Here is a 112,015-nt window from a genome sequence, read left to right as displayed (position 1 = left end):
TGGGTTGATAGCTGTAGACCGGAAGGTTGCGATTTTCGATCCGCATCGCGGCCATGTCCACCGACGGCGTATAACTGGCACTGCGTGCGTCCATGGTCACGTCATAGCTGGACCCTTGGCGTTTCCACTCGAAATGCACGCGGTTGAAGTTCAGGGAAATTCCACTGATCGCAGGGCTATAGCCCACATGATCAGGCTGACCGGGGTCTATGCTGAATACAAAGGGCAATGCGCCGCTGTACACTTTGAACGCCCCCCGAACCTCGGTCAGTCCGGCCTTGCGCAGGTTGGCGGCCATCATGGCCAGAGCATCGGTATCCAATACCGGATCGGCGCCTCCGACCAGTATCAGATCACCCTTGAGGATCCCGTTTTCAATCGGACCATCTGCGATCAGCTTTGTTTCGAACCGATGGTCCGGCCCCAGAACGTCCAGCGCGTAAAGCGCGGTCAGGGCTTTGGCGACGCTGGCCGGCGGCAAGCCGCGGGCCCCGCCGAATTCCTCCAGTTGCGCGCCGGTTTTTACGTCGGCCACAGCGAAGACCACTTCGCCGTTCAATCGCGCCGCCTGAATGATGCGTTCGGCACCGCTCAACTCGGCGCCACGGGCAACAGGCCGCAATGAGACCGTTGGCGCCCCGGCAAGGCCCGCGGTGGGGATCAGAAGCGAACCGGCGCCGGCCAGAAAGAAACGTCTCGAAATACGATCAGTCATGGGTCAAATAAAATCCCAGAGATCACAGGCAAACAACCATGCACCTGAATTATGTGCCCATCGGGGCTGTTCAGGCAACACCTGTCAGGTCCAGCCGCCTTTGGAGCGTATCTGAGTCGAGCTGACATCGACCATCGGCACGTTCACGAAACACCAGGCCGGTGCATCGGCCCGACCCAAAAGATGCCGCGCCGTTCCGTCAATCCGGTATTTGCCATAGACACGCGCCGCCGGTGACATGCGGGCCGAAATCCGATCTCCGGGGCGCGCCACCACGCCCACAGGAACGGTGTCCATGATCAACCGCCAGTCCTTCCATTTGTGAAACTGGGCCAGGTTGTCAGCCCCCATCAGCCAAACGAACCGAACCTGCGGATAGAGCCGCCGCAAGGCAGCAAGTGTGTCAGCCGTGGCGCGGGTGCCGGTCAGATCCTCAATGTCAGTCACCTCAACCTTGGGATGCTGCATGATGGACCGTGCGGCCTCAACTCGCTGATCGATCGGAGCCGGGCCGCGAGCCTTCAGCGGGTTCCCCGGCGACACCAACCACCAGACCCGATCCAATCCAAAAGCCTTCATCGCCTCCAGTGTAACGTGCACATGCCCCTGATGCGGTGGATCGAACGATCCCCCGAACAGCCCCACGACCTGACCGGGCCGCGCATATGGTATCGCGCTTCGCAACATCCCCTGCTGTAGTCCAGAACTCGCCGGCCTTGTCAATCAACAGGTTGCACAGCATCGCCCAAACCGACCGCCCCCGATCGCACCACTTCGGCACACCAGCCGCCATGCCCACGCACGGCAGAGTACCCCCCGTTGCCCAACGCCTCTTCCATCCTGCTGCAAGGCGCGCAGATAACCGTGATCCGCAAGATGGCGGTGCCGACCTGAACCTCGCGCCCTTTGAGAGCGCCCAGATTGATGCCGGAAACCACCAGATTGCGCCGCAGCACGTCCGGTGCGACCGGACCTTGCCCCAAATAGCTGCCGATCGCGGCAAGATGCTCGTGCTGAACCAGGGTCACCGCACGCTTCCCCGAGCGACTGCGATCGCCCTCAACCCCATCTTCCCGGATCATGGCCTGACCCAGTGCGATCATATCCAATCGTCGCCCCGGTCTGACGCCGATCCATTCGATCCGCCCGGCCTTGGCCCAACCTGATACCAATTGCGCAAGTTCCGGCATTCCCAGCATCCTTCCCAGTCCGGTCAGGCCGGCGCATAAGGCCAGCCAGAAATTCGCCAAAGCACCAGCTTGCCCCGCCCGTCCCGCTTGGCTATCAAGCGGGTCAACCTGAATTCCCCGACCCAGAGGACGCGACATGGCCGCCTATCAATATGTCTACCACATGCAGGGTGTCTCAAAGACCTATCCCGGTGGCAAGAAGTGCTTTGAAAACATTCACCTGAGCTTTCTGCCCGGCGTAAAGATCGGTGTCGTCGGCGTGAACGGCGCCGGTAAGTCGACCCTGATGAAGATCATGGCCGGCCTCGATACCGATTTCACCGGCGAGGCGTGGGCCGCCGAGGGCGCAAAGGTCGGCTATCTGCCACAGGAACCTCAGTTGGACGAATCCCTGACCGTCCGTGAAAACGTCATGCTGGGCGTGGCCGAGAAAAAGGCCAAGGTCGACCGCTTCAACGAAATCGCGATGGAGATCGCCGAGAACTACTCGGACGAGTTGATGGAAGAGATGACCGCCCTGCAGGACGCGATCGACGCGGAAAACCTGTGGGACCTCGACAGCCAGATCGACGTGTCGATGGAAGCGCTGCGCTGCCCGCCGGACGATGCTAACATCGCCAACCTCTCGGGCGGTGAGAAACGCCGCGTGGCGCTCTGCAAGCTGCTGCTGGAAGCGCCTGACATGCTGCTCTTGGACGAACCGACCAACCACCTGGACGCCGAGACCATCGCCTGGCTGCAACAGCACCTGATCGACTACAAGGGCACCATCCTGATCGTCACCCACGACCGCTACTTCCTGGATGACATCACCGGCTGGATCCTCGAGTTGGACCGCGGACGTGGCATCCCGTACGAGGGCAACTATTCCTCGTGGCTGGAGCAGAAGGCCAAGCGGCTTGAGCAGGAAGCCCGCGAGGACAAATCCAAGCAGAAGACCCTGCAACGCGAATTGGAATGGATGCGTCAGGGTCAAAAGGCCCGTCAGGCCAAATCCAAGGCCCGTATCAACGCCTACAACGAGCTGGCGGAACAGTCTGAGCGCGAGAAGCTGACCCGCGCCCAGATCGTCATCCCCAACGGCCCGCGCCTGGGCAGCAAGGTGATCGAGGTCAACGGGCTGGCCAAGCATATGGGCGACAAGCAACTGATCGAGAACCTGTCCTTCAGCCTGCCGCCGGGCGGCATCGTCGGTGTGATCGGCCCCAACGGCGCCGGTAAATCGACCCTGTTCAAAATGCTCACCGGCCAAGAAAAGCCCGATGCCGGCACCATCGAATACGGCGACACGGTGCAACTGTCCTATGTCGATCAGTCGCGCGACGACCTCAACGACAACGACACCGTGTGGGAGGCGATCACCGGCGGCGCCGAGATCATCCAACTGGGTGACGCGCAGGTAAATTCCCGCGCCTATTGCTCGTCCTTCAACTTCAAGGGCGGCGACCAGCAGAAAAAGGTCTCGCTGCTGTCAGGAGGTGAGCGCAACCGCGTCCACATGGCCCGCCTGCTGAAAGAGGGCGGAAACGTCCTGCTGCTGGACGAACCGACCAACGACCTGGACGTAGAAACCCTGCGCGCGCTGGAAGACGCGCTGGTCGATTTCGCCGGCTGCGCCGTGGTCATCTCGCACGACCGTTTCTTCCTCGACCGGATCTGTACGCACATCCTGGCCTTTGAAGGTGATGCGCATGTCGAATGGTTCGAGGGCAACTTCGAAGACTACGAAGAAGACAAGAAGCGCCGCCTGGGACCGGACGCGTTGGAGCCCAAGCGGTTGAAGCATAAGAAGTTTGCGCGATAACACTCCTGACACATCTCCGGATGGATAGTGTGGGCAGAGATCAGCCCATACTATCAACGGGATGATGGACAGTTGGAAAACGGTATGGCGGAAGCGCTACCGTTGCTTGGTTTCTCTATGATCGCAAGCACTTCGGTGTGGTTGTCTTCGCTGATCTTGGCGTCTGTGTTTCCATTCTTCAACTTCAAGAAAGAGTATACCGAGTATCTATTGAGGGTAAGCGGCGCACCGCCCACCCGTCTTCGTCTGCTTCTGACGGTTTACGGGGCTAACAGCTATTTCTCTAAGTTAGATTGGGGGCACGATTCACCTGCACCGGGTGCACTCAAAACCACTCCAAATCGCAACCTTTTTCGCATGCTTCTCCTGGCACTTGCGACCTTGATTTTTACCGTGTTCCTGTGGATCGCTGCATTCGCGATGTTCAACATCATCTCGGCACGAATCTAGAAAACGACATCCCGGCATCTGGCTGATTGCTTGTGCCGATACGGGCTCTCGGGCGTCCGAATGCCATTGACTGGAGTCGACTATCAGACAGGTGACCGATCCAATTTTTTTGGCCGATCCGCTAATGGATTCGTGTCCGTTCTGCCCGGATGGGACGCGATAATCTGACACCGAAAAGTCCGTAGCGGATTCGAATTCAGTTCGGCGGATTTATGTTCAAAACGCCCGCTGGCCCCTGAAAGCACAACACATTCTGCCCAACTGACCCTTGCCATATGGCCCTCTCAGTGCCATATGCAAAGAGCTTACGTTATTCTACTTCGACCTACTGTCTCCGTTTTCGGCGTTCAGTCTATCGATCCAGACAACGACGCCGGGCTGCCGCAATTCCGTGGGCAGCACTAATACAGGAGATACGGATATGCCCGCAGGCACCGTAAAATGGTTCAACACCACCAAAGGTTTCGGCTTCATCGCACCCGAAGAGGGCGGCAAAGACGTGTTCGTGCACATTTCGTCCGTCGAGCGTTCGGGCCTGACCGGCCTGGCCGACAACCAGAAAGTCACCTATGAACTGCGCGCTGGTCGCGACGGTCGCGAAAGCGCCGACAACATCGAACTGGCCTAAATCAGGTCTCTGGGGGCGACGGATGGCCGTCGCCCCCATTTTTTTGCGCGGTTTCCGATCGCGCTTTCCAGCCCAAGTGGGGCAGGAAAACCACATCACTTTCCGGTGAAACTCGCGCGGGAATTGACCGGATCGGCTATTCTGAACAGACTGCTACCCTGTTTTCTTTGTTGATTAGCCGAGTATTGCCATGTTCTCACGCCGCAATTTTCTGATCTCCGCTGCCGCTATCAGCGCCGTGCCTGGCATGGCCCACGCGAAAAAGAAGCCGGTCGAATACGACCCGACCCCGCAAATCGTTCGGATCAAGAAGCAGTTTTTGCCCGGGCAATTGTTGGTCGCGCCACGTTCGTTCTACCTGTATTTCGTGACCGAGCCCCGCAAAGCCATCCGTTATGGCTGTGGCGTCGGCAAGGCCGGGCTGGAATTTACCGGCACTGCAACGATCGACGTGAAAAAGGAATGGCCCACCTGGCGCCCGACCGAAGAGATGATCGAGCGGGACCCCGTTGCCTATGCCAAATTCAAGGACAATGACTATGTCCAGCCCGGTGGAGGAGACAACCCGCTGGGCGCCCGTGCCTTGTATCTGTTTCAGAACGGCGTCGACACGTATTTCCGCATCCATGGAACGACCCAGCCGCAGACCATCGGACGAGCCGTGTCGAACGGGTGCATCAGAATGCTGAATGAGCACGTGATCGACCTGTACAACCGCGTCCCGATCGGAACGGTCGTCACCGTCGTCTAAGGCAGCGGTCAAGGCCCCGACCAATCCACCCCTTCGGCTTTTTCAATCTTCAGTCGTCCGTTTGGCCACGGGACGCAAAGGCTTGAAGCTTGCCTGTCCGATCCGGTCAGCCAGGTCCGGACGTCTTCGGGCCGCAACAGGACACCCATGCGGTGGTGGATCGGCCGCAGATCATCGTTTGGCTCGCAGGTCACTGCGGCGAACTGATCGACATGCTGACCACCGGGCGCAATCCATCTGTCCGTAACTGCGGCAAACAACAAGGGGGTTCCGTCGGCGGATTCAATCCGCCACGCGGTTTTGCGGCGCTTTTCGCCAGTCCACTCGTACCAGCCATCAACCGGAACAACCGCGCGACCGACACCTTCGAAAGCAGATTTGTCAAAAACCGTTTCCGACCGCGCATTAATGATCGTTTCCATGACCGGTCGCCCCCGGGCATTGACGCGCCCTACGGGGATCATGCCCCACCGCATGGGCCCGGCGCCTTCAGCAGTCAGAACGATCACTTCCTGACCGGGTTGTATGTTCTGGCGCGGCTGTTCATCCGGCCAAGTAGCTTCTCGACCCAGGAATTCGGAAATCTTGGAAAACGGCCGCGTCAGAAAGAACCGCCCGGGCACGGTTTACTGCCGCTGTTTTGCGGCGGCGATCAGATCAAGGACAGCAGGTCCAAGATCATCCACGATCAGCGCAACGCCGCGCGCATTGGGGTGGATCCCGTCTGGTTGCATGTAGGTCTGCACGGCTCCGGGGTCGCCATCCGCCTGCAACCCGGAAAAAAAGCTGGGGGCATAGAGCGTGCCGAACTGGGTGGCCAGATCCGGATACATCGCGTCAAACGCCTGTTTGTAGTCCGCGCCATAATTGCCCGGGGCCTGCATGCCGATCAGCAGAACCGGAACCTTGGCCGTTTGCGCCTCGGTCAGAATTTTTTCCAGATTCGACTTCGAGACCGCCGGATCGATCCCACGAAGAACGTCGTTTCCGCCCAGCGCCACGATCATCCCGTCCACCTCTGGTGTCAGGGTCCAGCCCACACGCGCCGCACCGCCGGCCGTTGTGTCCCCGGAAACACCGGCGTTGATTATCTTCACCTCGACGCCTTGCGCATCCAGCCACCGGTTCAGTTGAGGGACGAACCCATCCTTCTCAACAAGGCCGTAGCCTTGAGTCAGCGAGTCTCCGAGAGCGGCCAGGACCACCGGCTCGGCTGTGGCAGCAATGCCGCAGAGCGACAACAGCCCCGCCGCCAGAGCCTTGCGCAAATTCCTGACCGCTCCATATCCCAAATGACTGCCCCTTTCGGAAAGACTTATGACTGAACCCGTTCTGACACTCCAAAATGCCGCTTTGTCGCTGGATGGCAATGCCGGACCCGTTGAAATCTTGCGGGACATCAATCTGACCGTCAAAGAGGGAGAGACGCTGGGCCTCGTCGGCCCATCCGGTTCGGGCAAATCCTCGCTGTTGATGCTGATGGGTGGGCTGGAGCAGACGACCGCGGGTCGCATCACCGCACTGGGGCAGGACCTGACCTTGATGAGTGAGGACGCGCTTGCCCGCTTTCGTCGTGATGCGATGGGCGTCGTTTTCCAGAATTTCCATCTGATCCCAACGATGACGGCGCTTGAAAACGTGGCCACCCCGCTGGAACTGGCCGGTCACCGCGATGCCTTCGATCGGGCCGAGGCCGAATTGGCGGCGGTGGGGCTTTCGCATCGGCGTGATCACTACCCGGCGCAACTGTCGGGCGGCGAACAACAGCGGGTCGCGCTGGCCCGCGCTTCGGCCCCGCGGCCTCGGATCCTGTTGGCGGACGAACCGACCGGCAATCTGGATGAGGCGAATGGCGCGGCCATCGTTGATTTGCTGTTCGGCCTGCGTGACCGGCACGGGGCAACGCTGGTTCTGGTCACACACAGCCACTCGCTGGCCCGCAGTTGCGACCGGATCGTCCGATTGCGCGACGGCCGCATCACCGAAGAGGCCAGCCAAGAGGCAGCGGAATGAGCTTGCGCCTGGCGACGCGCCTGGCCCGACGTGAACTCAGGGGCGGCTTACGCGGCTTTCGGGTTTTTCTGGCCTGTCTGACCCTGGGGGTTGCCGCCATTGCTGCGGTTGGATCGGTGCAGCAAGCAATCATGACTGGCCTTGCACAGGAGGGGGCAGCCTTGCTGGGCGGCGATGCCCAGATCGAGCTGACCTACCGCTTCGCAAACGAAGCAGAAACCGCATGGATGGAGCAGAACGCCGATCGCGTGTCCGAAGTCGTCGATTTCCGCTCGATGGCCGTGACCCGCAGCGACGCACCGCAACGCGGACTTACTCAGGTCAAGGCCATCGATGACGCCTATCCTCTGATCGGCACCGTCCAACTGGACCCCGAAATCTCGCTGTCCGAGGCGTTGGACGGAAATGCCACTCTTCCCGGGGCAGTGATGGACCCGGTTCTGATCGAGCGTCTGGGGCTGGACATCGGCGACAGTCTTGCACTGGGCACGCAGGACTTTGTGCTGTCCGCCGCCCTGATATCCGAACCCGACGCGGCCGGAGATGGGTTCACCTTGGGCCCGCGCACATTGGTTCGCACAGCCGATCTGAAAGACTCGGGCCTATTGCAGCCCGGCACGCTGTTTTCGACTAAATACCGTATGGACCTGCCGGTCGGAGCCGACCTCACAGAAGTCTCGGAACAGGCAGAGAGCGTTCTGCAGGGTTCGGGGCTGCGCTGGACCGATGCGCGCAACGGCGCACCCGGAATTGCCGAATTCGTTTCGCGCCTCGGCGCGTTCCTGGTGCTGGTGGGTCTCTCCGGTCTGGCTGTGGGCGGCATCGGCGTGTCCGCGGCCGTACGCGCCTATCTCGCCCGAAAGACCGAAACCATCGCCACATTGCGCACCCTCGGCGCTGACCGCGCCACGATCTTTCAGACCTATCTGATCCAGATCGGCGTCCTTTCGGTTGTCGGGATCGCCGCTGGTGTAGCCCTTGGCGGGCTGGCCCCGATTCTCCTCGCACCCCTGATTGAAAGCCGGCTTCCCGTACCGGCCGTTTTCTCTGTCTATCCGCAACCGCTGTTCGAGGCGGCATTGTATGGCCTGCTGACCGCCTTGCTTTTCACCCTGTGGCCCCTTGCCCGGGCGGAGGACGTCCGGGCAGCGACCCTGTTCCGCGATGCGCTGAGCAGTGCCCGCAGGTTGCCCCGCGCCGCTTACCTGTTGGCGACGGGCCTTGCCCTGGCGACACTGATCGCCACCGCCGCTTGGTTCAGCGGATCCCCCTGGCTGACCCTCTGGACCGGAGGTGGATTTGTCGGCGCATTGGTGCTGTTGGCGCTGTCGGCCCAAGGCATCCGCTATGTGGCAAAAAGGGCCGCCACACGCGCCCGTGGCCGCCCGGCGTTGCGTTGGGCACTTGCCGCAATTTCCGACCCCCGTGAAGGTGCCGCATCGGTGGTCCTGTCTCTGGGATTGGGCCTGTCGGTTCTGGCTGCGGTCGGACAGATCGACGGCACTCTGCGCAATGCGATATCCGGGAACCTGCCGGACGTGGCGCCGTCGTACTTTTTCGTGGACATTCAAAAAGACCAGATGCCCGGCTTCAGCAGCCGGCTTGAAAACGACCCCGGTGTCACACGTGTAGAAAGCGCACCAATGCTGCGCGGAATCATCTCGCAGATCAACGGCCAGCCAGCACATCAGGTTGCGGGCGATCATTGGGTTCTGGAAGGCGATCGCGGCGTGACCTATTCGGACAACGCGCCACAAAACGCCCGCATCACCGCCGGGGAATGGTGGCCAGAGGACTATTCAGGCCCGCCTCAGATCAGCTTCGCCGCGGAAGAGGCCGAGGAAATGGGTCTCAAGCTTGGTGACGAACTGACTGTGAACATTCTCGGGCGTGATATCACCGCGACCATAACATCGCTGCGCGAGGTGGATTTCTCGAACGCGGGCATGGGATTCATCATGTCGATGAATCCGTCCGCACTGGCCGGCGCGCCTCATAGTTTCATTGCAACGGTTTACGCCGAGGAAGAGGCCGAGGCAGCTATCCTTCAAGACCTGGCGACCCAGTTCCCCAACATCACCGCGATCCGGGTTCGGGACGCGATCGACCGTGTCTCGGGCCTGCTTGCCGGTTTGGCCTCGGCCACCTCCTACGGCGCAGGTGTCTCTTTGCTGACCGGTTTTCTGGTCCTGATCGGCGCGGCGGCCGCGGGAGAGCCCGCACGTCGCTACGAGGCCGCAATCCTCAAGACGATCGGCGCAGATCGCCGACGGATACTTCTCAGCTTTGGCTTGCGCTCGGCGCTTTTGGGTGCGGCTGCGGGCTGCGTGGCGCTGCTGGCCGGCATCCTTGGAGGCTGGGCTGTAGCGACATTCATTTTCGATACCAGCTTTGCGGTGATATGGCCTTCGGCATTGGGTATCGTCGCTGCCGGGCTGGCCGTCACGCTGCTGGCGGGGCTGTTCTTCGCCCTTCGCCCCCTATCCGTCAGCCCGGCCCGCGTCTTGCGGGCCAGCGATTGAATTCAACGCGCGCAGGTAACGGGTTGCAGAATTTTCAACAGCGGATCGTTGTCACAAACCAAAGCATCCAACGATATTTCATCCAGCGACGCAAAGAAGACCTCGGCCGCGTCCTGCAGCGCCAGACGCAGGCGGCAGGCATCGGTCAACGGACAGGTGTTGTCGGCATCCGCAAAACACTCGGCGATCGGCAAACTGCCCTCGACATGGCGAAAGACGGATCCGATCCGGATCTGGTCCGCCGGCCGCCCCAGAGTCATTCCACCGTTGCGACCGCGCTGCGTGCTCAGATACCCCAGCTGACCCAGCTGGTTGATGACTTGCGCCAGATGGTTTTCCGAGATGTTGCAGACATCCGCAATCTCGGATTTCGTCACGAGCCGATCCGGATGTGCAGCGCAATACATCAACAGCCGCACGGCGATATTTGTTCGTTTGGTGATCCGCATCAGATCCTCCCCCCGAATTTCAAGATGCAGCCTTATTGCACAGACCGCAAAAAAACGGTTTGACATACATCAATCGTTAAGAAGGACAGCACGCGACATGGCAGAGCCCTATTTCTTTGGCTATGGCAGCCTCGTAAACCTTGCCACGCATGACTTTCCCGACCCGCGCCCGGCGCGACTCAAGGGCTGGCGCCGGGCGTGGCGGCATACCGATCTGCGCCCGGTCGCCTTCTTGACCGCGGTGCCGGATCCCGCCTGCGAGATCGACGGCATGATCGCACATGTCCCCCAAAACGACTGGGCGGCACTGGATGAACGGGAGTGGGCCTATGATCGGATCCGCGCCACCCACGCCATAACTCATCCTCTGAAGAAAGAGGTCGAGATTGCGGTCTATGCGGTTCCGGAACAGCACCGCAAGGACCCGACGCACAGCCACCCGGTTTTGCTCAGCTATATAGACGTTGTGGTGCAGGGGTATTTGCGCGCATTCGGCTTGCCGGGTGTCGAGCGTTTCTTCGCCACGACCGACGGGTGGGACGCGCCGATCCTGAATGACCGGAACGCGCCGCGTTATCCGCGCCACCAACAGCTTCACCCCGACGAAACAGCCTTGGTCGATGAGCACCTGTCCCGGGTCTCGGCCCGGATCGTTCAAACCGCGTGAAGAAGGCGGGCGCCTGCAGCACCCGCCTCTGGTTCTTGTTCAGATCAAAGGCGACACCGCCCCGCGGTGTCTTATTTTCGCGCCAGCACGACCTGCAGCAACGGCAGAAAGGTCGCCATCTCGGGGCCACGCTCCATCCCGGTCAGCGCCTTGCGCAACGGCATGAACAGGCCCTTGCCCTTGCGGCCGGTCGCCTCTTTCACTGCCGCCGTCCACTTGCCCCAGGTCTCGCCGTCAAACGGCCCCTCGGGCAGCAGTTCCATCGCCTGCGCGACGAATTCGCGGTCTTCGTCGTCGATCAGCGGCTCGGCCCCGTCGCGGCACAGCTCCCACCAGCCTTTCAGGTCTTTCAGCGTCGTGATGTTCTCGCGCGCCATCATCCAGAACGGCTCGGCCAGTTCATCGGGTACACCGGCCGCGGCCACCGCGTCGGCAACCTTCTCGAGCGGCAGCGTCTGCAGATACCGGGCCGTCAGCGGGAACAGATCCTGCACGTCGAACTTGGTCGGCGCCGACCCGAACCGGGTCACGTCGAAACCTTCGATCAACTCGGCCATGTCGCTGCGCAGTTCGACCGGGTCGGACGAGCCCAACCGCGCCATCAGGCTCAGCAGCGCCATCGGCTGTACGCCCTGCTCGCGCAGATCGCGCAGCGCCAGCGTGCCAAGACGCTTGGACAGCGCCTCACCCTGCGGGCCGGTCAGCAACGAGTGATGGGCAAAACGCGGGACGGTTCCGCCCAGCGCCTTGATGATCTGAATCTGGGTCGCTGTGTTGGTCACGTGGTCGGCGCCGCGCACCACGTCGGTCACGCCCATCTCGGTGTCGTCCACGACCGAGGCCAGCGTATATAGGACCTGCCCGTCGCCGCGGATCAGCACCGGATCCGACACCGAGGCCGCGTCGATCGACACGTCACCCAGAATGCCGTCCGTCCACTCGATGCGCTCATGATCCAGCTTGAACCGCCATACACCGTTGCCACGTTCGGCTCGCAGCGCCTCTTTCTCGGCCTCCGACAGGTTCAGGGCGGCCCGATCATAAACCGGCGGCTTGCCCATGTTCAGCTGCTTCTTGCGCTTGAGGTCCAGCTCGGTCGGGGTCTCAAAGGCTTCGTAGAACCTGCCGATCTCGCGCAGCTTGCCGGCGGCTTCCGCATAGCGGTCCAGTCGGTCCGACTGCCGCTCGACCCGGTCCCAGTGCAGGCCCAGCCACTCGAGATCCTGCTTGATCGCGTCGACATATTCTTCCTTCGACCGCTCGGGGTCGGTGTCGTCGATACGCAGGATGAACGTGCCGCCGGCCTTGCGGGCGATCAGATAGTTCATCAGCGCGGTGCGCAGGTTGCCCACATGAATATAACCGGTGGGCGAAGGGGCGAAACGGGTGGTTGTCATGGATGTCTCCTGTTGGCGCGGCTCATGTCACATGAGCGCGTTTTTGTCCAGAAGGCGGTGCGAATGCTTGCCGTTTACTCGGACTTGATCGGCCAACGTGATGACAGGTCATCCAACCCTGCTCGGATCAATTCGGCCAGCACGTCCTCGTCAATGTCCGACAGCTTGTTCACGTACAGACATGACTTGCCGGTCTTGTGCTTGCCCAGGCGCGCCAGAATACTGCCGAAATCGGAGTAGCCCGGCATGATATAGATCGAAAACGCGGCCTTGCGTGGGGAAAACCCGGTGGCAAGAAACGTGCCTTCCCGCCCGGACTTGTAGCGGTAGTCATACCGCCCGTATCCAACGATGGATGGCCCCCACATGACTGGCCGAAACCCGGTGACGGTTTCAAACAGGGTGTTCAGCCTCTGCGCCTCCGCGGCGCGCGCGGCCGGCAGGATCGTCGCCAAGAATTCCTGGACGCTTTGATCCGTCGGAACGGTTTTGTTTCCTGAGCGGGACATGAACAAGATTTAACATGCGATCGGCCAGCGCGCAGCCCATATGGTAGAGTGGAAAGTGGCAATTATCCGAAAGCGTTCTAATTCGTCGCACGTAAACTGACAGGGAGACTTTGAAATGACCATGAAACTGACCCGCCGGGCCGCTTTGGGCACGGCCGCTGCGTTACCTTTTGCATCTATCGCGACACAGTCACTGGCTGCCGGGGCCGAAACCAAGGCCAACTCGACCGTCGCCCGCAGCTTTCAACTGGGCGATTTCACGGTCACGACCCTGTTGGATGGCAGCCTGCCGCGAGACGGCGCCCAAGAGATTTTCGGCGGTGGCGCGTCAGACGAGGAGTTTGCCAAGGTATCGGCCGACAATTTCATCTCGCCCGACATTGCCCAGTTCTTCTTCACGCCAACGCTCGTCAATACCGGATCCGAACTGATCCTGTTTGACACGGGATTGGGCCAAGGCGGTATCCAGAAGGCTCTGGCCGATGCGGGAGTTGGCCCCGAGGCGATCAACGTTGTCGTCCTGACCCACATGCACCCCGACCACATTGGCGGCATGACGACCAACGATGCCGCGACCTTTCCGAACGCACGCTATGTGACCGCCGCGGCCGAGTATGATTTCTGGTCAGCACAGGAGGCCGGCAACCGCGTCGGCGACCTCGTGGCAGCCAAGGTCACCCCGATGGCTGAAAAGATGTCGTTCATCGAAGATGGTGGCGAGGTTGCATCCGGCGTGACCGCCATGGCGGCCTTCGGGCATACACCCGGACACATGGTCTATCATCTCGAAAGCAACGGTCAGCGGCTGATCCTGACCGCCGATCTTGCCAATCACTATGTCTGGTCCTTCGCGCATCCGGAATGGGAAGTCCGGTTTGACATGGACAAGGCAGCGGCAACCGCATCGCGTCGGAACGTGTTGGGTATGCTGGCCGCGGACAAGGTCCCGATGATCGGGTACCACATGCCTTTCCCGGCCGCCGGCTATGTCGAGCCGCGCGGCGAAGGCTTCCGCTTTGTACCTGTCAGCTATCAGATGATGGGCTGATCAATACCCCGGGTCCGGCCGTACTTTCGTTCCGTCCGAAAACCGCGACAGTCGAAAGGCGGCCGGGTCAACACAAGGCGCTGTGTTCGTCACCAGATCGGCCACCAGGCGGCCGGCACCGGGCCCTATGCCAAATCCATGTCCCGAAAATCCGGTTGCGATCACCAGTCCCGGGATTTCCTGCACGTTCGAGATGACCGGGATTGCATCCGGGGTCACATCGATCATCCCGGCCCAGCTCTGCACGATTTCGGCACCAACCAGTGCCGGAAGCGCCTGACGGGCCTTGGCCCATGACTTGCGGAGCGCCCTTTGCGACGGCTCGGGGTCCAGTATCCGACAGAGTTCGAACGGGGTTACGTCGGTGGGCGCCCATGACCGGCGCTGACGCGCCTCAATGGTCCAGCGGTGCGACAGGCGGAATCTGAGCGATTTCCATTCCTGCGCGAATGCCGGCAGGAATTTCGCGGCCAACCGAAAACTGTCAGGAACGATATCCACCGTGTTTTCATGGCCCGAGGCGATCGTATACCCGCCGTCGGCGCGTTTGCGAATGGCAAAATCATCCGACCACAGAGCTGTTTCCGGACCCGGCTCCACAGGCGAGGTCCGCAGAACCGTGTTCAGCACCTTCAGCTGTGGCAGGGCGATTCCTTCGTTACCAGCAAACAACCGAGACCAAGCCCCCCCGGCCAGAACCACTTGATCGCAAGCGACCCGCCCCCGTTCCGTGTAAACCCCGGCAACACGACCAGCTTTCAGGTCGAGACAGCGTACCGCGCAATTTGTCATGATGACCGCGCCTTGGTCACGCGCCGCCTCGGCCAACGCCGGAGCAACCCATTGTGGCTCAGCCCGTCCGTCCTGCGGCGTGAAAAGCGCGGCCTTCAACTTGGTCTGGAGGCCGGGCATGTTCTGTTCCAACTCGGATTCGGAAACCATGCGCGCTCCGGTCTGGTAGCCCTCGAGGTTTCGCAACCAGCGCTCCATATCAGCTGCGGACCGGTCGGTCCGCGCACCGAACAGAATCCCGGATTGCACATAGCCGGTTTTGCGTCCGATCCGCTCATCAAGCGATTGCCAGATCCTGAGCGACTCGGTCATCAACGGTATTTCGCGCGGGTCGCGCAGCCCCAGGCGAACCCAGCCCCAGTTCCTGGAACTCTGTTCAGCGCCAATCTGGCCCTTTTCACACAAGAGGACGGAATTGCCACGTTCCGCCAGTTCCAGCGCAGTTGAGACACCGATAATCCCTCCGCCGACGATCACGACGTCAACGGATTTGGGCAGGCAAAGATCGGATTCAACAGGGTTGGGCTTGGGGCCGGGCATCAACGGATCTTGTTAGTCAGACACGAGCTTCATCGAGCCTTGGCAAACGTCATCCGGCAATCCTGAATAACGGAAAAAGCATCACTTTGTTCGGCTGTGTGGCGCCGATGCAAACGCCACAATGCAATTAGACCGGCACCCGGTTCAGGCCGCGCCCGAGAACTCGGCCCATTTCTGACGCAACAAAGCTGCGACACCCGAGTTTTGGGTCTCTGTCTCGGTCTCTTCGGGTTGAAGCTCGGGCAATTCCGGGTGTTTGGCTGAAAACTCCTCGGACGGCTCCTCGCTCTCTGCGTCAGCCTCGGCCAACACACCAGCGATTGCCGCTTCCAGACGCGCCTCATCCAATTCGCGCGCCGGCGTCTCCATTGTCTTGTACCTCAACGGCGCATGCAGCGGTTTGTCATATCCATCAACCATCGGACCACCTAAACCTTATAACCGGCACCCCACCACGGATGCGTCACCAGAAAACTTGGTCTTCAACTGCGCTTCGGCCGACAGATCAATGCCCGGCCCCAGCGTGCCGATCTTTCAAAATATGTGGCAAGATCGGTCCTAAACTATGGCAAAAAAATGTCCAAAAAACAAGGATGCGACCAAGCGCTGTCAGCAATACCGCCCCACCTGCAGAACAGTTAGCATGTAGCCCCCTCATTGCCGCCGATTTGTAAACAAACACCCGGACCCGGGCACGGGGCGCTCAGCCGCAGTTTCCGTCAGCTCGGATCGCGCCAACGATTCACGATCGGATAGCGCCGGTCCAACCAGAAGGCCCGAGGTGTCAGGCGCGTGCCCGGCGCGGACTGAAAGCGTTTGTATTCGCTGATATAGATCAGGTGCTCGACCCGGCGGGCATCAACCTCCTCATACCCGGCTGCAACACAATCCGCGATCGAGCCATCCTGATCAACCAGGATGTCGAGAATGCCGTCCAGGACCGGGTAATCGGGAAGGCTGTCGCTGTCCTTCTGATCCTCGCGCAGCTCGGCACTGGGTGGTTTGTCGATGACCGAGGGGCGAATGACCTCGCCGGCCGGTCCTTTCATCCAGTCGCGGTGATTGGCATTGCGCCAGCGGCAGGTTTCGAACACCCGGGTCTTGTACAGATCCTTGATCGGGTTGTAGCCGCCATTCATGTCGCCATAGATCGTGGCATACCCGACCGCCACTTCGGATTTGTTGCCGGTGGTCAGCAGCATCTCGCCAAACTTGTTGGACATCGCCATCAACAGCAGACCGCGCAGACGGGACTGGATGTTCTCCTCGGTAATGTCGGCCTGAAGACCATCAAACAGCGGCGCCAGGGTCTCGGTGACGGCGGCGCGGGACTGGCTGATCGGAACATAGTCGTATCGCACACCCAGCGCCTTGGCGACGGCTTCGGCATCCTCCAGCGACTCGGCGCTGGTGTATTCCGACGGCAGCATCACGCAACGCACATTTTCGGCCCCGAGAGCGTCAACCGCGATGGCCGCAACAAGCGCGGAATCGACCCCTCCGGACAGTCCCAGCAGTGCTTTGGAAAATCCGGTCTTGCCCATATAGTCGCGCAACACCTGCACCATGGCGCGATAGTCCTGCTCCCACGCGTCAGGCTGCTCGGCGATTTCGGCGGGGACGATGGCCCATCCTTCATCACCGCGCCGCAGATCGATCTGCATCACCGCCTCGTCGAAGACTGGCATTCGAAAGGCCAGTTCGCCGCCGGGATTCAGGCCAAATGTCCCGCCATCGAAAACCTGATCATCCTGCCCGCCCACCATGTTGAGGTAGATCACCGGCAGCCCGGTTTCGACCACACGGGCCACCATCTGGTTCAGGCGCACATCGTGCTTGTCGCGGAAATAGGGTGATCCGTTGGGGATCAGAAGAAACTCGGCGCCCGTCTCCTGCAACGTCTCGGCAACATCCTCGTGCCAACCATCCTCGCAGATCGGACTGCCGATGCGTGTGTTGCCCACCGCATAGGGGCCACCCAACGGCCCGGCGTCGAACAACCGAACCTCGTCGAACACAGTTTCGTTGGGCAAATGGTGTTTCAACACCTTGCTGACGATCCGCCCCCGGCTGAGGATCAGATAGGCGTTGTAGAGATTTCCACCTTCGACCCAAGGCCCACCAATGGCCATCGCCGGTCCATCCGCGCAGGATTCCGCCAACTGCTGCACAGCCGCCATGGCAGCCATGTGAAACGACGGCTTCAGAACCAGGTCCTGAGTGTTGTAACCGGTGACGAACATCTCTGGCAGAGCCACCAGATCGGCCCCCGCAGCGCGGCCCTGCTCCCATGCGGAACGGGCTTTTGCGGCGTTGCCTGCAATGTCGCCCACCGTCGGGTTCAGCTGCGCCAGCGTGATGCGGAAATGGTCGGCCATCTTTGCCCTCTTGCCCTCGTCACCTGAAAAGGCATTTAGCAGATCAGGCCGCAAGTGAAAGGCCAATGCGGCAAAACCCGTTGCCCGACCTTCATCAGTGTCATAGTTTTGCACGAACCAATGCACCACGGGACAATCGGGCAGGCAGGGACTACCATGAACGCTTTTCGTACAACGATTGCCGTTGCCGCAATGGGCATCGCCGCACAGAGCGCGTCCGCGCAGCAGGGCCAGATCATCACCGCAGATGACGATGTGGGCGGGGTCTACGAAGGCACCTTTGAAAACGGGCTGCGTCACGGAACCGGCACCTATCGCCTACCCGACGGCTTTGAATACACCGGTGAGTGGGTCGAAGGAGAAATTCAGGGCAAGGGCGTGGCACGTTACGCCAATGGATCGGTCTACGAGGGCGATTTCGTCAAAGGTCGCCCGCACGGCAAGGGCAAGATCACCTTTGCCGACGGCGGCACCTACGAGGGCGACTGGACCGACGGCGCCATAAACGGAACCGGCATCGCGCAATACGCGAACGGAATGCGTTACGAAGGTGGCTTCAAGAATGCCCAGCATGACGGCAAGGGCGTCATGACCGACCCCGGCGGCTATGTCTATGATGGCGACTGGGTGGACGGCGTTCGCCAGGGCAAAGCCAAGATCACCTATGCGGACGGCGCGGTATACGAAGGCGATATCGTTGCCGGCCAGCGTCAGGGCAACGGATCGCTGACCTTGCCCGACGGCATGATCTATTCCGGCGAATGGACCGAGGACCGGATCACCGGAACCGGCGTACTGAAACAGGCCAACGGTGATGTTTACGAAGGCGCCCTGGTGGACGGGCGCCGGCAGGGCAAGGGAAAGGCGACCTACGCGAACGGCGATACCTACGAAGGCGATTTCGTCGACGACCGCCGACACGGCAAGGGTACGTTCACTGGCACCGACGGCTATGTCTACACCGGAGATTGGAAAAACGGTCAGATCGAAGGGTTGGGCGAACTGACCTATCCCGACGGCTCGGTCTATGTCGGTGACTTCAAGGCGGACCTTGCCGATGGCAAAGGCCGGATCACCTATCCCGACGGGTCGTCCTATGACGGCGACTGGGTTGCGGGGGTGATCGAAGGTCAGGGCACCGCGACCTACACGAACGGCACGATCTACAAAGGACAGTTCAAGAATGCCCGAACGCACGGCACCGGCGTTCTGACCCGTGCCGACGGGTCTCGCTACGATGGCGAATGGGTAGACGGCGTGCGTCAAGGCAAGGGCACCGCCACCTACGCGGATGGAACGGTCTACACAGGTGACTTCCAGAACGGTCAGCGCCATGGCGAGGGCGAGGTCGTGATGGCGAATGGCTTCAAGTATTCCGGCCAGTGGACCGACGGCAAAATCACCGGCTCAGGTGTCGCGACATATGCAAATGGCGATGTCTATGAAGGCAACTTCGTGAACGGCAAACGCCAGGGCTCTGGAACAATGCGCTATGCAAATGGCGAAGAGGAAAGCGGCACGTGGGAAAACGGCGCTCTGTCGGAAGCAGGCGCGGCACAACCATCGGGCAACGAGCCGCAGGCGCCTGAGGCCGAACAGGACCCGGAAGTCACCCCATCGGACGGATAGCCCGCTACCAGGGAACCGGTTGGCCGGCCCAGTCGAAGAACTGGCCGGTCTGATCAGCCGTCAGACCATCCACAACCCGCAGAAGGTTTTGGGCGGCGTCACTCGGCTCGACCGCGGGATGGCGGCCCAGGTATTTCTGCGTGAACGGGGTCTTGACCGTTCCGGGGTGCAGGGCGACGCAGATCGCATCCTTGTGGGTTCGGGCCAGTTCAATTGCGGCCGTGTGCACGATCTGGTTCACCGCCGCCTTGGCCGCGCGATAGCTGACCCAGCCGCCCAGACGGTTGTCCCCGATCGAGCCCACGCGCGCCGACAGCACCGCAAACACCGCCCGGCCATTGCGCGGCAACAGGCGATGCGCGTGTTTCAGAACCAGCGCCGGTCCCACTGCGTTCAGGGCGAACTGATCCATCATGGCGTTGGCCGAAACCGCCCGAATGGTCTTTTCCGGTTCTGCCCCGTCGATCTCGAGCGCGCCGGACGCGACCAGAACAAGGTCGAACGGCCCCTTGATCCGGCCCAGCATCCCGTCGACCAGTTCCGGCTGCATCAGATCCAGCCCGTTTTCCGACCGCGACAGACCAACAACATGGACCGACCGCGACAGAAGCGCATTGCAGACGGCCCGGCCGATCCCACCACTTGCGCCTATGACCAAAGCATTTCTCATCGTCCTCCAGCTAGCGGAGTTGACCACGCAATCAATCCCCGTTTCCGTTCCTTTCGCGAAATCGGACAACCGCGCATTTTCCTTCTTTTCATTCCCGGTTCGGGGTGTATAACCTCGAACCCATGATCAACCGCGCAGATATCCCTTTTGCTTTCGCCGCGTCCGCCGGCGCTGCCCTGCGTGGCCTACTGATCCTAATCCGCCTCTGAGCGTGCCATCCGGCGCGCCCGCTCAGAGGAGGACGCCTGCGCGCCATTGGCTTTAGGACAGACAAGAAAGTGACCCCCATGACCAACGTGACCGACCAAGACCGCGTCTTGATCTTTGACACCACTTTGCGCGACGGCGAGCAAAGCCCCGGCGCCACCATGACCCATGACGAAAAGCTGGAAATCGCCGAGCTGCTGGACGACATGGGCGTCGACATCATCGAGGCCGGCTTTCCAATCGCTTCCGAGGGGGATTTCAAGGCCGTGTCGGAAATCGCGCAGCGCGCGAAGAACGCCCGCATCTGCGGCCTGGCCCGTGCGAATTTCGCCGATATCGACCGCTGCTGGGAGGCGGTGAAACACGCCGAGAAGAACCGGATCCACACCTTCATCGGCACCTCGCCGCTGCACCGCGCCATTCCGAACCTGACGCAGGACGAGATGGCCGAAAAGATCCACGAGACCGTCAGCCACGCCCGCAATCTTTGCGAAGACGTGCAATGGTCGCCGATGGATGCGACCCGGACCGAATGGGACTATCTGTGCCGCGTGATCGAGATTGCGATCAAGGCCGGCGCGACCACGATCAACATTCCCGACACGGTGGGCTATACTGCCCCGATTGAAAGCGCGGACCTGATCAAACGCCTGATCGAAACCGTTCCGGGCGCGGACGAAGTGGTTTTCGCCACCCATTGCCACAACGACCTTGGAATGGCGACTGCCAACTCTCTGGCCGCCGTTGCAGGCGGGGCCCGGCAGATCGAATGCACGATCAATGGGCTGGGCGAACGCGCGGGCAATACCGCGCTGGAAGAGGTCGTGATGGCCCTGCGCACCCGCAACGACATCATGCCATGGAAAACGGGCATCGACACGACCAAGATCATGCACATCTCGCGTCGGGTGGCGACGGTTTCAGGCTTTCCGGTGCAGTTCAACAAGGCGATCGTCGGCAAGAACGCCTTTGCGCATGAAAGCGGCATCCATCAGGATGGCATGCTGAAGAACCGCGAGAATTTCGAGATCATGCGCCCCGAGGATATCGGCCTTTCAGGCACCTCGCTTCCGTTGGGCAAGCATTCCGGCCGGGCCGCGCTGCGCGACAAGCTGGAGACACTCGGCTACGAGGTCGGGGACAACCAGCTCAAGGACATCTTCGTGCGGTTCAAGGATCTGGCCGACCGCAAGAAAGAGGTGTTCGACGACGACCTGATCGCGCTGATGAGTGCAGATGATGAGGCCAACGACCACCTGCAGCTGGTCTCGATGAAAGTCACCTGCGGCACCGGCGGTCAGGCCGAAGCGACGGTCGAACTGGAGGTGGACGGCAAGGATGTCATCGCCACCGAGCACGGCGACGGGCCGGTCGACGCCACCTTCAAGGCGATCCGGGCCATTTACCCGAACAAGGCGCATCTGCAGCTCTACCAGGTGCATGCCGTGACCGAGGGTACCGACGCACAGGCCACTGTTTCCGTCCGTCTGGAGGAAGACGGCATGATCGCCACGGGTCAATCCGCGAACACGGATACCGTGGTGGCGTCGGCCAAGGCCTATATCAGCGCGCTGAACCGTCTGATCATGCGCCGCGAAAAGGCCGGCCCGGGCGCGGATGCGCGCGAGATCAGCTACAAGGATCTGACCTGATCTGAATTGGCAGGCAAGGCTCCCGCGCCCGCGGCAGCCCGGCTTCGCCGCGCAGCCTGACGGACTTGGGCCCGGCACCGCGCCAAGGCGCGGTGCCGGGCCCAACACGTTTGGCGGCATCTTTGATGCTGTCAAACGGGGCGGGAGGCCTTCGCCGCCTGAAGCGCCGTCAGATCTTTGCGAACAGGTCGGACAGGCGCGCCGCTTCGTCTTCGATCCCGAAGGGTGCGTTGACCACGAACATGCCCGAACCGATCATCCGGTGACCCTCACGCGCAGGCGGAAACCGAACTTCGTGCACAAACGTCTTGGGAAGATCCAAGCCCTTCAGTGCCGACACCATTGGAACATGCCGATCGTCTGTCAGGATCGGATACCACAAGGCAATGAGACCCACGTTCCACTTGCGGTGCAACTTGGCGATCAACCCCGGCAGGCGGCCATAGTCCGCCTTTACCTCGTAGCTGGGGTCAATCAGCATCACCCCGCGCCGAGGCGTGGGCGGCAGAACCGACTGACCCAGCTCGAACCCGTCCTGTCTGTAGGTCTTGGCACCGCGCCCGGTCAGCGCATTTTTCAACGCTGCGTATTCCTGCGGATGAAGCTCGGCGAAATGCAGACTGTCCTGCGGACGCAGCAGGCTTGCCGCAATCATCGGCGAGCCCGGGTAGGCCGTTTCGCCAAACTGCGCCTGGACCGCGTGCAACGCGCGTGCCAGCGGGTGATCGTCGGCAAACCACCCGTTGCTCAGCGCGCGCCCGATCCCTGCCGCCGCCTCTCCGGTCTGCACGGCCTCGGCCGCATCGAGGTGGTACAGACCACGCCCCGAATGGGTCTCTAGATAGCTGATCGGCTTGTCCTTGCGGGTCATGTAGTCCAGCATCCATGCCAACAAAGCGTGCTTTTGCACGTCCGCCAGATTTCCCGCGTGGTAAATGTGTTGATATGAGAGCATGTTGCCTTCTAAAGTCCCTGTCAAAGAGGCGGAAAGGTGCTGATTTACGCGGAATCAGGCCTTTAACCGGGCGTCATGGCACCCTATAAGTCATCCGTCCCGGAACCGTCGAGTCGCGGGCAGTAGAAAACATCTGACAGACAGGATCAGGGGAATATGGGGATCTTTGACAGTTTGGGCGGCCTGTTCACAGCGGATATGGCCATCGACCTCGGGACGGCCAACACGCTGGTCTACGTCAAGGGGCGTGGCGTGATCCTGTCGGAACCCTCGGTTGTTGCCTACCATGTCAAGGATGGGGTCAAGAAGGTTCTGGCCGTGGGCGAGGACGCCAAGCTGATGCTGGGCCGCACCCCCGGCTCGATCGAGGCCATCCGCCCCATGCGCGAAGGGGTGATCGCCGATTTCGACACCGCGGAGGAGATGATCAAGCACTTCATCCGCAAGGTGCACAAGCGTTCGACCTTCTCGAAGCCCAAGATCATCGTCTGCGTTCCCCATGGGGCAACGCCGGTTGAAAAGCGCGCAATCCGTCAATCGGTTCTGTCAGCAGGCGCGCGGCGCGCGGGTCTGATCGCCGAGCCGATTGCCGCCGCCATCGGAGCCGGGATGCCGATCACCGATCCCACCGGCAACATGGTCGTGGATATCGGCGGCGGAACCACCGAAGTGGCTGTCCTGTCGCTGGGAGACATCGTCTATGCTCGCTCGGTCCGCGTGGGGGGCGACCGCATGGACGAGGCGATCATCTCGTACCTGCGTCGTCAGCAGAACCTGCTGGTGGGCGAATCCACCGCCGAGCGGATCAAGACCACCATCGGCACCGCCCGGATGCCCGATGACGGGCGCGGGCAGTCGATGCACATCCGCGGGCGCGACCTTCTGAACGGTGTCCCCAAAGAAATCGAGATCAGCCAGGCCCAGGTGGCCGAGGCGCTGTCGGAACCCGTCCAGCAGATCTGCGAGGCGGTGATGACTGCGCTGGAAACCACCCCGCCGGATCTGGCCGCGGACATCGTGGACCGGGGCGTGATGCTGACCGGTGGCGGCGCGCTGCTGGGTGATCTGGACCTGGCCCTGCGCGAACAGACCGGATTGGCCGTGTCGATTGCCGACGAAAGCCTGAATTGTGTGGCTTTGGGCACCGGCAAGGCACTGGAATACGAAAAACAGCTGCGCCACGCGATTGACTACGAAAGCTAAGGCGCGCACCCTCTGATCTGAGGGTTCAAGATCGGGCACGAGCAGCACGGGAAGGAGTCCTGTGGCAAAAGACCGAGCACAGCGCGACGACTACACCACCCCCCTGCGCCGCTTGTTCATGGGGATCGTTGTTCTGTGCCTGCTCGGCATATTCCTGGTTTGGCGCATCGACAGCCCGCGGGTCGAAAGGTTCCGGGCCCAAGTGGTGGATGCCGTTGTGCCCTCGATGGAATGGGCGATGATTCCGGTCACGGCCGCCATAAACCTTGTAAGGGATTTCCAAAGCTACCAAAGGCTGAGCGAGCAGAACCAGGAACTGCGCAGTGAACTGCGCCGCATGCGCGCCTGGAAAGAGGCGGCCCTGCAGCTGGAGCAGGAAAACGCGCGGCTTCTGGACCTTAACAACGTTCGGCTGGATCCGCGTCTGACTTATATTACCGGGGTCGTCATGGCCGACAGCGGCTCGCCATTTCGGCAATCTGTCTTGCTGAACGTCGGCGAGCGTGACGGGATCGTCGACGGCTGGGCCGCAATGGACGGCATCGGGCTGGTGGGCCGGATTTCTGGTGTTGGCCCGGATACCGCGCGGGTCATCCTGTTGACCGACGCCTCGAGCGCGATTCCCGCCACGATCCAGCCCTCGGGCCAGACCGCGCTGATTACCGGTGACAATACCCCTGCCCCAGCCGTCGAGTTTCTTGAAAGCCGTGAACTGGTGCGACCCGGCGACCGTGTGGTGACCTCAGGCGACGGCGGCGTATTTCCTGCGGGCCTTCTGATCGGCCAGATCGCCGCCGATCCAGGGGGGCGTCTGCGCGTCCGACTGTCCGCGGATTTCGAGCGTTTGGAATTCCTACGCGTCCTGCGCTACCACTCGGCCGCCCCGATCCGAGACCCGGGCGGCATCGTCGGACCTCAGCGCCCCGAGGCTCTTCTCCCGACCGAGGAGGCCGCCGATGGATAGCGCCGCGTCACGTCTATGGCTGATGCGGGGCCTGTACCTGTTCCTCGCTCTGACGGTGATGTTCTTTCACCTGTTGCCTCTGAACACGCAACCGGGTCGTCTGCCCTTTCCTGACTTCCTGATCTGCCTGACCTTTGCATGGGTCCTCAGGCGGCCGGAATATGTACCGACACTCAGCATAGCTGCGGTCATGCTGATGGCCGACCTGTTGCTGCAACGGCCGCCGGGACTGCTGGCGGCATCCGTCGCCATCGGTTCTGCCTATCTGCGATCGGCAGGCCCCGGAATGCGCGACGTCGGATTCGTGGGCGAGTGGACGACGGTGGGCGTCGTCATCGCGGCAATCTTTGCCTTCAACCGGACAGTTCTGGCGCTGCTGTCCGTCAGTCAGGCCAGCATTGGCCCGGTATTTGTCCAAGTGGTCTTCACGGTCCTCGCCTACCCGCTTGTCGTTGCATTCAGCCAAACCATATTTGGCGTCCGCAGGCCATCTGCGGTAGATGTTGCCACTGTGGGAACACGCTCATGAAACGCACACCCAAAACACAAGGTGCCGCATACAAAAGGCTGACCCGGCGCGCGCTGGTGCTGGGTGGCATGCAATTCGCATTCGTCGGCGGCCTGGCGGCCCGCATGCGTTACATGCAGGTCGATCAGGCCGACCAATATCGCCTGTTGGCCGAAGAAAACCGCATCAACATCCGGCTCATTCCGCCAACCCGAGGGCGCATTTATGACCGCAATGGTCAGATCATCGGGCAGAATGCGCCGTCCTACCGCATCGTGATCGTGCGCGAGGATGCGGGCGACGTCGACAAGGTCATTGCCAAACTGTCACAACTGATTCCGCTGAACGAAGACGAGATCGAACGGGCCAAAGCCGAGATGAAACGTACAGCGCCGTTTCTGCCGGTTACGCTGGCCGACCAGGTCACCTGGGAAGATATCTCGAAGGTGGCGATCAATGCCCCCGCCCTTCCCGGCGTCACGCCCGAAGTCGGACTGACCCGCCAATATCCCCGCTACGAGGATTTCGCCCATGTGGTCGGGTATGTCGGACCTGTCAGCGACTATGACCTGAGCAAGATGGAAGACCCCGAGCCGGTTCTGATGATCCCGCGCTTTCAGATCGGCAAGGTCGGGCTTGAGGCCAAGAAGGAAGACCTGCTGCGCGGCAAGGCGGGCGCCAAGCGCGTCGAGGTCAACGCGACCGGCCGGGTGATGCGGGAACTTGACCGCCGCGAGGGCCAGCCCGGCGCCGACCTGCAATTGACCATCGACGCCGACCTGCAGGAATACGCACAGGCCCGGCTGGCCGGAGAAAGCGCCGCCGTGGTCGTGATCGACTGTGAGACGGGCGATCTGCGGGCCATCAGCTCGACCCCCAGCTTCGACCCCAATCTGTTCGTGCGAGGGATATCGGTCGCGGATTACCAGGCTCTGACCCAGGACAACCACCGCCCGCTGGCCAACAAGACGGTTCAGGGCACCTACCCGCCCGGTTCGACCTTCAAGATGATCACCGCGCTGGCCGCGCTCGAGGCCGGCGTCGTCGGTCCGGGCAACACCGTCTATTGTCCCGGCTACCTGAAGGTGGGCAGCCGTCGATTCCACTGCTGGAAGCGCGGCGGACACGGGATGGTCGATCTGGAGACCTCGTTGAAGCGCAGTTGCGACGTCTACTATTACGACGTCGCCCTGCGGGTCGGGATCGACAAGATTTCGGACATGGCGCGCAAATTCGGCCTCGGCATCAAACACGACCTGCCGATGTCCGCCGTGGCGGCTGGCCTTGCGCCGAACCAGGAATGGAAACAGACCACCCACGGACAGGACTGGCTGGTCGGCGACACGGCAAATGCCTCGATTGGGCAGGGCTTCATGTTGGCCTCGCCGATGCAACTGGCCGTCATGACTGCACGCATCGCGACCGGCCGATCGGTGACACCGCGTCTGATCCGCAGTGTCGACGGGGTCGAACAGCCTACGGGCGCGGGCGAGCCGCTGGACGTCAATCCGGCCAACTTGGAACAGGTGCGCAACGCGATGTACAAGGTCTCGAACGACCGTCGCGGCACCGCTTATCGCAGCCGGATCATCGCAGACGAATTCCGCATGGCCGGCAAGACGGGCACCAGCCAGGTGCGCAACATCACCAAGGCCGAACGGGCCGCCGGGGTCATCCGCAACGAAGACCTGCCCTGGGAACGGCGGGACCACGCGCTGTATGTCAGCTTTGCCCCTTACGACAATCCGAAATATGCGGTGGCCGTCGTGGTCGAACATGGCGGCGGCGGTTCGAAGGCTGCAGCCCCCGTGGCCCGGGACGTGATGCTGCAGGCTCTGTACAACGGCACCCCGCCGCTGGAAGCATATCCCGTGGCCGACCGCGACCGCATCAAGGAACAGCAGAAACGTCTGGAAGGTGATCGCCGCCCGAAAGCGCGCCCTGACGAAAAGGACCGCGCATGAGCTATCTTGAATATGCGGTCAAGACCACGCCGACGGGGATCCGCAAGGTTCTGTACATGAACTGGCCGCTGACGCTTTTGCTGATCAGCGTCGCAAGTGCCGGTTTTCTGATGCTGTATTCGGTGGCCGGCGGCTCGTGGTCGCCGTGGGCGGAACCACAGATGGAACGGTTTGGCCTGGGCCTGACGGTCATGTTCATCGTCGCATTGGTTCCGATCTGGTTCTGGCGCAACATGTCCGTCGTCGCCTATCTTGTTTCTTTGGGGCTTCTGCTGTTCGTCGAACTGTTCGGCACCATCGGCATGGGCGCGCAACGCTGGATCGACCTGGGGTTCATGCGCCTGCAGCCCTCCGAACTGGCAAAGGTGACTTTGGTCATGTTGCTGGCGGCCTACTACGATTGGCTTCCCTCCTACAAAACCTCGCGCCCGCTTTGGGTCTTGATCCCGGTTGTCCTGATCCTGATCCCGACCTTCATGGTGCTGCGCCAGCCCGATCTGGGAACCGCAATCCTGCTGTTGGCGGCCGGAGGAGGCCTGATGTTTCTGGCGGGCGTGCATTGGGCCTATTTCGCAGCGGTCATCGCGGCGGGTGTCGGCTTGGTTTCAACGGTGTTCAAAAGCCGTGGCACCGATTGGCAGTTGCTCAAGGACTATCAGTTCCGGCGCATCGACACATTCCTTGACCCCTCGACCGATCCGTTGGGCGCGGGGTATCACATCACCCAGTCCAAGATTGCCCTGGGATCCGGCGGCTGGAACGGTCGAGGCTTCATGCAAGGCACCCAGTCACGCCTGAACTTCCTGCCCGAAAAGCACACCGACTTCATCTTCACGACACTGGCCGAAGAGTTCGGTTTTGTCGGGGGCACAACCTTGTTGCTGCTTTACGGACTGATCCTGATCTTCTGCCTCGTCACGGCGCTGTCGACCAAGGACAGGTACTCATCGTTGGTGACACTGGGCATTTCGCTGAACTTCTTCCTGTTCTTCGCCGTCAACATGTCGATGGTCATGGGGCTGGCGCCGGTGGTCGGTGTTCCGTTGCCGATGGTCAGCTATGGGGGCTCGGCCATGTTGGTTCTGATGGCCGCCTTCGGCATCGTGCAAAGCGCGCATATTCACCGTCCTCGTTGATCCGAAAGGCCGACCATGTCCGTGAACGTCCTGTTTTCCGCCCGCCCGGCACTTTGGCCGGTTTACGAGCCCTTGCTGAACACCGGGCTGGCCGATGCGGGGATCAAAGCCACTGTCGCCACCGACCTGCCGCCCGATCAGGTGGATTACATCGTCTATGCACCCAATGGAGGGCTGCTTGATTTCACGCCCTACACGCGCGCGAAGGCCGTGCTCAGCCTATGGGCCGGTGTCGAGAAGATAGCCTCGAACGACACACTGACCGTGCCGTTGGCCCGGATGGTCGATCACGGTCTCACCCAGGGCATGACCGAATGGGTCGTTGGACACGTTCTGCGCTACCATCTGGGCATGGATCGACACATCACTGTCCAGGATGGGGTTTGGGCCCCGGATCCGCCTCCGCTTGCCACACAGCGATCGGTCTGCGTTCTGGGACTTGGCGCCCTGGGGCAGGCTGCGGCACAGGCGCTGGCGGCGTTGAACTTCAACGTGACAGGGTGGAGCCGATCGGCCAAGGACGTGTCTGGTGTCACGTGCCTGCACGGACCGGACGGGCTGCGCGTGGCCCTGAGCCGGGCCGAGATACTCGTCCTGCTGCTGCCTGAAACGGCAGCCACGGAGAACACTCTGAACGCGGACACTCTGGCACTTCTGCCAAAAGGTGCGCGAATTCTGAACCCCGGCCGAGGCCCGCTGATTGACGACGAAGCGCTGTTGCAAGCGCTGAGCACCGGCCAAGTGGGGCATGCCACGCTGGATGTGTTCCGCACCGAGCCGCTGCCCCCCGATCATCCGTACTGGGCGCATCCAAATGTGACCGTCACGCCGCATATCGCATCGGAAACCCGGCCCGAAACGGCTGCGCAGGTGATTTGCGAGAACATCCAACGCAGCGAAGCCGGACAGCCGCTGCTGCATCTGGTCGACCGCGCTCTCGGGTATTAGGGCCATCGGGGGCTACCGCCCCCGTTTTGCGGGATGCAATTCAGTAGTTACGCGTCCACCAGACCCCGCCCTTTCAGCAGGGCTTCGACACCCGGCAGCCGGCCCCGGAACGCCAGATACAGATCCTCGGCTTCTTTCGAGCCTCCTTTGGACAGAATGTTGTCCTCCAGAGCCTGCGCCCGCTCGGGATCAAACGCGCCTCCCGCCTCTTCGAAGGCAGCAAATGCGTCGGCATCCATCACTTCGGACCACATGTAACTGTAGTAACCCGAGCTGTAGCCATCACCCGCAAATACATGAGCGAAATGCGGCGTCGCGTGGCGCATACCGATGGCATGCGGCATCCCGATCTCGGCCAGAACCTCAGCCTGCTTCGCCATGGGGTCAGCCGGGGCCGGACCGTCGTGGAAGGCCAGGTCGACCAGTGCCGAGGCGACGTATTCGACCGTCTGAAAACCCTGATCGAAATTGGCGGCACCCAGAACTTTGTCCAGCAGTTGCGGAGGCATCGGAGCTCCGGTTTCGGCATGAGTTGCGAACTCGGCCAGAACCTCCGGTACTTCCAGCCAATGCTCATACAGTTGGCTGGGCAGCTCCACGAAATCCCGCGCAACGCTGGTCCCCGAGATACTGTCATAGGTCACATCCGACAGCATTTGGTGCAGCGCGTGCCCGAATTCATGAAACAGGGTCCGTGCGTCGTCATATGACAGCAGCGCCGGATCGCCCTTGGCGAAATTGCAAACATTGATGACGATTGGCGTCTGGACCTTGGGAAACCTGGCCTGCGCCCGCATCGCGCTGCACCACGCACCCGACCGTTTCGATCCACGCGCGAAATAGTCTCCGATGAACACGGCAACGTGTTTGCCACGCCGGGTCACCTCCCAAGCTCGGCAATCCGGATGGTACAGCGGCACGTCCAACGGCGCGAACTCCAACCCGAACAAGCGGTTGGCGCAGGTAAAGGCAGCCTCGATCATGCGCTCCAGCTGCAGGTAGGGTTTGAGTTCTGCCTCATCCAGATCATGCTCGGCCTTGCGCCGTTTTGCGGCATAGTACCGCCAGTCCCAAGGTTCGAGCGGACCGTTGACGCCGTCCTCCTGCATCATCCGCGTCAGGATCTCCGCGTCGGCCTCGGCCCGGGCCTTGGCGGGTGCCCAGACCTGCATCAGCAAGTCGCGCACCCGTTCGGGGGTTCGGGCCATCTCGGTCTCGAGCTTGAAGGCCGCAAAGCTGTCATAGCCCAACAGCTTGGCCCGTTCCTCGCGTAGCTGAAGGATTTCGGCGGCAATCGCGCGGTTGTCGGTCTCGCCTCCGTTTGCCCCGCGTGACGCCCAGGCACGGTAAGCCTTTTCCCGCAGGTCGCGACGTGGCGAAAACTGCAGGAACGGCACGATCAGAGACCGCGACAGCGTGACAACCGGCCCCTTGGCCCCTTTTTCCCGACCGGCCGCGTGTGCCGCATCGACAACGAAACCCGGCAGTCCCGCCAGGTCATCGTCGGTCAGCTCCATGAACCAGCCACGCTCGTCCGCCAGCAGGTTTTGCGTGAACGCGGTGCCCAATGACGCCAGACGCGCCTTGATCTCCTGCATCCGGGCATCTTTCGCCCCGTGCAGCGCCGCACCCGAGCGGACGAACCCGCGATGGGTGAGCATCAAAACCCGATCCTGTTCCTCGGTCAGCTTCAGCGTATCTCTTTTCGCCCAAAGGTCGTCCACACGCTGGAACAGCGCCTTGTTCGAGGAAATCGCGGCGAAATGGGCTGCGAGCTTGGGCGAAAACTCCCGTTGCAACGCTTCGCGCTCCGGGTTGCTGTCAGCGCCAGCGACCGTGAAGAACACCGACAGAACCTTGTTCAAGGCCTCGCCCGCCGCTTCCAGCGCTTCGATCGTGTTGGCAAAACTCGCGCGCCGGGTATTCGTCGCGATGGCATTAATCTCGTCGGCATGGGCCTGCAGAGCAGCTTCCAGTGCCGGGGCAAAGCCGTCATCCGAGATTTCGGCAAAGGGCGCGATTTCGAACGGGGTCGTCCAGTCGGACAGGATCGGATTGGTCATTGGGGTCTCCTTCAAGCGTCAAGCTAGGAATGCAGGGCAAGATCGTCCAGTGGCCGCGATCAAACGGGTTGCCCGCAAACCGGGCAATCGTACCGCCGGGACAGGGTGATCTTGCGGCTTTCGCCATAAAGCGCGTCATAGATCAGCATCTCGCCACGCAAGGCCTGACCTGCACCCGTGACCACCTTGACCGCCTCAACCGCCATCATCGCCCCCACCACGCCCGGCAGTGGCCCGACCACCCCGGCCTCGGCACAGGAAGGCGCGAGACCCGGCGCAGGCGCTTCGGGAAAAATGCATTGGTAGCAAGGGGCGTTGTTGGCGGGGTCGAACACGCTCAGTTGGCCTTCCCATTGGGACAGCGCGCCTGAGATCAGGGGCTTGCCCAAAGCCACCGCTGTGCGGTTGGCCAGATACCGGGTTTCGAAATTGTCGGTGCCATCGAGGATCAGGTCATAATCCGCGAACAGGTCGGCCGCGATGTCGTCCGTCAGGCGGCGGTGATAGGGGCGAACGATGACATTGGGGTTCTGCGCCTCCATTGCTTGCTGCGCAGAAAAGACTTTGGGCATTCCGATATCGGCATCCCGATGGATGACCTGCCGCTGCAGATTGGCATTCTCGACCACGTCATCATCAATGATGCCAATCGTGCCCACGCCGGCGGCTGCAAGGTACTGCAGCGCCGGTGCGCCCAATCCACCTGCCCCGATCACCAATACCCGAGCGGTCTTCATCCGTTTCTGCCCGGGTCCACCAAGTTCGCGCAAGACGATGTGACGGGCATAGCGCTCCAGTTCGGCTTCGCTGAACTGGTCAGATGGGCTTTTGGGCCGAATATCCGACGGTGGATTGGCCCGGCGCCTCAGGGCTTTCACCACAGCGCCATAACCCATGGCCAGCAAAACGAAACCACCCAGGATCAGCCACATCGCGGCCGAGCCGCCTGTGGCCTCGCGCAGTGGGTTCCCGTCGGGCAAAACCAGATGAGACAGAACCACACCTGCCAGCAAAACCAGAACCGACACCCAACGGGCGGTACGCGAGGCACCAGCGAGGTAGCCAAGCCCCCACAGCCCCGCTGCCAGTGCCAGTACCAGAACCATCAGGCGCGCCCCGTGGATCCGAACCCACCGGAACCGCGCTGCGATTCCTGCAGGCTGTCCGCCATCTCGAACCGCGCCTGGATCACCGGGGCCACGACAAGCTGCGCAATTCTGTCGCCATGTCCGATTTCAAAGGCTTCCTGACCCGCATTCAGCACGATCACCCCCAAGGGACCGCGATAGTCGCTGTCGATCGTGCCCGGTGCGTTCGGCAGCGTGATCCCGTGTTTCAACGCAAGTCCCGAGCGCGGACGCACCTGGATCTCGTATCCATCCGGAATCTCTACCCGCAGGCCGGTCGGAACCAAGGCGCGCTCACCGGGTTGAAGGGTGATCGATCCTCGATTAGGCAGGTTGGCCCGCACATCCGCGCCGGCTGCCCCGGCCGTCTCATAGGACGGCAATGCAATGGCCGGATCGGCCCCGTCTTCTCGGATCACCCGGATTGCCACCATCAGCGCATCCCAACCTTCATCTTCTGTCAAACAACCGCATCACAGCGCCAGCGCGGCCGCGATCTTTTCCGCCAGCCGCGCGGCCACTGCGTCCTTGCCCATGCGTGGCCACTCCTCGGCACCCGCATCCGATATCAGAACGACCGCATTTTCGGCCCCACCCATGATGCCGGTCACCGGGCTGACATCATTGGCCAGGATCCAATCGCACCCTTTGCGCGCCCGCTTGGCGGTTGCGTGGGCGATCACATCATCCGTTTCAGCGGCGAAACCCACGACCAAGGAGGGTCGGCCGGTCTCCAGATGCGAAATCCGTTTGAGGATGTCCGGGTTCTCGGCAAATTGTAGGGCAGGCATCCCATCGCGGCTTTTCTTCAACTTGCGGTCTGATGCCCCGTCTATCCGCCAATCGGCCACGGCTGCGGCAAACACGCCCACATCCACCGGCAGAGCCGCGTCCACCGCATCCGACATTTGTTGCGCAGTCTCAACCTGCACAACCTGGACGCCTTGGGGTGGTGGCACATCCGCGGGGCCGGTTACGAAAACGACTTCGGCCCCCAGGGCCGCCAAAGCGTTGGCAATCGCCGTCCCCTGCGCCCCCGAGGATCGGTTCGCAATGTACCGAACCGGATCAATCGGCTCATGCGTCGGCCCCGACGTCACGAGAATCCGCTTTCCCTTCAGCGGGCCATCCGACAAGGCAGACTCGACCGCCGCCACGATCTCGAGAGGTTCCGACATGCGGCCGGGACCGAACTCGCCACAAGCCATGTCACCGTCATTGGGTCCGACAAACCGGACGCCGTCCGCGATCAACTGCTTGTGGTTCCGGCGAGTTGCCGGATGGTTCCACATCCGCACGTTCATCGCCGGCGCACATAAAACAGGGGTATCCGTGGCCATCAACAGGGTCGATGCCAGATCATTGGCCAGACCCCCGGCCATCTTTCCCATCAAATCCGCAGTCGCCGGGGCCACGACGATCAGATCAGCCGAACGTGACAGCTGGATATGTCCCATCTCGGCCTCGTCCGTCAGGTCGAACAGTTCACGATAAGCTTTTTCACCGGCAAGTGCAGACACGGACAAGGGGGTCACGAATTCCTCGGCAGCGCGGGTCAGGACCGGGGTCACCGCCGCCCCGCGCTCCTTCAACCTTCGGATCAGATCCAGCGATTTGTAGGCCGCGATCCCACCGCCAAGGATCAGGAGGATCCGTTTGGATGCCAGCATGTTCAGCCCTTCCCGGTCGTGCTCGGCCTCGACACTATGCAACCCATGTCCCGAGTTCCAGTGCTTAATTCTGAGACTCGAAGGCCTTGCAGGGGTCTTCGCGTTCGGCCGCAGGGCTGTCAATCACCGCGTCAAAATCACCGGTCACGACACCGTCTTCGGCCTGACCGAGAACAAAGACCTTAAGGCCCGGACGCAGGCGCGACAGAAAGGTCGGAATGCCCTGATCCTTGCGCGCGTGCCCGTTTCCGGTAATCACCGCCACCGGACCGCCAGTTTCATCAATTGCACGCAGAATGGCCCGGGTCAGAACAGCATCGCGCAGACGCTGGATCGCCACCAGTTGCGGCAAGGCCTCGGCGGGAAGTGCGTTGCAATGCGCTGCCAATTGCTCGGCCTCGCGCGCTGCCTGATCCTCGGGCGCCAATGGAATGTTCAACCCATATCGCGCCGCATCCGCGCCCAGGGTCGTTGCGGCACCGCGTTCCATCGCAGCCCGCGCAGCCGCGCGCGGCACCATCGCTCCGTATACCGGGGCCTCTGATGCTTGGAAAACAGGGTAATACATGCTGAGCGGCGGCCATCCCGTTTCGGCCCATCTCAGGATCCGTGACAGCTCCTCGGGGTTCGAGGCGGCAGTCTGCGCCAGTCTCTGAGCCCCTTCCTCGGTTACCATTTCCCAGACCATTGCAGACGGATCGATGTCCGCAATCGCTTCGGTCTGGACCAGGTGATGAAGGGGGTTGTCGTGAACTTCGCCAAGGATCACGACATCGGCGTCCCTCATCTGTGCCAATATATCTTCGGGAATAAGGTCCCCGGCCAGAACTGGCCGGGTCAAAAATGTCAGCGACAGCACGGCCGCCGTCAGAATCGCAAGATGTCTCATGCGAAGAAGTGTTGCACCTCGCGCGATTGAGCTTCAAGGTTCTTACGCATCTTCACGAACGCCGCTGCCTCGAGCTGTCGCACGCGTTCCTTGGACAAACCCAGTTCCTGACCCAGGCTTTCCAATGTGCGCGCCGGCTCACGCAGCTTACGCTCACGCACGATGAACCGTTCCCGGTCGTTGAGCGCTTGCATCGCCGTGATCAACCATTCCCGCAACCGGCGGGTATCGTGGCTGTTCTCGACAGTTTCTGCAGCCTGCTCGCGATCATCCTCCAACGCGTCGATCCACTCGCGACCATCCTCGTCAGCCGATTGAACGGCGTTCAGCGAAAAGTCTGAGCCGGCCAACCGACCGTGCATCATTTCCACATCGCGCAGCGGTACACCGATCTCGGCCGCAATCATCTGGTGCAGCTGATGGCGGTCCAATTCGACGCCATCGGTCGCGGCTTCGCGCTCCAGCCGGGCCTGCACGCGCCGCATGTTGAAGAACAGGGATTTCTGGGACGATGTCGAACCGGTCCGTACCATCGACCAGTTGCGCATCACGTAATCCTGAATGCTGGCCTTGATCCACCACACCGCATAGGTCGAAAAGCGGACCCCGCGATCCGGGTCGAATTTGTCAGCGGCCTTCATCAGGCCAAGCCCGGCCTCTTGGATCAGGTCATTCATCGGCGCGCCATAGCGTTTGAACTTGGCCGCCATTGAAATGGCCAGACGCATATAGGCCGTTATCAACCGGTGAAGGGCCTGTTCGTCGCGCTCGTCTCGCCAGGCATAAGCCAGACGCAATTCAGTTTCCGCATCCAGCAATTCGGCTTTCATAGCCTGCCGGGACATCGAGAAGTCGTTCGGGTTATCCAGTGCCATGCAGCTCTCCCATCTGTCGTAGGCGCCGCCGGTCTTGCCTTGCCGACGTATGGTCGATACGCAAGGGCGCACCGGGTGGATCACTGTAAAGGTAGTAAAAAATGCATCCCGATTTAACCTTTGTCCTGGGTGGCGCGGCATCGGGAAAATCTGCATTTGCCGAGCAACTCGTTGTTTCAACAGGTAAAACCCGCGTCTACCTGGCAACATCACAAGTGTTTGATGATGAGATGCGCCTAAAAATCAGGCGCCATGTGGACCAAAGAGGCGACGGCTGGGCCACGATCGAAGCCCCGATGGATCTGCGCCCGGCGCTGGCGGGGCTGAGCCGGGATCAGGTCTGTCTTATCGATTGCGCCACGATGTGGCTCAGCAATCACCTGCTGGCCGACAGCGATCTTGAACAGGAACAGGCCGCCCTTCTGGCCGCGCTACGGACCTGCCCCGCGCAGGTCATTATCGTCTCGAACGAAGTGGGGCACGGTATCGTCCCCGACAATGCGCTGGCCCGCAAGTTCCGCGAGGCGCAGGGGCGGTTGAACATCGCCCTCGCCGCCCAAGCCGGCCTTGTGGTTCAGGTCATCGCGGGACTACCGCAGGTTTTGAAAGGCCAGTTGCCGTGACCCGGTTGCACCTCGTCCGCCACGGCCCGACCCATGCCAAAACGATGGTGGGCTGGTCCGATATTCCCGCCGACCTGAGCGACCACGCGGCCCTCGCGCGCCTGCATGACCACCTGCCGCAGGATGCGCTGGTCATTTCGTCGGACCTGTCGCGCGCCGCGGATACGGCCACGGCCATTCAGGGCACGCGTCGCCGGCTGCCGCACCATCCCGACCTGCGCGAGATCCATTTCGGCACGTGGGAGATGCGCGCATTCGCCGAGATCGAGGCCGAAGACCCCGAACTGGCCTTTGCCTATTGGGACAGCCCCGGCGACGTGCGCCCGCCCAACGGCGAAAGCTGGAACGCGGTCCGCGCGCGGGTCGACGCGGCGATCGACGGGTTGATCGGTATGCATACAGGCGCCGATCTGGTGATCGTGGCCCATTTCGGCGTAATCCTGACCCAGGTACAGCGCGCCCTTGACATGGACGCGCAACGGACCTTTGCCCATCGCATCGACAACCTCTCGGTGACCGAACTGGCCTTTGACGGCAAAACCTGGTCGGCCGGCCGGATCAATCATCTTCCGTGAACACGGGGCGCACAATTCAGCGTTTTACTGATATCGGGCGTTCGGCCATCCTCGGGCCATGACCTATGACCTTTTCATCGGGGACCGCCTGTTTTCAAGCTGGTCCATGCGCGGATGGCTGATGCTGGAAAAATTCGGCCTGCCCTACACGACCCACATGATCGGCCTGTATTCGGGCACGATGGCCCGGGACATGCAGCCGCTGGCCCCGGCCCGTCTGGTCCCCGCGCTGCGCCTGCCCGACGGCACGGTGGTCGGTGAAAGCCTCGTCATGGCCGAGACGCTCGCCGAACGCCACCCCGATGCGGGGCTTTGGCCGCGGAACGCCGCCGCCCGCGCAACCGCCCGTTGGCTGTGTGCCGAGATGGTCGCCGGGTTCCACGCGCTGCGGTCGGCCTGCCCCATGCAACTCAAACACCGCTGGAAAGGGTTCGAGCCGTCAGGAGAAACTCGCGCCGATCTGACCCGGATCGAGACCCTGTGGGCGCATGCGCGCAAGATCTCGGGCACGACGTCCGGCCCGTTGTTCGGCCGCTATTCGCTGGCCGATGTGTTCTATACGCCGGTCGCAGCCCGGATCATCGGCTACGGTCTGCCCGTGTCCGTGCAGAGCCACGACTACTGCATGGAATTGTTGTCGGACCCGGCGGTTCGGCAATGGCGCGCGATGGGGCTGACCGTCGACTACGACCCGTTCCCCTATGACCAGCCGCTCAACGCCGAGCCCTGGCCGATCGGCGGGGCCTCGACGGCCCGCGCGGTTGAGGCGGGGCCTTCGGTCAATGACCGCTGCCCCTATTCCGGCAAGCCGGTGACCGCATTTCTGGAGCTGGATGGCAAAAGATGGGGCTTCTGCAACACCTTCTGCCGCAACAAAACCGTGGCCGACCCCAGAACGTGGCCGAAATTCACGCAAATGATCCGGCAAGCGGTGTGACCGTTAACCATTCCTAAACCGACGCCATGGCAGCAAGGTCCTGTTAATCAATAACAGGATCGCCATGGTCGCCCGCGCTCATACCGTTGCCTTTCAGGGGGTCGAGGCCCGCCCGGTCGAGGTGCAATGCGCCGTCTCCCCCGGGCTGCCCGCCTTTTCAATCGTCGGCCTGCCGGACAAGGCCGTGTCCGAGGCCCGCGAACGCGTGCGCAGTGCGCTCAGCGCGATGGCCATTGCGCTGCCCTCCAAACGCATCACGATCAACCTGTCGCCCGCTGACCTGCCCAAAGAAGGCAGCCATTTCGACCTGCCGATCGCGCTGGCCCTGCTCTGTGCGATCGACATCCTGCCCGCCGACGCCGCCGAAGGCACCATGGCTCTGGGCGAGCTTTCACTGGACGGCTCATTGGTGCCCGTGGCCGGCGCCCTGCCCGCCGCGATGACCGCCGCGGCCGAGGGCCGCACGCTGCTGTGTCCGCGCGCGTCAGGTGCCGAGGCGGCCTGGGTCGACGCGACCCAGGTGATCGGGGCCACGTCCCTAGCCGACGTCGTGCGCCATTTCACCGGCCAGTCGCCCCTGCCGGTCGCCCAGCCCGGCGAGGTCAGGTTGGAGCCCTCGACCCGCGATCTGCGCGACGTAAAAGGGCAGGAACGGGCAAAACGCGCATTGGAAATCGCAGCGGCCGGCCGTCACCACATGATAATGATCGGCACGCCGGGGTCAGGCAAATCCATGCTCGCCGCCCGCCTGCCCGGCATATTGCCGCCGTTGACGCCCACCGAGGCCCTCGAGACCTCGATGATCCAATCGCTGTGCGGCATGCTGGACGAAGGCGGCATCAGCCGGACCCGCCCGTTCCGCGAACCGCATCACACGGCGTCGATGGCGGCGATCGTGGGCGGCGGAAAGGGCGCGAAACCTGGCGAGATTTCCCTGGCCCACAACGGCGTGCTGTTCATGGACGAATTCCCCGAGTTTCCGCGAACGGTTCTCGAAACCCTGCGCCAGCCAATCGAGACCGGCGAGGTCATGGTCGCCCGCGCCAACGCCCATGTGAAATACCCCTGCCGGTTCATGCTGGTGGCGGCGGCGAACCCCTGCAAGTGCGGATATCTCAGCGATCCGTCCCGCGCCTGCTCGCGCGCGCCGATCTGCGGCGAGGACTATCTGGGCCGCATATCGGGGCCGTTGATGGACCGGTTCGATCTACGGATCGAGGTGCCGCCCGTGGGCTTTACCGACCTCGACCTGCCGCCATCCGGAGACAGCTCGGCCACCGTCGCCGCGCGGGTGCAACAGGCGCGCGTTGTTCAGGCCCGGCGCTTTCAGGACACGCCCGGGATTCGCCAGAACGCCGATATCGAGGGCAATCTGCTGGAAGAGGTCGCCGCACCTGACGCCGAGGGCAAGGACCTGCTGGTCAAGGCGGCCGAGCGGTTCGGCCTGTCGGCACGGGCCTACCACCGCATTCTGCGCGTGGCCCGCACCATTGCCGATCTGGAGGGCGCGCCCGATGTGCGTCGCCCCCACGTGGCCGAGGCGCTGAGCTATAGGATCAGCGCCCGGGTTGCGGCCTAGACCTTGGCCTCGATCGCCTGCCAGATCTTTTCGGCGATATTGGTTCCGTTGAACCGCTCCAATTCCTGGATTCCGGTGGGCGAGGTCACGTTGATTTCGGTCAGATAGTCGCCGATAACGTCGATACCTACAAAGATCTGGCCCTTTTCCTTCAGCAGCGGACCGATGGCCGCGCAGATCTCAAGATCGCGGTCGGTCAGCCCGATCTTTTCGGGACGGCCACCCACATGCATGTTCGACCGGGTCTCACCCTCGGCCGGAACGCGGTTGATCGCGCCGACCGGTTCGCCATCGACCAGGATCACCCGCTTGTCGCCGTTGCGCACATCCGGCAGGAATTTCTGAACGATCAGCGGCTCGCGCGAGAAACCGGTGAACAACTCGTGCAATGAAGTCAGGTTGCGGTCATCGGCATCCAGCCGGAACACGCCGGCCCCGCCATTGCCATAGAGCGGCTTGAGGATGATGTCGCCGTGCTTTTCCTTGAACGCCTTGATCGTCTGCAGATCGCGGGCGATCGTGGTGGGCGGAGTCAGGTCGGGAAAATCCAGAACCAGCAGTTTTTCCGGATAGTTGCGCACCCAGAACGGATCATTCACCACAAGAGCCTGCCCACGCAACCGATCCAGCAGATGGGTGGACGTGATATAGTGCATGTCGAACGGCGGGTCCTGCCGCAGCCAGACGACATCGAAATCCGCCAGATCAACCTCGCGCTCAGGCCCCAGAACCGCCGGCTGGTCCGCAACCCGCTGCACCGTCATGTCGTGACCGCGGGCGGTGATGCGCCCCTCTTGATAGGCCAGCTGATCGGGTCCGTAGTAAAACAGTTGGTGCCCACGGGCCTGGGCTTCTTCGGCCAGCCGGAACGAGCTGTCTGCATTGATGTCCACGGCCCCGATCGGGTCCATCTGAAAGGCGATTTTCATGGCGTGTCCCTCGTAGTCACGCCAGATACATGGCCCAGCGGGGACGGGTGTTCAATGGCGATCAGCCCTGACCAAAGGCGTTTTCGACGATTTGTACTGCGCCCGTTGCATCCACCAGAGCCGCGTCGAACCGGACATTGGTCAGCTGCCCGCCCGGTTCCTGCGCCAAATACTGCGCCGCCGAGGCGCAAATCCGGTCGATCTGCCGCTTGCTGATCCGGGCGGCGGCGCTGTCAAAGGTTTGGCTTTTCTTGACCTCGACGAACACAAGGCCCTGTGCATCCCGGACGATCAGGTCGATCTCGCCACCCGCGCCGCGCCAACGCCTGTGACAGACCTTGAACCCTCGGCTCTCGTAATCGGCAGCGACGCTGTTCTCGGCCGCCTGCCCGGAGTGATAGGAAACCGAGCCCTGGACCGACCGTAGCGCCATATCATCCCTTTCCTATCTTCAGGGCCTTCTGGTAGATCGGCCGCCTTGGCAAATCATACATTCTGGACACCAGATCCGCCGCATCCCGCACCGAGTGCGTTTCCAGAGCCTGTCGCAACGCTTCTTCTACATCTGAATCGTTAACGGCTTGTGAATGGGCACGGTCCACCAGCAAGACGATCTCGCCCTTCACGGTGGCATCTCGATACTGTTCGGACAGCTCAGCAAGGCTGGCCCGCCGGACTTCTTCGAACTTCTTGGTCAGTTCACGACAGACCGCGGCCTGACGCTCGCCACCCAGAACCTGCGCCAGATCCGACAGGCACGCCCCCAAACGCTTGGGAGATTCGTAGAACACCAGCGTCCCGGGAACATCCCGCAACGCCTCGATCCGTGTTCGGCGGGCGCCGGACGCATTCGGCAGGAATCCGGCGAAAAAGAAGGCGTCCGTCGGCAAGCCCGCCAGGGTCAGCGCCGTAACGACGGCTGACGCTCCAGGGGCGCAGGTCACGCTGAACCCGGCCTCGGCCGCCTTCTTGCCCAGATCATAACCCGGGTCGGCGATCAGCGGCATCCCCGCCTCGGACGCGTAGGCCACGGACTTGCCCTGGGACAGTTCGGCAATCAGTTTTTCACGCGCAGCCGTGCCGCTGTGGTCGTGATAGGCCAGGATGCGCCGCCCTTCTAGGGGTACACCGTGGATCTCCATCAATCTGCGCAGGCTGCGTGTATCTTCCGCCGCGATCACATCAGCCGAGGCCAGAACGTCCAGCGCCCTGAGCGTAATGTCGCGCGCCGTTCCGATCGGAGTGGCAACAAAATACAGCCCCCCAGCCAATCTTACCTTTTGGAAATTCAAAGCTGGACCCTCGCAGCGTGACGTTTATTATCGCGGCGTGATAGAACAGCAGCGTTCTTTGCCGCCGGATCAGGGAGTTTTCATTTAGATGTTTACCGTTTGCAAGCCCGTTCGCAAACTGGCGAAATTCGCCATCGGCCTGACCGCGGCGGCATTTTTGGCCGCCTGCGAACCCGGTGCCACCGGGCGCGGACCGTCGATAGACACGTCAGAGCCGATCCCCGTTGCCCTGCTGGTGCCCAAATCGGGCGACGCCGCGTTGGCGCAAAGCCTTGAGAACGCTGCCCGGCTGGCCATGGCCGATCTGAACAACGTCAAGATCGATCTTCGCGTCTATGACACTGCCGGCAATCCGAACACGGCAGCCGCAGTTGCGCAGCAGGCCGTTGCCGACGGCGCAAAGGTCATTCTGGGGCCGGTTTACGCGCAGGCCGCCAATGCTGCAGGCCTTGCGGTTCTGAGCAAGAACGTGAACGTTCTGTCCTTCTCGAACAATACCAGCATTGCCGGCGGAAACGTGTTTGTCCTTGGCCCGACCTTCGACAACACGGCCAACCGGCTTGTCAGCTACGCCGGCAAACAGGGAAAGAAAAGCACCGTCATCGTGCACAGCAACGATGCGGCAGGCCAATTGGGCCAGGCGGCAATCTCGAACGCACTTGGCAACAGCCGTGTGGCGAATGCGGGTGTGGTCGGTTTTGATCGATCTCAGCAGGGCGTGATCGACGCCATCCCTGCAATCAAGGCAACTGTGGACTCGACGGGGGCGGATTCGCTCTTTTTGACCGCCACGACCGCCGGCGCGCTGCCGCTTTTCAGCCAGTTGCTGCCCGAGGCCGGTGTCTCACCGGCAACCGTGCAATATATTGGCCTGACACGCTGGGACATTCCGGCCCAGACGCTGGAACTGCCGGGCGTGCAGGGCGGGTGGTTTGCCTTGCCCGACCCTGCCAAGGCCCAGGCCTATCGCGTACGCTACAACGCGACCTATGGCGAGGCACCGCATCCGATCAGCGGCCTGGCCTATGACGGCATCGCCGCCATCGGCGCTCTGGCCAGCCAAGGGAAGTCCAATGCCCTCTCCGCCGCGGCCCTGACCCAGAATGCCGGGTTCCAGGGTGTTGGCGGTATTTTCCGTCTGCGCCCGAACGGTACGAATGAACGAGGTCTGGCCGTGGCCACGATCCAGAACAAACAGGTAGTTGTGATTGACCCTGCCCCGCAAAGCTTCTCTGGCGCCGGTTTCTGATCAGCTTGTGACGATCCCCGCGCCGGCTGGCGCATTGATCTGCGACGCCAGCGAAATCTTCGATGGCGAAAAGGTCAACGCGCTGCTGTCGAAGGCCCTGAAAGACATTCCGGAAACGGCCGCAGCCCGAAACGAGGCCGTCCGGATCCTGCGGGACGCTCAGAAATCCGGGCGTCAGGCCATCGAAGAGGCATTCGCCGCCCGGCCCTTCGACGCCCGGTCTTTGACGCGATCCTACACCTATCTGACCGATGGGCTGGTCTGCGCCGCGATGACTGTGGCCGGACAGCATCTGCATCCATTGGCCAACCCGACCCAGGGCGAGAAGATGGCGGTTTTGGCCGTGGGCGGCTATGGGCGCGGCGAGATGGCGCCGTTTTCGGATGTCGATCTGCTGTTTCTGACTCCCTACAAGATCACCGCCTGGGCCGAGAGCGTGATCGAGTCGATGCTGTACATCCTGTGGGATCTACGGCTGAAAGTCGGGCATTCCTCGCGCACGATCCGTGATTGCCTGCGTCTTGGAGACGAGGATTTCACGATCCGGACAGCGATGCTGGAACAGCGCTATCTGGCCGGTGATCTGGACCTGGCCGATGAGCTGGAAAGCCGGCTGAAATCCGAGCTATTCAAAGGAACCGAACACGAATTCATCGAAGCCAAACTGCATGAACGCGACGAACGCCACCACAAGCAGGGCGAGCGTTACATGGTCGAACCGAACGTGAAAGAAGGCAAAGGCGGCCTTCGTGACCTGCAGTCCCTGTATTGGATCGCCAAATACATCTACGGCGTTCACGACGTGGCTGAACTTGTCCCGCTGGGGTTGTTCACCCAGGACGAATTCAACACGTTCGTGCAGGCCGAAGACTTCCTTTGGGCCGTACGTTCGCATCTTCATCTGGTGACACGGCGCGCAACCGAACAGCTGACCTTTGATCTGCAGGTCGAGGTGGCCGACCGCATGGGTTACGAAGACCGAGCGGGCCGCCGGGCCGTCGAAATCTTCATGCAGCGGTACTTCCGAGAAGCCACGAAGGTGGGAGAACTGACACGGATCTTCCTGACCAAGCTTGAAGCGTCACATATGAAGAACGCGCCGTTGCTGGAACGCATCTTCAGCCGCAAGCCACGGGTCAAGCCGGGCTATAGGGTTGTTCATGGCCGGCTGGACGTGGCCGACCCCAAGAGCTTTTTGTCCGACAAGCTGAATCTACTGCGTCTGTTCGAGGAAGGTCTGCGCACGGGTATGCTGATCCATCCCGATGCGATGCGGCTGGTCACGGCCAACCTGCACCTGATCGATGACGAAATGCGCAACGACAAAGAGGCGAGGCGCATCTTTCTGGATCTGATGCTGAAACACGGCAATCCCGAACGCGCGCTGCGCCGCATGAACGAGTTGGGCGTTCTGTCGGCCTTCATCCCCGAGTTCGAGCCCATCGTGGCGATGATGCAGTTCAATATGTACCACAGCTACACGGTGGACGAGCACACGATCCAGTGCATCATCAACCTGGCGCAGATCGAACGGGGCGAACTTGTCGAAGCGCTGCCGCTGGCCTCGTCGATCCTCGAGGGCGGAGTGAACCGGCGTGTGCTTTACGTCGCTCTGCTGTTGCACGACATCGCCAAGGGCCGCCCCGAGGATCACTCGATCCTGGGGGCCAAGATCGCACGGACGGTCGCGCCTCGGCTGGGGTTGAACAAGAAAGAATGCGAAACCGTCGAATGGCTGGTGCGGTATCACCTGCTGATGTCGGACATGGCGCAGAAGCGTGACATCTCGGACCCGCGCACGGTGCGCGACTTCGCCAAGGCGGTTCAGACCGTCAAACGGCTGGATCTGCTGACGGTCCTGACAGTCTGCGACATCCGCGGCGTTGGGCCGAACACCTGGAACAACTGGAAGGCCACCCTGCTACGGGCCTTGCACGCGGAAACTAAGCGCGCGCTGGAAACCGGCATGGAGGACCTCAACCGTGCCAATCGTGGCGCCGAGGCCAAGAAAGCGCTGCGTGACGCGTTGTCAGCCTGGTCCAAGGCCGACCTCAAAACGGAAACCGGTCGGCACTACGATCCGTATTGGCAGGGACTCAACCTCTCGACCCATGTCGAGTTCGCCGAAATGCTGCGCGCGCTGGAAAAAAGCGCGGATCCGGCGGCGATGGAAATCCGGCTGCACCCTGACGAAGACCGGGATGCGACGCGGGCCTGCTTTGCCATGGCCGACCACCCCGGTATCTTTTCCCGGATTGCCGGTGCGCTGGCGCTTGTGGGCGCAAACGTGGTCGATGCCCGCAGCTATACCACCAAGGACGGCTACGTGACTGACGCGTTCTGGATTCAGGACGCTGACGGCCACCCGTTCGAACTGTCGCGTCTGCCGCGCCTGACCCAGATGATTCAGCGCACCCTCAAGGGCGAGGTGGTGGCCCGCGAGGCACTCAAGTCCCGCGACAAGATCAAGAAGCGGGAAAAGGCGTTCAACGTCCCGACGCACATCACCTTCGACAATGAAGGGTCCGAGATCTACACGATCATCGAAGTCGACACCCGCGACCGGCCCGGCCTGCTCTACGATCTGGCCCGGACCCTTGCCGCCGCCAATGTCTATATCGCCAATGCCGTGATCGCGACCTATGGCGAGCAGGTGGTGGATACGTTCTACGTCAAGGACATGTTCGGGCTCAAATACCACTCGGAGGCCAAGCAGAGGACGCTGGAAGCCAAGCTGCGCACCGCGATCACCGAAGGCGCCGAGCGGGCGGCCTCATGAAGCAGATCCGCCTGTTCTCGGGCCTGTTCACGGTCGGGTTCTGGACCCTTGCCAGCCGTATTCTGGGCTTTCTGCGGGAAATCCTGCTGACAGCCTATATCGGGCCGGGGCCGGTCATGGATGCTTTCGTCGCAGCCTTCCGCCTGCCCAACATGTTCCGCCGGTTCTTCGCCGAGGGCGCTTTCAACGCAGCCTTCGTTCCGATGTTCTCGAAACGGCTGGAAGGCGGCGAAGACGCGCAGGGGTTTGCGCAGGATGCGTTCAACCTGCTGGCGGCGGCCGTTCTGGCGCTGGTCGGGCTGGCCATGGTGTTCATGCCGGGGCTGGTCTGGCTGACGGCCGAAGGGTTTTATGGCGACGAACGTTTCGATCTGGCGGTCGGTTACGGGTATGTCGTCTTTCCCTACATCCTGTTCATGTCTCTGGCCGCGCTGTTTTCCGGGGTTCTCAATGCCACCGGTCGATTCGCCGCCGCTGCAGCGGCTCCGGTCCTGCTGAACATCTTCGCCTGCACGGCACTGATCGTAGGCGCGGCAACCGGAGGCGAGGTCATCCGTTGGCTCATCGCCGTCATACCCATTGCCGGGGTCGCTCAACTGGCGCTGGTTTGGGTCGCCACCGAGCGCGCCGGAATTCGCATCCGGTTCGGCCGACCGAAGCTCAGCCCTGAAATGCGCAACATGGTTCGTATCGCGGTACCGGCGGCACTTGCCATGGGTGTGACGCAGGTCAATCTCGTTGTCGGGCAGCTGGTCGCGTCAAAGACCGAAAAGGCCATCAGCTGGCTCTTTGCCGCCGACCGGCTGTATCAGCTGCCGCTGGGCGTGGTCGGCATCGCCGTGGGCATCGTGCTGTTACCCGACCTGTCGCGCCGCCTGCGCGCGGGGGACGGCGATGGCGCGCGCAACGCCTTTTCCCGCGCCGGAGAGTTCACCCTGTTGCTGACCATTCCGGCAACCGTGGCCTTCGTTCTCATCCCGGTGCCGCTGGTCTCGGTCCTGTTCGAACGTGGACAGTTCACCCCCGAAGACACGGCTGCCACCGCGCTGGCCGTGGCGGTCTATGGCATCGGCCTGCCGGCCTTCATGCTGCAAAAGCTGCTGCAACCGCTTTTCTTCGCCCGCGAGGATACCCGTTCGCCCTTCCGATATGCCGTTGTGGCGATGGTCATCAACGCCGTGCTGGCCTTTGGGCTGTACCCGATCGTCGGCTGGATTGCCCCGGCCATCGCGGCCTCGGCCGCCGGGTGGGGCATGGTGGCGCTGTTGGCACTGGGCGCCCGGCGCATGGGCGACGAGGCCCGTTTCGACGACCGGTTCAAGCGTCGCGCGCCCAGGATACTGGCCGCCTCAATAGGAATGGGCGTGGTGCTGATCGCGGCGATACAGCTGTTCGGTTGGACGTTCGAGGTTCAGGGCTGGCGCTATCTGGCCTTGCTGGGCCTGATCGTTGTCGCCGCAGTGTCTTACTTCCTTCTGGGCCACCTGCTGGGTGCGTTCCGCCTGTCCGAGTTCCGGTCCGCCCTGCGAAAGTCCTGACCGCCTCAGTCCCGCCGGATACGCCCCACCAGCCGCGCCCATCCACCCGGCGCCACGAAAAACGACAGCCCGAACCCGGTCGCGAACCCGCCCAGATCGGCCACCCAATCCGAGGTGCCGCCGAAGATCAGCCCAAACAGAAGTTGGATGCCCATCAGCACCGCGATCAACTGGAACGCCCGCGCCTGGTTCTCTCCGACCAGCGACAGCCTGCGCCACAGCAGCCAGGTGAACGCACCGATCAGGCCGTAGACCGGCGGGAAGCCCCCGACCAGCGGATAGCGCGGGTCCAGCAGCACCGCATAGGCCAGCGCCCCGCCCACACCCGACAGCACGAAGATCACCAGCATCGCAAAACCGCCAAAGACCTCGCCCACCATCTTGCCCATCGCCAAAACGAAGACGCAGACAAAAAGCGCCTGGGTAAAGCTGCCTGACACGAAGGGGTAGGTGAAGAACCGGATCACATGCTCGACCGGCCAACGCCCGTTCATTACCATCCAGTCGAAGATGTCGGCCGAGAAGGAATAGCGCTGGATCGCCTCCAGCCGCCAGCCCACCGCGCCCGGTCCGCCGACCAGGCCGCGCGTGCCGAGGGTGAAGGCCAGTTCGATCCCCATGATGAACAAGACCAGCGCTACCACCACGGGTGGCAGGGGGTTCACGGGGGGTGTGTAATGCTCGCTGCTCATTGGGCGGGCCTTTCGCGGCTGTTGACGTCCCTTTGCCTCATGGGTAAGCGACGGAGGCTTATTTTTCCAGACGGGAGTTCCCTTCCATGACCGAAACCAAGTTCACGCCGCGCGTGTTTTCCGGCATTCAGCCCTCGGGAAACCTGCATCTTGGCAACTACCTTGGTGCGCTCAAGCGTTTTGTGGATATGCAGGGGCCGGAGATGGAGACCGTGTACTGCATGGTCGATCTTCACGCGGTCACCGTCTGGCAGGACCCCAAAGAACTGGCTCATTCCACGCGCGAGCTGTGCGCGGGCTTCATCGCCGCCGGCATCGACCCGGAGCAGTCGATCCTGTTCAACCAGTCGCAGGTGCCCGAGCACGCGCAACTGGCCTGGATCTTCAACTGTGTTGCGCGCATGGGCTGGATGCAGCGCATGACCCAGTGGAAGGACAAGGCGGGCAAGAACCAGCAGAACGCCTCGCTGGGCCTTTTCGCCTATCCCTCGCTGATGGCCGCCGACATTCTGGTCTATCACGCGACCCATGTCCCGGTGGGCGACGACCAGAAACAGCATCTCGAGCTGACCCGCGACATCGCCATCAAGTTCAACCACGACTATGGCGTCGATTTCTTCCCGATCACCGAGCCGGTGATCGAGGGCGCGGCGACCCGCGTGATGAGCCTGCGCGACGGGGCCAAGAAGATGTCCAAGTCGGATCCGTCCGACATGAGCCGGATCAACATGACCGACGATGCCGACACCATCGCCAAGAAGATCCGCAAGGCCAAGACCGACCCCGATGCCCTGCCATCGGAAGTGGACGGGCTGGAAGACCGCCCCGAGGCGCGCAACCTGGTCAACATCTATGCCGCGCTCAGCGATCAGACGGTCGAGCAGGTTCTGGCCGAGGTCGGAGGCAAGCAGTTCGGTGAATTCAAGCCGATGCTGGCCAATCTGGCGGTCGCAAAGCTGTCGCCGATCTCGACCGAGATGGCGCGGCTGATGGGCGATCAGGCCGAGATCGACAGGATTCTGGACCGTGGCGCAGAACGGGCGCGGGAAATCGCGGCTCCGATCCTCAGCCGCACCTACGAGATCGTGGGGATGGTGGGCGCCGGCCGCGCCTGAGACCCAGACAGAAACTTCAGCGCCGCCCCTGATCCGGGGCGGCGTTTTTCGTTGCAGGTCAGGCGGCCTGCGGGTGCAGTTTTTCCTCGACGATGGATTCGGCCACCGCATGGGGGCTGACGCCATCGACCTTGGCGCGGGTCAGGATGCGGTCCATCGTCCGCTCCAGCGCCTCGAGCCGCTGACCGACCCAGGCTTCGCGATCCCTGATCTTCAGGATCTCGGTTGCGACGTTCACGATCCCGCCGCCATTGGCCACGAAATCCGGAGCATAGAGGATGCCGCGGTCATGCAGGCGCTGCGCGTCGGCATCAGTTGCCAACTGGTTGTTGGCCCCTCCGGCCACCGCGCTGACCTTCAGAAGCGGAATGCTGGTTTCGTTCAGGATGCCGCCGATGGCGCAGGGCGCGAAAATATCCGCCTCGGCCGCATAGATCGCATCGGGCGCGACGGCCTGCGCTGCGAACCGGTCCCCCAGCCGGGCGGTCTGGCCCGCATCGATGTCGGTGATCACCAGTTTTGCCCCAGCGTCATGCAACAACGCACACAGATGTTCGCCCACATGGCCCAGCCCCTGCACCGAGACGGTCTTGCCGCTCAGATCCCCGGACCCGAACCGATGCCGCGCGGTGACGCGGACAGCGTTGAAAATCCCGCGGGCAGTGACGGGCGACGGGTCGCCGCTGGCGAACGGGCCATCGGGCAGACCGGCGACATATTCGGTTTCGGTGCCGATATGGGCCATGTCGGCCGGGGTCATCCCCATGTCCTCGGCCGTCCAGTATTGGCCACCAAGGCTTTGGACCACGTGCCCGAAGGCTTGCAGTAACCGAGGCGTCTTGTCCGCGCTCGGGTCGCCGATGATCACGGCCTTGCCCCCGCCCAGCGGCAGATCGGCCGCGGCGTTCTTGTACGTCATGCCCCGCGACAGGCGCAGCGCATCGTCCAGCGCCTCGGACGGGTGGCCATAGGTGCGCATCCGCACCCCGCCCGCTGCAGGCCCCAATTGCGTGGAGTGGATCGCCACAAAGCCCGAAAGCCCGCTGGCGGCGTCTTTGAATTCGACCACACGCTCGTGATCTGGCGCGTCAATCGTGGTTATTTCCATTTTGCTCCTCCGGAAAGACAGACTGAGTCTGCCACATCGGACCGAGTGATTTTCGCCAATGCATGCTGGTCAACTTATCTCTCTTGGAGATAATGGTAATCTGAGCCGACCATTTTAGGGATTTTCTCCATGGATCAGATCGACCGCAAGATCGTGCGCGCGCTGCAGCAGGACGGGCGCATGACCGTTCTTGACCTGGCCGAAAAGGTGGGCCTGTCGCCCACACCCTGCGCGCGACGCCTGGACCGCCTGCGCCGCGACGGGGTGATCACCGGATATTCGGCGCAGGTCGACCCCGAGAAGCTGGGCTTTGGCGTCACGATTTTCGTGTCTGTCGAACTTGAGAAACAGGACCGCAACGCCATCGACGCCTTCGAACGCGCCATCCTGCGATGCGATGAGGTGATGGAGTGCTACCTCATGACAGGCTCGCGCGACATCCTGCTGCGCGTCGTGGCGCGTGACCTGACCGCCTTCGACGCGTTTCTGGAGAACCGGCTGATGCAGATTCCGGGCATCCGCAACCTGCGCTCCAACTTCGCCCTGCGCGCGATGGTCAAGCGCGACGTGTTGCCATCGTCGGCCGGATAATCTGCTGGACCTTGGGCGCGCGCGCTCCTACGGTTCGGCGGAATTGACGGAGGGCACAATGGCAGTCGGCAAGAATATCCGCACTTATTTCGATGGCACATGGCACGATGGCGATGCCCCGATCATGCGGGCTGCGGACCACGGGGCCTGGCTTGGATCATCGGTGTTTGACGGCGCGCGCTATTTTGACGGAATGGCGCCCGATCTGGCGGCGCATTGCGACCGGGTGAACCGCTCGGCCGAGGCACTGATGCTCACTCCGACCGTGACCACCGAACAGATGGTCGAACTGATCCGCGAAGGTCTTGAAGCTTACCCGACCGAGGCCGCCGTCTACATTCGCCCGATGTATTGGGGGATCGACGGAGACGCGACGGCGATCGTGCCGCAGGGTGACAGCACAGGCTTTGCCATCTGCCTCGAAGAAATCCCGATGGCGCCCGAGGCGGCCTCGGTCACGCTGACGACCACCCGCTTCCGCCGCCCGGTTCTGGAAAGCGCGGTCGTCAACGCCAAGGCCGGGTGCCTTTATCCAAACAACGCCCGAATGCTGGCGGAAGCACGATCCAAGGGGTTCTCAAACGCATTGGTGACCGATGCCATGGGCAACGTGGCAGAAACCGCAACGGCCAACATCTTCATGGCCAAGGATGGCGAGGTGTTTACTCCGGCACCGAACGGCACCTTCCTTGCAGGCATCACCCGTGCGCGGCACATCGACAATCTGCGGCGCGACGGTGTGACGGTTCACGAAACTGTTCTGACCTTCGACGATTTTCACGACGCGGACGAAGTGTTCATGTCCGGCAACATGAACAAGGTCACGCCCGTGACCGCACTGGACGACACGCAATATCAGATTGGCCCTATCACGCGCCGCACGCGCGCGCTCTACTGGGACTGGGCGGCCAGCAACCAATAAGCGAAGGCCCGTCGCGGCCCGAGTTGCCAGACACCGAATGCTCGGGCATGATCCCGAAAACCGAAGAGGACATTCATGCGCAAGTTCCTTGTAGTTCTTGACGATAGCCGCGAGTGCCTGAACGCCATGCGTTTCGCCGCAATGCGTGCTGCGCATACGGGCGGGGGGGTGACCATCCTCTCGGTCATTCCTCCGGACGAGTTCAACCACTGGATCGGCGTGGCCGAAGTGATGCGGGAAGAAGCCCGCGAGCGTATCCATGCGCATTTCGAGGTATTTGCCAAATGGATGCGCGACAAGCAGGGGATCGAGCCGGAACTGGCGATCCGCGAGGGTGAACCCGTTCCGCAGATCATTGAGCATGTCCGCTCGGATCCCGAGATCGGCGTCCTTGTTCTGGGTGCGGGTACCGACAAGAAGGGCCCGGGTCCACTGGTCACTCAGTTGACGCGGAATTCCGGCAGCTTGCCGATTCCGATCACCATCGTTCCGGGCGACCTGAGCAAGGAGAAGCTCGAAGAGATCACCTGATGCCCGCCACCCTGCACTTCTGGTTCGATTTCGCCTCGACCTATTCCTACCTCAGCGCCATGCGGGTCGAACGGGACGCGACAGCCTGTGGCGTGCAGGTGGACTGGCAGCCATTCCTTCTGGGTCCCATTTTTGCCGAACAGGGGTGGAAAACCTCACCGTTCAACATCTATCCGGCCAAGGGGCGGTACATGTGGCGCGACATGGAACGGCTTTGCCGGCAGCATGGCCTGCCCCTGACCCGACCTGCCGAGTTTCCGCAAAACAGCCTGAAGGCCGCACGCCTTGCGCTCGCCATCCCTCAACGTGAAGCGCGCGCTGCATTCTCCCGCGCCGTTTTTGCCGCGCAGTTTGGCCAAGGCCTGAACATTTCCGAAGAGCCTGTTCTTCGCAGCGCCCTGTCCGCCGCCGGCCTCCCCGAGGACATGATCGACCGGACCGCGGACGCTGACATCAAGAGTTCTCTGTTTGAACAGGTTGCCCGCGCCAAATCGCTGGGGATCTTCGGCGCCCCCAGTTTTGTCGTGGATGAGGAGCTTTATTGGGGCGATGACCGGCTGGACATGGCAATCCGACAGGCCGCAGCTATTTAGAACCGTTCCAAATCTTGACTTCCCGGCCACTGACGCGCATATCAGAGCCAACTGATACGGAGCGCGCCATGTTCATCCAGACCGAATCCACGCCCAACCCGGCCACGCTGAAATTCCTGCCCGGTCAGACCGTGCTCGAGGCCGGTACAGCGGATTTCCCGACTGCCGAAGCCGCGCAGAACTCGCCGCTGGCGCAGCGCATCTTTGCGGTCAGCGGTGTGACCGGAGTTTTCTTCGGCAATGACTTCGTGACCGTCACCAAAGACGACGGCGTGCAGTGGGACCACATCAAACCCGCCATCCTGGGCGCCGTGATGGAGCACTACCAATCCGGCCAGCCGGTGATGGGAGCCGGGGTGGAAACCGCGTCCGGCCATGCTGAACATTCGGGTGAGGACTCGGAAATCGTAAACCAGATCAAGGAATTGCTGGACAGCCGCGTGCGCCCCGCCGTGGCGCAGGACGGCGGTGACATCACCTTCCACGGCTTTGACCGCGGCGTCGTCTACCTGCATATGCAAGGGGCCTGCGCAGGCTGCCCGTCCTCGACGCTGACCCTGAAGATGGGAATCGAGAACCTGCTCCGCCATTACATCCCCGAGGTGACTGAGGTTCGCCCTGTTGCCGTCTGATCAGACAATTCTGGCATTTGACACATCGGCCGCGCATTGCGCGGCCGCTTTGCTGCGCGGGCCTGACATCGTCGTGAGCCGCGCCGAAACCATGACCCGCGGCCAGGCGGAACGCCTGATGCCTTTGCTTCAGGACATCCTGGCAGAAGGCGGGGTTTCTTGGGCGGATATCGACGCGATCGGTGTCGGGACGGGTCCGGGCAATTTCACAGGAATTCGCATCTCGGTCTCTGCCGCCCGAGGGCTGGCGCTTGGATTGAACAAGCCGGCAATCGGCATTTCGGGCCTTGAAGCCCTTGCGGCCTTAGCACCTGAAGGGCGGATCCCTGCAATTCCCGCCCCCCGCGACCAAGTTTACCTGCAAGCGCCCGACGGGACACCGCAATTGATGACGCAGGAACAGGCAGAATCACTTGGCGCTCTGTTTTTGTGCGACGATGCGGATGCAGTCGTCCGGGCCATCGCCCGGATTGCATCCGAACGTGTTGACCTTGTGTCCGGTCCCCCGGCCCCCCTGTACGTTCGTGCCGCAGACGCCGCCCCGTCGCGCGATACGCCGCCGCCTTTGCTGGACCCATGACCCCACAGGAAATGGCCGAGACCCACGGCGCGGCTTTCACCCAGTCCCGCCCCTGGACCGCCGATGAATTCGCTGATCTGCTTGCCAACCGCTTCACCCATGTTGTTGGAAACAAATCAGCATTTGCCCTGATCCAGGTCATCGGCGACGAAGCCGAGCTGCTGACCATCGCGACGCATCCCGATCATCAGCGGCAGGGTCTGGGCCGCGCCTGCATGCAGGCTTGGCATGACAAGGCTCACAATCTGGGTGCGCGCCGGGCGTTTCTTGAGGTGGCATCGGACAACGCGGCCGCCATTGCACTCTACCAAAGTTGCGGCTATGCGCGCTGCGGTCTTCGGCCGGGATATTACCGGCGCGGCAAGGCTGACAAAGTAGATGCAATCTTGATGGAGCGCGCGCTACCCTGACGAAAGCCGGGCATTTCTGAGACCAAATGGTCAAAAAGCGGTTGACCATGGCTGTTTCAGACGGCCTTAATTGCCGCTATCACAGCAGTTCTGCTCGCTCTGAGCGGGGCTGGGCAAAAGCCCCTGCCCCGAAGCCATAAAAAACAACGGGAGTATATGATGACCCTGATGAAATCCTTGATGGGCGCGGCCGCCGCGTTTGCACTGACCGCAGGTGCGGCGCTGGCCGAACCGGCGATCATCTTCGATCTGGGCGGCAAGTTCGACAAATCGTTCAACGAAGCAGCCCATAACGGCGCCAAGCGCTGGGCCGACCAAACCGGCAAATCCTATCGCGAAATCGAGCTGCAGTCGGAAGCGCAGCGCGAACAAGCCCTGCGTCGCTTCGCTGAAGCCGGTGCAAACCCGATCATCACCATGGGCTTTGCCATGGCTGATCCGCTGGCCGCCGTCGCACCTGACTATCCCGACACCAAGTTCGTTGCCGTCGACGTCAGCTGGCTGGACGCGCCTAACATCCGCCAGGTCTCGTTCGCCGAGCATGAAGGTTCGTACCTGGTCGGCATGATGGCCGCGATGGCATCCAAGTCGGGTACGGTCGGATTCATCGGTGGCATGGACATTCCGCTGATCCGGCACTTTGGCTGCGGCTACGCCCAGGGCGCGAAGGCCGTGAACCCTGACATCAACGTCGTAGCCAACATGACCGGCACCACCCCGGCCGCTTGGAACGACCCGGTGAAGGGTTCGGAGCTGACCAAAGCTCAGATCAGCCAAGGCGCTGACGTGATCTACGCTGCCGCAGGCGGTACCGGCGTCGGTGTTCTGCAGACCGCAGCCGACGAAGGCATCCTGTCGATCGGCGTGGACAGCAACCAGAACCACCTGCACCCGGGCAAGGTTCTGACCTCGATGCTCAAGCGCGTGGACGTGGCCGTTTATGACGCCATGAAAGCAGGCGAAGATGTCGAAACCGGCAAGTTCACCATGGGTCTGGGACAGGACGGTGTCGGCGTTGCCATGGATGAAAACAACGCCTCGCTGGTGAGCGACGAGATGAAGGCCGCCGTCGAAAAGGCACGCCGCGACATCATCGACGGCAATGTCACCGTCGTCAGCTACTACGAGAACGACAGCTGCCCGGCACTGCAGTTCTGATATCGCGCGGGGCGGGGGAAACCTCCCGTCCCGCATCCACTCATGCCGCTGTTTCGCCACGACCGAATGATCGCGAAATCAGCGCAGCTTCTACGGCAATCGAGGACAAGACATGACAGTCCCCGCCATCGAGCTCAAAGGGATTTCCAAAGCCTTTGGGCCAGTTCAAGCGAACAAGGACATCTCGATCAGCGTCGCCCCCGGCACGATCCACGGGATCATCGGTGAAAACGGTGCGGGCAAATCCACGCTGATGAGCATTCTGTACGGCTTCTACAAGGCCGACAAAGGTGAAATCTGGATCAACGGCAAAAAGACCGACATCCCCGATAGCCAGGCCGCGATCGTCGCGGGTATCGGCATGGTCTTTCAGCATTTCAAGCTGGTCGAGAATTTCACCGTTCTGGAAAACATCGTTCTGGGCGCCGAAGATGGCGGGCTGCTGGCCCCTTCGCTGGCCAAGGCCCGGAAAGAGCTGAAAGAGCTCGAGGAAGAATACGAGCTGTTCGTGGACCCCGACAAGCGCATCGACGAGATCGGCGTGGGCATGCAGCAGCGGGTCGAAATCCTCAAGGCGCTGTACCGCAAGGCGGAAATCCTGATTCTGGACGAACCCACCGGGGTGCTGACCCCGGCCGAGGCCGACCAGCTGTTCCGCATCCTCGACCGGCTGCGCGCAGAGGGGAAGACCATCATCCTGATCACCCACAAGCTGCGCGAGATCATGGAAGCCACCGACACCGTGTCGGTGATGCGCCGCGGCCAGATGACCGCCACGGTCAAGACCGCCGAGACCAACCCCGAGGAGCTGGCCGAGCTGATGGTCGGGCGCAAAGTTCTGCTGCGGGTCGACAAGGTTCCGGCCAAGCCCGGCAAGCCCACTCTGGAAATCGAGAACCTGCGGGTGACGGATTCGGCGGGCGTCGAGCGCGTCAAAGGCATCGACCTGACCGTCCGCGCCGGCGAGATCGTGGGCATCGCGGGCGTCGCCGGCAACGGGCAGTCCGAGCTGCTCGAAGTGTTGGGCGGGATGCGCCCGGGATCAGGCGTGATCAAACTGAATGGTACGCCTCTGGCGCTCAGCGGGCCCGAGGCGGACGGTCAGGCCCGGCGCGCCCAAGGCATCGCCCATGTGCCCGAGGACCGGCAACGCGAAGGTCTGATCATGGACTTCCACGCCTGGGAAAACGTGGCCTTCGGCTACCACCGCGACCTCGCCTATCAGCGCGGGATTTTCATGAACAACGCCGCCCTGCGCGCCGACACAGAACGCAAGATTGAGAAATTCGACGTGCGTCCGCCGAATGGCTGGCTGTCGGCCAAGAATTTCTCGGGCGGGAACCAACAGAAGATCGTCGTGGCGCGCGAAATCGAGCGGAACCCCGACCTGCTGCTGGTGGGCCAGCCGACCCGCGGCGTGGACATCGGCGCGATCGAGTTCATTCACAAGCAGATCGTCGCCCTGCGCGATCAGGGCAAGGCGATCCTGCTGGTCTCGGTCGAGTTGGAAGAGATCTTCTCTCTATCCGACCGGATTGCAGTGATGTTCGACGGACATATCATGGGCGAGCGCCTGCCCCATGAAACGGATGAAAAAGAACTGGGCCTGTTGATGGCCGGTGTTGCGGGGGAGGCCGCGTAACATGGATAAGATGCCCAAATGGGCCGACGTCATTCTGATCCCGCTCATCAGTCTGATCCTGGCCGCAATCCTGTCGACACTGGTCATTCTGGCGATTGGCGAAAACCCGGTCGAGGCGGTGAACCTGATGGTCACCGGCGCGCTGGGGTCGACCTATGGCTGGGGCTACACCCTGTATTATGCCACCAACTTCATGTTCACAGGTCTGGCGGTTGCGGTGGCCTTTCACGCGCGTTTGTTCAACATCGGCGGCGAAGGCCAGGCCATGTTGGGCGGACTGGGCGTTGCCATGGTGTGCCTCTATGTGCCTTGGCCGCATTGGAGCATCGCTCTGCTGGCTGCGATGGCTGCCGGCATGCTGTTCGGCGCGGCCTGGGCTGCGATACCGGCCTATCTGCAGGCCAAGCGCGGCAGCCATATCGTGATCACCACGATCATGTTCAACTTCATCGCCGCGGCGCTGCTGAACTACATGCTGGTCAACGTAATGCGACCGGCCGGCTCGCAAGACCCGGCCACCGCCCGCTTTGCCGAGGCGGTACATCTGCCCACCCTGCACGAGATGCTGGCCCCGATCGGGATCAACTTCTCCAAGGCGGCTCCGGCCAACATCTCGCTGATCATCGCGGTCATCGCCTGCATCGTCGTCTGGGCGCTGATCTGGCGCACCCGCCTGGGCTATGAAATCCGGGCTTATGGGCATTCGGAAACCGGTGCGGTCTATGCCGGTATCTCGCCTGTGCGTATCACCATCGTGGCGATGCTGATCTCGGGCGCTCTGGCGGGCCTGATGGCGATCAACAACGTCATGGGTGAGGCCGAGCGGCTGGTTCTCAACTCGACCGAGGGCGCGGGTTTTATCGGCATCGCGGTGGCCCTGATGGGCCGCTCGCACCCGTTCGGCGTGTTCCTGGCGGCCATCCTGTTTGGTTTCCTCTATCAGGGGGGCGCGGAACTGGCCCTGTGGACGTCGATCCCGCGCGAGCTGATCGTGGTGATCCAGGCGCTGGTGATCCTGTTCACCGGAGCGCTGGACAACATGGTCCGCATGCCGCTTGAAAAGCTGTTCCTGGCTCTGCGGAAGGAGGCGAACTGATGGAGTTGTTCCTGACGATCGTCCAGGTTCTGGACTCGACCATTCGCCTGGCCACGCCGCTGCTTCTGGCCTGTCTGGCCGGCTTGTATTCGGAACGCGCTGGCATTTTCGACATCGGCCTGGAAGGCAAGATGCTGATGGCCGCATTCTTCTCGGCCGCCGTTGCCGCCGTCACCGGGTCGGTATGGCTGGGCCTGCTGGCCGGCATCGCATCGTCCTTGGTGCTGTCTGGCCTGCACGGGCTTGCCTCGATCACGTTCCGGGGGAACCAGCTGATTTCCGGTGTCGCCATCAACTTCCTGGCTGCCGGCTTGACAGTGCTGGTGGCCCAGGACTGGTTCCAGCAAGGCGGCCGCACTCCGTCGTTGTTCGGGGGTGGCCGGTTTGAGCCGATCAACTTCCCCTTCGCAGAAGCTTTGAGCGGTGTGCCGATCATCGGTCCCATCTACGCCGAATTGCTCTCAGGCCACTCGATTCTTGTTTACGTGGCGTTCCTGATGGTGCCCGCCACCTGGTGGGTGCTGTTCCGCACCCGCTTTGGCCTGCGCCTGCGCGCCGTGGGTGAAAACCCGGCGGCAGTGGACACTGCGGGCGTCTCGGTGGTGGGGCTTCGCTACGCAGCCGTCGCCATCTGTGGCGTGCTGTGTGGCATCGCCGGGGCCTATTTGGCTACTGCGTTGCAGGCAGGGTTCGTCAAAGACATGACGGCCGGCCGGGGCTTCATCGCACTGGCCGCACTGATCTTTGCCAAGTGGCGGCCATGGCACGCCATGTGGGCGTGTTTACTGTTCGGGCTGCTGCAGGCTGTCGCTCTGCGGTTCCAGAATATCGACCTGGGCGGCATCATAATCCCCGTTCAGGTCATGGACGCGCTGCCCTATATCCTGACCGTGGTGATCCTGGCAGGTTTCGTCGGCAAAGCGGTCCCGCCAAGGGCCGGTGGCGAGCCTTATGTGAAAGAGCGCTGATAAGGCCAGTTCAGGACTGCTTTTCAGTCCTGTTTGCTGCAAAGCGGCATGCAGAGTTGATTTTGCATGCCGCAAGCGCTCTAAGAGGGTATGCACGTCTACCTTCCCATAGCCGAAGTATCCGTTAGCCCGTTTGTCCTGCTGGCGATTGGTGTTTCCGTGGGCGTTCTGTCCGGCATGTTCGGAGTGGGAGGCGGCTTTCTGATCACGCCACTGCTGTTTCTGATTGGCATTCCACCTGCAGTCGCCGTGGCGACATCGGCCAACCAGGTGGTGGCATCCTCGTTTTCCGGGCTGATGGCACATCTCAAGCGCAGGACCGTAGACCTGAAGATGGGATCGGTTCTGCTGGGCGGCGGCCTGCTGGGCGCGACGCTGGGAATGCTCGTCTTCAACTATCTCAAGCATTTGGGGCAGGTCGATCTGGCGGTCCAGCTGTGTTACGTCGTGTTTCTAGGCCTCATCGGCACCTTGATGTTCATTGAGAGCCTGCGTGCAATTCGCCGGTCACGGGCAGCGGGCGGCACCGCACCGACCGCACGCCGCCAACGCACCTGGGTTCATGCACTGCCGTTCAAAATGCGGTTCCGCGAGTCAAACCTGTACATCTCGGTCATTCCACCCATCCTGGTCGGCTTTGGCGTCGGAATCCTGTCGGCCATCATGGGCGTTGGCGGCGGGTTCATCATGGTTCCGGCAATGATCTATATCCTGGGAATGCCGACAAAGGTGGTGATCGGAACCTCGCTGTTTCAGATCATTTTCGTGGCCGGGTTTACGACGATGATCCACGCTTCGACCAACTTCAGCGTGGACATCGTGCTGGCCTTGTTCCTGTTGATCGGAGGTGTCGTTGGGGCCCAGTTCGGCAGCATGGTCGGCGCCCGGCTGAAGGCTGAGCAGCTGCGGGTTTTGCTGGCGGTACTGGTCATGATCGTGGCCGGAAAAGTCGGGCTGGAACTGATCGTGGCTCCGACAGAATTCTATTCGCTTTCTGAATTGGCGGGGGTTTGATCGTGACCAGTTTATCCTTCGAAACCGCCATGTACCCACCAGTCCGTTTCTTCGCCCAACGCAACGCGCCCGCCTTTGATCGTTTTTACCAGTCCACCGCAGTACGGATCGGCTAGACCACATGCATATCTACCTGCCTATCGCCGAAGTTTCCGTAAACGCCTTTCTGCTGCTTGGCCTCGGCGGCATGGTGGGAATCCTGTCCGGCATGTTCGGTGTCGGTGGCGGCTTTTTGATGACCCCGCTGCTGTTCTTTATCGGCATCCCACCCGCCGTTGCCGTGGCAACCGAGGCGAACCAGATCGTTGCCTCGTCATTCTCGGGGGTGCTGGCGCATTTCCGAAGAAAGACGGTCGACCTGAAGATGGGCACGGTCCTTCTTGTGGGTGGTCTGATCGGCGCAGCCGTGGGCGTTGTCTTCTTCAACTATCTCAAAAGCCTGGGTCAGGTCGATCTGCTGGTCAAGCTCTGCTATGTCGTCTTTCTGGGCGTCATTGGCGGGCTGATGTTCTTTGAAAGCCTCAATGCACTGCGCAGGTCCCGCAAGGCCGGTGGGGTCCCTGTCAAACGGCGCCAGAGGGGGTGGATCCACGCCCTGCCGTTCAAGATGCGGTTCCGGACCTCGGGGCTGTATATCTCGGTCATTCCGCCGGTGCTTGTCGGGCTGTTCGTCGGCGTGTTGTCGGCGATCATGGGTGTGGGCGGCGGGTTCATCATGGTGCCCGCCATGATCTATCTGCTGGGAATGCCGACCAAAGTGGTTGTGGGGACATCCCTTTTCCAGATTATTTTCGTCACGGGCTTCACCACCATGCTGCACGCCACGACCAACTTTACGGTCGATATCGTGCTGGCTGTCCTGCTGCTGGTTGGCGGGGTGATCGGGGCTCAGATCGGGACCGTGCTGGGGGCACGCATCCCGGCCGAGCAGCTGCGCGTTCTGCTGGCCGCTCTTGTCTTGGCGGTTTGCGGAAAGCTGGCCCTGGATCTGTTGTTGCAACCGGCCGAGCTGTACTCGCTTGGCACCGATGGGGGGCATTGACGTGTTGCGCTGGTTCATCGCCCTTGTGTTCCTGACCCTCCCCGTCCATGCCGCGGATGAGCAGGTCGTTCTTGGCCTCAGCCAGGATCGCGTGGCCATCACCGCCGATTTCGACGGATCCGAGATTCTGATCTTTGGCGCCGTCAAGCGCGAAGCGCCGATCCCGCCCGGCCCTCCGCTGGAGGTGATCGTGGCAGTCGCAGGCCCGTCCGAGCCGGTCATGGTGCGGCGCAAGGAAAAGAAATTCGGCATCTGGGTGAATACCGACAGCGTTCTGGTCGATTCCGCACCCAGCTTCTACGCAGTCGCCACAAGCGCACCGTTCACGGACATCATCACCGACACCGAAGATCTGCGCTATCGCATCTCGATCCGGCGCGCGATCCGGTCCGTCGGGGCAGCCATGCATATTCGGGAGGCTCAGGATTTCGCCCGGGCCGTCGTCAGGATCCGCGAGGATGAGGGCCTGTACTCGATCCGGGAGAACACGGTTGCCGTGGATGAGCAAACGCTATTCCGCACCTCCATCGAGATGCCGGCCGACTTGACCGAAGGCGACTACCTGACCCGCATCTTCCTGATGCGGAACGGCGAAGTCATTTCGCAGTTCGAGACGGTTATCGACGTTCGGAAAGTCGGGCTCGAGCGGTTTCTCTACAACATGTCGCGTCAACAGCCGGTCTGGTACGGGTTGATGTCCCTCGTCATTGCCATCGCCGCAGGCTGGGGCGCTTCGACGGCTTTCCGACTGTTGCGCGAAAACTGACCGCTACCCGCGCCCTATATACGGCATCGTCGTTGCCATCACGGTCATAAACTGGACGTTGGCTTCGGGCGGCAGGCTGGCCATGTGGAGGACCGAGCGCGCGGCATCTTCGACCGCCATCGTCGGATCAGGCTCTCGCCCTTCAGCAACCGCCGTATCGACCAGGTTCTGCACCATCTGGGTTCTGGCATTTCCGATGTCGATCTGCCCACAGGCGATCCCATGAGCGCGGCCGTCAAGCGACAGGCTCCGCGTCAGCCCGGTAATCGCGTGTTTGGTGGCGGTGTAGTGCACCGAGTTCGGACGCGGTACATGCGCCGCGATCGAGCCGTTGTTGATGATGCGGCCCCCCTGGGGTACCTGCCTGCGCATCAAGCCAAAGGCCGCGCGAGCACACAGAAACATCCCGTTCAGGTTCACGTTGACGCTCTGATACCAGTCGTCCAGCGCGATTTCGTCGATCGTGCCTGCGGGCGCGAAAATACCCGCGTTGTTGAACAGAACGTCCAATCGCCCGGCCTGCGCCTGAAATTCATCGAAGGCCGCTGACACCGCTTGGGGGTCCGTCACGTCGGCCACCAGCGGAATGGCGTTTTCGCGCATCGCGGCCACCTGGCTCAGCTTGTCCGCGCTTCGCGCCAGCAGGCCGACCTGCCAGCCCTGGTCCAGAAACAGCTCGGCCGTCGCTTGCCCGATGCCCGAACTTGCCCCAGTTACGATGATCGTCTTCACGTCTCCTCCGCCTCCAGCGTCAGTTTTGCGGCCGGGACCGCACGCAGGTCGTCAACCCGCAGCGGGTGGCTTGGTTTGGACAGCCGGTTGCGCACCACCCAGATCAGCCGCTCTTGCGCCCGGGTGATGGCCACATAGGCCAGCCGTTTCCACAGGGGTTGCCCGGCCTCGGTCCGGCCCATGCGGGCGGCGGCGTAAAGGTCAGGGGCAAAGACCTGCACCGTGTCCCATTGCGAGCCCTGCGCCTTGTGGATCGTCACCGCGGCCCCATGCAGAAACGTGGCCCCCATGCGCGCGGCAAAGGGGATGAAGGGCTCTTCCTCGTCGGGCTTTTCGATCTGCACGATCGACGCGGCGCTGACCTGCGGGTCTTCGGCCCCCATGACATGCAGCCGCGAGAACCCCGGCTTGCGCCCCGGCCCCAAATAGATCACCTGCGCGCCCTTGATCAGCCCGCGCGCCTCGAGGTCCAGCCGCTTCTTGCGGTGCTTCAGCGGCAGCTCGATCCCGTCACAGATCAACGGTTCACCTTCCAACAGCTCGGTCTCGGGGGCGCCATGCACCTGGCGGAAGGCCTGGATCAGCCGGATACGCGTCGCATTCCGCCAGACCAAAACCGGGCTTCGGGCCATCAGGTCGACCTCGACCCGCTGGCCCCAGACCACGCGGTCATCCGTGCGTGCGGTCTGCTCGACAAGGCGTTCGAAATCCTCGAACCCCATCGCAGGATCGGCCAGCGCATGAGCCAGGTCCAGGATGGGGTTGTCGGCCTCTTGCCGGTGCACCCGGTGCAGGATCAGCTTGCGCGGTTCGGGCAGAGCATCGAACACCATCGACCCGGACTGATTCACTGGTGCCAACTGTGCCGGATCGCCGAACAGCAGCAAAGTGGGAAAGATCTCCTTGAGATCCTCGAACTGCCGGTCATCCAGCATCGAGGCCTCATCGACGAACCCGATATCCAGCGGCTCGTCGCGACGTTTCCATCCGGTTATGAAATCCGACCCGCGCAGGCCGGCGGCGGCCAGGGCACCCGGGATGGACTTGTTGTTGGCATAGAACGCGGCCGCGCGGTCCAACGCCTCGTCGGTCAGGCCTTCGATCTCGGGGCGGTCGTCGTTGCCCGCCAGCCACTCGGCGATCCGTTCGTATTCCGGATCATAGACCGGCGTGTACAGAATGCGGTGAATGGTGGTGGCCGGAACACCGCGCAACCGCAACACGCTGGCGGCCTTGTTGGTCGGGGCCAAAATGGCAAGGCTGCGCTTGTCCTTCGATTTGCGGCTTTCATAGTCGCCCGAGACGATCTGAACTCCGGTCTCGGCCAGTGCCTTGAAGAGTTCGGCCAACAGCAGGGTCTTGCCCGATCCGGCCTTGCCGATCACCGCCATGACCCCCGATTCGCCCTGGCCGGGCAGTTTGAGCAGCGCATCATCTTCCAGGTCCACGCCTGCGGTTTTCAGCATCTGGGCTATGCTGTCGAACGCGGCGGCCTGATCTTCGGAAAAAGTAACCTTGGGCAGAGACATGGCGCGACCCTACAGGGCCGCGCCAACCTGCGCCAGATGCGGAATTCAACGTCAGGCAGACAGTGCGAACCGATGCCGCGCGGCGGACCCGAACGCCGTCTTGAACCACAATCGCGACAGCTCGCGCGGGATGCCCGCCCGCTCGGCCACGCGGTTGCAATCGTCAGCGGAATAGGGCCAAAGACCGACCGAAATCTGGTCACGGCCCGCCCCCTCCGAGCCCAAGACCACCGGCGAGGAACCGATTAGCCGATAGATACGGATCATCCTTGCATCAAAGACCCCGGCGATGTGGGTCAGACCGAAGCCTTCCATGATCTCCCCCCCGCTCAGCATGATTGCCCCGGCCGTGTGTGGATGAGCGGTGCGGGACAGGCAGAACCGCGTCACTTCCCAGATCAGCGGGCTGCGGATTGGGCTGCCGCCGGTCAGATGCCCGAACACCTCATTTACCATGACAGGGCCAGTCGTGGGCAATACCCGCATCGATCCGCCGTGACTGCCGTCCGGCTCTTCCCAGATGACATACAGCGGGTTCATATCATCATACTGATCCCGTTCCTCTCCTTTGGAATTGACATGAACATCCCATCCGAGGCGGGTTTTGAATTGATCTGCGCGGTCGCGAAACATCCCCTCGGCCAATTTTGGAAATTTATGAAGCTCGTCAGCGTAAACATAACGCAGCATGACTTTTCCCCTTGTCGTCCAGTACTGGAACGAAGGGGGTACAAAGTCGTGGTTAATTTACCGTGTGGCCCTCGCGCGGGCCTTAAACCACTATTAATCCTCTGCTGAGGGCAGTGGCGATGGCATGGGTTGTATTCAGAGCACCCAGCTTGGACCGGGCGCTTTCGATATAGACACGCAATGTGTGCTCGGAAATAGACAGGGAGTGCGCGACCTGCGCCCGGCTGTAGCCCAAGGCCAGCAGCGTCATCGCGTCGATCTCGCGCGGAGAGAGACCGCGCGCGGATTCGGGTCTGCGGTCCTGCTCGAAATCCAAAGCTTTGCGGTTGAAGTAGTGGGCGAGCAGTATCAACTCGCGGCTGTAGGTCACGATGAAGGCACCCCAAGCCTCGTCGCTGCAACTGTGATTGACCGTAAAAAGCGCGAACTGGCCATTCGGCCCACGAATTGGGATCGAATAGCCCTGATTGCCGACACCATGATCCAAAGCATCCTGCAGAAAGGCTTTTGCGACCTTGCCGGACCAGTTCAGAGATTTCCAATTGACCGGATGAAACCGCTGGAAGCAGCCCAGGATTACGGGATCTATTCGGTGATAGTTGCGTTCACGGTATCGGTCGGCCCAGGCATCCGGATAGGTGGTGTAGCCATATTGATCGCCGGCGCCATCGACCCAGTGATAGACGATGTGATCGACCTTCAGTTTGTCCCTGATGCGGACAGCAACCGCACCCAGCTCGTCAAGCGTGCTGGTGTTTTCCAAATCCTCCAGGACCTGGCTCAAATCGAACTGTGTTCCCATTCGACGGCGCTTTTGCCTCATCGTTCAGGGACGCAATTTCGGCCGCGGCGATCAGCCTGGTGTCGTCAAGCTGCTCGGCCAGAGCGGTCAACCCATTCGCAACGGCGAAGGCGTTGAGGTCCGACAATACGTCCAGTATCCACTCATTTCGCGCCATCATGGTCTCTCCGAAACAGTTAACGAAGGGTTAACACAACCATAACATGTACGCTGTTTTCTTGCCTATTCACTGCTTTCTACTCCCCAAAAACAGCGGGTCCCGAATTTGCATGGCATTGAAAAACAATATCCCATCTTCTGAACGCAAAACGCCCGCGAACCGTCTGGACGATTCGCGGGCGCTTGCTTTCAAAGCGCGGTGATCAACCGCGGGCGTCCAGAACCTCTTCCAAGGTCCGCATGCCCGTACGCGGGGCCTGAACCAAGACAGACATGTTGCCCGGCTTGTGCTCGTTCCGCATCATTTTCATGTGCGCCTCGGGCAGTTCTTTCCAAGTGAACACTTCGGACATGCAGGGATCGAGACGCCGCTCCAGCATCAGCCGGTTTGCAGCGGACGCCTGCTTGAGATGCGCGAAATGCGAACCCTGCAGACGCTTCTGGTGCATCCACATGTACCGAACATCAAAGGTCAGGTTGTAGCCGGTGGTCCCGGCGCAGATCACGACCATGCCGCCTTTTTTGACGACAAAGGTCGAGACCGGGAAGGTGCTCTCGCCGGGGTGTTCGAACACCATGTCGACGTTCACGCCCTTGCCCGTGATGTCCCAGATCGCCTTACCGAACTTGCGGGCTTCCTTGAACCACTCGGCATATTCAGGCGTGTTGACCGTGGGCAACTGGCCCCAGCAGTTGAAGTCCTTGCGGTTGATGACGCCCTTGGCGCCCAACCCCATGACGAAGTCGCGCTTGCTTTCGTCCGAGATCACGCCGATCGCGTTGGCTCCGGCTGTATTGATCAGCTGGATCGCATAGGAGCCCAGACCCCCCGACGCGCCCCAGACCAGAACGTTCTGGCCCGGCTTCAGATCATGCGGCTCGTGTCCGAACAGCATCCGATAGGCGGTGGCCAGAGTCAGTGTGTAGCAGGCGCTTTCTTCCCAGGTCAGATGCTTGGGGCGCGGCATCAGCTGCTGTGCCTGCACGTTGGTGAATTGCGCAAATGACCCATCGGGCGTTTCATAGCCCCAGATGCGCTGGCTGGGTGAATACATCGGGTCACCGCCGTTGCACTCTTCGTCGTCGCCGTCGTCCTGGTTGCAGTGGATCACGACCTCGTCGCCGACCTTCCAGCGTTTCACCTTGTCGCCCACCGCCCAGACGATGCCCGACGCATCAGATCCGGCAATGTGATACGGGGCCTGGTGACCATCAAAGGGGCTGATCGGCTTGCCGAGCGAAGCCCACACACCGTTGTAGTTGACGCCCGCCGCCATCACCAGAACCAGAACTTCGTGGCTGTCCAGCTTGGGAACATCGACCACTTCCAACTGCATCGCAGTGTCGGGCTCGCCGTGGCGCTCCTTGCGGATGGCCCATGCATACATCTTCTTAGGCACATATCCCATCGGAGGGATTTCACCCATCTCATAGAGGTCTTTTTCCGGTGCCTCGTAGGACGCGATGCCGCCGTCGGTGTCCAAAGCCATTGTGGCCTCCTCTGTCAAACATGTTCGCCGCGACGCAGAATCGCGCGCTTCATAGGCTGGAATATTGGTCAATGAGTAATTTTGCAACCCATTTTGGATCATTATTGAAATTTTATGACCCAGCGGCCGCAGAAATTTCCTTTGCACCCGCAGAACCATCCGGGTCTTCGCTGATGGGCGCTGAGGCCGCATAATACTTCATCAGATCCAGCCGCTCGACCGATGGCGACAGCATACCGTTGTTTCTGCTCAGTATTCGCCGTTCGACCAGTTGTTCGATCGCTGGCGGGATGGCCTTCAGGTCTTCGTCCGTGGCGCCCTCGCGCCGCATCAGCTCGACGATCCGTGACTGAACGTCAGACTCGGAGATGGTGCCGTTTTCGCGAACGAGCCAGCACGCGGCGGGCGCTGGGACCAAAGGAATCGCCTGGCCAATCCGGCGCATCAGCTCTCGAGCCAGATCCGTCATCAGGTCCGGGCCAGCTTGTTCGCGAAACTCCTGCAGCGAAATGGGCAGGCCGTATCGGACCGAGGCAAGACCGAACCGTTTGTAACGCCCGATGATACGGCGCCATATCTGTTTCAGGCTCCACCTTGTGATCACGCCGATCCGCGCGCGGAACCGCCGTTCGCTGCCCAAGGCGGCGGCGGTCAGAATCGTATCCTCCAGCACCCGGTCATAGTTCAGCGCAACCGGTACGAACACGACGTCGCGACCATCGGGACTGGTGCCGTCGATGATGTATTTCAGCAGTCCCAGTTTGGGTCGTCCCAAAGACCCGGTGAGGCTCAGACCGCCCTCGGGGAACATCGCCTGAGTCACACCGGCATTGGTGGCCAGGCGCACATAGCTGGCCAGAACCTGCCGGTAGAGTTCGCTGCCGGACTTGCGCCGGATGAAATAGGCCCCCATTGCGCGGATCAACCGGCTGAGCGGCCAGACCCGCGCCCACTCGCCCACCGCATAGGACAGCGCCGACTGTTGCGCGGCCAAATAGGTCACAAGAACATAATCCATGTTGCTCCGGTGATTCATCACAAAGACCACGGTTGCTTTGGGATCGATCTCCTTCAATGCGGCCTCGTCCTCGTTGCTGAGGCGGACATTGTAGAACGCGTTGCTCAACCATCGAGCCAACCGAATGGCAAAGCTGAAATACATGAAGGCCGAAAACGACGGGACGATTTCCCGGGCGTAGCGCCGGGCCTGCTCGAACGCGACCGCTTCTGGGATGCCATGCTCTTCGGCGTGGTGCTGAACAGCCTGACCAACCTGGGGGTCATAGATCAGGCGTTGGATCATGTCATGACGCTCGGCCAGTTTGAACGGCTGGATCGGCCGTTGCAGGCGCTGGTTCAACCGTTCAACAGCCCGTTCAAGCCGGCGGCGAAAGAACCAGCGCACCGACGGGAACAGGAAATGCGAGGCGAAGGTGACCGCGGCAAACACCACGATCAGAACAAACAGCCAAATCGGTAACTCAACGGTCTGCGTCATGCCCGCACAGTGCCACCAAACCGCCGCTGTCACAATCGGCAGCACGCCGTACATGCCGCAACGCAGCGAATTGACATGTGCTAAAAATTGCGCTTTAGAACCCATGAGAGAAATATTGTTACCCATCGACGCATGAGGCTCTGACCATGACGCAGACGCAGAAAGACCGCCCCTGGCTCATCCGAACCTATGCCGGTCATTCCACGGCCAAAGCCTCGAACGCGCTTTACAGATCCAACCTGGCCAAAGGCCAGACCGGTCTGTCGGTGGCTTTCGATCTGCCGACGCAAACCGGATATGACAGCGATCACACCCTGGCCCGGGGCGAGGTCGGCAAGGTCGGGGTGCCCGTCTGCCACCTGGGCGACATGCGGGTGCTGTTCGACCAGATCCCGCTGGAGCAGATGAACACCTCGATGACGATCAACGCCACGGCCCCCTGGCTGCTGGCGCTGTATATCGCGGTGGCCGAGGAACAGGGCGCCGATGTGTCCAAGCTGCAGGGCACGGTGCAGAACGACCTGATCAAGGAATACCTGAGCCGAGGCACTTATGTCTGCCCCCCCAAACCTTCTCTGAAGATGATCGCGGACGTGGCCGAGTACTGTTATTCGAACGTACCGAAATGGAACCCGATGAACGTGTGTTCCTACCACCTGCAAGAGGCCGGCGCGACGCCCGAGCAGGAGCTGGCCTATGCGCTGGCCACCGCCATCGCCGTGCTGGACGAGCTGCGCCCCCGCGTTCCGGCCGAAGATTTTCCGGCGCTGTGCGGCCGTATCTCGTTTTTCGTGAATGCGGGAATCCGATTTGTCACCGAAATGTGCAAAATGCGGGCTTTCGTCGATCTTTGGGATGAAATCCTGCAACAGCGCTATGGCGTGGAAAACCCCAAGTTCCGCCGATTCCGCTATGGTGTTCAGGTCAACTCTCTGGGCCTGACCGAGCAGCAGCCCGAGAACAACGTCTATCGCATCCTGATCGAAATGCTGGCCGTGACCCTGTCGAAAAAGGCGCGCGCCCGGGCGGTGCAACTGCCAGCGTGGAATGAGGCCTTGGGCCTGCCGCGCCCCTGGGACCAGCAATGGTCGATGCGGATGCAGCAGATCCTGGCTTATGAGACCGACCTGCTGGAATACGACGACCTGTTCGATGGCAACCCGGTGGTCGACGCCAAGGTCGAGGAACTGAAGCAGGGCGCCCGGGCCGAACTGGCCAATCTGGACTCGATGGGTGGTGCGGTTGCGGCGATCGACTACATGAAATCGCGGCTGGTGGATTCCAACGCCGAGCGTCTCAACCGGATCGAGCGCAATGAAACCATCGTCGTCGGCGTGAACCGCTGGACCGAGGGCGAACCCTCGCCCCTGCAGACCGAGGATGGCGGGATCATGGTCGTCGATCCGGCGGTCGAACAGGAACAGATCGCGCGCCTGAACGACTGGCGTGCCGCCCGCGACGAGGCCGCCGTGGCCGCGGCTCTGGCCGATCTGCGCGCCGCCGCGCAATCGGGCGCCAACATCATGGAGCCGTCGATCGCCGCGGCCAAGGCCGGTGTCACCACCGGCGAATGGGCAGAAGAGATGCGCCGCGTCTTTGGCACCTATCGCGGTCCGACGGGCGTTTCGGGGTCGGTCTCGAACAAGACCGAGGGTCTGGACGATCTGCGCGCGGCGGTGGATGCGGTCAGCGACCGCCTGGGGCGTCGTCTGAAATTCCTGGTCGGCAAGCCGGGGCTGGACGGCCATTCCAACGGCGCCGAACAGATCGCGTTCCGCGCCCGCGACTGCGGCATGGACATTACTTATGACGGCATCCGCCTAACCCCCGAGGAAATCGTGAAGTCGGCCATCGAGCAGCAAGCTCATGTGATCGGCCTGTCGATCCTGTCCGGTAGCCACCTGCCGTTGGTACAGGACGTCATGACCCTCCTGCGCGAAGCTGGCTTGGGTGATATTCCCGTTGTCGTCGGAGGCATCATTCCCGACGAAGACGCGGATCGTCTCAGATCAATGGGTGTTGCCAAGGTCTATACGCCCAAGAATTTCGAGCTGAATGCCATAATGGGGGATATCGTTTTGCTGGCCGATCCAAAAACGCTGGCCGCGGAATAATCGCCCAGAATTAATTCTATTGCCCATTCCGTCTAAAGAATGGCCATTGATTGAGATTCTCCGTAACGTTGCTTGATGAGTAAAAAATGAATCAGGTGGGTACGGAGAACGACAATGGGCATAAATCTGGACAAGCTGTCGCGTAAGGAATTGCTTGAAATGCGGGATCAGGTCGACAAGGCGCTGGAAAACGCTGAGGCCAGAGAGCGTCAGGAAGCATTGATGGCCGCTGAAAAAGCAGCTGCCGCTTACGGGTTTTCCTTGTCCGACTTGGCGTCTCAGCCCACGCGGTCCGGCAAGGGATCGAAAGCCAAAGCGAAATATCGCAATCCGGCCGATCCGGCGCAAACCTGGACGGGGCGTGGGCGAAAACCGAAATGGGTCCACGAAGCGCTGAAAGCCGGGGCAGATATTTCCGATCTGGAAATCTGAACGGGAAAAGTATCAAAATGACAATTCACATTGGCGCCGAAAAAGGCGAAATCGCCGAGACCGTGCTTTTGCCGGGTGATCCGTATCGTGCGAAATGGGCCGCCGAAACTTTTCTGAGCAATGTGCGGCAAATCAACGATGTCCGCGGGATGCTGGGTTTCACCGGCGAATGGAAAGGAAACCCGGTCACCATTCAGGGCAGCGGAATGGGAATGCCGTCGCTGTCCATTTACGTAAATGAACTGATCCGGGACTACGGTGCAAAAACCCTGATCCGCATCGGGTCTTGCGGCGGCATGCAGGAAAACGTGAAGGTCCGGGATGTTATCCTGGCCATGACGTCAACGACACTCAGCACCCCGTCTCGGGGCATCATGAAAGAGCTCAACTTTGCGCCTTGTGCAGATTGGGGCCTGCTGCAGGCCGCCGCCAAGGCAGCCGAGGCCAAGGGCACGGCAACTCATATCGGCGGCATCTATTCGTCTGACGTGTTCTATGACGAACGCCCCGACCTGAACGAACAGATGGTGCGTCACGGAATCCTGGGTGTCGAGATGGAGGCAGCCGAGCTGTACATCCTAGCCGCGCGGCACAAATGCCGGGCCTTGGCGGTTCTGACCGTGTCCGATCACCTTCTGACCGGCGAGGCTCTGCCCTCGTCCGAGCGCCAGAGCAGCTTTGGTGACATGGTGGAAATTGCGCTGCAGGCCGCCTTCCCGAACGCCTGACACAAACCGGCCCGGGTCACCCCCGGGCCTCAGCGCCCATGCGTACGGTCATAGCCATTGGGCGCTGGACTTTGCCATCCGCTCAGCGTGCCTTCGGCAGGTGCGAAAACCTCGACCAACAGCGGGTGACAGGCGGCGGTATCCGACGAGTGCTCGGACGAGCAATCCCCACCCGGACAGGCGCTGAGGTCTCCCAGAAGGTCGATTTCCGCGAAGAACTCCAAGTGGTCACCCGGTCGAACCGGTGAAGCCTTCATGAAATACTGCCCCGTATCGCGGGTAAAGCCGGTGCACATGAATACGTTCAACACGTCGTGCACCAAACGCTCGGATACCGGTATTTCCAGACCAGTATGGTCAGCCAGCGCCCGGGTCAGGTTGGAGTGGCAGCAATGATGGTACTGAGTGCCCGACAGCAGGTTTCCGGTATATGGATCGCAACGCGTTCCGATCACGTCATGCACCGATCCGCCGAATTGATCGATTCCGTACCAATCCAAGGTGTCCGTAACGATTGTGGCCATCGGGCGCAGAAAAGGAAAGCTTGACCATAGCCGCTCGCCGGTCGTGACATGGGTGCCATGCAGTGCACGCGTCTTGCCCGAATAGAAACGTTCGTTCAGATCGTGCAGGTTCCACAGGTTCAGGTCGCCGACCTGCGGGCCTTCGATCGAGGTGATCCGAAAGAAGTGTCCGGCCGGCACCTCAAAGCAGCGTGCATCACGTGGCGGCACCAGAACTTCGGCTGTCTTTCGCGCGCTCTTTCGGGCGTCCAGCAGCAGGTCAAGGTCAACGCTGGGCAGGGTGTCATTTGGGTAGCAAATGACCGGAGCGATCCCGCGGCGGGCGGCGGCATCCGAAGGAGGATTTGGCATTCTGCATCTTTCCGCTGTTTTGCGCAGATTGACCCAGAATGACCTTTGGGAAAACCCCGTTTCCTTCAGGCAATAAGGCTTATTTCCGTTCGCACCGCGTGGGCTGCGTCTCGGAGGCGGAAACCGCCCCGCAATACGCACAACTCCACGTGCCGGCTTGCCTGTGCTGCCGCCACCGGCAGTCCCGGGTCAAAGAAGACGTGCGTGACCGCCAGACGAAATAGGCGAACACGCCGGCGCCGAGCAGAAGCAGAAGAACAGGCATTCCCCTGCTTCGCGCAATATGCGCCGGGACTCAAGACTTGGCTTGGTAAACTCAGGCCGCGTTGGCGTATTCAAACAGCTCCGGCTCTGCATCTTTTGCAGGCTTTACCGGCTCAGGCTCGTAGTAGGCCCAGGCTTGTTCAAGATATTCCAAGGCTTTGGCTGCGTTTGTTTTTTTGGATTCGTTCTTCATCGGAGTGATCCTGTTTCCAATCCGTCACTCCTCCCCGATACCGAACATAGTCTTGGCCGGGGCGGCCCACATCCAATGATTTCGCATGTGGGCCATGCACTTGCCGCAACGCGGCAAGCGCGTTGGTCGTCATCGGTCAAACTGCGCGTTCGACCATCATCTTCTTGATCTCGGCAATCGCCTTGGCCGGGTTCAGACCCTTGGGGCAGGTCTTTGCACAGTTCATGATCGTATGGCACCGATACAGCTTGAACGGATCTTCAAGCTGATCCAGACGCTCGCCGGTGGCCTCGTCGCGGCTGTCGATGATCCAGCGATAGGCGTGCAGCAGCGCAGCGGGGCCAAGGTAACGGTCGCCATTCCACCAATAGCTGGGGCACGAGGTCGAGCAGCTGGCGCACATGACGCATTCGTACAGACCATCCAGTTTTTTCCGGTCTTCGATCGACTGCTTCCATTCCTTTGCAGGGCGGTTGGTCTTAGTTTCCAGCCACGGCATGATCGAAGCGTGCTGCGCATAGAAATGGGTCAGATCCGGGATCAGGTCCTTGACCACCGGCATGTGCGGCAGTGGGTAGATCTTCACGTCGCCCTTGATCTCGTCCATGCCGTAGATGCAGGCCAACGTGTTGATCCCGTCGATGTTCATCGCGCACGAGCCGCAGATCCCCTCGCGGCACGACCGACGGAAGGTCAGGGTCGGGTCGACCTTGTTCTTGATGTAGATCAGCGCATCCAGAACCATCGGCCCGCAATCGTCCATGTCGACGAAATAGGTGTCGACCCGAGGATTCTGCCCGTCATCGGGATTCCAGCGGTAGATCTGGAACTTACGCACGTTGCTCGCGCCTTCCGGCTTCGGCCAGGTCTTGCCCGTCGTAATCCGGGAATTCGTAGGGAGGGTCAGTTGGACCATGTGTTCCTCTCCTCAGAATGTCCGCGCCTTGGGCGCGATCTTTTCAAGGCTGATACCGCCTTCAGCCTCGGTGCTCAGCGGATCGACGATGACCGGGCGATAGCTGAGTTCGACCTTGTTCCCGTCAACCCGGGACACGGTGTGAACACGCCAGTTTTCGTCATCGCGCTCGGTGAAGTCTTCGTGTGCATGAGCGCCGCGGGATTCCTTCCGCGCTTCGGCTCCGACGATTGTGGCAAGCGCGTTGGGCATCAGGTTGGTCAGTTCCAGCGTCTCCATCAAGTCGCTGTTCCAGATCAGGCTGCGATCCGTGACCTTGATGTCCTCCATCTTGGCCGCGATTGCAGTCATCTTCTCGACCCCTTCGGCCAGGGTCTTGGCCGTCCGGAACACCGCAGCATCCGCCTGCATGGTTTTCTGCATTTCAAGCCGCAGATCGGCCGTCGGGATTGCGCCGCTGGCATTGCGCACCGCATCGAACCGATCAAACGCCTTGTCGACCGAGGCCTGGTTCAGGACCGGGTTGGGCGTTTCGGGGTCGACGACCTTGCCGGCCCGGATCGCCGCCGCACGGCCAAAGACCACGAGGTCGATCAATGAGTTCGACCCCAACCGGTTCGCTCCGTGAACCGACGCGCAACCGGCTTCGCCGACGGCCATCAGGCCGGGCACAACGGCGTTCGGATCGTCGGCGGTCGGGTTCAACACCTCGCCCCAGTAGTTGGTCGGAATACCGCCCATGTTGTAGTGCACGGTCGGAAGAACCGGGATCGGTTCCTTGGTGACATCCACGCCGGCGAAGATCTTTGCGCTTTCCGAGATGCCCGGCAAACGCTCATGCAGGGCTTCGGCTGGTAGATGGCTCAGGTTCAGGTGAATATGGTCGCCTTCGGGACCGACGCCGCGCCCTTCGCGGATTTCCATTGTCATCGAACGCGAGACATAGTCGCGCGGTGCGAGGTCCTTGTATTGGGGCGCGTAGCGCTCCATGAACCGTTCACCTTCCGAGTTGGTCAGATATCCGCCTTCGCCGCGGGCGCCTTCGGTGATCAGGCAGCCCGAGCCGTAGATGCCGGTCGGGTGAAACTGCACGAATTCCATGTCCTGCAAGGCCAGGCCGGCACGGGCCACCATGCCGCCGCCGTCGCCGGTGCAGGTGTGGGCCGAGGTCGCGCTGAAATAGGCGCGGCCGTAACCGCCCGTGGCCAGAACCACCATCTTGGCGTTGAAGACATGCATGGTGCCGTCGTCCAGCTTCCAGCAGACAACGCCTTGGCACTGGCCGTCTTCGGACATGATCAGGTCAATGGCGAAATATTCGATGTAGAATTCCGCGTTGTTCTTCAGTGACTGCCCGTACAGCGTGTGCAGAATCGCGTGACCGGTCCGGTCGGCAGCAGCACAGGTGCGCTGAACTGCGGGGCCCTCACCGAATTCGGTCGTGTGGCCACCAAAGGGACGCTGATAGATCTTGCCTTCTTCGGTGCGCGAGAACGGCACACCGTAATGCTCCAACTCATAGACGGCCTTGGGTGCCTCGCGCGCCAGGTATTCCATCGCGTCGGTGTCACCCAGCCAGTCCGAGCCCTTGACGGTGTCATACATGTGCCACTGCCAATGGTCGGGGCCCATGTTCGACAGCGACGCCGCAATGCCACCCTGCGCCGCAACGGTGTGCGAACGGGTCGGAAAAACCTTAGTTACGCAAGCGGTGCGCAGACCTTGTTCGGCCATGCCGAGCGTGGCACGCAGACCGGCCCCACCGGCGCCGACCACGACCACATCATATTCGTGCGTTTCGTATTCGTAAGCAGCCATTTCATTCAGCTCCGGGGTGTTAGAGGGCAATGCGGGCGACGGCGAAGATACCTGCGGCCGCGGCGCCATATGAGAGACACTTCACGAGGATGATCAGAACCTTTTCCATTGTGCCGTGCACATAGTCCTCGATCATCACCTGGGCACCATCAGCGAAATGCTTGAACCCGACGGCCAGCGTCAGGGCCGCGACGATCGCCGGGAATGGCCGCGAGTAATAGTCCAGCACCACGTCAAAGGGCTGTCCCAGCGTGGGGCCGAATGTGAAGACAAAAAGCGGGACAAGGATCAGCAGCGCAACCGAGCTGACCTTCATCGCCCAAAAATGTTCGGTGCCCGACTTGGCCGATCCCAGGCCTACGGCGCGTTTGCGGTCGGTAAGATAACGCATGTCAGCCTCCCTCAGGCAACGATCAACAGTGTCAGTAAAGTCAGCACGAAAGAGCCGATCACAACCGCCCAGCCCAGCTTGTAGGCTGTCGGGATATCCAGTCCGATCGCGTTGTCCCAGATCAGGTGCCGGATGCCGGCAAGCGTGTGGTACCAAAGACCCCAAAGCGACAGTGCCATGACCAAGTCCCCGAGGAGCGACGTGATCACACCATTGGCGCGATCAAAGGCTTCGGGCGACGTGGCTGCGGCCAGGAACCACCAGACGATCAACAGCGCGGCCACCAACATGGCGTTGCCGGTGATCCGGGTCAGGATGGAAGTGACAGAGGTCAACTGCGGACGATAGATCGACAGATGCGGCGATAGCGGGCGGTTCCCCCGATTGACATCGGCCATGGCGGCTCCTTTTGAGGTTGGCTACCGAAGTTTTTACTCCATTTTGCGACCCTGTCACGCGCTGCGCGTGCAAAAAAGATCAAATCACCCGCAATTCGGCCGATAATTCGGAAACGTGATCACACAAAATATTCTCGTGATCACAAAATGCATTCCAACCCTCCAATGTTAGCGTTTTCAAGGGTCAAGCAATGTGATCACGAATCTTTCTGCGCTCAGCGCAGATCGGCAGTCTGCCGCGTGACTTCACGCAGAAGTTTTTTCCGGATCCGTTCGGGATAGTCCTTGAAACCGGCAGCCGATACGACGAAGGCCCCTTCGCCGACTATGACGTTTTCAAAGAAATAGGCCGTCAGGTCTGGTTCGCTCTCCTCGATAGCAATTGCGTTCACCGTAATCCCCTGACGGCGCAAAAGGTCCCGGATCTCGGTGGGTTCAACCCCTTCGTTCGAGACGCCGTCTCCCGAGATGTCGATCAGATGACGCTTGCACTCGGGCACCTCGAGAAAGCTGTTCACGGTCATTTCCAGCGCCTCACCGATCGCGGTCGAGAAATTGCGCCAGACACGCGGATCGGCCGACACTTTTGCTGCAAACGCATCCAGTGCGTCGAACCCGTCAATTTTGGTCCAGGGGATGGTGATCCGCTGCCGCGAGGTCCCTGTCCATTGCACCAGCATCAACCGGGCCTGGCCGCGCACCAGCGCCTCGGACACGACCGGATCGCGCAGTCCGGCCGCCAGGCCATCCATCTGGATGCGGTATTCCGAACTGTCGACCGAGCCGGACACATCTACGGCCAGCGCCAGCGCCAGTTCGCAGGCCGACGCCGGGCGGGCAAGGCAAAGTGCAGCGGCAAGGATACGCAGAAAAGACATGAGCCGAACCTAGCACGGTTCGGCCCGGTCGGGATCACAAGACTGTGGGGGCCAGCCCGCTCAGATCGGCATCAGCGCCCAATAGTCCAGATCCAGCAGGACGTCGGGGCTGTATTTTCCATCCGGGCCGCGCAGCGCAAAGGCCTCGCCGCCCTTGGTCGCCACCAGTCGCAACCGGATCGCACCCACGCCGGGCACGCCGGTTTCGGCCTTGTCCAGCACCTCGGACCACGCCTTGACGGTGTCTCCGGCGAAACAGGGGTTGGCATGGGCCCCGCCGTTCAAACCGACGATCATCTGCGCATTGGCCAGCCCGTTGAACGACAGCGCGCGCGCCATCGAGATCACATGGCCGCCATAGATCAACCGCCCATCGGGGCGGAAGGTCAGGTCGAAATGCACCTTGGCAGTGTTCTGCCACAAGCGGGTGGCCAGCATGTGCTCGGCCTCTTCCACGGTCACGCCGTCGACATGGTCGATGGTTTCGCCGATCTGGTAGTCTCCCCAGCGGTGCGGTTCACCGGCCAGAGCAAAGTCGTATTTGCTGAAATCCAGCCCGCTCGGCACCACGAGGTCGCCGGGCGCCAGCGCCTTTTTCAGGTCCGGCACCACGGTTTCGGGCGCCGGCGCATCAAGGTTCGATTTCCGCACCATCACCCAGCGCACATATTCGATCACCACTTCGTCGCGCTGATTCAGGCCGCGCGTGCGCACCCAGACCACGCCGGTCTTGCCGTTCGAGTTCTGTTTCAGCCCGATGACCTCGGAGTCCGACCGCAGGGTGTCACCGGGATGGACCGGCTGCAGCCAGCGCCCCTCGGCATAGCCCAGATTGGCGACCGCGTTCAGCGAGATGTCCGGCACCGTCTTGCCGAACACCACATGGAACGCCGCCAGATCGTCGATCGGGCTTTGCGGCAGGCCGCAGCTCCGGGCGAACTCGTCCGAGGAATAAAGCGCGTGGCGCGCGGGATAGAGCGCATGATAGAGCGCGCGCTCGCCCTCCGTCACGGTGCGGGGCACCGCGTGGTGCAGCACCTGCCCGATGGAGTAATCCTCGAAAAAGCGGCCCGGATTGGTCTTTGCCATTATTGCTGTCCCAGTTTCATGTCGGGGGAATAGTCGGCCGCGACCTCCTTGGTCACGGCCTGCGCACAGCGCATCTTGCTGGTGGACGGATCGAACGCATAGGCCGGAGAGCCGTGCAGCTCCCACCCTTTGGCCAGCGCCTCGGACACCTTGTGGCAGAAGTCCGAGGTGTCCTCTTCAGTCAGCAGTCGATAAAGTTTTGCCATCACATCACCTGCCTAGCCCGGGAACGGAGACGGGCCGACCAGCCCATGAATGTAGCCGATGATGCCCAGCAGCACGATCGAGGCCACGAAGAACATCGCATCCTTGCCCAGCGTTCCGGGCTCGCCCGGGGTCCAATCGGGCTCGGACTTGTTGATGACGATCACTTCGACCACGGCCCAGGCCAACAGGCCGCCGAACAGGATGATCGACGCCAGATCACCATTGACCAGCAGATGCGCAAAGGCCCAGAGCTTGAACCCGCCCAGCATCGGGTGACGCACCTTGTTCAGCAGTCGGCCCTTGGTTCCGGCCGGGCTCATCATCCAGATGGCGATCAGCACCAGCAGGTTGTTGATGTGGATCATGAAGCTGGGCGGTGCCCAGACATGGATGAAATCGGTCATGCGATAGCCGAAGATCATCAGCAGGATCGACACGACAAGCGCACCCGCGACGGCGCCCTTTCCGGCGTCACCCATGGCCGCGCGGCGCGCGGGCATCAGACGTTTGAACAGATGCGCGGCCCACCAAAGCGCCACACCGAGAATGAGAAGAACGAAGCCCATGCTGGCTTACCCCGCTTGCAAAGCTGATATCGCCTCTGCTTTTGCCAGAATTTCGCGGGCAGTTACAACGTGCAGGTTTTCCACGATCTTGCCATCGACCACGGCAACGCCCTGCCCCTGGGCCTCGACCTCTTCGAAAGCGGCGATCTGGCGTCGGGCCAGGTCGATCTCGGCCTCGGACGGGGCAAAGGCGGTGTTGGCGGTCTCGACCTGCGCGGGGTGGATCAGGGTCTTGCCGTCAAAGCCCATGTCGCGGCCCTGCGCACATTCGACAGCCAGACCTTCGGTATCCTTGAAGGCGTTGTAGACGCCATCGACGATCACCAACCCCTCGGCCTTGGCGGCCAGCAGGCACAGGCCCAGCGACGTCATCAGCGGCAGGCGGTCGGGGCGGAAGCGGGTCTGAAGCTCTTTGGCCAGATCGTTGGTGCCCATGACAAAGCCCGCCATCAGCGGATGCGCCGCGATCTCGGCCGCGTTCAGCATGCCGCGCGGGGTTTCCATCATCGCCCAGATCGGCAGGTCGCCGGTGATCGCGGCCATCGCATCGACATCAGCGGCCGAGTTCACCTTGGGCAGCAGCACCACGTCGGCATCCATCTCGCGCACGGCCTCGGCATCGGCACGGCCCCAGTCGGTGTCCAGACCGTTGATTCGAACGATCTTGACGCGTGGGCCGTATCCGCCCGTCGCCAGCGCGGCCTTGAGCGTTTCGCGTGCGTTCTCTTTTTCATCGGCGGCAACCGCGTCTTCCAGGTCGAAGATAATGGCATCGACCGGCAGCGTGCGCGCCTTGTCGAGCGCCCGTTCATTGGAGCCGGGAATGTACAGAACAGAGCGGTAGGGGCGCTGGCGCGGGTCCATGGGAACCTCTCGTTGAAATAAAGTTGCGCAGAAAGGGGCATTTTTTGCCGGAAACTTCAAGGCCCAAATCGCCGCATTGCAGCATGTGACGCAACGCGCGGTGGTTTTACCGCAATTGCAGAGGGTTCGGGCAGCTTTGGTCCAGTCAGCAAGCAAAGGGGGCCGGAAATGAATCAGCGGTTGTTTCAGATGACGATGGGGCTGGGCATCATGGTGCTGGCGGCGCAGCAGGTACATGCGCAAACGCCGAACTGTGCGCCCCGGCCGGACGTGCTGCAGCGGCTGGCCGAGACCTATGGCGAGACCCGGCGCGGCATCGGCATGGCGCGGCAAGGTACGGTCATGGAGGTCTTTGCCTCGGACGAAACCGGCACTTGGACGATCATCGTGACACTGCCCAACGGGTTGACCTGTCTGGTGGCTGCGGGCGAGGCCTATGAGACGCTGGCCGAGGCGCTGCCGCCGAACACCTGAGCGTCAGGTCAGCGCGTCCCAGATCAGTTTTGACCCGGTCAGGGTCAGCAGCACATAGGCGATGCCGAAGAACAGCCGCTCGGACATCATCCAATGGGCGCGTACGCCCAGCCAGGCGCCGAGGATGGCAAAGGGGGTCAGCAGCAGGTCGGCCCAGGCGGTCTGCAGGGTGAACATGCCCAGATAGGCATAGGGGACAAACTTGGCGATGTTGATGACCCAAAAGACCAGCACGGTGGTGGCCTGAAACTCGGTTTTCGTCAGGCGTTGCGACAGCAGGTAGACGGCGGCGGGCGGGCCGCCGGCGTGGCTGACAAAGCTGGTGAAGCCGGCGACCAGCCCGGCGAACAGCCCGGCCGGAGGCGGCAGGCGGTTGGCGAAACCGCGCACCCAGCCGCGGGATTGCGCCACATGCCAGACCACGAAGCCCACCGAGATGCCCCCGATCAGCAGGCGCAGCAGGTCTTCGTCGGTCGCCCGGTACAGCAGCGCGCCCAGCGCCACACCCGGCACTGCCCCCAGCATCAGCAGACGCGCGTCGGGCCAGTTCCACCGTTTCCAGTAGGGGCGCAGGGTGGCCAGGTCGATCACCATCAGGATCGGCAACATCAGCGCCAGCGCCTGCCCCGGATCAAGGATCAACGCCAGAATCGACGACGACGCAAAAGCCACGCCCGAGCCGAAGCCGCCCTTGGAAATGCCCGCAAAGATCACTGCCGGGATCGCCACGGCAAAAAACATCAGGTTCAATTCAACCATGCGGCGGCCCCGAAACGGCTTGTCCTGCGGGTGGTTTAGCGCAACCGGCGGGGGGCAGGCAAACGGTATGCGGTCGCATGCCGCGCCGCAGAACCCTTGCGCAACGGCGTTTTAGCGACTAGCAAAACCGCGATTTCAAAACCGACCGGAGACAATCCAAATGGCCAGACCCAAGATCGCGCTGATCGGCGCAGGTCAGATCGGGGGCACGCTTGCCCACCTCGCAGCAATGAAGGAACTGGGGGATGTCGTTCTGTTCGACATCGCCGAGGGCATCCCGGAAGGCAAGGCGCTGGACATCGCCGAATCCGGCCCGTCCGAGGGCTTTGACGCCAAGCTGAAAGGCACCCAATCCTACGAGGACATCGCCGGTGCCGATGTCTGCATCGTGACCGCCGGTGTGCCGCGCAAGCCGGGCATGAGCCGCGATGACCTGCTAGGCATCAACCTGAAGGTCATGAAGTCGGTCGGTGAGGGCATCGCCGCCAATGCACCCGACGCCTTCGTCATCTGCATCACCAACCCGCTGGACGCGATGGTCTGGGCGCTGCGCGAATTCTCGGGCCTGCCCCACAACAAGGTCTGCGGCATGGCCGGCGTGCTGGACTCGGCCCGCTTCCGCCACTTCCTGGCCGAAGAGTTCGACGTATCGATGAAAGACGTCACCGCCTTCGTTCTGGGCGGCCATGGCGACACGATGGTACCGTCGGTGCGTTATTCGACCGTTGCGGGCATCCCGCTGCCCGATCTGGTCAAAATGGGCTGGACCACGCAGGAGAAGCTGGACGCCATCGTGCAGCGCACCCGTGACGGCGGCGCCGAGATCGTCGGCCTGCTGAAGACCGGCTCGGCCTATTACGCCCCCGCGACCTCGGCGATCGAGATGGCCGAAGCCTATCTGAAGGATCAGAAGCGCGTTCTGCCCTGCGCCGCCTATTGCGATGGCGAGTTGGGCGTGAAGGGCATGTATGTGGGCGTCCCGACCGTGATCGGCGCCGGCGGAATCGAAAAGGTCGTCAACATCCAGCTCAATGAAGAAGAGCAGGCCGGTTTCGACAATTCGGTCAACGCCGTGAAAGGTCTGATCGAGGCCTGCAAGGGCATCGACAGCTCATTGGCCTGATACATTGATCGGATTTTTGGTCCCCACCAAAGATCCGGCCAAACGCATGACACCCTGCCCCGCTGGATGCAACCGGCGGGGCATTTCTTTTGGTCCCTCGAGTTCTATCGGAACATCCCAAGCCACCTGGCAACTCCCAGAAGCATCCCGCCAAGTGCGACCAGCAAAGCGCAAACGACCCAGAATGCATGCGGACTTTCGGCGCCGGGAATGCCGGCGACATTGATCCCCAGCACTCCCGCCACCAGGCCCAGCGGCAGAAAGACAGCGCTGACCACTGACAGCACGAGCATACGGCTGTTCATACGTTCGGCCCGTTCATCCATCAGTTGATCGTGTATGATCTGAACCCGTTCCCGCACGGCAGCCAAATCCTCGCCGATCCGGTAGATCCGCTCCGAGGCTTCGCGCAACCGCGACCGGTCGTGAGGCTGCAACCACGGCACGTCTTCGATCTCGAGCGTCGTCAACGCGTCGCGCTGGGGTACCAGATACCGGCGCAGAACGATGGAGGACCTGCGGATCGCCGCCAGCTCAGACCGGGAAATCTCGGCATTCGCCTCAAGAAGCGCCTCTTCTAGATCATCCACACGTTCGTTCAGATCAGTGATCGCAGGTTCGGCCCTATCTGCCAGCCGCAAGGCCAAGCGCGCGACGAAGTCACCCGGCGATTTCGGTGCCTGCCCGCGGTCGATTGCAGCCAGCATGTCCGCAACCGCATCCAAGGGGCGGCGCCAGACACCGATGATCTTGTTCTCCGTCAACCACAGCCTGACCGAGATCATGTCTTCGGGCGGTTGCCCTTCTTGCAGGTTCACTCCGCGCAGGTTCAGGATTACGCCATCGCCATGGACGGTACAGCGGGGCCGGGTCTCGTCCGCCGTCAGAGCGTCGATCACGAACTCATCAAGCCCGCCGGCGCGCAGAAGCGGAACCGTGCCAGACGCTTCCAGCCTCAGGTGTTGCCAAGCGAACTGCCCCTCCGGTCCGGCCGGTATCCAGCTGGCAAATTCATCGGCGTCCAGTGACACGGCTTTGCCGGATCCATCGAAGATCCAGGTCATGACATCGGGGAAATCTGGGTTCGGCACTGTCATCTGCTCGGAGCTTGTTCATGTTTGACCGGCCCGACCCAACCGGACCCGCACAGGCCCGGTCAGATTAGCCAGCCTGCGAGAATGCGCCAAGCCCCGAAAGCCTGGCAGGTCCGGTCCCGCCACTTCGAACGCTACCGGAAATGTTGGCGCAAACGGGTTGCGAACACGGTCTTCGAATATGTTTTCAAAGCCTATTCTGACTCGCTCGAATCATTTTTTGGCACCGGTTTGTTTGTGATCACACCCCGAAAATGTGTGATCACAAATGCTGAAAATCTTCGGTAAATAACCCGATCCAGACAGAAAACCCTTTAATTTTTACCGCTAGACACCCCTATAACGATCTAATCGCAGTCAGACGGGACAGTTTCGATGAACATTCACGAATATCAGGCCAAGGCTCTTCTTCGCAGCTATGGCGCTCCGGTCTCCGACGGACGTGCAGTTCTGCGCGCCGAGGAAGCCAAAACAGCCGCCGGTGAACTGGACGGCCCCCTTTGGGTGGTCAAGGCACAGATCCACGCGGGCGGCCGCGGCAAAGGTCACTTCAAAGAGGCCGATGCCGGTGAAAAAGGCGGTGTCCGTCTGACCAAATCGGTGGAAGAAGCCGCCGAAGAAGCCAAGAAGATGCTGGGCCGCACGCTGGTCACCCACCAGACCGGCCCCGTAGGCAAGCAGGTCAACCGCGTTTACATCGAGGCCGGATCGGGCATCGAGCGCGAGCTGTACCTGGCCCTGCTGGTGGACCGCCAGACCAGCCGCATCTCGTTCGTGTGCTCGACCGAAGGCGGTATGGACATCGAAGAAGTAGCCGCAGCGACGCCCGAGAAAATCCTGTCCTTCTCGGTTGACCCGGCCACTGGGTACCAGCCGTATCACGGCCGGCGCATCGCCTTCTCGCTGGGTCTGGAAGGCGCGCAGGTCAAGCAATGCGTGCGTCTGATGGGCATCCTGTACAAGGCCTTCGTCGAGAAGGACATGGAGATGCTGGAGATCAACCCGCTGATCGTGGCCGAAGGCGGCGACCTCAAGGTGCTGGACGCCAAGCTGAGCTTTGACGGCAACGCGGTCTACCGCCACCCCGACATCGCCGAACTGCGCGACACCACCGAGGAAGACCCCAAGGAACTGGAAGCCAGCAAATACGACCTGAACTACATCGCGCTGGACGGCGAGATCGGCTGCATGGTCAACGGTGCGGGTCTGGCGATGGCGACGATGGACATCATCAAGCTTTACGGTGCGGAGCCTGCCAACTTCCTCGACGTCGGCGGCGGCGCCACCAAAGAGAAAGTGACCGAGGCGTTCAAGATCATCACGTCTGATCCCAACGTCAAAGGCATCCTCGTCAACATCTTCGGCGGCATCATGCGCTGTGACGTCATCGCCGAGGGCGTGGTCGCCGCGGTGAAAGAGGTCGGCCTGCAGGTTCCGCTGGTCGTGCGTCTGGAAGGCACGAATGTCGAAAAAGGCAAAGAGATCATCAACACCTCTGGCCTGGACGTGATCGCGGCGGACAACCTGAAAGACGGTGCCGAGAAGATCGTGAAGGCAGTCAAAGGCTGAACCCGATAAATCAGGGCGGGTCGCGGCCCGCCATTCCGATGAATGCTGGCGGGTCAGATCCCGCCGAAAACAGGAGAACGCCAAATGGCAGTCCTCATCGACGAAAATACCAAAGTGATCTGTCAGGGCTTTACCGGCTCGCAGGGCACGTTCCACTCTGAACAGGCCATCGCCTATGGCACCAAGATGGTCGGCGGTGTGACCCCGGGCAAAGGCGGGATGGAGCATCTGGGCCTGCCCGTGTTCAACTCGGTCCACGAAGCCAAGCACGTGACCGAAGCCAACGCCACCGTGATCTATGTGCCGCCTCCGTTTGCCGCGGATTCGATCCTCGAAGCCATCGACGCCGAGATGGAAGTGATCGTCTGCATCACCGAAGGCATCCCGGTTCTGGACATGATGAAGGTGAAGCGCGCGCTGGAAGGCAGCAAATCGCGCCTGATCGGCCCGAACTGTCCCGGCGTCATCACGCCCGACGCCTGCAAAATCGGCATCATGCCCGGCCACATCCACAAGCGTGGCTCGGTCGGCGTCGTGTCGCGTTCCGGCACCCTGACCTATGAGGCGGTCAAGCAGACCACCGATGTGGGTCTGGGCCAGTCCACCTGCGTGGGCATAGGCGGCGACCCGATCAAAGGCACCGAGCATATCGACGTGCTGGAATGGTTCCTGGCCGATGACGAGACCGAGTCGATCATCATGATCGGCGAGATCGGCGGCTCGGCCGAGGAAGAAGCCGCGCAGTTCCTGGCGGATGAGGCCAAGAGGGGCCGCAAGAAGCCCGTTGCCGGTTTCATCGCCGGCCGCACGGCGCCTCCGGGCCGCCGCATGGGCCACGCGGGCGCGATTGTTGCCGGCGGCAAAGGAGGTGCCGAGGACAAGATCGAAGCCATGCGCAGCGCCGGCATCGTCGTGGCCGAAAGCCCGGCGCAGCTGGGTGAGGCTGTGCTGGAAGCAATCGGCAAGTAAACCGCCGGCCCCTTGCGTGGGCTGGCCTCAGCGGAGCGAAACACATGACCTTCAACGAAGCCGTCAAAACGTGTTTCTCCAAATACTTCACATTCTCGGGGCGGGCCTCTCGCCCCGAGTATTGGTATTTTTTTCTGTTCATTCTGGTCTGGAGCGCAATCGCCACGGTGATCGACTGGCATTTCTTCGGGCAGGTCACGACCGTGCAATCCGAAGGCTCGGTCGAGGTGACCGCAACATCCAGCCAGCCGGTGCAGAGCATCGTGTCACTGATCGTGTTCTTTCCGCATCTGGCCGTGGCGTGGCGGCGCATGCATGACACCGGGCGCAACGGTCTCTACGCGCTGCTGCCGATCCTTTTGATCCTTGGGGCTTTTGCCGTTCTGGTCTTCGGCATCGGCCTCGCCTCAAGCTTCCAGCATGGCGGAAGCCTCGACATCCTGTTCACGCGCGCCACGCTGCTGATCGTCATTCCGACACTGCTTGTTCTTCTGGTGTCGCCCCTCCTGGTTCTGTGGTGGCTGTCCCGCCCCAGCCAGCCAGGCACCAACAAATACGGTCCCAACCCATATGAGGTAACCCAATGACCGAACACTCGCCCAATTCTGCCTTCCATGCCTCGAGCTTCATGCAGGGGCACAATGCCGAGTACCTGGAGCAGCTTTATGCCCAGTACACAAAGGATCCCGGCGCGATCGATGCGGCCTGGGCCGAGTTTTTCCGGCAGATGGGAGACGCGGCACCGGACGTCCAGAAAGAGGCCGAAGGGCCGTCGTGGGCGCGCCCCGACTGGCCACCGATGCCGAATGATGACCTGACCGGCGCCCTGACCGGCGAGTGGATCGAGGTCGACGCCAAGGCAGCTGGCAACAAGATCAAGGAAAAGGCCGCCAAGGCAGGGGTTGATGTCAGCGACGAACAGATCAAGCGCGCGGTTCTGGATTCGATCCGCGCGCTGATGCTGATCCGGGCCTATCGGATCCGGGGTCACCTCGCCGCCGATCTGGACCCACTTGGCATGCGCGCCGCGACCAACCATCCCGAGTTGGACCCCAAGACCTATGGCTTTACCGATGCCGACATGGACCGGCCGATCTTTATCGACAACGTGCTGGGTCTGCAGATGGCCAGCATGCGCCAGATCGTCGAGATCGTGAAGCGCACCTATTGCGGCACTTTCGCGCTGCAGTACATGCACATCTCGAACCCCGAGGAGGCCGCCTGGCTGAAAGAGCGGATCGAAGGTTATGGCAAGGAAATCTCGTTCACACGGGAAGGCCGCAAGGCGATCCTGAACAAGATGGTCGAGGCCGAGGGCTTTGAGAAGTTCCTGCATGTGAAATACATGGGCACCAAGCGGTTCGGTCTGGACGGGGGCGAGGCGCTGATCCCGGCGATGGAACAGATCATCAAGCGTGGCGGCGCCCTGGGCCTGAGCGATATCGTGATCGGCATGCCGCACCGCGGACGTCTGAACATCCTGGCCAACGTGATGGGCAAACCCTACCGCGCCATTTTTAACGAGTTCCAGGGCGGTAGCTTCAAGCCCGAGGACGTGGATGGGTCGGGCGACGTGAAATATCACCTCGGTGCGTCCAGCGACCGTGAGTTCGACGGCAACACCGTGCACCTGTCGCTGACGGCGAACCCGTCCCACCTCGAAGCCGTGAACCCGGTTGTTCTTGGCAAGGTCCGGGCCAAGCAGGACCAGCTTGGCGACACCGATCGCAGCAAGGTCATGGGCATTCTTCTCCACGGCGACGCGGCTTTTGCCGGACAGGGTGTCGTGGCCGAAGGCTTTGGCCTGTCTGGTCTGCGCGGTCACAAGACCGGCGGCACGATGCATATCGTGGTGAACAATCAGATCGGCTTTACCACCGCGCCGCATTTCTCGCGGTCGAGCCCGTACCCGACCGATATCGCGCTGATGGTCGAGGCGCCGATCTTCCACGTGAACGGCGACGACCCCGAGGCGGTGGTGCACGCGGCCAAGGTCGCGACCGAGTTCCGCCAGAAGTTCCACAAGGACGTGGTCATCGACATCTTCTGCTACCGCCGGTTCGGTCACAACGAGGGCGATGAGCCCATGTTCACCAACCCGATCATGTACAAGAAGATCAAGACCCACAAAACCACGCTGTCGCTGTACACCGAGCGGCTGGTCAAGGACGGTCTGATCCCTGAGGGTGAGATCGAGGACATGAAGGCCGCCTTCCAGGCGCATCTGAACGACGAGTTCGAGGCCGGTAAGGACTACAAACCCAACAAGGCCGACTGGCTGGATGGCCGGTGGTCGCATCTGGACAAGAACAAGGAAGAATATGTCCGCGGCGACACTGCAATCACGCCGGACACGCTGGCCGAGGTCGGCAAGGCGCTGGTGACGGTGCCCGAAGGATTTGCCCTGCACAAGACGGTGGGCCGCCTTCTTGAACACAAAAAGCAGATGTTCGAAACCGGTCAGGGCTTTGACTGGGCCACCGGCGAGGCGCTGGCCTTCGGGTCACTGCTGACCGAGGGCTATCCGGTACGCCTGTCGGGGCAGGACGCCACCCGCGGCACTTTCAGCCAACGCCACTCGGGCTTCATCAACCAGGAGACCGAAGAGCGCTACTATCCCCTGAACCACATCCGCGCCGGGCAATCGCAGTACGAAGTGATCGACTCGATGCTGTCGGAATACGCGGTGCTGGGCTTCGAATACGGCTATTCGCTGGCCGAGCCCAACGCGCTGGTTCTGTGGGAGGCCCAGTTCGGTGATTTCGCCAACGGCGCACAGATCATGTTCGACCAGTTCATCAGCTCGGGCGAAAGCAAATGGTTGCGCATGTCCGGTCTGGTCTGCCTGCTGCCGCACGGGTTCGAGGGGCAAGGCCCCGAGCACTCGTCGGCGCGACTGGAGCGGTTCCTGCAGATGTGCGGCCAGGACAACTGGATCGTCGCCAACTGCACCACGCCTGCGAACTATTTCCACATCCTGCGCCGTCAGCTGCACCGCACTTTCCGCAAGCCGCTGATCCTGATGACGCCCAAATCATTGCTGCGCCACAAGCTGGCGATCAGCAATGCCGAGGACTTCACCACCGGGTCCAGCTTCCACCGGGTGCTGTGGGACGACGCGCAAAAAGGCAACTCGGACACCCAGCTGGTGCCCGACGACAAGATCAAGCGCGTGGTGATGTGTTCGGGCAAGGTCTACTACGACCTGCTTGAAGAACGCGATGCGCGCGGGATCGACGACGTCTATCTGCTGCGGATCGAGCAATACTATCCGTTCCCGGCCCATTCGCTGATCAACGAGCTTGAGCGGTTCAAACAGGCCGAGATGGTCTGGTGCCAGGAAGAGCCCAAGAACCAGGGTGCCTGGGGATTCATTGAACCCAATATCGAATGGGTCCTGTCCCGCATCGGCGCCAAGCATACCCGGCCGATCTATGCCGGCCGCGCCACATCGGCCTCGCCCGCAACGGGTCTGGCCAGCCAACACAAAGCCCAACAAGAAGCGCTGGTAAACGAAGCGCTGACCATTGAAGGATAATTAACGATGACGATTGAAGTTCGTGTTCCCACGCTGGGCGAGTCCGTCACCGAAGCCACGGTCGCAACCTGGTTCAAGAAACCCGGCGATGCCGTCGCCGTGGATGAGATGCTGTGCGAGCTTGAGACGGACAAGGTCACCGTCGAGGTTCCGTCGCCCGCAGCCGGCGTGATGGGCGAGATCGTAGCCGCCGAAGGTGAGACGGTCGGCGTTGATGCGCTGTTGGCAACGATCCAGGCCGGTGAGGGTGCGGCCCCCGCTCCAAAAGCTGAAGCCGCTCCGGCAGCGGCTCCTGCGGCCTCGGGCGGCAGCGTCGACGTGATGGTTCCGACACTGGGTGAGTCCGTCACCGAAGCGACCGTATCGACCTGGTTCAAGAAGGTCGGCGATACCGTCGCACAGGACGAAATGCTGTGCGAGTTGGAGACCGACAAGGTCTCGGTTGAGGTCCCGGCTCCGGCTGCGGGTGTACTTGCGGAGATCGTGGCCCCCGAGGGCGCGACGGTCGACGCGACCGCCAAGCTTGCCGTGATCTCGGGCGCTGAAGCAGGCGCCGCACCGGCTGCGCCAGCCGCGGCAGCCCCTGCCCCGGCAGCAGCCGCCACCGGCAAGGACGTGGCCAATGCGCCGTCGGCCGAAAAGGCCATGGCCGAAGCCGGCCTGTCGGCCGATCAGGTCACCGGCACCGGCCGCGATGGTCGCATCATGAAGGAAGACGTGGCCCGCGCCGTCGCAACCGCCGCTGCCCCTGCCGCGGCGGCACCGGCACCGGCCGCAGCCCCGCGCGCGCCCGTCGCCGCCGAGGACGCCGCCCGCGAGGAACGCGTGCGCATGACGCGCCTGCGCCAGACCATCGCCAAGCGTCTGAAGGACGCGCAGAACACTGCCGCGATCCTGACCACCTACAACGAGGTGGACATGACCGAGGTGATGGCCCTCCGCAACCAGTACAAGGACCAGTTCGAGAAGAAGCACGGCGTCCGCCTGGGCTTTATGTCCTTCTTCACCAAGGCCTGCTGCCACGCGCTGAAAGAGGTGCCCGAGGTCAATGCCGAGATCGACGGCAATGACATCGTCTACAAGAACTACGTCCACATGGGCGTCGCCGCCGGCACTCCGCAGGGCCTGGTGGTTCCGGTGATCCGTGATGCGGACCGCATGTCGTTCGCCGAGATCGAGAAAGCCATCGCCGAGAAGGGCAAACGCGCCCGTGACGGCAAGCTGAGCATGGCCGAAATGCAGGGCGGCACCTTCACCATCTCGAATGGCGGCGTCTATGGCTCGCTGATGTCCTCTCCGATCCTGAATCCCCCGCAGTCGGGCATTCTGGGCATGCACAAGATTCAGGAACGTCCGATGGTCATCAACGGTGAGATCAAGATCCGTCCGATGATGTATCTGGCGCTGTCCTATGACCACCGCATCGTCGACGGCAAGGGCGCGGTCACTTTCCTGGTGCGCGTGAAAGAGGCGCTGGAAGACCCGCGCCGTCTGCTGATGGATCTGTGATCATGGCGACGCACGTACTCTGGCAGGCCGACGTGGCCGATTTCGACGCCTGGCTGAAGGTGTTCCGCGAGGACAAGCCGATGCGCAAGGCGGCCGGGATTGTCGATCTGCACGTCTGGAAAGACCCCGAACAGCGCGATCATGCGGTTGCCCTGTTCGAGATTACCGATCTGGACCGGGCCCAGAGCTTCATCGAATCGGAAGAGCTGGCCATGCACCATGAACGTGGCGGCGTCGCACATATTCAGGTGAAGGTTCTGACACCCGTCTGAACAGGCACCCAGGCGATCCACCCCGTGGGTCGCCTTTTCAAAAAGAACACTCCGCGGATTTGGGAGAACAAAATGGCTAACTATGACGTCATCGTAATCGGCGCCGGTCCCGGCGGCTATGTCTGCGCCATCCGCTGCGCGCAGCTGGGCCTGAAAACCGCCGTCGTCGAAGGGCGCGAGACGCTGGGCGGCACCTGTCTGAACGTGGGCTGCATTCCGTCCAAGGCGCTGCTGCATGCCAGCCATCAGCTGCACGAGGCCGAGCACAATTTTGCCAAGATGGGCCTCAAGGGCAAAAGCCCCTCGGTCGACTGGAAACAGATGCTGGCCTACAAGCAGGACGTGATCGACACCAACACCAAGGGCGTCGAGTTCCTGTTCAAGAAGAACAAGATCGACTGGCTCAAGGGTTGGGGCTCGATCCCGGCGGCGGGCAAGGTCAAGGTCGGTGATGAGGTGCACGAGGCCAAAAACATCATCATCGCCTCCGGCTCCGAGGCGGCGTCGCTGCCCGGCGTCGAGGTCGACGAAAAGGTCGTCGTGACCTCGACCGGCGCGCTCGAACTGGGCAAGATCCCGAAAAAGCTGGTGGTGATCGGCGCAGGCGTGATCGGGCTGGAACTGGGCTCGGTCTATCAGCGTCTAGGCGCCGAGGTGACGGTGATCGAATATCTGGACGTCATCACCCCGGGCATGGACCCCGAGGTGCAGAAGACCTTCCAGCGCATCCTGAAAAAACAGGGCCTGAACTTCGTCATGGGCGCCGCCGTGCAAAAGACCGAGGCCACCAAGACCAAGGCCAAGGTGACCTACAAGCTGCGCAAGGATGACAGCGAGCACGTGATCGAGGCCGACACCGTTCTGGTCGCCACCGGGCGCAAGCCGTTCCATGACGGGCTGGGTCTGGAGGCGCTGGGGGTCGAGCTGACTCTGCGCGGCCAGATCAAGGTCGGCAAGGACTGGCAGACCAACGTGCCGGGCATCTACGCCATCGGCGACGTGATCGAAGGCCCGATGCTGGCCCACAAGGCCGAGGACGAAGGCATGGCCGCCGCCGAAGTGGTCGCGGGCAAGCATGGGCACGTGAACTATGGCGTCATTCCGGGCGTGATCTACACCTGGCCCGAGGTCGCCAATGTTGGCGAGACCGAAGCCACCCTCAAGGAGCAGGGCCGCGCCTACAAGGTCGGCAAGTTCAGCTTCATGGGCAATGGCCGCGCCAAGGCGAACTTTGCTGCCGACGGGTTCGTCAAGATCCTGGCCGACAAGGAGACCGACCGCATCCTGGGCTGCCACATCATCGGCCCCGGCGCGGGCGACCTGATCCACGAGGTCTGCGTGGCGATGGAGTTCGGCGCCTCGGCCGAGGATCTGGCGCTGACCTGCCACGCGCACCCGACCTATTCCGAGGCCGTGCGCGAGGCGGCGCTGGCCTGCGGCGACGGTCCGATTCACGCTTGATGAGTTCGGCTCCGGCGGTCAGGCCGCCGGAGTCAGCCACGCCCGCAGATAGGTTTCCAGCCGGTCGGTGAATGTGGTCGCCGAATGCAGGGCGCAGAATTTCAGTGACATGGCCTGGATGGCAAAGGCCTGCACGCCCTCGGCCAGCAGGTCAGTCGACACGTCCTGTCTAACCTCGGCCTGATCCAGCCACATCATCACGATCCGGAAGTATTTCTCGAAGCAATAGGCGATCGGCCCGATTTCAGAGATCGCGGCGGCACCGGAATAACGGATCAGCAGGTCGAACACATAGCGTTCGGACATCATGAAATCATGCACAGGGGCCAGGGCCACTATAATCCGCGGCACGGTATTCGGCGTTTCCGACGCCTGCGCCTGATCCAGACAGGAGTCCAGTTTTTCGCCGATCAGGATCTCCATCAGCGCGTCCTTGTCGTGGAAATGGGCAAAGAAGGTGCCCTTGGCCACACCGGCGGCCTGTACCACCTCTTCCACGCGCAACGCCTGGTATCCGTTTTTCTGCACCACGTCCGCCGCCGCCTGTAGCAGCTTGGCGCGGGTCTTCAGGGTTCGTTTCTGAATCGTCTTCTGCATTAGGCTTGTTCGCATGTTTTTTGACCGTGGTCAAATTTAATATTGACCGTGGTCAATTTTTGATTCTATAAACTGACCGTGGTCAATTTTAGGAGAACCCCGATGCAGCCCAAGAAAATTCTCATCCTCGACGGTCACCCCGCCGAAAGCAGCCTGTCGCGCACCTTTGCCGACACCTATGCCGAAGCCGCCCGCGCCAAGGGCCATGACGTAAAGATCGTCCACCTCAGCGAGCTGGAGTTCGATTTCGATTTCGGACAGGGCAACTATCATGATTTCAAACCGCTGGAGCCGGTTCTGGAACAGGTTCTGCAGGATTTCGAATGGAGCGATCACCTGGTTCTGACCACGCCCATGTGGTGGGGCGGCCTGCCCGCCAAGCTCAAGGGGCTGATCGACCGGATGTTCATCCCGGGCCGTACGTTCGACACCCGCAATCCCAACAAACTGGGATTCCCGGCGCCGATGCTCGACGGCCGATCGGCGCGCGTCATCATCACCTCGGACACGCCGGGCTGGTTCATGCGGCTGGTTTACCGCCGGGCATTGATTCACCAGATGCGCGGTCAGGTTCTGGGATTTGTCGGGTTCAAGCCGACGCGGTTCACCTGGTTTTCCGGTGCCAGCTACCCCAAGCAGGACAGCGTCCAGAAATGGATCGCACGGGTCACCCGGCTGGGCGCGACGGCAGCGTGATCACCACATCGTCTTTGCGGCGCGCGCGCGCCATTCGCGATCATAGCGTGCGCCGCCTTCCTCGCCCTGAGACACTTCGGCCAGAATCTCGCCCACCGTCGGCAACCCGGCGCTGTGATCGCCGCCGGTCCAGGTTTCAGCCCGCATCAGCGCGCGGGCGCATTGCGAGTAGATTTCCCCGATTTCGATAACGATCACCGTGGCCGGTTGCTTGCCCTTTTTCTCGAACCGGGCGCGCAGGTCGGCATCGGCCGTCAACCGGGCGGTGCCGTTCACCCGCACCACGTTGTTCGAGCCGGGCACCATGAACATCAACGCCACACGCGGATCGCGCACGATGTTGCGCAGGCTGTCCAGGCGGTTGTTGCCGCGCCAGTCGGGCAAGGCCAGGGTGCCTGGGTCCAGTTCTATCACCACCGGGCCGTCATCGCCCCGGGGGCTGCCATCCACGCCTTCGGGGCCCACTGTGGACAGCACGCACAGCCGCGACGCCATGATCCATTTGCGGTAGAGCGGCGTCAGTTGCCGCGCAACCTTCCGCATCGAGGCCGCGCCGGGGGTGCCGTACAGCGCCTCGAGCGCGGTGATGTCATTGATGTACTGCATCCGGATCAAACCCCACTTCGCGCATCAGCGCGTTCGAACGCGTCTCGATCACCTCTTCCAGCCGGGCCAGGAAGGATTCGCGATCAACGCCCGGTTCGATCGGGTCGAGGAACTCGACGATCGCATGGCCGGGTTTGCGCAGAATCCCCGACCGGGGCCAGAAGACACCGACATTGGTGGCCGCCGGCACGCAGGGGAAGCCCAGCCCCTCGTACAGAACGGCGGTGCCGACCTTGTAGGGCTTGTAGACCCCCGGCGCCACGCGGGTGCCCTGCGGATAGATCACCAGTTGCCCGGGCTCGGTAAACTCTTTGGAAACGTCCTTGACCATCTTGGCCACTGCCGCGCCTCGCTTGCCGCGATTGACCGGGATACAGCCCAGACGACGGGCATACATGCCGATGATCGGGGTCCACAGCAGTTCGCGCTTCATGATGAACTTGCCATGGGGGATCGCGTCAAAGATCAGAATGATGTCGAAGAAGGATTGGTGCTTGGCGGCGATGACCACCTCACCCGTGGGCACGTTGCCGCGCACCTCGCCGCGAATGCCCACCATCCAGCGCGCCAGCCATATGGTCGTGCGCGCATAGGTCTTGCAGGCGCGCAGCGCCCCGCGCTTGGAGAACAGCGCATAGGGCGCGAAGACCAGGCCCAGAACCGCCATCCAGGCGTAGATCGTGACCATGAAGATCAGCGAGCGCACCCATTGGACCGCCATTGCCATCACGAAAGCTCCTTCAATTTGCGACGGGCCGCCGACCATGTGGCGGCAAAGGCCACTGCCGCGCCCAAAACGGGGATTACGGCGGGCAGCAGCCAGTCGGCGCCCTGGAATCCAAGGCCGGTCAGGAAACCGCCCGCATCTGAGGCCTCGGGCAGCAGCAGCACCCCGGTCAGGCCCAGAACCGTCCCCACCACGGCACCGAAAAACGCGCGCCAGGTGAAGCGCCGCACGAAAGCACCGGCGATGAAACGGTCGCGCGCGCCGACCTGACGCAGCACCTCGATGATCTGGGCGTTGGCCGCAAGCGATGCATTGGCAGCAAGCGTGATCATCGCCGCCGTGGCCCCGCCGATCAGCAGGATCGAGATCCAGCCCAACCGCCGCAGCGAGGTGGCTGCATCGACCAGCGGCTCGCGCCAGCGGGAATGGTCATCCAGAACCGCGCCTGGCACCTCGGCCGCCAGCCGCAGTCGCAGGCCCATCGTGTCCAGCCCCGGCTCGCCCTCGATGATTTCGATGAGCTGAGGCACCGGCAGGGTGTCCAGCGGCAGATCGGGGCCGAACCAGGGGGCCAGCAAGGCGGCCTGTTCTTCGGCGCTGAGCGCGCGGGCCGAGGCCACGCCCGAGGTCTGTTTCAGAACCTCCAGAGCGGCCTCGGACTGCGCGGCACGCTGTTCAGCAGGCGCATTGATCCGCAGAGTGGCCGCTCCGGCCAGCTCCGAGGCCCAGCGATCGGCCAACCGGCCCGAGGCCAGCGACAGCGCAAGCGCGAATACTGTCAGAAAGGCCATCGCACCTGACACGAAAAGGGTCAGGTGCGCCGTAAATCCGGTTGGCGGCACGACGCGGTCAGCCCGGGCGTCCCGGCGCAGCAGGGCACGAATGTCATCGGCAATCATAGATCCGCCCCCGCCAGTTGCAGCCGCCGCTGCGAGATCCGAAGAACCCGGGCCTGCACCTGGCTTTTGGCCGCCCGGATCAAGCTCAGATCATGGGTGGCGATCACCACGGTCTTTCCCATGTGGTTCAGCTCGATCAGCAGACGCAGCAGACGCTGGGACATCTCCCAGTCGACGTTGCCGGTGGGTTCGTCGGCCAACACCACGTCCGGTGACAGGATGACCGCCCGCGCCAGTGCGGCCCGTTGCCGCTCGCCGCCCGAAAGCTCCGGCGGAAGTGCGTCCAGGCGGCCACCCAGACCGACCCAGGACAGGAGTTCGGTCAGATCTTCCTGCTCGGACTCGACAGAGCGTCCCGACACCATCAGTGGCAGGGCGACATTCTCAGCCAGAGTCATGTGGTCCAGAAACCGGCAGTCCTGATGAACGACACCGATGCGGCGGCGCAGCAGGGCCATCTGGTCCCGGTCCAGTCGGGCAATGTCCTGGTCAAAGGCGCTGATCCGCCCCGAACTGGCCAGCAACGCGCCATAGCAGAGTTTCAACAGGGTCGTTTTGCCCGCTCCGGACGGGCCGGTCAGAAAATGGAACGACCCCGGCTGCAACTGGACCGAGACATTGCTCAGCAGTTCACCGCCGCCATAGCTGTAGCTGACATTTTCAAGCTCGATCACGCCTGCCCTCAATATTGCTTGCGCCCTTCTTGCCCGAGCACGACCACGGTTTCAATGCCTGCACCGAGTCCATTTGGCGACACTTGATCCACCGGGCCGAAAACGCGCTTTGCTGTTTCGCCTTAACGGATTATCATTCTTGGAAAAACGACGACAGGCCGCTGGCGGCCGGGGAGGCAGTATGCGACTAACATGCCCGAACTGTAATGCCCAGTACGAGGTTCCGGATGAGGTCATTCCGGAAGAAGGCCGAGACGTGCAATGCTCGAGCTGCGAGCAGACCTGGTTCCAACCCAAACACCCGGAGGCTGAGCCTGTCGCGGCCGAAACCGATGATGGGCCGGCCGAAAGCGCGCCCTCGGATACGTCTGAGACGCCGGCCGCCGAAGCTGCTGCGCCGGAACCGGAGCAGGCAGAAGACGAACAGGTCGAAGCCGAACAGCCCGATCCCGAACCCACGGACGAAGCCCGGCCAGCCGCTCCGACCGGCAACGTCGATCCGGCCGTTGCGACAATCCTGCGAGAGGAAGCCGCGCGTGAGACCGAACTGCGCGCCAAGGAAGGGTCCGGCCTGGAAAGTCAGCCGGATCTGGGCCTGGATCAGCAGCCGGAACCGGCCCCCAAGCCCAAACCTCCTGCGGCGACCGAAACCGCCTCGGGAACCGGTCAGAAAGAGGCGCTGCCGGATGTGGACAGCATCAATTCGACTTTGCGCAGCGACGACGCCCCGACCGCGGCAGAGCCCGCCGAAGCCCCGCCGCGGAAATCGGGCGGGTTCCTGCGGGGCTTTGCGCTGATCCTGATCATCGGGGTCATCCTGTTCCTGATCTACGGCAACGCCCGCCAGATCAGCGAGGCAGTTCCCCAGGCCGAGCCTGTGTTGCAGTCGTATGTCTCGATGGTCGATCAGGCCCGGATCTGGCTGGAATCGCAGGCTGGCTCCGCGACCGAGTAACTCTGCCGGTCAGAACCGCTCGAGCAGCCTTTTGAGGTATTCCAGTTCGATTCTGGGCCTGTCGGTTTCGCCCGTGCGGCGACGGATTTCATCCAGCAACTCGCGGGCACGGCGGTACACATCATCCCCCTGCAGCAGGTTCTCCTCGGTCGAGATCGAGCCCGCAGCGCCCGGATTCCGACCCAGCGGATCGCGGTTGTTGGCCTGCATGTCGCCTTCCTGCGTACCCTGACCGGGCTGGTTCTGCTGGTTCTGGGCCATGGCCTCACCCAGCTCGCGCATCCCTTCGCGCAACGCTTCCATTGCTTCGGACTGGCGGTCGATCGCTTCGGCAAGGTCGTCGCTCCGCAGGGCATCTTCGGCCTCATCCATGGCACGACCTGCACGCCCCAGCGACTCGCGTGCGGCGTCGCCTTCGGGTGTTCCGGCGCCCGGCAGGTTCTGCTGCTGGCGATTCAGTTCATCGCGCAGCGCCTGTTGGCGGTCAGCCAGAGTCCCTTGCCCTTGCTGGCCTTCGCCCGCCTGATCCGATCCTTGGCCCTGGCCGCCCTGACCCTCATGGCTCTGGCCGCGCCCCTGACCGCCCGAGCGGCCTTCATTGCCCTGGCTTTCACCGGCCTGCGCGCCGGGATTGAATTGCTCCTGCAAGTCACGGAAGGCCTCGTCGCTCAGGCCCTGCTGCTCACGCAGGGTTTCGGCCAATCCTTCCATGGCCTGCTGGCCTTCGGATTGTTGCCCCTGTCCCTGGCCCTGGGTCACCCGCATGTTTTCCATCATCTGCTGGAACTCCTCCAGCGCCTGCTGGGCCTCGGCCATGCGGCCCTGCTCCATCAGTTCCTGGATCCGGTCCATCATCCGCTGAAGGTCATCCTGCGTCATCTGCATGGATTCACCGGATTGGTTCTGCTGGCCCTGCTGGCCGTCCGGGTTTTCCTGCGCCAGCCGCTGCAGCTGACGAAGATACTCGTCGGTCGCTTCACGCAGTTCCTGCATCAACTCGGCGATCTCCTCATCGCTGGCACCGTTCTGCATCGCTTCGGTCAGACGTTCTTGAGCGCGACGCATCCGCTCCAGCGCATCGGCGAGCGTGCCTTCTTCGATCAGGATGGCCAGATCCCACAAGGCTTGCGCGATCTCGGTCTGCTGTTCGGGGCCCAGGCCGAATTCCGTAAAGGTTTCCAACCGGCGTAGAATGTAGCGCAGTCGCAGATATGCGGTTTCCGAACGGAAGACATCCTCGGGCCGGTGCGAAACAGCCCGCAATAGCTGAGCCACCCTTTTGGCATTGTCGCGCGACCACAGCAGATCGCGGCGCTGTTCAATCACCGCCGCAGCCAGCGGATCAAAGAACCGGCGGGCAGGAAGGTCGGTTCGGTAGACATCCGACTCCGACACCTGATCAGCGGCATCGACGGCCGAAAGGGTAATCTTGACCGGCAGGTGCGCCCAAGGGTGTTCCGAAAAGTCCTCGATCAGATCTTCCGTGAAATCGCTCCGGTCACCAGCGATCGGCATGGGCAGGTCGACGGTGACCGCGTCGCGAGGTTCGGGCTCAACGGCCAGACCATGGCGACGATCGACCGCAGACAGGTCCAACTCGATCAACGCGGTGCCTGACAGGATGCCATAATCGTCACGCGCCGAGAACGGCAGTTTCATCTGGCCACCAGCCTCGGCGGTGGCGGGTTCGGCCACGGCGATTACCGGCGGCGCGTCCACAATGACCTCGACACCCCAGTCACGTCCTGCAGGGCCCTCGATCGACAATCGGCCAGAACGCTCGACGACAAACTCCTGATCCGGATCGGTTGCTGTCGTGGTGGAAGCGGAGGAACTGGTTTCGGTCAAGCTGTGCGCGCCGACCTCGCCATAGAAGCGCAAAGTGACGCGGCTGCCTTGTGGCACTGTCAGCGTCGGACCGGATTGATCGGCCAGATACAGCGTCGGCAGGCCGGTATAGCGAGGTGGCTCGACCCAGCCTTCCCAGCTGGGGCCTTGGCCGGCTGCGGCCGTGCCGGGTGTCATCTGGGCGACCGATCCAACTTTCCAGAACGATCCGAACAGCAATCCGACCACCAGCGCCAAAAGCGCCGCATAGCGCAGCGCGTAGGGGTCACGAGCGGCAAGGTTCAGGTCAGGCTTGACCGGTCCTGCCCGCGCGGCGCGGGCGGCCATGCGCGCCTGATGGGCCTGCCACAAAGCGCGCGAATCTTCGTCCATCGCCCCGATGGCCTGATCGTCCAGCAACGCCTGAATGGGACGGCCCGGCAGTGTCTCGTCCAGTCGGACAAGCGCCTGCGTGCGGGTAGGGAACCGAAACCTCCGCGCGCCCCAGACCAATGCAACCGTAAACGCCAGAATGGATGCGGCTCCGATGATCCAGACGGTTTCAACGCTGACGAGGTCGTGGAGGCCCAGCAGCAAGGCCGCCATGATCAGGGCCGCAATCGACAGGAACGGCCAAAAAGCGCGCATCACCTGCTCGGCCAGCATCCCCGTGCGCGTCAGCAACAGGGACAGTCTGGGGATCGGCAGGTTGCGAGTGTCGGTCACGTCAGGCCTCCGGGTCGGGCCCGCGCGGTTATCGCGTCACAGCCACTCAGGTATGGTATCGCGGTTTATGATTTCGTCAAAGGTTGGCCGTTCACGAATAACCGCGAATTGATCGCCATGAACCAGAACTTCGGGGATCAGGGGCCGGGTGTTGTATTCACTGGACATAACCGCGCCATAGGCGCCGGCGCTGCGAAATGCGACCAGATCCCCCGGGTTCAGCGGTGGCATCGCCCTTTGTTTCGCAAAGGTATCCCCGGTCTCGCAGACCGGCCCGACAATGTCATAGGGGCGTTGTTCGACCCCCGGCGCGGGCTCGATGACGGGAACGATGTCATGATAGGCGTCGTACATGGCCGGGCGGATCAGATCGTTCATCGCCCCGTCGAGGATCAGGAAATCGCGCCCTTCGCCCGACTTCACATAGATCACCTTTGACACCATCAGCCCCGCGTTGCCCGCGATCAGACGGCCCGGCTCGATCTCGATCTCGCAGCCCAGATGGCCCAGCGTTTCCTTGATCATCGCACCGTATTCCAACGGCAGCGGCGGTGCTTCGTTCGAGCGGGCATAGGGAATGCCCAGCCCGCCACCCAGGTCCAGACGGTGAATGTCGTGGCCCTGTGCGCGCAGCTGTTCGGTCAGTTCGGCGACTTTGGAGTAGGCCAGGCGGAATGGCTCAAGATCGGTCAGTTGAGAGCCGATATGCACGTCGATGCCCACCACCTTGAGGCCGGGCAGGCTGGCCGCATGGGCATAGACCTCGGGTGCACGGACGATCGGGATGCCGAATTTGTTTTCGGATTTACCGGTGGCGATTTTGGCGTGGGTCTTGGCGTCGACGTCCGGATTCACGCGAACGGTGATCGGCGCGATCACGCCCAGGTCCTGCGCGACGGCGTTGATCACCTCCATCTCGGGCTCGGATTCGACGTTGAACTGGCGAATCCCGCCGGTCAGCGCGATGCGGATTTCCTCGGCCGTTTTGCCGACGCCCGAGAACACGATCTTTTCGCCCGGCACACCCGCTGCCTTGGCCCGCAGGTACTCGCCGCCCGAAACCACGTCCATCCCCGCGCCCGCCTGCGCCAGCGTTCTCAGAATGGCCTGATTGCTGGCGGCCTTCATCGCATAACAGACCACGTGGTCGGTACCTGCCAACGCCTCGTCGAACAGGTTGTAGTGCCGCAGCAGCGTCGCCGTGGAATAGACATAGAACGGCGTGCCGACCGCAGCCGCGATCTCGGCAACCGGGACATCCTCGGCGCACAACACGCCATCGCGGTAGAGAAAGTGATCCATATCTGCGCGCTTAGACCAAAACAGGCCTGTGGATCAACGGGATTTGCATCGCGGGCACGCAATCCGGTGCGAACCGCACAGAAGTCGGGCGCAACGGCTTATCCGCGCAGGCCGGCCTCAAGCAACGAAAGGGTCGCGTCGCGCCGCGCTTCAAAGTCGCTTTCATCGCCCCCGAAGATCGCCAGATGGATCACCAACCCGTCCAGCATCGCCGTCACCGCCTGCGCTGCCGCCTTCGCACTGAGATCGCCGCGGATTTCGCCAGCGTGGATCAAGGGAGCGAAGTGAGCAGCATAGTGATCGGCAAGCCAGGCGAAGAACCCGCCAATGATCTCGGCCGCGCGCGGGTCCTGAAATCCGGGGCCCAGCACGTCAAAGAACAACCGCGTCGCCGCCAGACGGTCGGCAGGCATGGACAGACGCAGCCCGGTCATGAACTGGTCCAGCGTCTGCGGGGCCGGGATGTCGCTGATGCGGGCGCGAATATCCTCGAAATACCGCTGCAGCAACGCCAGAAGCAGAGCCTCCTTGCTTTGGAAGTACAGATACAACGTGCCCTTGGCCATCCCGGCTTGATGGGCCACGTCCTGCATCTTGGTGGCGTGATAGCCCTGATCCAGAAAGCAGGCCATGGCGGCATCCAATATACGCCCCTGCATCTCTTCGCGATCGACGATCTTCGGCATCTTGCCCCCCCGATTTTCTTCCGGCGCGCCTCTCTTGACGCAGATTGGACGCGGCGTCACGCAAATTCAATCTTTTAATGACTTGACGGTCAGTAACGCCATCTCCATTTATGACCCGCCAGTCATTAAAAGGATTCTGTCATGGCGCATTCGTCACAAATCAACGCCAGCCCAACGCGGCCTATGGCGTCCCAACCCACGGCAACAGCCGCCAAACTGATGCTTGTCCTCGTCGCCAGCTTTGTCACGCTGGTCCCAGGCGGCCCGATCGAGACCCGCGACTTTTCCGGGCTGGGTGGAGCGGTATTCTGGGGCTTCAACGCCTTTCTGATCGCGCTTGCCCTGCTGGCCGTGGGGTCGGCGGTGGCCATGCTGCGCGGTTCGGCAACGGCAAGCTGGGGCGCCATCGTGGCGGCCTGGGGATACATCTTCGTGGTCCTGCTGGATCTGGGTCATGTCTTCCCCACATCACCCGACCCGATTCCACTGATGCTTGGACTGATCGAGATTCTGGATTTCATCCTGGCTTTCTACGTCCTGGCCTTGGCTCATCGTGGCCTTGGCCACATCTGAACCCGCCCGGCGCGCACTCGCAAAGGGCCCGAAGCCACAGCAAAAGAAAGTGGCTCCGGCTCCCGCCGGAATACCTACAAAGAAAGACAACTCATGCTGTTCAAGGAACGGTTCACACTGACCGTCTTGCCGCTGGCCCTGGTCACAGCCGCATGCAGCGGCACCGGTGCCCAACACCAACCCGTCCTGTCTGCCGAGCCGGGCCCGGCTTACGCCGCTGATCTGGATCAGTGCCGCGCATTGGCCAAGTCCCAGGACCTGTGGAATCCGGAAACCCGGTCACAGGCCTTGATCGGCGCCGGGGTCGGCGCACTGGCAGGCATTTCGGACGACACGGTTGGAAACGCAGAAGGCGCCATAGCCGGCGCAGCTGTGGGATCAGCGGCAGGTGCGGTCGCCGGAGCCGCCGAGATGCGCAACACCCGGCGTGACATTCTGATCGAGTGTCTGCGGCAGCGCGGGCACCCAGTGGCCGGCTGAACGCATCAAAGGCTCATTCAGAAATTCGTCGACACCCCGGCCCGCGCGTATCCCGATACGGACACCCCAGCCCCCGAGCGCGCGGGCTCTTCTACTGGCTGAGAGCGCGGCGGATTCGTGGTCTCGCACGCCGCCAGTACGGCAAGCGACAGGATAAGGCCGAGTGGTTTCATTTCGCTGCCTTCATTTGTTGGATCACTTGCTAAATGGCGACTGGCCCGTCGCTTTCAACCGCAGAGCGTTCAGATCCCCAGAAACACGCTGAGAGGGCCTCGGTGCAGGCCGACGCCCCCGCTCACATATGTGCCACTGGTCGAAACGCCCACATTGGCGTTCAGGGTCGGCTGGACGGGCTCTCCGTCGGCGCCGCAGGCCGCCAAGATGAAAGCGGCCCCGATCAGGGCAATCACACGCAAGGTTGTCATTCCAGCATCTCCTTCCAGCGGGCGATCTGCGCCCGGACCTGGTCCGGGGCCGTACCCCCATAGGACTGGCGCGAGCTTACCGAATTCTCGACGCCAAGGACAGAATAGACATTCTGTGTGATGCCCGCGTGGACCGATTGCATGTCTTCCAGCGTCAGATCGGGCAGATCGCAGCCTTTATTCTCGGCCATGGCGACCAGCGATCCGGTGACGTGGTGCGCATCACGGAAGGGCAGGCCAAGCACCCGCACCAGCCAGTCGGCCAGATCGGTCGCGGTGGAAAAGCCCGAGCCGGCTGCGGCGGCCAGGCTGTCGCGGTTGGCGGTCATGTCCTTGACCATGCCTTCCATCGCAGCCAGCGCCAGCATCCAGTTGTCGGCGGCGTCAAAGACCTGTTCCTTGTCTTCCTGCATGTCCTTGGAATAGGCCAGCGGCAGGCCCTTCATCACCATCATCAGCGCCGTGTTGGCGCCAAAGATCCGACCCACCTTGGCGCGGATCAGCTCGGCTGCGTCGGGGTTCTTTTTCTGCGGCATGATCGACGAGCCGGTCGAGAACCGGTCGGACAGGGTGACAAAGCGGAACTGGGCCGAAGACCAGATCACCAGTTCTTCGGCGAACCGCGACAGATGCACCGCGCAGATCGAGGCCACCGACAAAAATTCCAGCGCGAAATCGCGATCGCTGACCGCATCCAGCGAGTTGGCGGCGGGCCGGTCAAAGCCCAGCGCCTGCGCCGTCATGTGCCGGTCGATCGGGAAGGACGTGCCGGCCAGCGCCGCAGCACCCAGCGGGCATTCGTTCATCCGGGCGCGCGCATCCCGCACGCGGGACAGGTCGCGGCCGAACATCTCGACATAGGCCATCATGTGGTGGCCCCAGGTCACCGGCTGCGCGGTCTGCAGGTGGGTGAAACCGGGCATGACCCAATCGGCCCCGGCCTCGGCCTGCGCCAGAAGCGCGCGGATCAGGGCCAGCAGGCCGGATTCGGCGGCGTCCAGCTGATCGCGGACCCACAGTTTGAAATCGGTCGCTACCTGGTCATTGCGGCTGCGACCCGTGTGCAGGCGGCCTGCGGGTTCGCCAATGATTTCTTTCAGGCGCGCCTCGACATTCATGTGGATGTCTTCCAGCGCGGTCGAGAACTGGAACTCACCACGTTCGATCTCTGACAAAACGGTGAGCAGCCCTTCCCGAATGGCCTCGGCATCACTATCACTAATCACGCCCGTGGCGGCCAGCATGGCGGCATGGGCCCGCGAGCCCGCGATGTCCTGGGCCGCCATCCGTCGGTCGAACCCGATCGAGGCATTGATCGCCTCCATGATCGCGTCTGGTCCGGCGGCAAAGCGGCCGCCCCACATCTGGTTCGAGGATTGTTCGGTCATGCTGGAAAACCCGGAGTTGATATGCGCCTGTTTCGTCTGATCCCCCTTTATATGGCCCTTGCGCTGGGTGCAAATGCCGCTTTGGCCGCCGACACCCAGGCCCTGGCCGACCTGCGCGACGGCAGCCTGAAACGCCTGATCCTGCATTCCGAGCCGAAACCGGTCTCGGACGCGGAATTCTTGCTGGAAGATGACGGCGGCTCCGCCACGCTGGCGGATTATCGCGGCAAATACGTTCTGCTGAACTTCTGGGCCACCTGGTGCGCGCCCTGCCGCAAGGAGATGCCCCAGATCGCCGAGCTGCAGGAGGAATTCGGCGGAGACCAGTTTGAGGTTCTGACGCTGGCCACCGGGCGCAACTCGCCCGCGGGGATCAAGAAGTTCTTTGACGAAAACGGCATCACCAACCTGCCCCGCCACCAGGACCCGAAACAGGCCGTCGCCCGCGAGATGGGCATCGTCGGCCTGCCGATCACCATAATCATCGACCCCGACGGCCAGGAAATCGCGCGGCTGATCGGCGACGCCGAATGGAACTCGGACAGTGCCAAGGCGATCATCGCGGCCCTGCTGAACCCCGAAAGCTGACCACCTGACGGGCCTTTTGTGCTAGACTGGAACCGGCCTGAACAGGGCCGGTTTTTCATTGGCAACAGACAGGAGGCTGAGATGAAACCGGTGGTTTTACTGATCGGCCGGCTGCCCAACGTGATCGGCGACGTGGCGCGGCAACTGGAGCATCTTCCGATCCGGTGGCTGGGCGCGCATGATCCCGACGAGGTGCGGCGGCAACTGGACGCCGAACCGCGCATCGCCTGCGCGATTATGGGCGCGGGCCTCGATGACAAGGTGCGTGGCGAACTGGTGGGCATCATCGCGGCGCGGCGGCCGGATATCTGCATTCACCTCAAGGATCGCGCCTCGGGACCCGAAGGGCTGGTGCCCTTCGTCGAGCGCGTTGTCCGGCACGAATTGCTTGAGCCGCACAACACCCCCTGACGCAACGCCACCTTTGACAGGGCCTGACCCCGCTTGCACTCTGTCCGCGGGAGGACATCATGCCGCTGGAAATCCTGCTGGTTCTGGTGGTCGGTGGCATTGCCGGCATCACCGCACTGCTGCATCTGACGGGCAAATCGCGCCTGCGCGTGCTGAGCGCCGATGTCGCGCGCGCCGAATGGCTGCGCCATTTCCCCGACGACACCATCATCGACGTCACCCTTGCCCATGACGGACACGCCGCATTGCTGCGCACCGAGACCGGGCCGGGCCTGTTGTGGTCCTTTGGCGCCGACACGGTGGCCCGCCATCTGCGCGATTTCGACTGGATCGACCACCCCGAGGGCATCGAGGTCCAGTTCCACGACTTCGCCACCCCCGGCGTCACCGTCCGCCTTGATGAAACCGAGCGCCGCCACTGGCGCCACCTGCTGGAGCCCGCATGACCGACCAGATCAGCTTTCCCGATGTCGTCCAATGGGCCGTGCCGTTCTTTATCGCCGCAATCCTGGCCGAATTTCTGTGGATCGCCATGAAGGGCCGTGGCGGGCGGTATGAAACCCGCGACGCCGTGACCTCGCTGATCATGGGAGCGGGCAACATCGCGTCCGGATTCCTGCTGGGCTTCATCGCCTATGGGTTCTTCATGTGGCTGTGGAAGATTTCGCCATTGGATCTGGGCACATCGATCCCGGTGATCATCCTGTGCTTTGTGCTGGATGACCTGCGATACTACTGGGTGCACCGGTTCGGGCACCGCATCCGCTGGGTCTGGGCCAGCCATGTAAACCACCACAGCTCGCAGCACTACAACCTGACGACCGCCCTGCGGCAGACCTGGACCTATACCTTCACCTTCATGATGGTCGTGCGCGCGCCGCTGATCCTGCTGGGGTTCCACCCGGCGATGGTGCTGTTCTGCGGCGGCCTGAACCTGATCTACCAGTTCTGGATCCACACCGAAGCCATCGGCAAGATGCCCCGCTGGTTCGAGGCGGTCATGAACACCCCCAGCCACCACCGTGCCCACCACGGCCGCAACGCGCGCTATCTGGATTGCAACTATGCCGGGGTGTTCATCATCTGGGACAAGCTGTTCGGCACCTTCGTCCCCGAGCAGGAGCACGACCGGGTCGACTATGGCCTGGTGCACAATATCGGCACCTTCAACCCGCTGCGGGTGGCCTTTCACGAATGGGTGGCCATCTGGCGCGACGCGACCCAGCCGGGCCTGACCCTGAAACAGCGGCTGGCCTATTGCTTTGCCCCGCCGGGCTACAGCCATGACGGCAGCCGCGACAGCTCCGAGCAGATCAAGTCCAAGCACCTGGCCCGCCATCCCGAAGATCTCGGAACGCCCGGTTTCGAGCAATTCGACGAAAACCTGCCCAACCAACAGGCAAAACAGGCCTGAGACTGGCGGCGTCTGCCGGGCGGGCGCTTGAATTCCGGCGCGCGTGCTCCATATCCGGAAATGCGACAAGTTTGTTCGGTCGGAGTTCCACCATGTCCCGCGTTACAGCCATCTTCACCGCAACCGGCCTGTTGGGCCTGGTAATCGCGATGCTCAGCGCCCTTGGCCAGCAGCCTGCGCCGGCGGTGATGATGCTTGGAGTTGCTATGGTGGGCACAGGCTTCCTGGGCGCCGTGATTGGCGCCGTAGTCGAATTGCGCCACGCAGCCCAGACGACCCGCTGATCCCGCCGACTGATTCCCGACGCGCATTAACCGCAAATTCACCGGTACGACCCGAAACTACGTGCTGACCGGTTTCGGAAACGTACGGGGATTCGGCGTCGATGCGGAAAAAGGACTTTGCAGATCTGCCAGAGGGTGGGGACAGCCCGTTGAATTCGGCCGTCGCCGCGCGGGACACTTCGACCGTTCAAATGGCGACCGAGGCTGTCAAGCATCAGCAATGCCGCCTGGCGTTCCAGCCCGTCATGCAAGCACGAGACCCGCACGGCGTTGCCTTCTATGAGGCATTCATCCGCGTGCTGGACGAAACCGGCCGTGTGATCCCCGCGCGGGAGTTCATGCCGCAGGTGGAAAACACACCAATCGGCCGGGAATTGGACTGCATAGCATTGGAAAAAGGATTGCGCGCCCTGTCTCGCAATCCGGAAATCCGGCTTTCGGTCAACATGTCCGCACGCTCGATCGGATACGCGCGCTGGTCGCGGATCCTGGACCGGTTTCTCAAGCGGGACAAAACGCTGGGCGAGCGGCTTATCCTCGAAATCTCCGAAAGCTCGGCAATGCAGGTTCCCGAACTGGTGATCGATTTCATGGACCGGCTTCAGGATCGCGGGATCGCTTTTGCGCTGGATGACTTCGGCGCCAGCAACTTCAGCTTCAGGTATTTTCGCGAGTTCTTCTTTGACGCGGCGAAGATCGACGGGCAGTTCGTACGGGGTGTCAGCACCAACCCGGACAATCAGGCGCTGGTGCGCGCGCTGATCGCCGTCGCCCGTGAATTCGAGATTCTGGTCATCGCCGAATCGGTCGAAACGCGTGAAGATGCCGAGTTTCTGGTGGCCAGCGGTGTGGACTGTCTGCAGGGCTACCTATTCGGCGCTCCGACGGTGAAAGCCCCGTGGCAACCGGAAAAAGAAGCCAAAACAGGAAGTTGAACCCAATTCCCTTGGGCGCTATCCAGCCGAGGCTTTCTCATGAGACAAGCTGTCCGTTGCTGCACGTGCAGCATTGCGCTATGGCAGAAAGTGCTGGAGCGGGGGATCACGAGGCGCTCTTGCATCGCCAGAGAGGCTCTGTGCGACCTGCGCCGTCAGATTTCCCACAGGACCTTGACGGTAAAGGATTGACTGTATGACCAACGTAGTAATCGCATCCGCCGCACGCACGGGCGTCGGCAGCTTTGGCGGTTCCTTTGCGAACACCCCCGCACATGATCTGGGCGCTGCCGTCCTCGAAGCCGTCGTGGAACGCGCCGGGATCGACAAGTCCGAGGTGAGCGAAACCATCATGGGTCAGGTTCTGACGGCCGCCCAAGGCCAGAACCCCGCACGCCAGGCGCACATCAACGCCGGCCTGCCGCAGGAAAGCGCGGCCTGGGGCATCAACCAGGTCTGTGGTTCGGGCCTGCGCGCCGTCGCACTGGGCGCTCAGCATATCCAGCTGGGCGATGCCGAGATCGTCTGCGCAGGCGGTCAGGAAAACATGACCCTGTCGCCCCACGCCGCATCTCTGCGCGCGGGCCACAAGATGGGCGACATGAAATACATCGACACCATGATCCGCGACGGCCTGTGGGATGCGTTCAACGGCTACCACATGGGCCAGACCGCCGAGAACGTGGCCGAGAAGTGGCAGATCAGCCGCGATATGCAGGATGAGTTCGCGGTGGCCAGCCAGAACAAGGCTGAGGCCGCGCAGAAGGCCGGCAAGTTCAAGGACGAGATCGTGCCCTTCACCATCAAGACTCGCAAGGGCGACATCGTGATGGATAGTGACGAGTACATCCGTCACGGCGCGACCATGGAGGCGATGGCCAAGCTGCGTCCAGCCTTCACGAAGGATGGCTCGGTGACTGCGGCCAACGCCTCGGGTCTGAATGACGGCGCGGCGGCAACCCTGCTGATGTCAGCCGACAACGCCGAAAAGCGCGGGATCGAACCGCTGGCCCGCATCGCGTCTTATGCGACCGCCGGGCTGGACCCGTCGATCATGGGTGTCGGACCGATCTATGCCTCGCGCAAGGCGCTGGAAAAGGCCGGCTGGTCGGTTGACGATCTGGATCTGGTCGAAGCCAACGAGGCCTTCGCGGCACAGGCTTGCGCCGTGAACAAGGACATGGGTTGGGATCCCTCGATCGTGAACGTGAACGGCGGCGCGATCGCCATCGGCCACCCGATCGGAGCATCCGGCTGCCGGGTTCTGAACACGCTGCTGTTCGAAATGAAGCGCCGGAACGCGAAAAAGGGTCTGGCAACCCTCTGCATCGGAGGCGGCATGGGCGTCGCCCTGTGCGTGGAGCGCGTCTAAGTGCTTTGACAAGTCACGAATAAGGGCGTCCAATGGGCGCCCTTTTTTGTTACACTCCGAGAATATCCCTAGGATGCGACAATATCACCAAACGGAAAGAGCCAGCTCGCGACGAAACGATATTGCGCAACGCAATCTCTCAGAGTAACAGAATTACCAACACGATTAAATTTGGAGGAGTCCTAAATGGCACGTACAGCACTCGTAACCGGCGGCACCCGCGGCATCGGCGCAGCAATTTCCAAAGCGCTCAAGGCCGAAGGATACAATGTAGCCGCCTCGTATGCGGGGAATGACGAAGCCGCGGCCAAGTTCACCGAGGAAACCGGCATTGCGACCTACAAATGGAACGTGGCCGACTATGACGAGTCCAAG

At 62.0% G+C, this 112,015-nt stretch carries 115 protein-coding genes (2 of these 115 cut by a window edge); 62 read left to right on the top strand and 53 right to left on the bottom strand.

The genetic code is table 11. The annotated features are described in order from the left end of the window. From dacB to GOW72_RS17205, 3 genes are all read right to left on the bottom strand, one after another. Positions 1–715: the 5' portion of a D-alanyl-D-alanine carboxypeptidase/D-alanyl-D-alanine endopeptidase gene (gene dacB / locus GOW72_RS17215; RefSeq protein ID WP_170367699.1), read on the bottom strand. Its footprint begins 764 nt before the window's first position; only the first 715 of its 1,479 coding nucleotides appear in the window; the start codon lies at positions 713–715; the stop codon falls past the left edge of the window. An 84-nt stretch (positions 716–799) separates the two neighbouring features. Continuing rightward, positions 800–1,402 carry a nicotinate-nucleotide adenylyltransferase gene (locus tag GOW72_RS17210; RefSeq protein ID WP_425328551.1) on the bottom strand — a complete coding sequence of 201 codons (603 nt, stop codon included), beginning with the start codon at positions 1,400–1,402 and terminating at the stop codon, positions 800–802. 32 nt (positions 1,403–1,434) lie between these two features. Then, a complete protein-coding gene (locus GOW72_RS17205; RefSeq protein WP_170367697.1) occupies positions 1,435–1,905 on the bottom strand; it encodes an MOSC domain-containing protein in 471 nt (156 codons plus the stop codon). Positions 1,906–2,041: 136 nt separating this feature from the next. Here GOW72_RS17205 and ettA point away from each other — a divergent pair, with 136 nt between their 5' ends. From ettA to GOW72_RS17185, 4 genes are all read left to right on the top strand, one after another. After that, a complete protein-coding gene (ettA, locus tag GOW72_RS17200; protein ID WP_170343264.1) occupies positions 2,042–3,709 on the top strand; it encodes an energy-dependent translational throttle protein EttA in 1,668 nt (555 codons plus the stop codon). Positions 3,710–3,736: 27 nt separating this feature from the next. After that, the gene (locus GOW72_RS17195) at positions 3,737–4,159 is read left to right on the top strand and encodes a hypothetical protein (RefSeq protein WP_170367695.1); all 423 of its coding nucleotides are present in this window, start codon (positions 3,737–3,739) and stop codon (positions 4,157–4,159) included. Positions 4,160–4,580: 421 nt separating this feature from the next. Then, on the top strand, positions 4,581–4,787 hold the full coding sequence (locus GOW72_RS17190) for a cold-shock protein (protein WP_093963409.1): 207 nt from the start codon (positions 4,581–4,583) through the stop codon (positions 4,785–4,787). Positions 4,788–4,977: 190 nt separating this feature from the next. Continuing rightward, complete coding sequence (locus tag GOW72_RS17185) at positions 4,978–5,538, top strand: L,D-transpeptidase (RefSeq protein WP_170343266.1); 561 nt, start codon at positions 4,978–4,980, stop codon at positions 5,536–5,538. An 8-nt stretch (positions 5,539–5,546) separates the two neighbouring features. On the opposite strand, the gene GOW72_RS17180 is transcribed toward GOW72_RS17185, so the two are convergent. Then, positions 5,547–6,161 carry an SOS response-associated peptidase family protein gene (locus tag GOW72_RS17180; RefSeq protein ID WP_170367693.1) on the bottom strand — a complete coding sequence of 205 codons (615 nt, stop codon included), beginning with the start codon at positions 6,159–6,161 and terminating at the stop codon, positions 5,547–5,549. Between the two features lie 3 nt (positions 6,162–6,164). Then, on the bottom strand, positions 6,165–6,806 hold the full coding sequence (locus GOW72_RS17175) for an arylesterase (RefSeq protein WP_244952463.1): 642 nt from the start codon (positions 6,804–6,806) through the stop codon (positions 6,165–6,167). Between the two features lie 49 nt (positions 6,807–6,855). On the opposite strand from GOW72_RS17175, the gene GOW72_RS17170 reads away from it, so the two are divergent. Both GOW72_RS17170 and GOW72_RS17165 read left to right on the top strand, forming a co-directional pair. Beyond that, a complete protein-coding gene (locus GOW72_RS17170; RefSeq protein ID WP_170367689.1) occupies positions 6,856–7,551 on the top strand; it encodes an ABC transporter ATP-binding protein in 696 nt (231 codons plus the stop codon). Continuing rightward, a complete protein-coding gene (locus GOW72_RS17165; RefSeq protein WP_170367687.1) occupies positions 7,548–10,073 on the top strand; it encodes an ABC transporter permease in 2,526 nt (841 codons plus the stop codon). The genes GOW72_RS17170 and GOW72_RS17165 overlap by 4 nt, the downstream gene beginning before the upstream one ends. A 2-nt stretch (positions 10,074–10,075) precedes the next feature. Here GOW72_RS17165 and GOW72_RS17160 read toward each other — a convergent pair whose 3' ends face one another. Next, positions 10,076–10,522 (bottom strand): RrF2 family transcriptional regulator, encoded by a 447-nt coding sequence (locus GOW72_RS17160; RefSeq protein ID WP_093963764.1) that lies wholly within the window; start codon positions 10,520–10,522, stop codon positions 10,076–10,078. Between the two features lie 97 nt (positions 10,523–10,619). Between GOW72_RS17160 and GOW72_RS17155 the strand changes: the two genes are divergently transcribed. Beyond that, positions 10,620–11,189 (top strand): gamma-glutamylcyclotransferase family protein, encoded by a 570-nt coding sequence (locus GOW72_RS17155; RefSeq protein WP_170367685.1) that lies wholly within the window; start codon positions 10,620–10,622, stop codon positions 11,187–11,189. 71 nt (positions 11,190–11,260) lie between these two features. Here GOW72_RS17155 and gltX read toward each other — a convergent pair whose 3' ends face one another. Both gltX and GOW72_RS17145 read right to left on the bottom strand, forming a co-directional pair. Next, on the bottom strand, positions 11,261–12,586 hold the full coding sequence (gltX, locus tag GOW72_RS17150; protein ID WP_170367683.1) for a glutamate--tRNA ligase: 1,326 nt from the start codon (positions 12,584–12,586) through the stop codon (positions 11,261–11,263). Positions 12,587–12,660: 74 nt separating this feature from the next. Next, entirely contained in the window at positions 12,661–13,095 is a 435-nt protein-coding gene (locus tag GOW72_RS17145) for a DUF1801 domain-containing protein (protein ID WP_170367680.1), read from the bottom strand. A 115-nt stretch (positions 13,096–13,210) separates the two neighbouring features. Between GOW72_RS17145 and GOW72_RS17140 the strand changes: the two genes are divergently transcribed. Continuing rightward, positions 13,211–14,143: an MBL fold metallo-hydrolase gene (locus GOW72_RS17140; RefSeq protein WP_093963417.1), complete on the top strand. Its 933-nt coding sequence runs from the start codon at positions 13,211–13,213 to the stop codon at positions 14,141–14,143. Here the strand turns inward: GOW72_RS17140 and GOW72_RS17135 are convergent, their stop codons facing one another. The 3 genes from GOW72_RS17135 to GOW72_RS17125 form a co-directional block, all read right to left on the bottom strand. Continuing rightward, positions 14,144–15,475 carry an NAD(P)/FAD-dependent oxidoreductase gene (locus GOW72_RS17135; protein WP_170367678.1) on the bottom strand — a complete coding sequence of 444 codons (1,332 nt, stop codon included), beginning with the start codon at positions 15,473–15,475 and terminating at the stop codon, positions 14,144–14,146. A 144-nt stretch (positions 15,476–15,619) separates the two neighbouring features. Beyond that, on the bottom strand, positions 15,620–15,895 hold the full coding sequence (locus GOW72_RS17130; protein ID WP_170343276.1) for a hypothetical protein: 276 nt from the start codon (positions 15,893–15,895) through the stop codon (positions 15,620–15,622). A 299-nt stretch (positions 15,896–16,194) separates the two neighbouring features. Then, positions 16,195–17,853, bottom strand: coding sequence for an NAD+ synthase (locus GOW72_RS17125; RefSeq protein WP_170367676.1), 1,659 nt, complete (start codon positions 17,851–17,853; stop codon positions 16,195–16,197). Positions 17,854–18,009: 156 nt separating this feature from the next. On the opposite strand from GOW72_RS17125, the gene GOW72_RS17120 reads away from it, so the two are divergent. Further along, the gene (locus GOW72_RS17120) at positions 18,010–19,482 is read left to right on the top strand and encodes an MORN repeat-containing protein (RefSeq protein WP_170360217.1); all 1,473 of its coding nucleotides are present in this window, start codon (positions 18,010–18,012) and stop codon (positions 19,480–19,482) included. 4 nt (positions 19,483–19,486) lie between these two features. Here the strand turns inward: GOW72_RS17120 and GOW72_RS17115 are convergent, their stop codons facing one another. Then, positions 19,487–20,152, bottom strand: coding sequence for an SDR family NAD(P)-dependent oxidoreductase (locus GOW72_RS17115; protein ID WP_170367674.1), 666 nt, complete (start codon positions 20,150–20,152; stop codon positions 19,487–19,489). A gap of 287 nt (positions 20,153–20,439) precedes the next feature. Between GOW72_RS17115 and GOW72_RS17110 the strand changes: the two genes are divergently transcribed. Next, the gene (locus GOW72_RS17110) at positions 20,440–22,011 is read left to right on the top strand and encodes a 2-isopropylmalate synthase (protein WP_170367672.1); all 1,572 of its coding nucleotides are present in this window, start codon (positions 20,440–20,442) and stop codon (positions 22,009–22,011) included. A gap of 169 nt (positions 22,012–22,180) precedes the next feature. Here the strand turns inward: GOW72_RS17110 and GOW72_RS17105 are convergent, their stop codons facing one another. Further along, complete coding sequence (locus tag GOW72_RS17105; protein ID WP_170367670.1) at positions 22,181–22,966, bottom strand: 23S rRNA (adenine(2030)-N(6))-methyltransferase RlmJ; 786 nt, start codon at positions 22,964–22,966, stop codon at positions 22,181–22,183. Positions 22,967–23,122: 156 nt separating this feature from the next. Between GOW72_RS17105 and GOW72_RS17100 the strand changes: the two genes are divergently transcribed. The 6 genes from GOW72_RS17100 to GOW72_RS17075 all read left to right on the top strand — a co-directional run bounded on the left by GOW72_RS17100 (position 23,123) and on the right by GOW72_RS17075 (position 29,689). Then, positions 23,123–24,169, top strand: coding sequence for a rod shape-determining protein (locus GOW72_RS17100; protein ID WP_093963423.1), 1,047 nt, complete (start codon positions 23,123–23,125; stop codon positions 24,167–24,169). A gap of 61 nt (positions 24,170–24,230) precedes the next feature. Continuing rightward, entirely contained in the window at positions 24,231–25,133 is a 903-nt protein-coding gene (gene mreC / locus GOW72_RS17095) for a rod shape-determining protein MreC (protein ID WP_170367668.1), read from the top strand. After that, positions 25,126–25,662, top strand: coding sequence for a rod shape-determining protein MreD (locus GOW72_RS17090; protein WP_170367666.1), 537 nt, complete (start codon positions 25,126–25,128; stop codon positions 25,660–25,662). Before mreC ends, GOW72_RS17090 begins: the two co-directional genes overlap by 8 nt. Continuing rightward, positions 25,659–27,605 carry a penicillin-binding protein 2 gene (mrdA, locus tag GOW72_RS17085; protein ID WP_170360207.1) on the top strand — a complete coding sequence of 649 codons (1,947 nt, stop codon included), beginning with the start codon at positions 25,659–25,661 and terminating at the stop codon, positions 27,603–27,605. The genes GOW72_RS17090 and mrdA overlap by 4 nt, the downstream gene beginning before the upstream one ends. After that, on the top strand, positions 27,602–28,741 hold the full coding sequence (gene rodA / locus GOW72_RS17080) for a rod shape-determining protein RodA (protein WP_170343283.1): 1,140 nt from the start codon (positions 27,602–27,604) through the stop codon (positions 28,739–28,741). Before mrdA ends, rodA begins: the two co-directional genes overlap by 4 nt. Positions 28,742–28,756: 15 nt before the next feature. After that, positions 28,757–29,689, top strand: coding sequence for a 2-hydroxyacid dehydrogenase (locus GOW72_RS17075; protein WP_170367664.1), 933 nt, complete (start codon positions 28,757–28,759; stop codon positions 29,687–29,689). A gap of 47 nt (positions 29,690–29,736) precedes the next feature. Here GOW72_RS17075 and GOW72_RS17070 read toward each other — a convergent pair whose 3' ends face one another. The 6 genes from GOW72_RS17070 to GOW72_RS17045 all read right to left on the bottom strand — a co-directional run bounded on the left by GOW72_RS17070 (position 29,737) and on the right by GOW72_RS17045 (position 36,313). After that, positions 29,737–31,752, bottom strand: coding sequence for a M3 family metallopeptidase (locus tag GOW72_RS17070; protein ID WP_170367663.1), 2,016 nt, complete (start codon positions 31,750–31,752; stop codon positions 29,737–29,739). Between the two features lie 59 nt (positions 31,753–31,811). Continuing rightward, entirely contained in the window at positions 31,812–32,858 is a 1,047-nt protein-coding gene (locus tag GOW72_RS17065) for a HesA/MoeB/ThiF family protein (protein ID WP_170367662.1), read from the bottom strand. Beyond that, positions 32,858–33,313 carry a dUTP diphosphatase gene (gene dut / locus GOW72_RS17060; protein ID WP_170367790.1) on the bottom strand — a complete coding sequence of 152 codons (456 nt, stop codon included), beginning with the start codon at positions 33,311–33,313 and terminating at the stop codon, positions 32,858–32,860. Before dut ends, GOW72_RS17065 begins: the two co-directional genes overlap by 1 nt. Before the next feature lie 39 nt (positions 33,314–33,352). Continuing rightward, complete coding sequence (coaBC, locus tag GOW72_RS17055) at positions 33,353–34,549, bottom strand: bifunctional phosphopantothenoylcysteine decarboxylase/phosphopantothenate--cysteine ligase CoaBC (protein WP_170367661.1); 1,197 nt, start codon at positions 34,547–34,549, stop codon at positions 33,353–33,355. A 64-nt stretch (positions 34,550–34,613) separates the two neighbouring features. Beyond that, complete coding sequence (locus GOW72_RS17050; RefSeq protein WP_170367660.1) at positions 34,614–35,438, bottom strand: ChaN family lipoprotein; 825 nt, start codon at positions 35,436–35,438, stop codon at positions 34,614–34,616. Then, positions 35,435–36,313 carry an RNA polymerase factor sigma-32 gene (locus GOW72_RS17045; RefSeq protein WP_170367659.1) on the bottom strand — a complete coding sequence of 293 codons (879 nt, stop codon included), beginning with the start codon at positions 36,311–36,313 and terminating at the stop codon, positions 35,435–35,437. Before GOW72_RS17045 ends, GOW72_RS17050 begins: the two co-directional genes overlap by 4 nt. Before the next feature lie 101 nt (positions 36,314–36,414). Here GOW72_RS17045 and cobU point away from each other — a divergent pair, with 101 nt between their 5' ends. From cobU to GOW72_RS17025, 4 genes are all read left to right on the top strand, one after another. After that, on the top strand, positions 36,415–36,936 hold the full coding sequence (cobU, locus tag GOW72_RS17040) for a bifunctional adenosylcobinamide kinase/adenosylcobinamide-phosphate guanylyltransferase (RefSeq protein ID WP_170360197.1): 522 nt from the start codon (positions 36,415–36,417) through the stop codon (positions 36,934–36,936). Next, positions 36,933–37,511: a histidine phosphatase family protein gene (locus tag GOW72_RS17035; RefSeq protein WP_170367658.1), complete on the top strand. Its 579-nt coding sequence runs from the start codon at positions 36,933–36,935 to the stop codon at positions 37,509–37,511. Before cobU ends, GOW72_RS17035 begins: the two co-directional genes overlap by 4 nt. A 58-nt stretch (positions 37,512–37,569) precedes the next feature. Continuing rightward, positions 37,570–38,448, top strand: a complete 879-nt coding sequence (locus GOW72_RS17030) for a glutathione S-transferase (protein ID WP_170367657.1) — start codon at positions 37,570–37,572, stop codon at positions 38,446–38,448. A 64-nt stretch (positions 38,449–38,512) separates the two neighbouring features. Beyond that, entirely contained in the window at positions 38,513–40,027 is a 1,515-nt protein-coding gene (locus GOW72_RS17025) for a YifB family Mg chelatase-like AAA ATPase (RefSeq protein WP_170367656.1), read from the top strand. Here GOW72_RS17025 and gshB read toward each other — a convergent pair. From gshB to rsmI, 3 genes are all read right to left on the bottom strand, one after another. Then, on the bottom strand, positions 40,024–40,956 hold the full coding sequence (gene gshB, locus GOW72_RS17020; protein WP_170360189.1) for a glutathione synthase: 933 nt from the start codon (positions 40,954–40,956) through the stop codon (positions 40,024–40,026). The genes GOW72_RS17025 and gshB overlap by 4 nt on opposite strands. A 61-nt stretch (positions 40,957–41,017) precedes the next feature. Beyond that, positions 41,018–41,389: a YraN family protein gene (locus GOW72_RS17015; RefSeq protein WP_170367655.1), complete on the bottom strand. Its 372-nt coding sequence runs from the start codon at positions 41,387–41,389 to the stop codon at positions 41,018–41,020. Position 41,390: 1 nt separating this feature from the next. After that, positions 41,391–42,248, bottom strand: coding sequence for a 16S rRNA (cytidine(1402)-2'-O)-methyltransferase (gene rsmI / locus GOW72_RS17010; RefSeq protein ID WP_170367654.1), 858 nt, complete (start codon positions 42,246–42,248; stop codon positions 41,391–41,393). Positions 42,249–42,336: 88 nt separating this feature from the next. On the opposite strand from rsmI, the gene GOW72_RS17005 reads away from it, so the two are divergent. From GOW72_RS17005 to murJ, 3 genes are read left to right on the top strand one after another with little or no spacing between them, the layout of a single operon-like run. Then, positions 42,337–43,497, top strand: a complete 1,161-nt coding sequence (locus GOW72_RS17005; protein ID WP_170360183.1) for a penicillin-binding protein activator — start codon at positions 42,337–42,339, stop codon at positions 43,495–43,497. Further along, complete coding sequence (locus GOW72_RS17000) at positions 43,457–46,276, top strand: [protein-PII] uridylyltransferase (protein ID WP_170367653.1); 2,820 nt, start codon at positions 43,457–43,459, stop codon at positions 46,274–46,276. The genes GOW72_RS17005 and GOW72_RS17000 overlap by 41 nt, the downstream gene beginning before the upstream one ends. Beyond that, complete coding sequence (murJ, locus tag GOW72_RS16995; RefSeq protein WP_170367652.1) at positions 46,273–47,814, top strand: murein biosynthesis integral membrane protein MurJ; 1,542 nt, start codon at positions 46,273–46,275, stop codon at positions 47,812–47,814. Before GOW72_RS17000 ends, murJ begins: the two co-directional genes overlap by 4 nt. Positions 47,815–47,819: 5 nt before the next feature. Here the strand turns inward: murJ and GOW72_RS16990 are convergent, their stop codons facing one another. Continuing rightward, positions 47,820–48,506, bottom strand: a complete 687-nt coding sequence (locus GOW72_RS16990) for a rhomboid family intramembrane serine protease (protein ID WP_170342144.1) — start codon at positions 48,504–48,506, stop codon at positions 47,820–47,822. 86 nt (positions 48,507–48,592) lie between these two features. On the opposite strand from GOW72_RS16990, the gene trpS reads away from it, so the two are divergent. Further along, a complete protein-coding gene (trpS, locus tag GOW72_RS16985) occupies positions 48,593–49,621 on the top strand; it encodes a tryptophan--tRNA ligase (protein WP_170367651.1) in 1,029 nt (342 codons plus the stop codon). A 58-nt stretch (positions 49,622–49,679) separates the two neighbouring features. Here the strand turns inward: trpS and GOW72_RS16980 are convergent, their stop codons facing one another. After that, positions 49,680–50,729: a Glu/Leu/Phe/Val family dehydrogenase gene (locus GOW72_RS16980; protein ID WP_170367650.1), complete on the bottom strand. Its 1,050-nt coding sequence runs from the start codon at positions 50,727–50,729 to the stop codon at positions 49,680–49,682. Positions 50,730–50,858: 129 nt separating this feature from the next. On the opposite strand from GOW72_RS16980, the gene GOW72_RS16975 reads away from it, so the two are divergent. The 14 genes from GOW72_RS16975 (at position 50,859) to GOW72_RS16910 (ending at position 62,674) form a co-directional block, all read left to right on the top strand. Beyond that, complete coding sequence (locus GOW72_RS16975; protein ID WP_170343300.1) at positions 50,859–51,320, top strand: Lrp/AsnC family transcriptional regulator; 462 nt, start codon at positions 50,859–50,861, stop codon at positions 51,318–51,320. Positions 51,321–51,378: 58 nt separating this feature from the next. Continuing rightward, positions 51,379–52,242, top strand: coding sequence for a branched-chain amino acid aminotransferase (locus GOW72_RS16970; protein WP_170343301.1), 864 nt, complete (start codon positions 51,379–51,381; stop codon positions 52,240–52,242). 75 nt (positions 52,243–52,317) lie between these two features. Continuing rightward, complete coding sequence (locus GOW72_RS16965) at positions 52,318–52,773, top strand: universal stress protein (protein ID WP_170342153.1); 456 nt, start codon at positions 52,318–52,320, stop codon at positions 52,771–52,773. Then, on the top strand, positions 52,773–53,366 hold the full coding sequence (locus GOW72_RS16960; RefSeq protein WP_170367649.1) for a 2-hydroxychromene-2-carboxylate isomerase: 594 nt from the start codon (positions 52,773–52,775) through the stop codon (positions 53,364–53,366). Before GOW72_RS16965 ends, GOW72_RS16960 begins: the two co-directional genes overlap by 1 nt. Before the next feature lie 68 nt (positions 53,367–53,434). Beyond that, positions 53,435–53,998, top strand: a complete 564-nt coding sequence (locus GOW72_RS16955) for a NifU family protein (RefSeq protein WP_093963451.1) — start codon at positions 53,435–53,437, stop codon at positions 53,996–53,998. Beyond that, complete coding sequence (tsaB, locus tag GOW72_RS16950) at positions 53,988–54,578, top strand: tRNA (adenosine(37)-N6)-threonylcarbamoyltransferase complex dimerization subunit type 1 TsaB (RefSeq protein WP_170367648.1); 591 nt, start codon at positions 53,988–53,990, stop codon at positions 54,576–54,578. Before GOW72_RS16955 ends, tsaB begins: the two co-directional genes overlap by 11 nt. After that, positions 54,575–54,988 carry a ribosomal protein S18-alanine N-acetyltransferase gene (gene rimI, locus GOW72_RS16945; protein WP_170367647.1) on the top strand — a complete coding sequence of 138 codons (414 nt, stop codon included), beginning with the start codon at positions 54,575–54,577 and terminating at the stop codon, positions 54,986–54,988. The genes tsaB and rimI overlap by 4 nt, the downstream gene beginning before the upstream one ends. Before the next feature lie 159 nt (positions 54,989–55,147). Then, complete coding sequence (locus tag GOW72_RS16940; RefSeq protein ID WP_170367646.1) at positions 55,148–56,146, top strand: BMP family lipoprotein; 999 nt, start codon at positions 55,148–55,150, stop codon at positions 56,144–56,146. Between the two features lie 112 nt (positions 56,147–56,258). After that, entirely contained in the window at positions 56,259–57,788 is a 1,530-nt protein-coding gene (locus tag GOW72_RS16935; RefSeq protein ID WP_170367645.1) for an ABC transporter ATP-binding protein, read from the top strand. A gap of 1 nt (position 57,789) precedes the next feature. Beyond that, positions 57,790–58,884 (top strand): ABC transporter permease, encoded by a 1,095-nt coding sequence (locus GOW72_RS16930; RefSeq protein WP_170367644.1) that lies wholly within the window; start codon positions 57,790–57,792, stop codon positions 58,882–58,884. Next, a complete protein-coding gene (locus tag GOW72_RS16925) occupies positions 58,884–59,852 on the top strand; it encodes an ABC transporter permease (protein ID WP_170367643.1) in 969 nt (322 codons plus the stop codon). Before GOW72_RS16930 ends, GOW72_RS16925 begins: the two co-directional genes overlap by 1 nt. Positions 59,853–59,942: 90 nt before the next feature. After that, positions 59,943–60,866 (top strand): sulfite exporter TauE/SafE family protein, encoded by a 924-nt coding sequence (locus tag GOW72_RS16920; protein WP_170343308.1) that lies wholly within the window; start codon positions 59,943–59,945, stop codon positions 60,864–60,866. A gap of 121 nt (positions 60,867–60,987) precedes the next feature. Next, entirely contained in the window at positions 60,988–61,908 is a 921-nt protein-coding gene (locus GOW72_RS16915) for a sulfite exporter TauE/SafE family protein (protein ID WP_170343309.1), read from the top strand. Then, positions 61,895–62,674, top strand: coding sequence for a TIGR02186 family protein (locus GOW72_RS16910; RefSeq protein ID WP_174822853.1), 780 nt, complete (start codon positions 61,895–61,897; stop codon positions 62,672–62,674). Before GOW72_RS16915 ends, GOW72_RS16910 begins: the two co-directional genes overlap by 14 nt. A gap of 3 nt (positions 62,675–62,677) precedes the next feature. Here GOW72_RS16910 and GOW72_RS16905 read toward each other — a convergent pair whose 3' ends face one another. The 6 genes from GOW72_RS16905 to GOW72_RS16880 form a co-directional block, all read right to left on the bottom strand. After that, on the bottom strand, positions 62,678–63,406 hold the full coding sequence (locus GOW72_RS16905; RefSeq protein ID WP_170367642.1) for an SDR family NAD(P)-dependent oxidoreductase: 729 nt from the start codon (positions 63,404–63,406) through the stop codon (positions 62,678–62,680). Then, on the bottom strand, positions 63,403–64,935 hold the full coding sequence (locus GOW72_RS16900) for an ATP-dependent DNA helicase (RefSeq protein WP_170365364.1): 1,533 nt from the start codon (positions 64,933–64,935) through the stop codon (positions 63,403–63,405). Before GOW72_RS16900 ends, GOW72_RS16905 begins: the two co-directional genes overlap by 4 nt. Positions 64,936–64,986: 51 nt before the next feature. Next, positions 64,987–65,625, bottom strand: coding sequence for an acyl-homoserine-lactone synthase (locus GOW72_RS16895; RefSeq protein WP_170367641.1), 639 nt, complete (start codon positions 65,623–65,625; stop codon positions 64,987–64,989). 82 nt (positions 65,626–65,707) lie between these two features. Next, a complete protein-coding gene (locus GOW72_RS16890; RefSeq protein WP_170342173.1) occupies positions 65,708–66,427 on the bottom strand; it encodes a helix-turn-helix transcriptional regulator in 720 nt (239 codons plus the stop codon). Positions 66,428–66,789: 362 nt separating this feature from the next. After that, entirely contained in the window at positions 66,790–68,076 is a 1,287-nt protein-coding gene (gene ccrA, locus GOW72_RS16885; protein WP_170367640.1) for a crotonyl-CoA carboxylase/reductase, read from the bottom strand. A 112-nt stretch (positions 68,077–68,188) separates the two neighbouring features. Continuing rightward, positions 68,189–69,574, bottom strand: a complete 1,386-nt coding sequence (locus tag GOW72_RS16880; RefSeq protein ID WP_170367639.1) for a 1-acyl-sn-glycerol-3-phosphate acyltransferase — start codon at positions 69,572–69,574, stop codon at positions 68,189–68,191. Positions 69,575–69,720: 146 nt separating this feature from the next. Between GOW72_RS16880 and GOW72_RS16875 the strand changes: the two genes are divergently transcribed. The 3 genes from GOW72_RS16875 to deoD all read left to right on the top strand — a co-directional run bounded on the left by GOW72_RS16875 (position 69,721) and on the right by deoD (position 72,848). Further along, positions 69,721–71,688 (top strand): protein meaA, encoded by a 1,968-nt coding sequence (locus GOW72_RS16875; protein ID WP_170367638.1) that lies wholly within the window; start codon positions 69,721–69,723, stop codon positions 71,686–71,688. 114 nt (positions 71,689–71,802) lie between these two features. Further along, positions 71,803–72,120 (top strand): H-NS histone family protein, encoded by a 318-nt coding sequence (locus GOW72_RS16870; RefSeq protein ID WP_170367637.1) that lies wholly within the window; start codon positions 71,803–71,805, stop codon positions 72,118–72,120. Between the two features lie 17 nt (positions 72,121–72,137). Continuing rightward, complete coding sequence (gene deoD, locus GOW72_RS16865; RefSeq protein ID WP_170367636.1) at positions 72,138–72,848, top strand: purine-nucleoside phosphorylase; 711 nt, start codon at positions 72,138–72,140, stop codon at positions 72,846–72,848. 29 nt (positions 72,849–72,877) lie between these two features. Here the strand turns inward: deoD and GOW72_RS16860 are convergent, their stop codons facing one another. From GOW72_RS16860 to GOW72_RS16810, 11 genes are all read right to left on the bottom strand, one after another. Beyond that, positions 72,878–73,723 (bottom strand): urea carboxylase-associated family protein, encoded by an 846-nt coding sequence (locus tag GOW72_RS16860; protein ID WP_170367635.1) that lies wholly within the window; start codon positions 73,721–73,723, stop codon positions 72,878–72,880. A gap of 316 nt (positions 73,724–74,039) precedes the next feature. After that, positions 74,040–74,180, bottom strand: coding sequence for a hypothetical protein (locus GOW72_RS16855; protein WP_170342184.1), 141 nt, complete (start codon positions 74,178–74,180; stop codon positions 74,040–74,042). Between the two features lie 136 nt (positions 74,181–74,316). After that, positions 74,317–75,096, bottom strand: coding sequence for a succinate dehydrogenase iron-sulfur subunit (locus tag GOW72_RS16850; RefSeq protein ID WP_170343321.1), 780 nt, complete (start codon positions 75,094–75,096; stop codon positions 74,317–74,319). Between the two features lie 12 nt (positions 75,097–75,108). Beyond that, complete coding sequence (sdhA, locus tag GOW72_RS16845; RefSeq protein ID WP_093963474.1) at positions 75,109–76,914, bottom strand: succinate dehydrogenase flavoprotein subunit; 1,806 nt, start codon at positions 76,912–76,914, stop codon at positions 75,109–75,111. A gap of 19 nt (positions 76,915–76,933) precedes the next feature. After that, complete coding sequence (gene sdhD, locus GOW72_RS16840; RefSeq protein WP_093963475.1) at positions 76,934–77,305, bottom strand: succinate dehydrogenase, hydrophobic membrane anchor protein; 372 nt, start codon at positions 77,303–77,305, stop codon at positions 76,934–76,936. Positions 77,306–77,316: 11 nt separating this feature from the next. Further along, positions 77,317–77,703, bottom strand: coding sequence for a succinate dehydrogenase, cytochrome b556 subunit (gene sdhC / locus GOW72_RS16835; RefSeq protein WP_170360135.1), 387 nt, complete (start codon positions 77,701–77,703; stop codon positions 77,317–77,319). Between the two features lie 215 nt (positions 77,704–77,918). Next, positions 77,919–78,581 carry a DUF1194 domain-containing protein gene (locus GOW72_RS16830; protein ID WP_170367634.1) on the bottom strand — a complete coding sequence of 221 codons (663 nt, stop codon included), beginning with the start codon at positions 78,579–78,581 and terminating at the stop codon, positions 77,919–77,921. 60 nt (positions 78,582–78,641) lie between these two features. After that, positions 78,642–79,670 (bottom strand): MaoC family dehydratase, encoded by a 1,029-nt coding sequence (locus GOW72_RS16825; protein WP_170367633.1) that lies wholly within the window; start codon positions 79,668–79,670, stop codon positions 78,642–78,644. Next, entirely contained in the window at positions 79,670–79,876 is a 207-nt protein-coding gene (locus tag GOW72_RS16820) for a DUF1737 domain-containing protein (RefSeq protein ID WP_170343327.1), read from the bottom strand. The genes GOW72_RS16825 and GOW72_RS16820 overlap by 1 nt, the downstream gene beginning before the upstream one ends. A gap of 12 nt (positions 79,877–79,888) precedes the next feature. Continuing rightward, on the bottom strand, positions 79,889–80,443 hold the full coding sequence (locus GOW72_RS16815; RefSeq protein ID WP_170343328.1) for an NnrU family protein: 555 nt from the start codon (positions 80,441–80,443) through the stop codon (positions 79,889–79,891). Between the two features lie 6 nt (positions 80,444–80,449). Beyond that, positions 80,450–81,307 carry an HpcH/HpaI aldolase/citrate lyase family protein gene (locus GOW72_RS16810; protein WP_170367632.1) on the bottom strand — a complete coding sequence of 286 codons (858 nt, stop codon included), beginning with the start codon at positions 81,305–81,307 and terminating at the stop codon, positions 80,450–80,452. 168 nt (positions 81,308–81,475) lie between these two features. On the opposite strand from GOW72_RS16810, the gene GOW72_RS16805 reads away from it, so the two are divergent. Continuing rightward, positions 81,476–81,781 (top strand): hypothetical protein, encoded by a 306-nt coding sequence (locus GOW72_RS16805; protein WP_170367631.1) that lies wholly within the window; start codon positions 81,476–81,478, stop codon positions 81,779–81,781. Positions 81,782–81,784: 3 nt separating this feature from the next. Here GOW72_RS16805 and GOW72_RS16800 read toward each other — a convergent pair whose 3' ends face one another. Beyond that, positions 81,785–82,540, bottom strand: a complete 756-nt coding sequence (locus GOW72_RS16800) for a sulfite exporter TauE/SafE family protein (protein ID WP_170342199.1) — start codon at positions 82,538–82,540, stop codon at positions 81,785–81,787. Between the two features lie 160 nt (positions 82,541–82,700). On the opposite strand from GOW72_RS16800, the gene mdh reads away from it, so the two are divergent. Continuing rightward, positions 82,701–83,663, top strand: a complete 963-nt coding sequence (mdh, locus tag GOW72_RS16795) for a malate dehydrogenase (RefSeq protein ID WP_170342201.1) — start codon at positions 82,701–82,703, stop codon at positions 83,661–83,663. Positions 83,664–83,767: 104 nt separating this feature from the next. On the opposite strand, the gene GOW72_RS16790 is transcribed toward mdh, so the two are convergent. Continuing rightward, complete coding sequence (locus GOW72_RS16790; RefSeq protein WP_170367630.1) at positions 83,768–84,760, bottom strand: zinc transporter ZntB; 993 nt, start codon at positions 84,758–84,760, stop codon at positions 83,768–83,770. A gap of 372 nt (positions 84,761–85,132) precedes the next feature. Here GOW72_RS16790 and sucC point away from each other — a divergent pair, with 372 nt between their 5' ends. The 7 genes from sucC (at position 85,133) to lpdA (ending at position 94,075) form a co-directional block, all read left to right on the top strand. Continuing rightward, positions 85,133–86,326 carry an ADP-forming succinate--CoA ligase subunit beta gene (gene sucC, locus GOW72_RS16785; protein WP_093963486.1) on the top strand — a complete coding sequence of 398 codons (1,194 nt, stop codon included), beginning with the start codon at positions 85,133–85,135 and terminating at the stop codon, positions 86,324–86,326. 84 nt (positions 86,327–86,410) lie between these two features. Continuing rightward, positions 86,411–87,295, top strand: a complete 885-nt coding sequence (gene sucD / locus GOW72_RS16780) for a succinate--CoA ligase subunit alpha (RefSeq protein ID WP_170360120.1) — start codon at positions 86,411–86,413, stop codon at positions 87,293–87,295. 44 nt (positions 87,296–87,339) lie between these two features. Further along, entirely contained in the window at positions 87,340–87,882 is a 543-nt protein-coding gene (locus tag GOW72_RS16775; RefSeq protein ID WP_170360119.1) for a DUF805 domain-containing protein, read from the top strand. Beyond that, the gene (locus GOW72_RS16770; protein WP_170367629.1) at positions 87,879–90,833 is read left to right on the top strand and encodes a 2-oxoglutarate dehydrogenase E1 component; all 2,955 of its coding nucleotides are present in this window, start codon (positions 87,879–87,881) and stop codon (positions 90,831–90,833) included. Before GOW72_RS16775 ends, GOW72_RS16770 begins: the two co-directional genes overlap by 4 nt. Before the next feature lie 6 nt (positions 90,834–90,839). Then, positions 90,840–92,342 (top strand): 2-oxoglutarate dehydrogenase complex dihydrolipoyllysine-residue succinyltransferase, encoded by a 1,503-nt coding sequence (gene odhB / locus GOW72_RS16765; protein ID WP_170367628.1) that lies wholly within the window; start codon positions 90,840–90,842, stop codon positions 92,340–92,342. A gap of 2 nt (positions 92,343–92,344) precedes the next feature. Continuing rightward, positions 92,345–92,614 (top strand): hypothetical protein, encoded by a 270-nt coding sequence (locus GOW72_RS16760; RefSeq protein ID WP_170342212.1) that lies wholly within the window; start codon positions 92,345–92,347, stop codon positions 92,612–92,614. Between the two features lie 72 nt (positions 92,615–92,686). Next, positions 92,687–94,075: a dihydrolipoyl dehydrogenase gene (gene lpdA / locus GOW72_RS16755; RefSeq protein ID WP_170367627.1), complete on the top strand. Its 1,389-nt coding sequence runs from the start codon at positions 92,687–92,689 to the stop codon at positions 94,073–94,075. Positions 94,076–94,093: 18 nt separating this feature from the next. On the opposite strand, the gene GOW72_RS16750 is transcribed toward lpdA, so the two are convergent. After that, positions 94,094–94,672: a TetR/AcrR family transcriptional regulator gene (locus GOW72_RS16750; RefSeq protein ID WP_170367626.1), complete on the bottom strand. Its 579-nt coding sequence runs from the start codon at positions 94,670–94,672 to the stop codon at positions 94,094–94,096. 102 nt (positions 94,673–94,774) lie between these two features. On the opposite strand from GOW72_RS16750, the gene GOW72_RS16745 reads away from it, so the two are divergent. Continuing rightward, positions 94,775–95,368, top strand: a complete 594-nt coding sequence (locus GOW72_RS16745; protein ID WP_170367625.1) for an NAD(P)H-dependent oxidoreductase — start codon at positions 94,775–94,777, stop codon at positions 95,366–95,368. Here GOW72_RS16745 and GOW72_RS16740 read toward each other — a convergent pair whose 3' ends face one another. Genes GOW72_RS16740 through GOW72_RS16725 form a run of 4 tightly spaced genes read right to left on the bottom strand, consistent with a single transcriptional unit; the run spans position 95,369 to position 98,274 of the window. Further along, a complete protein-coding gene (locus GOW72_RS16740; protein WP_170367624.1) occupies positions 95,369–95,974 on the bottom strand; it encodes a pyridoxamine 5'-phosphate oxidase family protein in 606 nt (201 codons plus the stop codon). Next, positions 95,958–96,701 (bottom strand): lysophospholipid acyltransferase family protein, encoded by a 744-nt coding sequence (locus GOW72_RS16735; protein ID WP_170367623.1) that lies wholly within the window; start codon positions 96,699–96,701, stop codon positions 95,958–95,960. Before GOW72_RS16735 ends, GOW72_RS16740 begins: the two co-directional genes overlap by 17 nt. Then, positions 96,701–97,600, bottom strand: coding sequence for a cell division protein FtsX (locus GOW72_RS16730; RefSeq protein ID WP_170367622.1), 900 nt, complete (start codon positions 97,598–97,600; stop codon positions 96,701–96,703). The genes GOW72_RS16735 and GOW72_RS16730 overlap by 1 nt, the downstream gene beginning before the upstream one ends. Beyond that, positions 97,597–98,274, bottom strand: coding sequence for a cell division ATP-binding protein FtsE (locus tag GOW72_RS16725; RefSeq protein ID WP_170342228.1), 678 nt, complete (start codon positions 98,272–98,274; stop codon positions 97,597–97,599). The genes GOW72_RS16730 and GOW72_RS16725 overlap by 4 nt, the downstream gene beginning before the upstream one ends. Before the next feature lie 181 nt (positions 98,275–98,455). Between GOW72_RS16725 and GOW72_RS16720 the strand changes: the two genes are divergently transcribed. Beyond that, on the top strand, positions 98,456–99,229 hold the full coding sequence (locus tag GOW72_RS16720) for a zinc-ribbon domain-containing protein (RefSeq protein WP_170367621.1): 774 nt from the start codon (positions 98,456–98,458) through the stop codon (positions 99,227–99,229). 9 nt (positions 99,230–99,238) lie between these two features. On the opposite strand, the gene GOW72_RS16715 is transcribed toward GOW72_RS16720, so the two are convergent. The 3 genes from GOW72_RS16715 to GOW72_RS16705 form a co-directional block, all read right to left on the bottom strand. Beyond that, positions 99,239–101,782, bottom strand: a complete 2,544-nt coding sequence (locus GOW72_RS16715; RefSeq protein ID WP_342355397.1) for a TIGR02302 family protein — start codon at positions 101,780–101,782, stop codon at positions 99,239–99,241. Between the two features lie 36 nt (positions 101,783–101,818). Then, positions 101,819–103,084: a diaminopimelate decarboxylase gene (lysA, locus tag GOW72_RS16710; RefSeq protein WP_170367620.1), complete on the bottom strand. Its 1,266-nt coding sequence runs from the start codon at positions 103,082–103,084 to the stop codon at positions 101,819–101,821. Between the two features lie 98 nt (positions 103,085–103,182). Further along, a complete protein-coding gene (locus GOW72_RS16705) occupies positions 103,183–103,770 on the bottom strand; it encodes a TetR/AcrR family transcriptional regulator (RefSeq protein ID WP_170367619.1) in 588 nt (195 codons plus the stop codon). Positions 103,771–103,911: 141 nt separating this feature from the next. Between GOW72_RS16705 and GOW72_RS16700 the strand changes: the two genes are divergently transcribed. After that, positions 103,912–104,343 (top strand): DUF8051 family protein, encoded by a 432-nt coding sequence (locus GOW72_RS16700; protein WP_480434529.1) that lies wholly within the window; start codon positions 103,912–103,914, stop codon positions 104,341–104,343. Positions 104,344–104,436: 93 nt separating this feature from the next. Further along, entirely contained in the window at positions 104,437–104,823 is a 387-nt protein-coding gene (locus GOW72_RS16695; RefSeq protein ID WP_170367617.1) for a glycine zipper family protein, read from the top strand. A gap of 242 nt (positions 104,824–105,065) precedes the next feature. Here the strand turns inward: GOW72_RS16695 and GOW72_RS16690 are convergent, their stop codons facing one another. Both GOW72_RS16690 and argH read right to left on the bottom strand, forming a co-directional pair. Then, positions 105,066–105,248 (bottom strand): hypothetical protein, encoded by a 183-nt coding sequence (locus GOW72_RS16690; protein ID WP_170367616.1) that lies wholly within the window; start codon positions 105,246–105,248, stop codon positions 105,066–105,068. Then, a complete protein-coding gene (gene argH / locus GOW72_RS16685) occupies positions 105,245–106,636 on the bottom strand; it encodes an argininosuccinate lyase (RefSeq protein WP_170367615.1) in 1,392 nt (463 codons plus the stop codon). Before argH ends, GOW72_RS16690 begins: the two co-directional genes overlap by 4 nt. A gap of 21 nt (positions 106,637–106,657) precedes the next feature. On the opposite strand from argH, the gene GOW72_RS16680 reads away from it, so the two are divergent. The 8 genes from GOW72_RS16680 to phbB form a co-directional block, all read left to right on the top strand. Beyond that, positions 106,658–107,224, top strand: coding sequence for a TlpA disulfide reductase family protein (locus GOW72_RS16680; protein ID WP_170367614.1), 567 nt, complete (start codon positions 106,658–106,660; stop codon positions 107,222–107,224). 81 nt (positions 107,225–107,305) lie between these two features. Further along, positions 107,306–107,635: a hypothetical protein gene (locus GOW72_RS16675; protein WP_170367613.1), complete on the top strand. Its 330-nt coding sequence runs from the start codon at positions 107,306–107,308 to the stop codon at positions 107,633–107,635. Between the two features lie 59 nt (positions 107,636–107,694). After that, entirely contained in the window at positions 107,695–108,081 is a 387-nt protein-coding gene (locus tag GOW72_RS16670; RefSeq protein WP_170367612.1) for a hypothetical protein, read from the top strand. Continuing rightward, positions 108,078–109,049: a sterol desaturase family protein gene (locus GOW72_RS16665; RefSeq protein WP_170367611.1), complete on the top strand. Its 972-nt coding sequence runs from the start codon at positions 108,078–108,080 to the stop codon at positions 109,047–109,049. Before GOW72_RS16670 ends, GOW72_RS16665 begins: the two co-directional genes overlap by 4 nt. 92 nt (positions 109,050–109,141) lie before the next feature. Then, on the top strand, positions 109,142–109,333 hold the full coding sequence (locus GOW72_RS16660; protein ID WP_093963509.1) for a hypothetical protein: 192 nt from the start codon (positions 109,142–109,144) through the stop codon (positions 109,331–109,333). A 101-nt stretch (positions 109,334–109,434) separates the two neighbouring features. Further along, positions 109,435–110,268: an EAL domain-containing protein gene (locus GOW72_RS16655; RefSeq protein ID WP_170360083.1), complete on the top strand. Its 834-nt coding sequence runs from the start codon at positions 109,435–109,437 to the stop codon at positions 110,266–110,268. Between the two features lie 196 nt (positions 110,269–110,464). Continuing rightward, positions 110,465–111,640, top strand: coding sequence for an acetyl-CoA C-acetyltransferase (locus GOW72_RS16650; protein ID WP_093963511.1), 1,176 nt, complete (start codon positions 110,465–110,467; stop codon positions 111,638–111,640). Between the two features lie 186 nt (positions 111,641–111,826). Next, on the top strand, positions 111,827–112,015 hold the 5' portion of the coding sequence (gene phbB, locus GOW72_RS16645) for an acetoacetyl-CoA reductase (protein ID WP_093963512.1). The gene runs 534 nt beyond the window's last position; only the first 189 of its 723 coding nucleotides appear in the window; the start codon lies at positions 111,827–111,829; its stop codon lies beyond the right edge, outside the window.

This window comes from Ruegeria arenilitoris (assembly GCF_013032855.1).
GTDB classification, from domain to species: Bacteria; Pseudomonadota; Alphaproteobacteria; order Rhodobacterales; family Rhodobacteraceae; genus Ruegeria; species Ruegeria arenilitoris.
This window is presented reverse-complemented; position numbering and strand designations above follow the sequence as displayed.

Excerpts from the sequence above, each read along its gene's own strand:
- GOW72_RS17210 (WP_425328551.1), bottom strand. The coding sequence starts at position 1,402 with ATGTTGCGAAGCGCGATACCATATGCGCGGCCCGGTCAGGTCGTGGGG.
- GOW72_RS17205 (WP_170367697.1), bottom strand. The coding sequence starts at position 1,905 with ATGCCGGAACTTGCGCAATTGGTATCAGGTTGGGCCAAGGCCGGGCGG.
- ettA (WP_170343264.1), top strand. The coding sequence starts at position 2,042 with ATGGCCGCCTATCAATATGTCTACCACATGCAGGGTGTCTCAAAGACC.
- GOW72_RS17190 (WP_093963409.1), top strand. The coding sequence starts at position 4,581 with ATGCCCGCAGGCACCGTAAAATGGTTCAACACCACCAAAGGTTTCGGC.
- GOW72_RS17185 (WP_170343266.1), top strand. The coding sequence starts at position 4,978 with ATGTTCTCACGCCGCAATTTTCTGATCTCCGCTGCCGCTATCAGCGCC.
- GOW72_RS17170 (WP_170367689.1), top strand. The coding sequence starts at position 6,856 with ATGACTGAACCCGTTCTGACACTCCAAAATGCCGCTTTGTCGCTGGAT.
- GOW72_RS17165 (WP_170367687.1), top strand. The coding sequence starts at position 7,548 with ATGAGCTTGCGCCTGGCGACGCGCCTGGCCCGACGTGAACTCAGGGGC.
- GOW72_RS17160 (WP_093963764.1), bottom strand. The coding sequence starts at position 10,522 with ATGCGGATCACCAAACGAACAAATATCGCCGTGCGGCTGTTGATGTAT.
- GOW72_RS17155 (WP_170367685.1), top strand. The coding sequence starts at position 10,620 with ATGGCAGAGCCCTATTTCTTTGGCTATGGCAGCCTCGTAAACCTTGCC.
- gltX (WP_170367683.1), bottom strand. The coding sequence starts at position 12,586 with ATGACAACCACCCGTTTCGCCCCTTCGCCCACCGGTTATATTCATGTG.
- GOW72_RS17145 (WP_170367680.1), bottom strand. The coding sequence starts at position 13,095 with ATGTCCCGCTCAGGAAACAAAACCGTTCCGACGGATCAAAGCGTCCAG.
- GOW72_RS17140 (WP_093963417.1), top strand. The coding sequence starts at position 13,211 with ATGACCATGAAACTGACCCGCCGGGCCGCTTTGGGCACGGCCGCTGCG.
- GOW72_RS17135 (WP_170367678.1), bottom strand. The coding sequence starts at position 15,475 with ATGCCCGGCCCCAAGCCCAACCCTGTTGAATCCGATCTTTGCCTGCCC.
- GOW72_RS17130 (WP_170343276.1), bottom strand. The coding sequence starts at position 15,895 with ATGGTTGATGGATATGACAAACCGCTGCATGCGCCGTTGAGGTACAAG.
- GOW72_RS17125 (WP_170367676.1), bottom strand. The coding sequence starts at position 17,853 with ATGGCCGACCATTTCCGCATCACGCTGGCGCAGCTGAACCCGACGGTG.
- GOW72_RS17120 (WP_170360217.1), top strand. The coding sequence starts at position 18,010 with ATGAACGCTTTTCGTACAACGATTGCCGTTGCCGCAATGGGCATCGCC.
- GOW72_RS17115 (WP_170367674.1), bottom strand. The coding sequence starts at position 20,152 with ATGAGAAATGCTTTGGTCATAGGCGCAAGTGGTGGGATCGGCCGGGCC.
- GOW72_RS17110 (WP_170367672.1), top strand. The coding sequence starts at position 20,440 with ATGACCAACGTGACCGACCAAGACCGCGTCTTGATCTTTGACACCACT.
- GOW72_RS17105 (WP_170367670.1), bottom strand. The coding sequence starts at position 22,966 with ATGCTCTCATATCAACACATTTACCACGCGGGAAATCTGGCGGACGTG.
- GOW72_RS17100 (WP_093963423.1), top strand. The coding sequence starts at position 23,123 with ATGGGGATCTTTGACAGTTTGGGCGGCCTGTTCACAGCGGATATGGCC.
- GOW72_RS17090 (WP_170367666.1), top strand. The coding sequence starts at position 25,126 with ATGGATAGCGCCGCGTCACGTCTATGGCTGATGCGGGGCCTGTACCTG.
- mrdA (WP_170360207.1), top strand. The coding sequence starts at position 25,659 with ATGAAACGCACACCCAAAACACAAGGTGCCGCATACAAAAGGCTGACC.
- rodA (WP_170343283.1), top strand. The coding sequence starts at position 27,602 with ATGAGCTATCTTGAATATGCGGTCAAGACCACGCCGACGGGGATCCGC.
- GOW72_RS17075 (WP_170367664.1), top strand. The coding sequence starts at position 28,757 with ATGTCCGTGAACGTCCTGTTTTCCGCCCGCCCGGCACTTTGGCCGGTT.
- GOW72_RS17070 (WP_170367663.1), bottom strand. The coding sequence starts at position 31,752 with ATGACCAATCCGATCCTGTCCGACTGGACGACCCCGTTCGAAATCGCG.
- GOW72_RS17065 (WP_170367662.1), bottom strand. The coding sequence starts at position 32,858 with ATGGTTCTGGTACTGGCACTGGCAGCGGGGCTGTGGGGGCTTGGCTAC.
- dut (WP_170367790.1), bottom strand. The coding sequence starts at position 33,313 with ATGGTGGCAATCCGGGTGATCCGAGAAGACGGGGCCGATCCGGCCATT.
- coaBC (WP_170367661.1), bottom strand. The coding sequence starts at position 34,549 with ATGCTGGCATCCAAACGGATCCTCCTGATCCTTGGCGGTGGGATCGCG.
- GOW72_RS17050 (WP_170367660.1), bottom strand. The coding sequence starts at position 35,438 with ATGAGACATCTTGCGATTCTGACGGCGGCCGTGCTGTCGCTGACATTT.
- GOW72_RS17045 (WP_170367659.1), bottom strand. The coding sequence starts at position 36,313 with ATGGCACTGGATAACCCGAACGACTTCTCGATGTCCCGGCAGGCTATG.
- cobU (WP_170360197.1), top strand. The coding sequence starts at position 36,415 with ATGCATCCCGATTTAACCTTTGTCCTGGGTGGCGCGGCATCGGGAAAA.
- GOW72_RS17030 (WP_170367657.1), top strand. The coding sequence starts at position 37,570 with ATGACCTATGACCTTTTCATCGGGGACCGCCTGTTTTCAAGCTGGTCC.
- GOW72_RS17025 (WP_170367656.1), top strand. The coding sequence starts at position 38,513 with ATGGTCGCCCGCGCTCATACCGTTGCCTTTCAGGGGGTCGAGGCCCGC.
- gshB (WP_170360189.1), bottom strand. The coding sequence starts at position 40,956 with ATGAAAATCGCCTTTCAGATGGACCCGATCGGGGCCGTGGACATCAAT.
- GOW72_RS17015 (WP_170367655.1), bottom strand. The coding sequence starts at position 41,389 with ATGGCGCTACGGTCGGTCCAGGGCTCGGTTTCCTATCACTCCGGGCAG.
- GOW72_RS17005 (WP_170360183.1), top strand. The coding sequence starts at position 42,337 with ATGTTTACCGTTTGCAAGCCCGTTCGCAAACTGGCGAAATTCGCCATC.
- murJ (WP_170367652.1), top strand. The coding sequence starts at position 46,273 with ATGAAGCAGATCCGCCTGTTCTCGGGCCTGTTCACGGTCGGGTTCTGG.
- GOW72_RS16990 (WP_170342144.1), bottom strand. The coding sequence starts at position 48,506 with ATGAGCAGCGAGCATTACACACCCCCCGTGAACCCCCTGCCACCCGTG.
- trpS (WP_170367651.1), top strand. The coding sequence starts at position 48,593 with ATGACCGAAACCAAGTTCACGCCGCGCGTGTTTTCCGGCATTCAGCCC.
- GOW72_RS16980 (WP_170367650.1), bottom strand. The coding sequence starts at position 50,729 with ATGGAAATAACCACGATTGACGCGCCAGATCACGAGCGTGTGGTCGAA.
- GOW72_RS16975 (WP_170343300.1), top strand. The coding sequence starts at position 50,859 with ATGGATCAGATCGACCGCAAGATCGTGCGCGCGCTGCAGCAGGACGGG.
- GOW72_RS16970 (WP_170343301.1), top strand. The coding sequence starts at position 51,379 with ATGGCAGTCGGCAAGAATATCCGCACTTATTTCGATGGCACATGGCAC.
- GOW72_RS16965 (WP_170342153.1), top strand. The coding sequence starts at position 52,318 with ATGCGCAAGTTCCTTGTAGTTCTTGACGATAGCCGCGAGTGCCTGAAC.
- GOW72_RS16960 (WP_170367649.1), top strand. The coding sequence starts at position 52,773 with ATGCCCGCCACCCTGCACTTCTGGTTCGATTTCGCCTCGACCTATTCC.
- GOW72_RS16955 (WP_093963451.1), top strand. The coding sequence starts at position 53,435 with ATGTTCATCCAGACCGAATCCACGCCCAACCCGGCCACGCTGAAATTC.
- rimI (WP_170367647.1), top strand. The coding sequence starts at position 54,575 with ATGACCCCACAGGAAATGGCCGAGACCCACGGCGCGGCTTTCACCCAG.
- GOW72_RS16940 (WP_170367646.1), top strand. The coding sequence starts at position 55,148 with ATGACCCTGATGAAATCCTTGATGGGCGCGGCCGCCGCGTTTGCACTG.
- GOW72_RS16935 (WP_170367645.1), top strand. The coding sequence starts at position 56,259 with ATGACAGTCCCCGCCATCGAGCTCAAAGGGATTTCCAAAGCCTTTGGG.
- GOW72_RS16930 (WP_170367644.1), top strand. The coding sequence starts at position 57,790 with ATGGATAAGATGCCCAAATGGGCCGACGTCATTCTGATCCCGCTCATC.
- GOW72_RS16925 (WP_170367643.1), top strand. The coding sequence starts at position 58,884 with ATGGAGTTGTTCCTGACGATCGTCCAGGTTCTGGACTCGACCATTCGC.
- GOW72_RS16920 (WP_170343308.1), top strand. The coding sequence starts at position 59,943 with ATGCACGTCTACCTTCCCATAGCCGAAGTATCCGTTAGCCCGTTTGTC.
- GOW72_RS16915 (WP_170343309.1), top strand. The coding sequence starts at position 60,988 with ATGCATATCTACCTGCCTATCGCCGAAGTTTCCGTAAACGCCTTTCTG.
- GOW72_RS16910 (WP_174822853.1), top strand. The coding sequence starts at position 61,895 with ATGGGGGGCATTGACGTGTTGCGCTGGTTCATCGCCCTTGTGTTCCTG.
- GOW72_RS16900 (WP_170365364.1), bottom strand. The coding sequence starts at position 64,935 with ATGTCTCTGCCCAAGGTTACTTTTTCCGAAGATCAGGCCGCCGCGTTC.
- GOW72_RS16895 (WP_170367641.1), bottom strand. The coding sequence starts at position 65,625 with ATGCTGCGTTATGTTTACGCTGACGAGCTTCATAAATTTCCAAAATTG.
- GOW72_RS16890 (WP_170342173.1), bottom strand. The coding sequence starts at position 66,427 with ATGGGAACACAGTTCGATTTGAGCCAGGTCCTGGAGGATTTGGAAAAC.
- ccrA (WP_170367640.1), bottom strand. The coding sequence starts at position 68,076 with ATGGCTTTGGACACCGACGGCGGCATCGCGTCCTACGAGGCACCGGAA.
- GOW72_RS16880 (WP_170367639.1), bottom strand. The coding sequence starts at position 69,574 with ATGACGCAGACCGTTGAGTTACCGATTTGGCTGTTTGTTCTGATCGTG.
- GOW72_RS16875 (WP_170367638.1), top strand. The coding sequence starts at position 69,721 with ATGACGCAGACGCAGAAAGACCGCCCCTGGCTCATCCGAACCTATGCC.
- GOW72_RS16870 (WP_170367637.1), top strand. The coding sequence starts at position 71,803 with ATGGGCATAAATCTGGACAAGCTGTCGCGTAAGGAATTGCTTGAAATG.
- deoD (WP_170367636.1), top strand. The coding sequence starts at position 72,138 with ATGACAATTCACATTGGCGCCGAAAAAGGCGAAATCGCCGAGACCGTG.
- GOW72_RS16860 (WP_170367635.1), bottom strand. The coding sequence starts at position 73,723 with ATGCCAAATCCTCCTTCGGATGCCGCCGCCCGCCGCGGGATCGCTCCG.
- GOW72_RS16855 (WP_170342184.1), bottom strand. The coding sequence starts at position 74,180 with ATGAAGAACGAATCCAAAAAAACAAACGCAGCCAAAGCCTTGGAATAT.
- GOW72_RS16850 (WP_170343321.1), bottom strand. The coding sequence starts at position 75,096 with ATGGTCCAACTGACCCTCCCTACGAATTCCCGGATTACGACGGGCAAG.
- sdhA (WP_093963474.1), bottom strand. The coding sequence starts at position 76,914 with ATGGCTGCTTACGAATACGAAACGCACGAATATGATGTGGTCGTGGTC.
- sdhD (WP_093963475.1), bottom strand. The coding sequence starts at position 77,305 with ATGCGTTATCTTACCGACCGCAAACGCGCCGTAGGCCTGGGATCGGCC.
- sdhC (WP_170360135.1), bottom strand. The coding sequence starts at position 77,703 with ATGGCCGATGTCAATCGGGGGAACCGCCCGCTATCGCCGCATCTGTCG.
- GOW72_RS16830 (WP_170367634.1), bottom strand. The coding sequence starts at position 78,581 with ATGTCTTTTCTGCGTATCCTTGCCGCTGCACTTTGCCTTGCCCGCCCG.
- GOW72_RS16825 (WP_170367633.1), bottom strand. The coding sequence starts at position 79,670 with ATGGCAAAGACCAATCCGGGCCGCTTTTTCGAGGATTACTCCATCGGG.
- GOW72_RS16820 (WP_170343327.1), bottom strand. The coding sequence starts at position 79,876 with ATGGCAAAACTTTATCGACTGCTGACTGAAGAGGACACCTCGGACTTC.
- GOW72_RS16815 (WP_170343328.1), bottom strand. The coding sequence starts at position 80,443 with ATGGGCTTCGTTCTTCTCATTCTCGGTGTGGCGCTTTGGTGGGCCGCG.
- GOW72_RS16810 (WP_170367632.1), bottom strand. The coding sequence starts at position 81,307 with ATGGACCCGCGCCAGCGCCCCTACCGCTCTGTTCTGTACATTCCCGGC.
- GOW72_RS16805 (WP_170367631.1), top strand. The coding sequence starts at position 81,476 with ATGAATCAGCGGTTGTTTCAGATGACGATGGGGCTGGGCATCATGGTG.
- GOW72_RS16800 (WP_170342199.1), bottom strand. The coding sequence starts at position 82,540 with ATGGTTGAATTGAACCTGATGTTTTTTGCCGTGGCGATCCCGGCAGTG.
- mdh (WP_170342201.1), top strand. The coding sequence starts at position 82,701 with ATGGCCAGACCCAAGATCGCGCTGATCGGCGCAGGTCAGATCGGGGGC.
- GOW72_RS16790 (WP_170367630.1), bottom strand. The coding sequence starts at position 84,760 with ATGACAGTGCCGAACCCAGATTTCCCCGATGTCATGACCTGGATCTTC.
- sucC (WP_093963486.1), top strand. The coding sequence starts at position 85,133 with ATGAACATTCACGAATATCAGGCCAAGGCTCTTCTTCGCAGCTATGGC.
- sucD (WP_170360120.1), top strand. The coding sequence starts at position 86,411 with ATGGCAGTCCTCATCGACGAAAATACCAAAGTGATCTGTCAGGGCTTT.
- GOW72_RS16775 (WP_170360119.1), top strand. The coding sequence starts at position 87,340 with ATGACCTTCAACGAAGCCGTCAAAACGTGTTTCTCCAAATACTTCACA.
- GOW72_RS16770 (WP_170367629.1), top strand. The coding sequence starts at position 87,879 with ATGACCGAACACTCGCCCAATTCTGCCTTCCATGCCTCGAGCTTCATG.
- odhB (WP_170367628.1), top strand. The coding sequence starts at position 90,840 with ATGACGATTGAAGTTCGTGTTCCCACGCTGGGCGAGTCCGTCACCGAA.
- GOW72_RS16760 (WP_170342212.1), top strand. The coding sequence starts at position 92,345 with ATGGCGACGCACGTACTCTGGCAGGCCGACGTGGCCGATTTCGACGCC.
- lpdA (WP_170367627.1), top strand. The coding sequence starts at position 92,687 with ATGGCTAACTATGACGTCATCGTAATCGGCGCCGGTCCCGGCGGCTAT.
- GOW72_RS16750 (WP_170367626.1), bottom strand. The coding sequence starts at position 94,672 with ATGCAGAAGACGATTCAGAAACGAACCCTGAAGACCCGCGCCAAGCTG.
- GOW72_RS16745 (WP_170367625.1), top strand. The coding sequence starts at position 94,775 with ATGCAGCCCAAGAAAATTCTCATCCTCGACGGTCACCCCGCCGAAAGC.
- GOW72_RS16740 (WP_170367624.1), bottom strand. The coding sequence starts at position 95,974 with ATGCAGTACATCAATGACATCACCGCGCTCGAGGCGCTGTACGGCACC.
- GOW72_RS16735 (WP_170367623.1), bottom strand. The coding sequence starts at position 96,701 with ATGGCAATGGCGGTCCAATGGGTGCGCTCGCTGATCTTCATGGTCACG.
- GOW72_RS16730 (WP_170367622.1), bottom strand. The coding sequence starts at position 97,600 with ATGATTGCCGATGACATTCGTGCCCTGCTGCGCCGGGACGCCCGGGCT.
- GOW72_RS16720 (WP_170367621.1), top strand. The coding sequence starts at position 98,456 with ATGCGACTAACATGCCCGAACTGTAATGCCCAGTACGAGGTTCCGGAT.
- lysA (WP_170367620.1), bottom strand. The coding sequence starts at position 103,084 with ATGGATCACTTTCTCTACCGCGATGGCGTGTTGTGCGCCGAGGATGTC.
- GOW72_RS16705 (WP_170367619.1), bottom strand. The coding sequence starts at position 103,770 with ATGCCGAAGATCGTCGATCGCGAAGAGATGCAGGGGCGTATATTGGAT.
- GOW72_RS16700 (WP_480434529.1), top strand. The coding sequence starts at position 103,912 with ATGGCGCATTCGTCACAAATCAACGCCAGCCCAACGCGGCCTATGGCG.
- GOW72_RS16695 (WP_170367617.1), top strand. The coding sequence starts at position 104,437 with ATGCTGTTCAAGGAACGGTTCACACTGACCGTCTTGCCGCTGGCCCTG.
- GOW72_RS16690 (WP_170367616.1), bottom strand. The coding sequence starts at position 105,248 with ATGACAACCTTGCGTGTGATTGCCCTGATCGGGGCCGCTTTCATCTTG.
- argH (WP_170367615.1), bottom strand. The coding sequence starts at position 106,636 with ATGACCGAACAATCCTCGAACCAGATGTGGGGCGGCCGCTTTGCCGCC.
- GOW72_RS16680 (WP_170367614.1), top strand. The coding sequence starts at position 106,658 with ATGCGCCTGTTTCGTCTGATCCCCCTTTATATGGCCCTTGCGCTGGGT.
- GOW72_RS16675 (WP_170367613.1), top strand. The coding sequence starts at position 107,306 with ATGAAACCGGTGGTTTTACTGATCGGCCGGCTGCCCAACGTGATCGGC.
- GOW72_RS16670 (WP_170367612.1), top strand. The coding sequence starts at position 107,695 with ATGCCGCTGGAAATCCTGCTGGTTCTGGTGGTCGGTGGCATTGCCGGC.
- GOW72_RS16665 (WP_170367611.1), top strand. The coding sequence starts at position 108,078 with ATGACCGACCAGATCAGCTTTCCCGATGTCGTCCAATGGGCCGTGCCG.
- GOW72_RS16660 (WP_093963509.1), top strand. The coding sequence starts at position 109,142 with ATGTCCCGCGTTACAGCCATCTTCACCGCAACCGGCCTGTTGGGCCTG.
- GOW72_RS16655 (WP_170360083.1), top strand. The coding sequence starts at position 109,435 with ATGCGGAAAAAGGACTTTGCAGATCTGCCAGAGGGTGGGGACAGCCCG.
- GOW72_RS16650 (WP_093963511.1), top strand. The coding sequence starts at position 110,465 with ATGACCAACGTAGTAATCGCATCCGCCGCACGCACGGGCGTCGGCAGC.